General features: G+C 70.3%; 105 protein-coding genes and 3 pseudogenes (2 of these 108 running past the window's edge). 38 read left to right on the top strand and 70 right to left on the bottom strand.

Features of this window, described 5'->3' with window-relative positions; all coding sequences use genetic code 11:
* Positions 1–1,711, top strand: partial view of a BTAD domain-containing putative transcriptional regulator gene (locus tag K377_RS05360; RefSeq protein ID WP_111661963.1) — the 3' portion only. Its footprint begins 1,610 nt before the window's first position; only the last 1,711 of its 3,321 coding nucleotides appear in the window; its start codon lies off the left edge, out of view; its stop codon occupies positions 1,709–1,711.
* A gap of 7 nt (positions 1,712–1,718) precedes the next feature.
* Here the strand turns inward: K377_RS05360 and K377_RS05355 are convergent, their stop codons facing one another.
* The 3 genes from K377_RS05355 to panB form a co-directional block, all read right to left on the bottom strand.
* Positions 1,719–2,552 carry an ABC transporter permease gene (locus K377_RS05355; RefSeq protein ID WP_111661962.1) on the bottom strand — a complete coding sequence of 278 codons (834 nt, stop codon included), beginning with the start codon at positions 2,550–2,552 and terminating at the stop codon, positions 1,719–1,721.
* Positions 2,549–3,580 carry an ATP-binding cassette domain-containing protein gene (locus K377_RS05350; RefSeq protein WP_111661961.1) on the bottom strand — a complete coding sequence of 344 codons (1,032 nt, stop codon included), beginning with the start codon at positions 3,578–3,580 and terminating at the stop codon, positions 2,549–2,551. The genes K377_RS05355 and K377_RS05350 overlap by 4 nt, the downstream gene beginning before the upstream one ends.
* Before the next feature lie 462 nt (positions 3,581–4,042).
* Entirely contained in the window at positions 4,043–4,924 is an 882-nt protein-coding gene (panB, locus tag K377_RS05345) for a 3-methyl-2-oxobutanoate hydroxymethyltransferase (protein ID WP_111661960.1), read from the bottom strand.
* Positions 4,925–5,129: 205 nt separating this feature from the next.
* On the opposite strand from panB, the gene K377_RS05340 reads away from it, so the two are divergent.
* From K377_RS05340 to K377_RS05325, 4 genes are all read left to right on the top strand, one after another.
* Positions 5,130–6,725 carry a DHA2 family efflux MFS transporter permease subunit gene (locus tag K377_RS05340; RefSeq protein WP_111661959.1) on the top strand — a complete coding sequence of 532 codons (1,596 nt, stop codon included), beginning with the start codon at positions 5,130–5,132 and terminating at the stop codon, positions 6,723–6,725.
* A 53-nt stretch (positions 6,726–6,778) separates the two neighbouring features.
* The gene (locus K377_RS05335) at positions 6,779–7,444 is read left to right on the top strand and encodes a TetR/AcrR family transcriptional regulator (RefSeq protein WP_111662194.1); all 666 of its coding nucleotides are present in this window, start codon (positions 6,779–6,781) and stop codon (positions 7,442–7,444) included.
* Between the two features lie 234 nt (positions 7,445–7,678).
* Complete coding sequence (locus K377_RS05330) at positions 7,679–8,698, top strand: endonuclease/exonuclease/phosphatase family protein (RefSeq protein ID WP_111661958.1); 1,020 nt, start codon at positions 7,679–7,681, stop codon at positions 8,696–8,698.
* 174 nt (positions 8,699–8,872) lie between these two features.
* Positions 8,873–10,096 carry an MFS transporter gene (locus K377_RS05325; protein ID WP_111661957.1) on the top strand — a complete coding sequence of 408 codons (1,224 nt, stop codon included), beginning with the start codon at positions 8,873–8,875 and terminating at the stop codon, positions 10,094–10,096.
* 28 nt (positions 10,097–10,124) lie between these two features.
* Here the strand turns inward: K377_RS05325 and K377_RS05320 are convergent, their stop codons facing one another.
* From K377_RS05320 to K377_RS05295, 6 genes are all read right to left on the bottom strand, one after another.
* Positions 10,125–11,735: a multicopper oxidase family protein gene (locus K377_RS05320; RefSeq protein WP_111661956.1), complete on the bottom strand. Its 1,611-nt coding sequence runs from the start codon at positions 11,733–11,735 to the stop codon at positions 10,125–10,127.
* Between the two features lie 107 nt (positions 11,736–11,842).
* On the bottom strand, positions 11,843–12,268 hold the full coding sequence (locus K377_RS05315; RefSeq protein ID WP_258394974.1) for a DUF6153 family protein: 426 nt from the start codon (positions 12,266–12,268) through the stop codon (positions 11,843–11,845).
* A gap of 44 nt (positions 12,269–12,312) precedes the next feature.
* The gene (locus tag K377_RS05310) at positions 12,313–13,359 is read right to left on the bottom strand and encodes a LacI family DNA-binding transcriptional regulator (RefSeq protein ID WP_111661955.1); all 1,047 of its coding nucleotides are present in this window, start codon (positions 13,357–13,359) and stop codon (positions 12,313–12,315) included.
* 70 nt (positions 13,360–13,429) lie between these two features.
* Positions 13,430–15,079: an extracellular solute-binding protein gene (locus tag K377_RS05305; protein WP_111661954.1), complete on the bottom strand. Its 1,650-nt coding sequence runs from the start codon at positions 15,077–15,079 to the stop codon at positions 13,430–13,432.
* Between the two features lie 45 nt (positions 15,080–15,124).
* Positions 15,125–16,015 (bottom strand): carbohydrate ABC transporter permease, encoded by an 891-nt coding sequence (locus K377_RS05300; RefSeq protein WP_111661953.1) that lies wholly within the window; start codon positions 16,013–16,015, stop codon positions 15,125–15,127.
* Positions 16,012–16,866: a sugar ABC transporter permease gene (locus tag K377_RS05295; RefSeq protein WP_111661952.1), complete on the bottom strand. Its 855-nt coding sequence runs from the start codon at positions 16,864–16,866 to the stop codon at positions 16,012–16,014. Before K377_RS05295 ends, K377_RS05300 begins: the two co-directional genes overlap by 4 nt.
* A gap of 297 nt (positions 16,867–17,163) precedes the next feature.
* Here K377_RS05295 and K377_RS05290 point away from each other — a divergent pair, with 297 nt between their 5' ends.
* Positions 17,164–18,186 (top strand): hydroxyacid dehydrogenase, encoded by a 1,023-nt coding sequence (locus K377_RS05290; RefSeq protein ID WP_375605905.1) that lies wholly within the window; start codon positions 17,164–17,166, stop codon positions 18,184–18,186.
* Positions 18,187–18,425: 239 nt separating this feature from the next.
* Here the strand turns inward: K377_RS05290 and K377_RS05285 are convergent, their stop codons facing one another.
* The 3 genes from K377_RS05285 to K377_RS05275 form a co-directional block, all read right to left on the bottom strand.
* On the bottom strand, positions 18,426–20,360 hold the full coding sequence (locus K377_RS05285; RefSeq protein WP_111661951.1) for a protease pro-enzyme activation domain-containing protein: 1,935 nt from the start codon (positions 20,358–20,360) through the stop codon (positions 18,426–18,428).
* Positions 20,361–20,540: 180 nt separating this feature from the next.
* The gene (locus K377_RS05280; protein WP_258394973.1) at positions 20,541–21,143 is read right to left on the bottom strand and encodes a DUF305 domain-containing protein; all 603 of its coding nucleotides are present in this window, start codon (positions 21,141–21,143) and stop codon (positions 20,541–20,543) included.
* A gap of 20 nt (positions 21,144–21,163) precedes the next feature.
* A complete protein-coding gene (locus K377_RS05275; RefSeq protein WP_111661949.1) occupies positions 21,164–21,835 on the bottom strand; it encodes a DUF3105 domain-containing protein in 672 nt (223 codons plus the stop codon).
* Positions 21,836–22,155: 320 nt separating this feature from the next.
* Here K377_RS05275 and glnA (K377_RS05270) point away from each other — a divergent pair, with 320 nt between their 5' ends.
* Complete coding sequence (gene glnA, locus K377_RS05270) at positions 22,156–23,517, top strand: type I glutamate--ammonia ligase (RefSeq protein ID WP_111661948.1); 1,362 nt, start codon at positions 22,156–22,158, stop codon at positions 23,515–23,517.
* A gap of 275 nt (positions 23,518–23,792) precedes the next feature.
* On the opposite strand, the gene K377_RS41285 is transcribed toward glnA (K377_RS05270), so the two are convergent.
* The 15 genes from K377_RS41285 to K377_RS05200 all read right to left on the bottom strand — a co-directional run bounded on the left by K377_RS41285 (position 23,793) and on the right by K377_RS05200 (position 37,555).
* Positions 23,793–25,238 carry a HEPN domain-containing protein gene (locus tag K377_RS41285; protein ID WP_146614686.1) on the bottom strand — a complete coding sequence of 482 codons (1,446 nt, stop codon included), beginning with the start codon at positions 25,236–25,238 and terminating at the stop codon, positions 23,793–23,795.
* 136 nt (positions 25,239–25,374) lie between these two features.
* Entirely contained in the window at positions 25,375–26,637 is a 1,263-nt protein-coding gene (gene xerC, locus K377_RS05265) for a tyrosine recombinase XerC (protein ID WP_111661947.1), read from the bottom strand.
* Between the two features lie 79 nt (positions 26,638–26,716).
* Complete coding sequence (locus tag K377_RS05260) at positions 26,717–26,962, bottom strand: AlpA family transcriptional regulator (RefSeq protein WP_111661946.1); 246 nt, start codon at positions 26,960–26,962, stop codon at positions 26,717–26,719.
* A 465-nt stretch (positions 26,963–27,427) separates the two neighbouring features.
* Complete coding sequence (locus K377_RS05255; protein ID WP_111661945.1) at positions 27,428–28,903, bottom strand: ATP-binding protein; 1,476 nt, start codon at positions 28,901–28,903, stop codon at positions 27,428–27,430.
* A gap of 2 nt (positions 28,904–28,905) precedes the next feature.
* The gene (locus tag K377_RS05250) at positions 28,906–29,766 is read right to left on the bottom strand and encodes a bifunctional DNA primase/polymerase (RefSeq protein ID WP_111661944.1); all 861 of its coding nucleotides are present in this window, start codon (positions 29,764–29,766) and stop codon (positions 28,906–28,908) included.
* An 89-nt stretch (positions 29,767–29,855) separates the two neighbouring features.
* Positions 29,856–31,124, bottom strand: coding sequence for a DNA cytosine methyltransferase (locus K377_RS05245; RefSeq protein ID WP_111661943.1), 1,269 nt, complete (start codon positions 31,122–31,124; stop codon positions 29,856–29,858).
* A gap of 85 nt (positions 31,125–31,209) precedes the next feature.
* On the bottom strand, positions 31,210–31,647 hold the full coding sequence (locus K377_RS05240; RefSeq protein ID WP_111661942.1) for a hypothetical protein: 438 nt from the start codon (positions 31,645–31,647) through the stop codon (positions 31,210–31,212).
* A gap of 11 nt (positions 31,648–31,658) precedes the next feature.
* The gene (locus K377_RS05235; RefSeq protein WP_111661941.1) at positions 31,659–31,841 is read right to left on the bottom strand and encodes a hypothetical protein; all 183 of its coding nucleotides are present in this window, start codon (positions 31,839–31,841) and stop codon (positions 31,659–31,661) included.
* A 3-nt stretch (positions 31,842–31,844) separates the two neighbouring features.
* Positions 31,845–32,033 carry a hypothetical protein gene (locus tag K377_RS42675; RefSeq protein WP_309252209.1) on the bottom strand — a complete coding sequence of 63 codons (189 nt, stop codon included), beginning with the start codon at positions 32,031–32,033 and terminating at the stop codon, positions 31,845–31,847.
* A gap of 246 nt (positions 32,034–32,279) precedes the next feature.
* Positions 32,280–34,526 carry a cell division protein FtsK gene (locus K377_RS05225; protein ID WP_111661939.1) on the bottom strand — a complete coding sequence of 749 codons (2,247 nt, stop codon included), beginning with the start codon at positions 34,524–34,526 and terminating at the stop codon, positions 32,280–32,282.
* A 129-nt stretch (positions 34,527–34,655) separates the two neighbouring features.
* Positions 34,656–35,039, bottom strand: a complete 384-nt coding sequence (locus tag K377_RS05220) for an RRQRL motif-containing zinc-binding protein (RefSeq protein ID WP_111661938.1) — start codon at positions 35,037–35,039, stop codon at positions 34,656–34,658.
* The gene (locus K377_RS05215) at positions 35,039–35,686 is read right to left on the bottom strand and encodes a GGDEF domain-containing protein (protein ID WP_111661937.1); all 648 of its coding nucleotides are present in this window, start codon (positions 35,684–35,686) and stop codon (positions 35,039–35,041) included. The genes K377_RS05220 and K377_RS05215 overlap by 1 nt, the downstream gene beginning before the upstream one ends.
* On the bottom strand, positions 35,683–36,690 hold the full coding sequence (locus K377_RS05210; RefSeq protein WP_111661936.1) for a DUF2637 domain-containing protein: 1,008 nt from the start codon (positions 36,688–36,690) through the stop codon (positions 35,683–35,685). The genes K377_RS05215 and K377_RS05210 overlap by 4 nt, the downstream gene beginning before the upstream one ends.
* Positions 36,687–37,289, bottom strand: a complete 603-nt coding sequence (locus K377_RS05205; RefSeq protein ID WP_111661935.1) for a hypothetical protein — start codon at positions 37,287–37,289, stop codon at positions 36,687–36,689. The genes K377_RS05210 and K377_RS05205 overlap by 4 nt, the downstream gene beginning before the upstream one ends.
* Complete coding sequence (locus K377_RS05200; protein WP_111661934.1) at positions 37,286–37,555, bottom strand: DUF6284 family protein; 270 nt, start codon at positions 37,553–37,555, stop codon at positions 37,286–37,288. The genes K377_RS05205 and K377_RS05200 overlap by 4 nt, the downstream gene beginning before the upstream one ends.
* Positions 37,556–38,097: 542 nt before the next feature.
* Between K377_RS05200 and K377_RS05195 the strand changes: the two genes are divergently transcribed.
* Positions 38,098–38,865 carry a helix-turn-helix domain-containing protein gene (locus K377_RS05195; protein WP_111661933.1) on the top strand — a complete coding sequence of 256 codons (768 nt, stop codon included), beginning with the start codon at positions 38,098–38,100 and terminating at the stop codon, positions 38,863–38,865.
* A complete protein-coding gene (locus tag K377_RS05190; protein ID WP_111661932.1) occupies positions 38,865–39,338 on the top strand; it encodes an NUDIX domain-containing protein in 474 nt (157 codons plus the stop codon). Before K377_RS05195 ends, K377_RS05190 begins: the two co-directional genes overlap by 1 nt.
* Here K377_RS05190 and K377_RS05185 read toward each other — a convergent pair.
* From K377_RS05185 to K377_RS05165, 6 genes are all read right to left on the bottom strand, one after another.
* Complete coding sequence (locus K377_RS05185) at positions 39,326–39,895, bottom strand: HD domain-containing protein (protein WP_181512481.1); 570 nt, start codon at positions 39,893–39,895, stop codon at positions 39,326–39,328. The genes K377_RS05190 and K377_RS05185 overlap by 13 nt on opposite strands.
* A gap of 11 nt (positions 39,896–39,906) precedes the next feature.
* A complete protein-coding gene (locus tag K377_RS05180; protein WP_111662191.1) occupies positions 39,907–40,353 on the bottom strand; it encodes a GntR family transcriptional regulator in 447 nt (148 codons plus the stop codon).
* A gap of 32 nt (positions 40,354–40,385) precedes the next feature.
* Positions 40,386–42,284, bottom strand: coding sequence for a tetratricopeptide repeat protein (locus K377_RS05175; protein WP_111661930.1), 1,899 nt, complete (start codon positions 42,282–42,284; stop codon positions 40,386–40,388).
* Entirely contained in the window at positions 42,281–42,874 is a 594-nt protein-coding gene (locus K377_RS41280) for a hypothetical protein (protein ID WP_146614685.1), read from the bottom strand. Before K377_RS41280 ends, K377_RS05175 begins: the two co-directional genes overlap by 4 nt.
* A gap of 508 nt (positions 42,875–43,382) precedes the next feature.
* The gene (locus K377_RS05170) at positions 43,383–44,309 is read right to left on the bottom strand and encodes a hypothetical protein (protein WP_237551516.1); all 927 of its coding nucleotides are present in this window, start codon (positions 44,307–44,309) and stop codon (positions 43,383–43,385) included.
* A 71-nt stretch (positions 44,310–44,380) separates the two neighbouring features.
* Positions 44,381–44,737, bottom strand: coding sequence for a nucleotide pyrophosphohydrolase (locus tag K377_RS05165; protein ID WP_111661928.1), 357 nt, complete (start codon positions 44,735–44,737; stop codon positions 44,381–44,383).
* 93 nt (positions 44,738–44,830) lie between these two features.
* Between K377_RS05165 and K377_RS05160 the strand changes: the two genes are divergently transcribed.
* Together K377_RS05160 and K377_RS05155 are read left to right on the top strand one after the other, a co-directional pair.
* Positions 44,831–46,735, top strand: a complete 1,905-nt coding sequence (locus K377_RS05160) for a DNA/RNA helicase domain-containing protein (protein ID WP_111661927.1) — start codon at positions 44,831–44,833, stop codon at positions 46,733–46,735.
* A gap of 544 nt (positions 46,736–47,279) precedes the next feature.
* Positions 47,280–47,462 (top strand): hypothetical protein, encoded by a 183-nt coding sequence (locus K377_RS05155; RefSeq protein WP_111661926.1) that lies wholly within the window; start codon positions 47,280–47,282, stop codon positions 47,460–47,462.
* A 1,348-nt stretch (positions 47,463–48,810) separates the two neighbouring features.
* On the opposite strand, the gene K377_RS41275 is transcribed toward K377_RS05155, so the two are convergent.
* Positions 48,811–49,071 (bottom strand): hypothetical protein, encoded by a 261-nt coding sequence (locus K377_RS41275; protein ID WP_146614684.1) that lies wholly within the window; start codon positions 49,069–49,071, stop codon positions 48,811–48,813.
* 536 nt (positions 49,072–49,607) lie between these two features.
* Between K377_RS41275 and K377_RS05145 the strand changes: the two are divergent.
* The 5 genes and pseudogenes from K377_RS05145 to K377_RS05125 all read left to right on the top strand — a co-directional run.
* Positions 49,608–49,694 (top strand): annotated as a pseudogene (locus K377_RS05145) (glutamine synthetase); the annotation flags it as partial.
* Between the two features lie 66 nt (positions 49,695–49,760).
* Entirely contained in the window at positions 49,761–50,003 is a 243-nt protein-coding gene (locus tag K377_RS05140; protein ID WP_111661923.1) for a hypothetical protein, read from the top strand.
* A gap of 110 nt (positions 50,004–50,113) precedes the next feature.
* Positions 50,114–50,542, top strand: a complete 429-nt coding sequence (locus K377_RS05135) for a VOC family protein (protein ID WP_111662190.1) — start codon at positions 50,114–50,116, stop codon at positions 50,540–50,542.
* 6 nt (positions 50,543–50,548) lie between these two features.
* The gene (locus tag K377_RS05130; protein WP_202455011.1) at positions 50,549–50,809 is read left to right on the top strand and encodes a helix-turn-helix transcriptional regulator; all 261 of its coding nucleotides are present in this window, start codon (positions 50,549–50,551) and stop codon (positions 50,807–50,809) included.
* Positions 50,806–51,255 carry an iron chaperone gene (locus K377_RS05125; RefSeq protein WP_111661922.1) on the top strand — a complete coding sequence of 150 codons (450 nt, stop codon included), beginning with the start codon at positions 50,806–50,808 and terminating at the stop codon, positions 51,253–51,255. The genes K377_RS05130 and K377_RS05125 overlap by 4 nt, the downstream gene beginning before the upstream one ends.
* Before the next feature lie 3 nt (positions 51,256–51,258).
* Here the strand turns inward: K377_RS05125 and K377_RS05120 are convergent, their stop codons facing one another.
* The 5 genes from K377_RS05120 to K377_RS05100 form a co-directional block, all read right to left on the bottom strand.
* A complete protein-coding gene (locus K377_RS05120) occupies positions 51,259–51,687 on the bottom strand; it encodes a VOC family protein (protein WP_111661921.1) in 429 nt (142 codons plus the stop codon).
* Between the two features lie 3 nt (positions 51,688–51,690).
* Positions 51,691–52,794 carry a PD40 domain-containing protein gene (locus K377_RS05115; RefSeq protein WP_111661920.1) on the bottom strand — a complete coding sequence of 368 codons (1,104 nt, stop codon included), beginning with the start codon at positions 52,792–52,794 and terminating at the stop codon, positions 51,691–51,693.
* Entirely contained in the window at positions 52,791–54,044 is a 1,254-nt protein-coding gene (locus K377_RS05110) for an MFS transporter (RefSeq protein WP_181512480.1), read from the bottom strand. The genes K377_RS05115 and K377_RS05110 overlap by 4 nt, the downstream gene beginning before the upstream one ends.
* Before the next feature lies 1 nt (position 54,045).
* On the bottom strand, positions 54,046–54,951 hold the full coding sequence (locus K377_RS05105; RefSeq protein WP_111661919.1) for an alkaline phosphatase family protein: 906 nt from the start codon (positions 54,949–54,951) through the stop codon (positions 54,046–54,048).
* 170 nt (positions 54,952–55,121) lie between these two features.
* Entirely contained in the window at positions 55,122–55,553 is a 432-nt protein-coding gene (locus tag K377_RS05100; RefSeq protein WP_111661918.1) for a VOC family protein, read from the bottom strand.
* Positions 55,554–55,709: 156 nt separating this feature from the next.
* On the opposite strand from K377_RS05100, the gene K377_RS05095 reads away from it, so the two are divergent.
* Entirely contained in the window at positions 55,710–58,700 is a 2,991-nt protein-coding gene (locus tag K377_RS05095; protein ID WP_111661917.1) for a bifunctional [glutamine synthetase] adenylyltransferase/[glutamine synthetase]-adenylyl-L-tyrosine phosphorylase, read from the top strand.
* Between the two features lie 522 nt (positions 58,701–59,222).
* Here the strand turns inward: K377_RS05095 and K377_RS05090 are convergent.
* Positions 59,223–59,831: a TetR/AcrR family transcriptional regulator gene (locus K377_RS05090; RefSeq protein ID WP_111661916.1), complete on the bottom strand. Its 609-nt coding sequence runs from the start codon at positions 59,829–59,831 to the stop codon at positions 59,223–59,225.
* Positions 59,832–59,992: 161 nt separating this feature from the next.
* On the opposite strand from K377_RS05090, the gene K377_RS05085 reads away from it, so the two are divergent.
* Together K377_RS05085 and K377_RS05080 are read left to right on the top strand one after the other, a co-directional pair.
* Positions 59,993–61,447, top strand: coding sequence for an APC family permease (locus K377_RS05085; protein ID WP_111661915.1), 1,455 nt, complete (start codon positions 59,993–59,995; stop codon positions 61,445–61,447).
* A gap of 119 nt (positions 61,448–61,566) precedes the next feature.
* Complete coding sequence (locus tag K377_RS05080; protein ID WP_111661914.1) at positions 61,567–63,144, top strand: amidohydrolase; 1,578 nt, start codon at positions 61,567–61,569, stop codon at positions 63,142–63,144.
* A 67-nt stretch (positions 63,145–63,211) separates the two neighbouring features.
* Here K377_RS05080 and K377_RS05075 read toward each other — a convergent pair whose 3' ends face one another.
* Positions 63,212–64,078 (bottom strand): phosphatase PAP2 family protein, encoded by an 867-nt coding sequence (locus tag K377_RS05075; RefSeq protein WP_111661913.1) that lies wholly within the window; start codon positions 64,076–64,078, stop codon positions 63,212–63,214.
* Between the two features lie 492 nt (positions 64,079–64,570).
* Here K377_RS05075 and K377_RS05070 point away from each other — a divergent pair, with 492 nt between their 5' ends.
* Positions 64,571–66,208, top strand: a complete 1,638-nt coding sequence (locus K377_RS05070) for a fused response regulator/phosphatase (RefSeq protein WP_111661912.1) — start codon at positions 64,571–64,573, stop codon at positions 66,206–66,208.
* On the opposite strand, the gene K377_RS05065 is transcribed toward K377_RS05070, so the two are convergent.
* A complete protein-coding gene (locus K377_RS05065) occupies positions 66,180–66,692 on the bottom strand; it encodes a GNAT family N-acetyltransferase (protein ID WP_111662188.1) in 513 nt (170 codons plus the stop codon). The genes K377_RS05070 and K377_RS05065 overlap by 29 nt on opposite strands.
* 57 nt (positions 66,693–66,749) lie before the next feature.
* Here K377_RS05065 and K377_RS05060 point away from each other — a divergent pair, with 57 nt between their 5' ends.
* A complete protein-coding gene (locus K377_RS05060) occupies positions 66,750–67,100 on the top strand; it encodes a 5-carboxymethyl-2-hydroxymuconate Delta-isomerase (RefSeq protein ID WP_111661911.1) in 351 nt (116 codons plus the stop codon).
* An 89-nt stretch (positions 67,101–67,189) separates the two neighbouring features.
* On the opposite strand, the gene K377_RS05055 is transcribed toward K377_RS05060, so the two are convergent.
* From K377_RS05055 to K377_RS05035, 5 genes are all read right to left on the bottom strand, one after another.
* Positions 67,190–67,882: a TetR/AcrR family transcriptional regulator gene (locus tag K377_RS05055; RefSeq protein ID WP_111661910.1), complete on the bottom strand. Its 693-nt coding sequence runs from the start codon at positions 67,880–67,882 to the stop codon at positions 67,190–67,192.
* A 46-nt stretch (positions 67,883–67,928) separates the two neighbouring features.
* Positions 67,929–68,999, bottom strand: coding sequence for a PDR/VanB family oxidoreductase (locus K377_RS05050; protein WP_111661909.1), 1,071 nt, complete (start codon positions 68,997–68,999; stop codon positions 67,929–67,931).
* Positions 68,996–69,889, bottom strand: a complete 894-nt coding sequence (locus K377_RS05045) for a metal-dependent hydrolase (protein ID WP_111661908.1) — start codon at positions 69,887–69,889, stop codon at positions 68,996–68,998. The genes K377_RS05050 and K377_RS05045 overlap by 4 nt, the downstream gene beginning before the upstream one ends.
* A 92-nt stretch (positions 69,890–69,981) precedes the next feature.
* Positions 69,982–71,868, bottom strand: a complete 1,887-nt coding sequence (locus tag K377_RS05040) for a hypothetical protein (RefSeq protein ID WP_111661907.1) — start codon at positions 71,866–71,868, stop codon at positions 69,982–69,984.
* 55 nt (positions 71,869–71,923) lie between these two features.
* Entirely contained in the window at positions 71,924–75,031 is a 3,108-nt protein-coding gene (locus K377_RS05035) for an alpha-N-acetylglucosaminidase (RefSeq protein ID WP_111661906.1), read from the bottom strand.
* A gap of 129 nt (positions 75,032–75,160) precedes the next feature.
* Between K377_RS05035 and K377_RS05030 the strand changes: the two genes are divergently transcribed.
* The gene (locus K377_RS05030; RefSeq protein WP_111661905.1) at positions 75,161–75,580 is read left to right on the top strand and encodes a hypothetical protein; all 420 of its coding nucleotides are present in this window, start codon (positions 75,161–75,163) and stop codon (positions 75,578–75,580) included.
* Between the two features lie 62 nt (positions 75,581–75,642).
* Here K377_RS05030 and K377_RS05025 read toward each other — a convergent pair whose 3' ends face one another.
* From K377_RS05025 to K377_RS04995, 6 genes are all read right to left on the bottom strand, one after another.
* Complete coding sequence (locus K377_RS05025) at positions 75,643–77,133, bottom strand: DUF1996 domain-containing protein (protein WP_161195043.1); 1,491 nt, start codon at positions 77,131–77,133, stop codon at positions 75,643–75,645.
* Positions 77,134–77,374: 241 nt separating this feature from the next.
* Positions 77,375–78,025 carry a response regulator transcription factor gene (locus K377_RS05020; protein ID WP_111661903.1) on the bottom strand — a complete coding sequence of 217 codons (651 nt, stop codon included), beginning with the start codon at positions 78,023–78,025 and terminating at the stop codon, positions 77,375–77,377.
* Positions 78,010–79,275, bottom strand: a complete 1,266-nt coding sequence (locus tag K377_RS05015; protein WP_111661902.1) for a sensor histidine kinase — start codon at positions 79,273–79,275, stop codon at positions 78,010–78,012. Before K377_RS05015 ends, K377_RS05020 begins: the two co-directional genes overlap by 16 nt.
* A gap of 152 nt (positions 79,276–79,427) precedes the next feature.
* On the bottom strand, positions 79,428–80,006 hold the full coding sequence (locus K377_RS05010) for a winged helix-turn-helix domain-containing protein (RefSeq protein WP_111661901.1): 579 nt from the start codon (positions 80,004–80,006) through the stop codon (positions 79,428–79,430).
* A gap of 315 nt (positions 80,007–80,321) precedes the next feature.
* Positions 80,322–81,353: a glutamine synthetase gene (gene glnII, locus K377_RS05000; RefSeq protein ID WP_111661899.1), complete on the bottom strand. Its 1,032-nt coding sequence runs from the start codon at positions 81,351–81,353 to the stop codon at positions 80,322–80,324.
* Positions 81,354–81,443: 90 nt separating this feature from the next.
* Positions 81,444–81,947 (bottom strand): MarR family winged helix-turn-helix transcriptional regulator, encoded by a 504-nt coding sequence (locus tag K377_RS04995; protein ID WP_111661898.1) that lies wholly within the window; start codon positions 81,945–81,947, stop codon positions 81,444–81,446.
* Positions 81,948–82,013: 66 nt separating this feature from the next.
* Here K377_RS04995 and K377_RS04990 point away from each other — a divergent pair, with 66 nt between their 5' ends.
* Positions 82,014–82,811, top strand: coding sequence for an alpha/beta fold hydrolase (locus K377_RS04990; protein ID WP_375605904.1), 798 nt, complete (start codon positions 82,014–82,016; stop codon positions 82,809–82,811).
* Here K377_RS04990 and K377_RS04985 read toward each other — a convergent pair.
* Positions 82,808–83,170: an arsenate reductase family protein gene (locus tag K377_RS04985; protein WP_111661896.1), complete on the bottom strand. Its 363-nt coding sequence runs from the start codon at positions 83,168–83,170 to the stop codon at positions 82,808–82,810. The genes K377_RS04990 and K377_RS04985 overlap by 4 nt on opposite strands.
* Before the next feature lie 126 nt (positions 83,171–83,296).
* Between K377_RS04985 and K377_RS04980 the strand changes: the two genes are divergently transcribed.
* Positions 83,297–83,575 (top strand): hypothetical protein, encoded by a 279-nt coding sequence (locus tag K377_RS04980; protein WP_237551514.1) that lies wholly within the window; start codon positions 83,297–83,299, stop codon positions 83,573–83,575.
* A gap of 232 nt (positions 83,576–83,807) precedes the next feature.
* Here the strand turns inward: K377_RS04980 and K377_RS04975 are convergent, their stop codons facing one another.
* On the bottom strand, positions 83,808–85,010 hold the full coding sequence (locus tag K377_RS04975) for a winged helix DNA-binding domain-containing protein (RefSeq protein ID WP_111662187.1): 1,203 nt from the start codon (positions 85,008–85,010) through the stop codon (positions 83,808–83,810).
* 116 nt (positions 85,011–85,126) lie between these two features.
* On the opposite strand from K377_RS04975, the gene K377_RS04970 reads away from it, so the two are divergent.
* The 8 genes and pseudogenes from K377_RS04970 (at position 85,127) to K377_RS04945 (ending at position 91,058) form a co-directional block, all read left to right on the top strand.
* The gene (locus K377_RS04970) at positions 85,127–85,603 is read left to right on the top strand and encodes a hypothetical protein (RefSeq protein ID WP_111661894.1); all 477 of its coding nucleotides are present in this window, start codon (positions 85,127–85,129) and stop codon (positions 85,601–85,603) included.
* Positions 85,604–85,622: 19 nt separating this feature from the next.
* Positions 85,623–86,969 carry a DUF2252 domain-containing protein gene (locus K377_RS04965; protein ID WP_111661893.1) on the top strand — a complete coding sequence of 449 codons (1,347 nt, stop codon included), beginning with the start codon at positions 85,623–85,625 and terminating at the stop codon, positions 86,967–86,969.
* Between the two features lie 19 nt (positions 86,970–86,988).
* Positions 86,989–87,601 (top strand): annotated as a pseudogene (locus tag K377_RS42815) (chemotaxis protein CheB).
* 19 nt (positions 87,602–87,620) lie between these two features.
* Positions 87,621–88,364: pseudogene (locus tag K377_RS42140) on the top strand (CheR family methyltransferase); the annotation flags it as partial.
* A 12-nt stretch (positions 88,365–88,376) separates the two neighbouring features.
* The gene (locus K377_RS42135; protein ID WP_375605909.1) at positions 88,377–89,003 is read left to right on the top strand and encodes a PAS domain-containing protein; all 627 of its coding nucleotides are present in this window, start codon (positions 88,377–88,379) and stop codon (positions 89,001–89,003) included.
* A 45-nt stretch (positions 89,004–89,048) separates the two neighbouring features.
* On the top strand, positions 89,049–89,465 hold the full coding sequence (locus K377_RS42130) for a PAS domain-containing protein (RefSeq protein ID WP_237551513.1): 417 nt from the start codon (positions 89,049–89,051) through the stop codon (positions 89,463–89,465).
* Positions 89,466–89,469: 4 nt separating this feature from the next.
* Positions 89,470–90,318, top strand: coding sequence for an ANTAR domain-containing protein (locus tag K377_RS04950; RefSeq protein WP_111661892.1), 849 nt, complete (start codon positions 89,470–89,472; stop codon positions 90,316–90,318).
* A gap of 14 nt (positions 90,319–90,332) precedes the next feature.
* Complete coding sequence (locus K377_RS04945) at positions 90,333–91,058, top strand: GAF and ANTAR domain-containing protein (protein ID WP_111661891.1); 726 nt, start codon at positions 90,333–90,335, stop codon at positions 91,056–91,058.
* Positions 91,059–91,065: 7 nt separating this feature from the next.
* Here K377_RS04945 and K377_RS04940 read toward each other — a convergent pair whose 3' ends face one another.
* Positions 91,066–91,620, bottom strand: a complete 555-nt coding sequence (locus K377_RS04940; RefSeq protein ID WP_111661890.1) for a DUF1269 domain-containing protein — start codon at positions 91,618–91,620, stop codon at positions 91,066–91,068.
* Between the two features lie 269 nt (positions 91,621–91,889).
* Between K377_RS04940 and K377_RS04935 the strand changes: the two genes are divergently transcribed.
* Positions 91,890–92,621: a hypothetical protein gene (locus tag K377_RS04935; RefSeq protein ID WP_146614683.1), complete on the top strand. Its 732-nt coding sequence runs from the start codon at positions 91,890–91,892 to the stop codon at positions 92,619–92,621.
* Positions 92,622–92,740: 119 nt separating this feature from the next.
* Here the strand turns inward: K377_RS04935 and glnA (K377_RS04930) are convergent, their stop codons facing one another.
* The gene (gene glnA, locus K377_RS04930; protein WP_018532933.1) at positions 92,741–94,150 is read right to left on the bottom strand and encodes a type I glutamate--ammonia ligase; all 1,410 of its coding nucleotides are present in this window, start codon (positions 94,148–94,150) and stop codon (positions 92,741–92,743) included.
* A gap of 189 nt (positions 94,151–94,339) precedes the next feature.
* Between glnA (K377_RS04930) and K377_RS04925 the strand changes: the two genes are divergently transcribed.
* The gene (locus K377_RS04925; protein WP_111661888.1) at positions 94,340–94,807 is read left to right on the top strand and encodes an RDD family protein; all 468 of its coding nucleotides are present in this window, start codon (positions 94,340–94,342) and stop codon (positions 94,805–94,807) included.
* Positions 94,808–94,920: 113 nt separating this feature from the next.
* On the opposite strand, the gene K377_RS04920 is transcribed toward K377_RS04925, so the two are convergent.
* The 5 genes from K377_RS04920 to K377_RS04900 form a co-directional block, all read right to left on the bottom strand.
* Entirely contained in the window at positions 94,921–95,622 is a 702-nt protein-coding gene (locus K377_RS04920) for a DUF4191 domain-containing protein (protein ID WP_111661887.1), read from the bottom strand.
* A gap of 58 nt (positions 95,623–95,680) precedes the next feature.
* Positions 95,681–95,878 carry a hypothetical protein gene (locus K377_RS04915; protein WP_111661886.1) on the bottom strand — a complete coding sequence of 66 codons (198 nt, stop codon included), beginning with the start codon at positions 95,876–95,878 and terminating at the stop codon, positions 95,681–95,683.
* A 269-nt stretch (positions 95,879–96,147) separates the two neighbouring features.
* Complete coding sequence (gene lipA, locus K377_RS04910) at positions 96,148–97,113, bottom strand: lipoyl synthase (protein WP_111661885.1); 966 nt, start codon at positions 97,111–97,113, stop codon at positions 96,148–96,150.
* Positions 97,114–97,228: 115 nt separating this feature from the next.
* The gene (lipB, locus tag K377_RS04905; protein ID WP_111661884.1) at positions 97,229–98,041 is read right to left on the bottom strand and encodes a lipoyl(octanoyl) transferase LipB; all 813 of its coding nucleotides are present in this window, start codon (positions 98,039–98,041) and stop codon (positions 97,229–97,231) included.
* An 81-nt stretch (positions 98,042–98,122) separates the two neighbouring features.
* Positions 98,123–98,473, bottom strand: a complete 351-nt coding sequence (locus K377_RS04900) for a 5-carboxymethyl-2-hydroxymuconate Delta-isomerase (protein WP_111661883.1) — start codon at positions 98,471–98,473, stop codon at positions 98,123–98,125.
* A gap of 237 nt (positions 98,474–98,710) precedes the next feature.
* On the opposite strand from K377_RS04900, the gene K377_RS04895 reads away from it, so the two are divergent.
* Positions 98,711–100,150: a regulator gene (locus K377_RS04895; protein ID WP_111661882.1), complete on the top strand. Its 1,440-nt coding sequence runs from the start codon at positions 98,711–98,713 to the stop codon at positions 100,148–100,150.
* A 109-nt stretch (positions 100,151–100,259) separates the two neighbouring features.
* Here the strand turns inward: K377_RS04895 and K377_RS04890 are convergent, their stop codons facing one another.
* Positions 100,260–101,636 (bottom strand): NAD(P)/FAD-dependent oxidoreductase, encoded by a 1,377-nt coding sequence (locus K377_RS04890; RefSeq protein WP_111661881.1) that lies wholly within the window; start codon positions 101,634–101,636, stop codon positions 100,260–100,262.
* Positions 101,637–101,857: 221 nt separating this feature from the next.
* Positions 101,858–102,517, bottom strand: a complete 660-nt coding sequence (locus tag K377_RS04885; protein ID WP_181512479.1) for a TetR family transcriptional regulator — start codon at positions 102,515–102,517, stop codon at positions 101,858–101,860.
* 116 nt (positions 102,518–102,633) lie between these two features.
* Between K377_RS04885 and K377_RS04880 the strand changes: the two genes are divergently transcribed.
* Complete coding sequence (locus tag K377_RS04880; RefSeq protein WP_111661879.1) at positions 102,634–103,422, top strand: SDR family NAD(P)-dependent oxidoreductase; 789 nt, start codon at positions 102,634–102,636, stop codon at positions 103,420–103,422.
* Between the two features lie 234 nt (positions 103,423–103,656).
* Here K377_RS04880 and K377_RS04875 read toward each other — a convergent pair whose 3' ends face one another.
* Positions 103,657–104,847, bottom strand: a complete 1,191-nt coding sequence (locus tag K377_RS04875) for a MarP family serine protease (RefSeq protein WP_111662186.1) — start codon at positions 104,845–104,847, stop codon at positions 103,657–103,659.
* A 115-nt stretch (positions 104,848–104,962) separates the two neighbouring features.
* Between K377_RS04875 and K377_RS04870 the strand changes: the two genes are divergently transcribed.
* Complete coding sequence (locus tag K377_RS04870) at positions 104,963–105,703, top strand: peptidoglycan recognition protein (RefSeq protein ID WP_202455068.1); 741 nt, start codon at positions 104,963–104,965, stop codon at positions 105,701–105,703.
* Positions 105,704–105,717: 14 nt separating this feature from the next.
* On the opposite strand, the gene K377_RS04865 is transcribed toward K377_RS04870, so the two are convergent.
* Together K377_RS04865 and K377_RS04860 are read right to left on the bottom strand one after the other, a co-directional pair.
* A complete protein-coding gene (locus K377_RS04865) occupies positions 105,718–107,088 on the bottom strand; it encodes a hypothetical protein (RefSeq protein ID WP_111661878.1) in 1,371 nt (456 codons plus the stop codon).
* A 106-nt stretch (positions 107,089–107,194) separates the two neighbouring features.
* A complete protein-coding gene (locus K377_RS04860; protein ID WP_111661877.1) occupies positions 107,195–107,689 on the bottom strand; it encodes a GNAT family N-acetyltransferase in 495 nt (164 codons plus the stop codon).
* Between the two features lie 32 nt (positions 107,690–107,721).
* Between K377_RS04860 and K377_RS04855 the strand changes: the two genes are divergently transcribed.
* On the top strand, positions 107,722–108,609 hold the full coding sequence (locus K377_RS04855) for a TIGR01777 family oxidoreductase (protein WP_111661876.1): 888 nt from the start codon (positions 107,722–107,724) through the stop codon (positions 108,607–108,609).
* 386 nt (positions 108,610–108,995) lie between these two features.
* Here the strand turns inward: K377_RS04855 and K377_RS04850 are convergent, their stop codons facing one another.
* The 3 genes from K377_RS04850 to aceE form a co-directional block, all read right to left on the bottom strand.
* A complete protein-coding gene (locus tag K377_RS04850; RefSeq protein WP_111661875.1) occupies positions 108,996–109,511 on the bottom strand; it encodes a DUF4240 domain-containing protein in 516 nt (171 codons plus the stop codon).
* Positions 109,512–109,608: 97 nt separating this feature from the next.
* On the bottom strand, positions 109,609–110,586 hold the full coding sequence (locus K377_RS04845; protein WP_111661874.1) for a YafY family protein: 978 nt from the start codon (positions 110,584–110,586) through the stop codon (positions 109,609–109,611).
* A 73-nt stretch (positions 110,587–110,659) separates the two neighbouring features.
* Positions 110,660–112,921 carry the 3' portion of a pyruvate dehydrogenase (acetyl-transferring), homodimeric type gene (gene aceE / locus K377_RS04840; protein WP_111661873.1) on the bottom strand. Its footprint extends 444 nt past the window's final position, so only the last 2,262 of its 2,706 coding nucleotides appear in the window; the start codon falls outside the window, past its right edge; it ends in the stop codon at positions 110,660–110,662.

The raw sequence follows: 112,921 nt of genomic DNA, 5'->3' as shown, positions 1-112,921 counted from the left end.
CTCCGTGTTCAGCGGCGGCTGCGACCTCACCGCCGCCGAGACCGTGTGCGGACCCGAGGCCCCCGACGTGCTGTCCACGCTGTCCTCCCTTGTCGACAAGTCCCTCGTCGTCGCCGCCCCCGACGACAGCGGCGAGATGCGCTACCGCCTCCTGGAGACCGTCGCCGAGTACGCGGGCGACCGGCTCGACGAGGCCGCCGACCGCACCGCCGCCGAGCGCGCCCATCTCACGTACTACCGCGAACTTGCCCGCACCACCGACCCGTTGCTGCGCGGCGCGGGCCAGCGCGCGGCCATCGCCCGGATCGAGCGCGACTACGAGAACCTGCGCACCGCCCTGCGCCGCGCCGCCGGCGCCCGCGACGAGCAGGAGATGCTCAGCCTGACGCTCTCCCTGCTCTGGTTCTGGATGATGCGCGACCTGCGCACCGACGCGAGGATCTGGACCATGGAGGCGGCGGCGCTCGGCCCCGACCCGTTCGGCCCGGACGCGCGCCCCGCCCCGCCGGTCCACCAGCGCTGCACCGACGTGCCGCCGCCGCTCACCGGCGACCTCCTCGACGAGGCGCGCCGCGAGGTGCACCTGACCCGGCTCGGCTACATGGACATGGAGCTGGAGGTGTGGCAGGGCGAGGAGGGCAGGGCCCGGCTGCGCACCATCGTCGACACCCTCGCCCCCGACCTGCCGCAGGCCTGCCGCCCTCCGGGGCACCTCTGGTACTTCGCCGTCCTGATGTCGGGCCAGGGCGAGCGGATGGCGGAGCTGAGCGACCGGACGGTCCGCGCCTGCCGCGACCTCGGCTACGAGTGGGAGCTCGCGCACATGCTGCAGATGCGCGCCAACCTGCTGGCCAACCGCGTCGAGACCGCCGAGAGAGGGCTCGCCGACGCCGAGGAGTCGCTGGACCTGTTCACCCGGCTCGGCGACGAGTGGGGGAAGGCCGAGGCGCTGTCGGTGCGCGGCGAGGCGCACGAGCGGCTGGGCCGGTTCGACGCGGCCGCGGCCGACTTCGTCCGGGCCCAGCGGGTCGCCGAGGACCTGGGCGCCCACGCCCAGATCGCGATCCTGTCGGTGCGGCTCGGCAACGTGCTGATCGAGCAGGGGGAGGGGGAGCGCGGCGAGCAGATGCTGCGCGACACGCTCGACCCGGCCCGCAAGTACCACAACGAGGCCTGGCCGGCGGCCCGGATGTTCCTGCTCACCCGGCTCGCCACGACGGGCCGTACCGCGGAGGCGCGGCAGCTCCTGGACCAGTTGCGCGAGGAGTTCAAGGTCGCCGAGGTGCTGTTCTTCCGGGCCGTGCTCACCGGCCTCGAAGCCATGCTCGACGTGCTGGAGGGCTCCGCGGACCTCGCGCTGGTGAAGGCCCGGGAAGCGCTGGACGTCGCCGACGACCCGCTGGCGACGATGCTCGAACCCCATATGGCGGCGCTCCATCTGCTCACCGCGGCCAACGCCCTGACGCTGCGCGCCGCGGACGGCGACGCGGCGACGGCGGCCCGGCTGATCGGGGCGTCCGACGCCTCGCTGCCGTCCGGTCATGTGCGCGCCGTCATGGAGCGGGACTGGCGGGAGCGGGCCGAGCGCACCGCACGCGCGTCGCTCGGCGACGAGCGGTACGCACGGGAGAACGCCGAAGGCGGCGGCCTCTCCGTGGAGGAGGCCACCGCCTTGCTGAGACGCGAACCGACCGACCGACTGGCTGACTGACGGGCTCTCAGTTCTTGGTGGTGAACTTGCGGATCGCCACCGGCGCCATGACCGCGGTCAGCAGCGCCGTCCAGCCGAGGGTCACCCACAGGTCGTGGGCCACCGGGCCGCCGGTCATCAGGGCGCGGCAGGTGTCCGCGAGCGCCGAGATCGGGTTCCAGTTCGTGAAGGACTGGAGCCAGCCGGGCATCGACTGGGTGGGCGCGAAGATCGACGAGCCGAACTGCAGCGGCATCATCACCAGGAAGCCCATGGCCTGCACGGCCTGCGCGCTCTTCATGGTCACGCCGAGCACCAGGAAGATCCACATCAGGGACGAGCCGAACAGCGCGGTCAGACCGATCGCGCCGAAGAGTCCGGCCCAGTTGGTGATGTCGAAGCCGACGAGCAGCGCGACGATCATCAGGACCGTGGTCGCGCACAGCAGGCGCAGCATCTCGACGACGACCTTGGCCATCAGCACGGAGCCGCGGCCGATGGGCAGGGACCGGAAGCGGTCCATGATGCCCTTCTGGAAGTCCTCGTTGAAGCCCGTGCCGACGCCCTGCGCGATGTTCATCGACATCATGGCGACCATGCCGGGGATCACGTACTGGACGTAGGCGTCCTGGCCGCCGCCCATCGCGGAGCCGATGGAGCCGCCGAAGACGTACACGAACAGCAGGGTGAAGACGACCGGCATCAGGATGGCGTCGAACATCGACTCCGGGTCCTGCTTGATCCACAGCAGATTGCGGCGGATCAGCGCGCCGGTGTGGCGCAGATGGCCGCGCAGGCCGATCTTGGGGTCGGCGTCGACCGTGATGGTCGGCGCCGTGGGGTTCAGGGTGGCGGTACTCATACGGCGACCTCCGCGAGTTCGGGCCGGGCGTCCTGCGGGGCGGAGGCCTTCTGGCCGGTGATGGAGAGGAACACCTCGTCCAGGCTGGGCAGTTCGGTGGCGATCGAGCCGATGGTGATGCCGCGCGCGGTGACCGCGCCGACGACGGCCGTCAGCTGCTCGTCGCTGAGGATCGGGACCAGGACGGTGCCGGACTCGGCGTCCACGGTCGTGGTCGCGATACCGGTGATGCCCAGGTCGTCCAGGGCGTTCGCCAGCGGGCGCAGCTCCAGCGGGTCCGCCGGGCGGATGCGCAGGGTGCGGCCGCCGACCTTCGCCTTCAGCTGCTCGATGCCGCCCTCGGCGATGACCTTGCCGCGGTCGATGACGGTCAGCTCGGAGGCCAGCTGCTCGGCCTCCTCCATGTACTGGGTGGTCAGCAGGACGGTGACGCCCTCGCGGACCATGCTCTTGACCTCGTCCCACACCTCGTTACGCGTACGGGGGTCGAGGCCGGTCGTCGGCTCGTCCAGGTACAGGACGTGCGGGCGGCCGATCATCGACGCCGCGAGGTCGAGGCGGCGGCGCATACCGCCGGAGTAGGTCTTCGCGGGGCGGGTGGCGGCGTCGGTCAGGGAGAAGCGCTCCAGCAGGCTGTCGGCCCGGGCCCGCGACTCCTTCTTGGACAGGTCGAGCAGGCGCCCGATCATGTACAGGTTCTCGCGGCCGGAGAGCTTCTCGTCGACCGAGGCGTACTGGCCGGTGAGGCCGATCACACGGCGCAGCTGCCGGGGCTGGCGCACCGCGTCGTACCCGGCGACCACGGCCGTCCCGGAGTCCGGGGTGATGAGGGTGGACAGGCAGCGTACGAGGGTGGTCTTGCCGGCGCCGTTCGGCCCGAGGACACCCATCACGGTGCCCTCGTGCACATCCAGGTCCACGCCGTCCAGGGCCTTGGTCTCGCCGTAGTGCTTGACCAGTCCCCGTACGGACACGGCCACCGGGCGGGCCTGGAGGCCGCCTTCTGGGGTCTTGTCGTTTCGCGTCATGCCCTCAAGGTGTCACCCCCCACCGACAATCCACCGACATCCCACCGACAGCCACCGATATGTCGCCGACACTTCGCGAACCAACGCCGTGGCCTGCGCCCCGGCCTGCGGCCGGGCCATCGATACCCACCCGCAGCCACCCGTGCGGATCCGTTGTCGGGTGCCGGTTTTCTCGTGGGGGTACTCGCCGTCGGCGGCTGCGGGTGGTCACCCGGAGGAGTTGCTGCCCAGTCACAGGAAGCCGCCGACGGCGGGAACCCCCACAAAAAACCCGCAGCCGGCAACGGACTCGCACGGGTGGCTGCGGGTGGGTACCGACCGGTGCGCAGGCCGAAGGCCGCGCCGAACGCCCGCGCGGCAAGCGTCCCCGCGCCGAACACCCGCCACAAAAACGGCCGCGACCCGCCGACGGGGGAAGATCGGCGGGCCGCGTTGGTGCCGCTATGGCTCAAAGGGGCGGGGTCAGTGGACGGAGTGCTCCTCCTGAGGGAACGTTCCGCCGACGACATCCTCCGCAAACGCCTTCGCCGCGTCCGACATCACGGAGCGCAGATTGGCGTACGTCTTCACGAACCGCGGCATCTTGCCCCCGGTGAGCCCGAGCGCGTCCGTCCAGACCAGAACCTGCGCGTCCGTCTCCGGCCCGGCGCCGATGCCGACCGTGGGAATGTGCAGGATGCGCGTGACCTCGGCCGCCAGCTCCGCCGGGACGAGTTCGAGGACGACCGCGAACGCGCCCGCGTCCTGCACCGCCTTCGCGTCCCGCAGTAGCTGCTGCGCCGCCTCCTCGCCGCGGCCCTGCACGCGGTACCCCTGCGTGTTGACCGACTGCGGGGTGAGTCCGATGTGCGCCATGACCGGGATCCCGGCCTCGGTGAGGAGCTTGATCTGGGCGTGCGAGCGCTCGCCGCCCTCCAGCTTGACGGCCCCGACCCCGGCCTCCTTCACCAGCCGCATCGCCGACCGCAGCGCCTGCGTCGGGCTCTCCTGGTAGGAGCCGAACGGCAGGTCGCCCACGATCATCGCGCGCGACGTGCCGCGTACGACGGCCGCCGAGAGCATGATCATCTGGTCCAGGGTCACCGGGACCGTGGTGTCGTAGCCGAGGTGACAGTTGCCCGCCGAGTCGCCGACCAGCATCACCGGGATGCCCGACTCGTCGAAGACCGAGGCCGTCATCGCGTCGTACGCGGTCAGCATCGGCCACTTCTCGCCGCGCTCCTTGGCGAGCGAGATGTCGCGCACCGTGATGCGCCGGCTGCTGGTGCCTCCGTACAGCGCCTTGGGGTTGCTGCTGTCGGAGGACTGCTTCTGGGCAGCCTGGAGTGGCGTGTGTTGCGTCATCGCAACCGCTCCTTCAATTCCGTCGTCTCGAGGCGCCCTGACGGCGTCCCCGGATCACCTCCATGGTGGCACCCGGTGCCGCTCCGGCGCCAGAGGCCGCAAGTCCCCTCCTCCGCGTAAAGCCCGGGTAAGGGATTCGCCCGGATGTTCTCAATACTTTCAATACGAGACGGTCCCGTATCGAAATGAGTCTAGGGTCGTACACATGACCACTCCTGCCGCTCCCGCGGCTCCCCGGATACCGGAGGCCGTGCATCGCCGTCGCTGGGCGATCCTCGGCGTGCTCATGCTGAGCCTGCTGATCGTCGTCCTCGACAACTCCATCCTGAACGTCGCGATCAAGACGATCTCGACCCCCGCGCCCACCGGCCTCGGCGCCACGCAGAGCGAGCTCGAGTGGGCGATCAACGCGTACACCCTCGTCTTCGCGGGGCTGCTGTTCACCGCCGGACTCCTCGGCGACCGCCTCGGCCGCAAGAAGGTCCTCATCGGCGGACTCGTGGTGTTCGGCATCGGCTCCGCGCTCGCCGCCGAGTCCGGCACACCGGCCCAGCTCATCGCGTTCCGCGCGGCGATGGGCCTCGGCGCCGCCTTCGTGATGCCGGCCACGCTCGCCGTGCTGATGAACGTCTTCGAGCGCGAGGAGCAGCCGAAGGCCATCGGCATCTGGGCCGGCGGCGTCGGCCTCGCCATCGCCATCGGGCCGATCACCGGCGGACTGCTGCTCGACCACTTCTGGTGGGGCTCGGTCTTCCTGGTGAACGTGCCGATCGTGATCCTCGCCGTGATCCTGATGATCGCGCTCGTGCCCGACTCCAAGGACCCCAAGCCGGGCCGGATCGACCTGGTCGGCGTCGTGCTGTCCATCGTCGGCCTGGTGCTGCTGGTCTACGGGATCATCAAGGGCGGCGACGAGGGCGACTTCACCGGCCCCAAGGTCATCGCCACGATCGTCGCGGGCCTCGTCGTCCTCGCCGCGTTCGTCCTCTACGAGAAGCGCAGTGACCACCCGTCGATCGACATCGACTACTTCAAGAACAAGGTCTTCTCGGCCGCCATCGCCGCGATCGCGCTGGTCTTCTTCGCGCTGATGGGCGTCACGTTCTTCTCGGTCTTCTACACGCAGAGCGTGCGCGGGTACTCGCCGCTGCAGACCGGCGCCCTGATGCTGCCGCTCGCCGTGGCCCAGCTGATCTTCGCGCCGCGGGCCCGGCTCGTCGTCGACAGGATCGGGGTGAAGGCCACCACCACGGGCGGCCTCGTGCTGCTCGGCGGAATGCTCGCGGCGTTCACGATCCTCGACGCCGACACCCCGATCTGGCTCCTGGAAGTCATCTTCTTCCTCATGGGCACCGGCATGGCGCACGTGATGACGCCGACCAGCGTCGTCATCATGCAGGCGCTGCCGCGCGAGAAGGCGGGCTCCGCGTCCGCGCTGAGCAACACCTTCCGGCAGGTCGGCGGCGCGCTCGGCATCGCGGTCCTCGGCTCCGTGCTCTCGACCACGTACCGCAACGGCATAGAGGACAAGCTGGGGCTGCTCCCGGCCGGGGTGCGCGACACCGCGGGCGCCTCCATCGAGGCCACCCTCGGCGTCGCCGAGAAGATCGGGCCGCGCGCGCAGAGCCTGGTCGGCGCGGCCAACGACTCGTTCCTGCACGCCATGCACGTCACCGCCCTCTGGGGCGCGGCCATCGCGCTGCTGAGCGCCGTGGTCACCGTCATCTTCCTGCCCGGCCGGACGCCCGCCGCGCCCACCGCCCGCAGCGACGAGCAGGAGAAGGTCGGCACGGGCGGCTGAGACAATCGCTCGGAGCGGGACGGACGATGCGCGAGGTGGAAGCCGTGGGAAGCATGGAGGGCGTCGATACGGGGCGGGGCGCGGGACGGGCGGGCCGGCGACCGCTGCCCGCCTCCCGGGTCCCGGACACCGCGGCGCCCGCCCGCGGCCGCCCGCGCAGCGAGGCCGTCGAACTGGCCATCGTCGAGGGCGTCGTCCGCCTCCTGGAGGAGGGCGTGCCGCTCGCCGAGCTCTCCATCGAGCGCATCGCCCGCACCGCCGGTGTCGGCAAGGCCACCATCTACCGGCGCTGGTCCGGCAAGGAGGAACTCTTCGTCGACGTGGTCGCCTCCATCGAGGAGCCCGACCCCGAGCTGCCCGGCACCTCGCTCCGCGACGACCTGATCCGGCTCCTGGAGCACATGCGCCGGCGCGGCCTCAACCTGCGCACCTCGGCCCTGCTGCACAACGTCATCGCGCAGATGAAAACCCTGCCGAAGCTCTGGGACGCGTACCACTCGGTCGTTGTGGAACCCCGGCGCAACCTCCTGTACGACGTGCTGCGGCGCGGCGTCGCCCACGGTGAACTCCCCGCCGGGATCGACATCGAGCTGTCCGGCGACCTGTTCACCGGGCCGATGCTGCTGCGCACCATGATGCGGTCCGACGCGCCGCTGGCCGACGACCTCTCCGAACGCATCGTCGATACCGTGCTCGCGGGACTGAAGGCGGAGAACTGAGCGCGTGCGGCGCGTGGTTCGAACGGAGCCGGTGAATGTGCGGGTTTCGTCACAGAGAACGTCACAAACCTCCACGAGTGGAACTTCGCGCGCCGCCTTGCTCGTCCTCGTGGCAGTACGGACGTCACCGAACCACCCCCTGGAGGGTGTGACGGGACGGAAAGCCGCCGCGCATCGCCTAGGGTCGGACGGGCGAGAACGGCGGGCACGGCAGGCAGTGAGGGCGACGAAGGCATGGCGCAGGCGTACGACGGCGGAGACGCCGAGGGTTCGGGGCGACAGGGGCCGGGTGCCCGGCTGCGGCGCTTCGGTGAGCGGCTGCGCCGCGACCGCGGCTACTGGCGGCGCGGCATCGTGCTGGCTGTCCTCGCGGTGCTGGTCGCCCTGGTCATGCTCTTCCACGCGCAGATCCCCAACACCATCGGCAACCTCGGCTCGCTGACCGAGACCTTCCTGCCGTGGCTGGGCCTGTTCGTCCCGGTGCTGCTGGTCCTCGCCCTCGTACGGAAGTCGGCGACCGCGGTGATCGCGGTGCTGGTCCCGATGATCGTGTGGTTCAGCGTCTTCGGCGGGCTGCTCACCGACAAGCAGAAGAGCGGCGGCGACCTCACGGTCGCCACGCACAACGTGAACGCGGACAACCCCGACCCGACCGGCACGGCCAAGGACGTCGCCGCTTCGGGCGCCGAGGTCCTCGCGCTGGAGGAGCTGGCGAGCGACGACGTGGCGACGTACGAGAAGGCGCTCGCGTCGACGTACCCGTACCACGCGGTCGAGGGCACCGTCGGGCTGTGGAGCAAGTACCCGCTCTCCGCCACCTCGCCGGTCGACATCAAGCTGGGCTGGACGCGCGCGCTGCGCACCACGGTCGCGACGCCCGAGGGCAAGGTCGCCGTGTACGTCGCCCACATGCCGTCGGTCCGGGTCAAGCTCGACTCCGGGTTCACCGCCAGCGAGCGCGACAAGAGCGCCGACGCCCTCGGCGAGGCCATCGCCCACGAGCCGCTCGGCAAGGTCATCCTGCTCGGCGACCTCAACGGCACGATGAACGACCGCGCCCTGAGCCCCGTCACCGCCCAGATGCGCTCCACGCAGGGCGCAGCGGGCAGCGGCTTCGGGTTCAGCTGGCCCGCCGCGTTCCCGATGGCGCGGATCGACCAGATCATGGTCAAGGGCGTCGAGCCGGTGTCGTCGTGGACCCTGCCGCAGACGGGCAGCGATCACCTTCCGATCGCCGCGCGCGTGCAGATGTGACGTAGGTCGCGCCCCCGTCCGTCTCCCCGCACCGTCGCGTACACACGGCTTTAACCTGCCGGAATACTGGATGCGCCAGGCTTTGTTCCGCGAGTAAACTTATGAGTCGCTCTCCTTGGGCTCACCGCGCTCACACCGCCACTCCGCTCACTCCAGCACTCCGGGAAGATCTTCATGCCCCTCGCCCTGCTCGCGCTCGCCGTGGGCGCCTTCGGCATCGGCACGACCGAGTTCGTGATGATGGGCCTGCTGCCCAACGTCGCCGACGACCTGCACCTCTCCATCCCCACCGCCGGACACCTCGTCTCCGCGTACGCGCTCGGCGTCGTCATCGGCGCCCCGCTGCTCGCCGCGGTCACCGCGCGGATGCCGCGCCGCCGGGTCCTGATCGGCCTGATGGTGCTGTTCGTCGCGGGCAACGCCGTGTCGGCCGCCGCCCCCGACTACCACTGGCTGATGGCCGCCCGCTTCGTCAGCGGCCTGCCGCACGGTGCGTTCTTCGGCGTCGGCGCGGTCGTCGCCACCTCGCTGGTGGCTCCCGAACGCAAGGCCCGCTCGGTCTCCCTGATGTTCCTCGGCCTGACCGTCGCCAACGTCATCGGCGTGCCCGTCGCCACCGCCATGGGGCAGCAGCTCGGCTGGCGCGCCACGTTCCTCGCGGTCAGCGCGATCGGCCTGGCCGCCATCGCGACGCTGGCCGCGCTCGTCCCCGCCGACCACGGGCACGGCGCGAGCGCCGGCATCCGCGGCGAACTGCGGGCCCTGAAGTCGCTGCCGGTCTGGCTGGCACTCGGCACCACGGTCGCCGGATTCGGCGCGCTCTTCGCCGCGTACAGCTACATCACGCCGATGCTCACCGACGCCGCCGGCTTCGCGGACTCCAGCGTGACGCTGCTCCTCGCCCTGTTCGGCGTCGGCGCCACCATCGGCAACCTGCTCGGCGGCCGCCTCGCGGACCACTCGCTGCGCGCCACGCTCTTCGGCGGGCTCACCTCCCTCGGCGTGGTCCTCGCGTTCTTCCCGCTCCTGATGCGCACCGAGTGGAGCGCCCCGCTGGGCGTGCTGCTCCTCGGCCTGACGGCGTTCGTGACCGGCTCCCCGCTCCAGCTGATGGTCATGGAGAAGGCCGCGTCGGCGCCCTCCCTGGCCTCCTCGGCCAACCAGGGCGCCTTCAACCTGGCCAACGCGGGCGGCGCCTGGATCGGCGGCCTGGCCCTGGCCGCGGGCTTCGGCGTGACCTCCCCGGCGCTCGCGGGCGCGGCCCTCGCCGTCCTCGGCCTCGCCGTGGCCGGGATCGCCTTCGCGGTCGACCGGCGCCGGGAGCCCGCCCACGTGGCCGGACGCCTGGTGGCGGGCAGTGCCGCCCCGGCGGCCGAGGCGGAGTCCGTACGCGGTTGACGCGGACCCCGCCCCGGCCGCGCGCGGGTCAGCTCCGGTAGCCCAGGACCGTCATCATCCCGGCCTCCGAGTGGTAGACGTTGTGGCAGTGCAGCATCCACAACCCCGGGTTGTCGGCGTCGAGGTCCACCGTCAGCGTCCCGTTCGGCAGCACGATCGCGGTGTCCTTGCGCGGGCCGCCCGCCACGTTCGCCAGGGAGAACGTGTGGCCGTGCAGATGGATCGGGTGCCACATCGAGGTGGAGTTGGCGAAGACCAGGCGGACCCTTTCGCCCGCGCGCACCGGGTGCCGCTGGTCCGCCGCGTACGGCTTCTTGTCGAACGCCCAGTCGTACGCGGCCATCCCGCCCGTCAACTGGAACCTCAGCGTGCGGTCCGGCTCGCGCCCGGACAGCGCCACGTCGTCCGCCGCCCTCAGCTTGTCGGCCGTGAGCAGGCGTCCCTCCAGCTCCTTCGGGCGGACGGACGCGGCGGGTGCCGCGCCGCCGCCCGTGCGCAGCACCGCGAGCGCCGTGGCCTTCTTGCCCTCCGCGAGCGCCGTCAGCGGGAAGACGCCGTCGCCCGCCGTGACCAGCACGTCGTAGCGCTCGCCCATGCCGAGCAGCAGCGCGTCCGTCGTCGCGTGCCGGACCGGGTAGCCGTCCGTGTGCGTGACCGTCATCTCGTGGCCGCCGAGCGCGACCCGGAAGGCCGTGTCGCCGCCCGCGTTGACGAACCGGATCCTGATGCGGTCGCCGGGACGGGCCCGGAAGGACGAAGGAGCCTTCGCCGTACGGCCGTTGACGAGGTAGTACGGGTAGGCCACGTCGCCCGCGTCACCGCCGAGCAGCTCGCTGGTCGCGCCCATCATCATCCGGGACGGGCTTGAGGGGCCGGGGGAGGCGGCCGACCCGGACGTCATCGACATGCCGCTCATCCCCGGCATGTCGTGCCCGGAGTGGCCGCCCGGGCTCATGCCCTTGCGCAGCTCCTCCAGGACGGCGTCCGGCGTCGAGCCGTCCACGCCGTCGACCCAGTCGTCGAGGACGACCACCCACTCCTTGTCGTACGAGAGCGGCTCCTCGGGGTCGTCGACGATCAGCGGCGCGTACAGGCCGCGGTCCTGCTGGGTGCCCGAGTGCGGGTGGAACCAGTACGTGCCCGGGTGCGACACCTTGAAGCGGTACGTGAACGCGGCGTCCGGCGCGACCGGTCGCTGGGTGACGCCGGGGACGCCGTCCATGTCGTTGCGCAGGGCCAGGCCGTGCCAGTGCAGGGACGTGGGCTGCGGGAGATGGTTGGCGAGGGTGAGGGCGAGGGTGTCGCCCGCGGTCACCCGCACCTCCTTGCCGGGCAGTTCACCCCCGTACGACCACGACCTGACGGTCCGGCCGCCCAGGTCGAGCCGGGTCGCGGCGGCCGTGAGCGAGACCTCGCGGACCTGGCCGCCGGAGCCGCGCCGCCGCTCGGCCGCGGCGACCTCGGGGCCGGCCGGGTCGACGTAGCCCTCGGGCGGGGCGCCGTGGTTGCCGTGCCCGGAGTCCTGGCCGGATCCGGAGCAGCCGGCCAGAACTCCCGTACCGGCCACGGCGATCGACGCGCCGAGGAGAGTACGGCGGGTGACCCGGGAGGGCTGGGGGGATCGCGGAATGTTGCGCATGACTGAGTCGCACCTCGATGTCGGTGTCGTGCTGCGTGCTGTGCCGGACGCGTCCGCTGCCACGGGCCCACCGCATCCGGGCAGGCCGAGGCAGCGCGTGCGCGGACCTATATGCGCAGCACCGAAAGGAGCGACAACGTCGTACGGGGCGGGGGAGGATGCGGGCGGTGCGCGTGGCTCAGACCGCGCAGGGCCGACCCGAGCGCCACCATGGCGGCGGGCAGGAGCGGCGCCGCCGCGAGCAACAGCAGCAGCGTGAACGAACCGAGCACCGCGAGACACACGCCGAGGGGGTCCATCCCGCCGTCGCCCGGCACCCCGTGCCCGCCCGCGGTGACCGGGGCGGCGTGCACGGCAGCAGGGGCCGCCGTGCTGTGCGCCGGCACCGACCCGTGCTCCATCGCGTGCCCCGTCGGATGCCCCAGCGTGTGCATCCCGACGATTCCGAACAGCAGGGCCACGAACAGCAGCAGCCGGCCGCCGGGGCGGACACCCGGGCGGCCACGCGGCGACGGGCTCGGCTGCGGCGGCACAGCCCGCACCTTACCCCCACCCGGTATAGGGCCAGAGTCGGGCCCTACGGCCGTACCCGCCCCACGCTCTCCCGCACCACGATGTGCGTCCCCAGCAGATGGCGCTGCTGGCTGGTGCGGCCCGCGCCGTCGAGGGCGAGGCGGACCGCCGTGCGGCCCAGCTCCTCACCGGGGATGTGCACCGTGGTCAGGGCCGGAGTGATGTCGGCGGCGACCGGGTCGTCGTTGTAGCCGACCACCGAGATGTCCTCCGGCACCCGCAGCCCGTACTCCGCGAGCGCCCGGATCGCGGCGGCGGCCACCCGGTCGTCCCCGGCGAAGACCGCCGTGAAGTCCGGCTTGCCGTCGCACTTCCTGAGCAGGTCGCGGATCGCCTCGTCGCCGTGGAACCGGCCGAAGCCGACGCCGTGCAGCAGCGCCTCCGAGCGCGGCACGCCGTGGTCCTCCAGAGCCCGCAGATAACCGCGGACCCGGTCCTCACCGGTGGTGTTGCCCGGCTGGTAGCCGATCAGCGCGATCCTGCGGTGCCCCGCGCCGAGGAGGTGGCTGGTGATGGCGTGCGCGCCCGCCTCGTTGTCGTACTCGACGACCAGCGCGGGCACGTCGGGCGCGGGCGCCGGACGGCCGCACAGCACCAGACGCGAACCGGCGGCGGCCAGCGACTGCGCGTACCGGGCCATCCGCTCCCGGTACTCGTCGTCCTCCACGACCCCGCCGACCAGCACCACCGCCTCCGCCGCCTGCTCGCGCATCATCTGCACCAGGGCCAGCTCACGGGCCGGATCCGCGCCCGTGGACGCGACGAGGGTCAGCCGGTCGTGCCGGGCCGCCTCCATCTCCACGCCCTGCGCCACGGCCGCGTAGAACGAACTCACCACGTCCAGCATCAGCACCGCGATGGTCTTGCGGCCCGCGCCCGCGAGCGCGCGGGCGTGCGCGTTCGCCACGTAGTCCAGGTCCTTCGCCGCGCGCAGCACTTTCGCGCGGGAGGCGGCCGAGGTCGGGTAGGAGCCCGCGAGCACCCGCGACACCGTCGCCACCGAGACGCCCGCCCGTGCCGCCACGTCCCGGATGGTGACCTTCTCGCCCACTCGTCTGTCCCCTTCGGTTTCCGTGGTGCGGGGCGGGCCCGCCCCGCACCATCATCGCGCGCGGTCCGGATCAGTGGGCCGCCGCGTACTCCTCGCCGAACTCCTCGATGACCTTCTTTCCGCCCTGCGCCTGCCACTTGGCGTAGACGGCGTCCCAGTCGGAGAGCTTCTTGCGGCCGCTGACGATCGCGGTGACCCCGTCGTCGAAGAGCTGCTGGAGCGCGGTGCCCTGCTTGTTGTACGTGTCCGACTGGAGGCCGTAGCGGATGTTCGGCTGCATCAGCGGGACGACCTTCCGCTGCCAGGCGTGCAGCCGCTTCACGACGTCCGGGGAGCCCGGCGCGTACAGGACCTGCGGGGCGTCGCTGAGGTACATGAACGGCACGTTGGTCTTCGACTCGACCAGGCCCAGCTCGGTGGCGATCGGGTTGTTGTCCTTGTCCCTCTTGAAGTGCGTGCCCTCCAGACCGAAGTGGGTCAGCTCGTACTCCTCGGTGCCGAACGGCGCGGCCAGGTAGTCGAGGACGCGCAGGATCAGCTCGACGCGGTCCTTGGACGCCTTCTTGATGACGGTCGTGCCGAACAGGCCCTGGGACTGCTGGTAGCGGGTGGTCGCGCCGTCGGCCGTGTACGGCACGAACGCGTCCAGGTCGAAGGCGCCCTTGATGCCCTGGGCGGCGCCCGGGTAGGCGAGGAAGCCGTCGGTCATGGAGAGCACCGAGCCGTTCCAGAACTGCGTCTTCAGGTCGACCTGCGAGACCGAGGTGGCCTCCGGGTAGTACGAGCCCTGCGCGCGCAGCTTCGTCAGGTACTCAAGGGTGGTCCGGAACTCCTCGGAGGCGCCCCAGTGCACCACCTCGCCGCCCTGGATCCCGAACTCGTTGGGCGTGCCGTACCAGTTGGCGTGCGTCTTGTAGCCGAAGTACGAGGTCGCCGACCCGCCGAGCGCCCACTTCTTGCCGCTGGTGGCCTCCTTGGCCATCGCCGCGAAGTCGTCGGAGGTCATGCCCGGCCTGTAGCCGGCCTTCGTCAGCGCCCCGCGGTTGAAGTACAGGGTGTCCTGCGGCTTGGGGCGCTCGACCGGGACGCCGTAGATGCGGCCCGACACCCGGCCCATGCCCTCCCACGCGTAGGTGGGGATGCCCGCGAGGTTCGGGTACTTCGCGATCGCGTCGCCCGACAGGTACTCGGTGAGGTCGGCGCAGCGGGTCTTCATGAACTGGGCCTGGCGGGGCAGGACGTAGCCGCCGCCGAGGTTGATGACGTCGGGGATGTCGTCCCCGGCGAACACGGTCGCCATCTTGGAGCGGTAGTCGGCGTCGGCGACCACGACGAACTCGATCTCGACGCCCAGCGCCTCGTTGACCGCCGCCCAGTACTTGTTGCTCGCCGCGGGCTTGGGCGGGGTCCCGTACGTGATGGTCATGACTCTGATCTTCTGCTTGCCGGTGCCCGGCTTCTCCGCGATCGCCTTCACCAGGTCCGACGGATAGCGGGTGTAGCCGGCCTGCACACCCTCGGCGGTCGCGGCGAGATCGGGCGTCGCGCCCTTCGCCGGGGTGTACGTGGGCCAGGCCGCCGCCTTCTTGCCCGCGTTGGAGACGTCGCCGCCGCCCGCGCTCTCGGTGGAGCAGGCGGTGAGGACGGCGGGGGCGGCCAGCGCGGCGCCGCCGACGGCGATGGAGCGCAGCAGGGTGCGGCGCGACAGGTTCGCGGACATGGTGAAGAACCCTTCTGGTCAGGGGAGTTCGGGGGAGTGGGGGGCTCAGCTCTTGATGGCGCCGGTGAGCACGCCCTTGGTGAAGTACTTCTGGAGGAAGGGGTAGACGATCAGGATCGGCACGGTGGCGATCACGAGGACGGCCATCTGGGTCGTCTGCGGAGCCGAGACCATGCCCGCCTCGCTCAGGCCCGTGTCGGCGATCTGCGCGCCCCCGATCACGTACATGCGCAGCACCTGCGACAGCGGCCAGTGGTCGGACTCCAGGTAGATGGAGGCGTTGAACCACGAGTTCCAGTAGCTAACCGCGTAGAAGAGCCCGACCACCGCGAGCGCGGCCTTCGACAGCGGCAGCGCGATCCGCCAGAACGTGGCCCAGTCGCCGGCCCCGTCGAGCCGGGCCGCCTCGTACAGCTCCTCGGGGATGCCCTGGAAGAAGCCGCGCAGGACGATCAGGTTGAAGACGTTGATGAGGACGGGCGCGACCACCGCCGCGTACATGTTCTCCAGCCCGAGCCCCTTGACCAGCAGGAACGCCGGGATCATGCCGGGCGGGAAGAGGAACGTGAACAGGACGAGCAGCAGCACCGGCTTGCCGCCGAAGACGCCGGGGCGGCTGAGCGCGTAGGCCAGGAACGCGGTGCACGCCAGCGACAGGAACGTGCCGACGACGGTGATGCCGACGCTCACGCCCAGCGCGTGCGTCACGATGCCGCCGGAGAGGATGTTCCGGTACGCGCGCAGGCTCGGGTCGGTGGGCCAGAGCACCCAGCCGCCGTTGGCCACGACCTCCTCGTTCGAGGCGAGCGACGTCGAGACGATCACCAGGAACGGTACGAGGACGAGCGCGAGCAGGGCGAGCACCGCGATCCCCTTGGCGGCCCTGGTGACGGGCTTCGGCTTCTCCATCCACGCCGGACGGACCGCTGTACTCACTTGTAGACCCCCTGCTCGCCGAGCTTGTGCGCGATCCGGTTGGCGACGAAGACGAGGAGGGCGCCGACCAGGCCCTTGAAGAGGCCGGCCGCGGCGGCGTAGCCGGTGTCGCCGCCGACGATGCCCTGCCAGTAGACGAAGGTGTCGAGGACCTCGCCGGCCTCCGGGCCCACCGACTGCCGTTGCAGCAGCATCTGTTCGAAGCCGACGGAGAGGATGTCGCCCAGCCGCATGATGAGGAGCAGGACGACGATGGGCCGGATCGACGGCAGCGTGACGTGCCAGAAGCGGCGCCAGGGCCCGGCCCCGTCGATGGCGGCGGCCTCGTACTGCTGGTCGTCGACCTGCATCAGGGCGGCCAGGAAGATGATGGTGCCCCAGCCGGCGTCCTTCCAGATCACCTCGGCGACCACCAGCGGCCGGTAGGCGTCCGGGTTGCCGATGATGTCGACGGTGTGCAGGCCCGAATCGCTCAGGAAGCTGTTCAACAGGCCCGTGTCGGAGAGGACCTGCTGGAACAGGGCGATCACGATCACCCACGACAGGAAGTGCGGCAGATAGACGACGGACTGCACGAAGCGGCGCACGATGTCCGACGTCAGGCTGTGCAGCAGCAGCGCGATCGCCAGCGGCACCGGGAAGTAGAAGGCCAGTTGCAGCACGGCGATGAAGAGGGTGTTCCACGTCGCGTGCCAGAAGTCCGGGTCGGCGAACATCCGGCTGAAGTTGCCGACGCCGACCCAGGGGCTGCTCCACAGCCCGGCGAACGGGTCGTACTCCTTGAACGCCACGGCGTTGCCGACGAAGGCGCCGTAGTGGAAGACCAGGAAGTACACCAGGCCCGGGACCATGAGCAGCAGCAGCGTACGGCTGCTGCGAAACCGTTTCCATGCCGAATCGCGCTGCTGTATTTGGGTAGTTGACCCGCTTTGTGGCCCGTCCGGGAGGTCCACCACCCCGGTCTCGGGCCTTTCCTTCGCCACCGTGGGCACGGGAGCCCCTCCGTCGTTGGAACAAGGTGAGCGGGAATCTAAAACGGTTACATGGAGCGGTCAACCCCTCTGACCCCTTTGAATATTGGGTGGGTGAAGGACTGGCGCTCGGGCTTCTGAGGCGCTTTAGTAACCGGTTACATGCTGGGCGAGGATATGAGGTGGGACCGAGTGACGACGGCATACCGACCGACCGCGGCGCTGGCCATGGGTGCCGAGGTGGTGGAGCGGGTCTTCCCGCCGGGGCTGCGCGCGCGGCTCGGCCGGAGCGTGCGGCTCGCTCCGGTCCCGCTGACCGGACCGCTCGACGGCCCCGGTGCGGCCGAGGTGCTCGCCGGTACGGAGATCCTGGTCACCGGCTGGTCCTGCCCGCCGCTCACCCCTCAAGTCCTGGACCGGACGCCGAGGCTGAGGGCCGTCGTGCACGCGGCGGGCTCGGTGCGGCCGCTGGTCACGGACGCGGTGTGGGAGCGCGGCCTGCTGGTCTCGTCGGCGGCCGACGCCAACGCCGGGCCCGTCGTCGCCTTCACCCTCGCCGCGGTCGCCTTCGCGGCGAAGAACGCCCTGGCCACGGCGGCCCGCTATGCCGGAGCCTGGCCGCGCTTCCACGAGCGCAGCGGGGCCGACGGCTGCACGGTGGGCGTCATCGGGGCGTCCCGGATCGGGCGCCGGGTGATCGAGGCGCTGCGCGCCGACCCGGCCGGTTACCGGGTCCTGCTGTGCGACCCGTACGTCGACGAGGCCGGGGCCGCCCGGCTGGGCGCGGAGCTGACGGATCTCGCCGGGCTGTGCCGGCGCAGCGCCGTCGTCAGTGTGCACGCGCCGGAACTTCCCGAGACGCGCGGGCTGTTGAGCGCCGGGATGCTGCGGCTGATCCCCGACGGCGGCACGCTGATCAACACCGCGCGCGGCTCACTGGTCGACACGGGGGCGCTGGCCGCTGAGTGTGCGGGGGGCCGTCTGTCGGCCTTCCTCGACGTCACCGAGCCGGAACCGCTGCCGGCCGGGCATCCGCTGCTCGCCCTGCCGAACGTGCTGGTCACTCCGCACATCGCCGGGGCGCAGGGCACCGAGGTGGAGCGGCTCGGGCGGTTCGCCGTGGAGGAGGTGGAGCGCTTCGTCGCCGGGCGGGAGCTGGCGGGGCGGACGGTGCGGGGGGATTTGTTGCGGGTGGCTTGACGGCGGGGTGCTTCAGGTGCGGGCCGCTGTTCTTTGCGCAGTTCCCCGCGCCCCTGGGTTGTCGGTCGGGTGACGGCCGGTGGGGGCTGGTCGCGCAGTTCCCCGCGCCCCTTGGGGGGTTGGTTGGTCGGGTGCGGGCCGGTGGCCGCTTCTCGCGCAGTTCCCCGCGCCCCCTAAGGGGCGCGGGGAACTGCGCGATCAGCCCCCACCGGCCGTCAGGTGCTACACGACCCGGTGCATCAGTGGCGACGGAACGACGAGACATATCCCGGCGCCGGCGAACCGACCCCGGTGACGTCGTCGTAGCCGCGAACGGCCTTCAGCGAGGCGTCCTTGCCCAGGCTGCGCACCGAGGTGAGCAGCCCGTCGGCGGCGTCGTAGCCGTTGGCGAAGTCCACGCGGGCCACCGCGAGGTCCTTGCCGGTCGGCTTGTCCGTCACATCGTGGTAGATCTTCGAACCGTAGTGGTCGTAGATCGCCGGGTTGGCGAAGCCGATGGCCCGCCCGCCCCGCGTCTGCTGCGCCAGCGCCTGCACACCCGCGATCACCGGAGCCGCCAGCGACGTACCGCCGATGCGGTACTCGTCGTAGCCGAGCGTCCCGTCGGGCAGCGTCTGCGTCTGGCCCACCAGGAAACCGGTGTTGGGGTCCGCGACGGCCGAGATGTCGGGGACGACGCGGTTGCTGCCGCCGTTGGCCGACGACAGCGACTTCGGCACGACACCCTTCTGGTAGAAGGGCTGCGCCACGGTCTTGCTGGTGCCGCCGCCCGCGCCGGAGGTGTAGGCGCCGGGGAAGCCGGTCCAGCTCTTGCCGTCGTCCGACAGGTTGGCCTTGAGCGTGCCCCAGCCGGTCTCGAACTGGTACTTGTCGCCCTTGCCGACCGCCAGCGAGGTACCGCCGACCGCGGTCACCCACGCCGAGTTGGCGGGGGTGTCGACCTGCTTCGTACCGGTGTTGGCGACCTCGTCGCCGTTGTCGCCGGAGGAGAAGTAGAAGCCGATGCCCTCGATCGCGCCGAGCTGGAACACCTGGTCGTAGGCGGTGGCCAGTTCGGGCGTCTGGTTGGCCTCGATGTCGCCCCACGAGTTGGAGACGATGTCGGCCAGGTGCTTGTCGACGACCTTCTGGAGCGAGTCGAGCAGGTCGTCGTCGTAGCAGGACGAGGCGCCCACGTACGTGATGTCGGCCTGCGGGGCGACGGCGTGCACGGCCTCGACGTCGAGGGTCTCCTCGCCGTACCAGCCGGAGGCGCCGCACTCCTCGGTCTTCGTGTAGTTCTTCGGCAGGACCTGCTTCAACTGGCCCTTGCCGTACGGCGCGTCACCGTTCTTGGCCGCGTACTTCTTGGCGTCCTTCTCGATGTACGGCGAGGCGTACGCGTCGGTGATCGCGACCCGTACCCCCTTGCCGGTGGCCTTGCCCGCGCCGTAGGCGGCCCGCAGCTGCTTGCCGGTGTAGCCCTTGACCGCGTACGGGACCTTCTGGCCGTAGGCCTTGGGCAGCGTCGAGGCGGTCTTGGAGCCGTAGTACGAGGAGAACGGCCCCGCGTTGCGGAACACCGCGTCCGGCGGCGGGAGTTCGTCCTTCTTGGTGGCCTTGTGCGGGGCGCTGTCCAGGCCCGTCACGGTGAGCACGGCGCCGTCCAGCGAGGCCGGCACGGAGGCGGTGCCGGAGGGGGCGCGGTAGGTGTGCTTGCCCTTGGCGTAGTTGTGCAGCTGGGTGCCGAAGGCGCGCTCGGTGGCGGCCACGTCACCCGAGACGGAGATGTAGTGCTGAGTGGTGCCGGTGACCGTCAGACCGGAGTCCTTCAGCCACTGCGTGACCTCGGAGATCTGCTCCTTGGTCGCGCCGAAGCGGGCCTGCGCCTGGGCGGCGGTCAGGTACTTGCCGTACGAGGCCGACGACGGGTCGGACACGGCCTTCGCGTACGCGGCGAGCCCCTTGGCGTCCCGGCCGGCCAGGTACACGCGGGCCGTGACCTTGTTGCCGTTGGCGGTGGCGCCCTGGTCCGCGGCGTTCGTGGCCCACGTCGGCTTGGTGCCGGTGAGGTGGTCGCGCGCCGTCGCGGCGTCGGCCGGGGTGGCGATCGCCAGAGCGCCGGCGACCAGTGGCAGTGTCGCTGCGACGGCGAGGCCGGTACGGCTGCGACGTATGCCGCTGTTGGATCTCATAGTGGAAACCCCCTGGGTGAGGTGCACGTGTAATGCACACGCAGAGGGGTCCCACTCTCGTCACGAACCGTTCACGCGGGGGGAATGGATAGATCAAGAAGCCGTCAAGTCGGATCAACTGAGGCCGACATGAACCGATTTGAGAAGCGGTGCAGCCGACTACGGACTACGGACTACGGACTACGGCTTGGCGCCCCGCTCCTTGAGCATCTGCGTCATCAGATCGATCTCGGACTGCTGGGCGGCCACCATCCCGCGCGCCAGCCGCCGTTCGGCCCCGACCTCGCACCGCTCGACGCAGCCCTCGGCCATGTGCACCCCGCCCCTGTGGTGGGCGATCATCAGCCGCAGATACATCACTTCGGCCGACTTGCCGTGTGCCTTGCGGAGTTGACCCAGCTGGGTGTCGGTCGCCATGCCCGGCATGAGCGCACCGTCCTCACCCGCCGGCATGTCACCCATGCCCATCCAGGTCATCGGCGGCTTCTCCGACACCTTCGGCAGCTCCCACAGATCGAGCCAGCCGAGCATCATGCCCCGCTGGTTGGCCTGCGTCTGCGCGATGTCGTAGGCGAGCCGGCGCACGTCCTCGTCGTCGGTCGCGTCACGCACGATGAACGACATCTCGACCGCCTGCTGATGGTGCACCGACATGTCGCGGGCGAACCCGGCATCCGCCGACTCGGCCGCGGGCACCACCAGATCCTTCGGCCCGCCGTCGCCGTCGGCCACCGCGTAGGTGACGGCGCCCGCCGTGACGGCCAGCGCCGCCACGGCCGACACCAGCCATCCGGTACGGCGCCTCACTGTCCGAGACCGCCGGTACAGGGCGCGCCCATCTCGGGCGTCTGCTTGCCCTGGACGAACGCGGCAAAGAACTTCGCGGCCGCCGGGTCGCTCGCCGACTTCACCGTGCGCTGGTGGCCCCAGGCGCTCAGCATGATCGGGTCCTTCTGGTCGGCGATCGGGCTCATCAGCGTGTACGGCGTCTGCTTGACCTTCGCGGCCAGCGCCTCGACGTCCTTCGCCGGTGCCTTGTCGTTGTACGTCACCCAGACGGCGCCGTGCTCCAGGGAGTGCACCGCGTGCTCGTTCGCGAGGGGCTTTTCGTATACGTCGCCGTTGCAGTTCATCCACACCTGGTTGTGGTCCCCGCCGACCGGCGGGTTCATCGGATAGGTGGGCTTGCCCCCGACGTGATTACGGGTGAGCTTGCCGCTCCAGGTGCCCACGCCGTCCTTGGCGTAGGTGAAGTGTCCCGCGGGCTTGGCGTCGGCGGACGTGTCCTTGTCGTCGCCACCCCGGGTCACCGCCCACGCACCTACTCCTATCAACGCGGCCACGACGACCGTGCTGACCGAGATCACGGCGATCCGGCCGCGCCGGGCGCGGGCGCGCTCGGCACGGCGCATCTCCTCTATGCGCTCCCTGCGGTCCGTGGCGGAGGGAGCGGAGGTGTTCTTGGCGGAACCCATGGCAAGTCCTTATGAGAAAAGGATGAGACGGGGCTGGCCCGCTGATCGTAGTGGGGATCGAGGTGCCGCGGGAGCACGCGGTACGGGCCCGCTGTCGAGCTCGGGGCGAACGGCAGGCACTATGGCCGAGGGGGGTCCAGGAGGCACTATGAGTGCGACACCGGCCGGTCAATGACGATCATGGTCGGCAACGCGCTCGAAACGGGCGTGTGGTGGGATGTGACCAGGCCCTTTTACGGTTTCTTTTCGAGGTCCCCCCGATGGCGCCCGCGGGCGTGGGAGCAGGCGGCCTGACCAGCAAGGATGGGTGGAAGCGGAAGATGGACAAGCAGCAGGAATTCGTGCTCCGTACGTTGGAGGAGCGCGACATCCGGTTCGTACGCCTGTGGTTCACGGACGTTCTCGGCTTCCTGAAGTCGGTGGCCGTGGCCCCGGCCGAGCTGGAGCAGGCCTTCGACGAGGGCATCGGCTTCGACGGCTCGGCGATCGAGGGCTTCGCGCGTGTCTACGAGTCCGACATGATCGCCAAGCCGGATCCGGGCACCTTCCAGGTCCTGCCGTGGCGCGCCGAGGCCCCCGGCACCGCCCGCATGTTCTGCGACATCCTGATGCCCGACGGCTCGCCGTCCTTCGCCGACCCGCGCTACGTCCTGAAGCGCGCCCTCGCCAAGACCTCCGACCTCGGCTTCACCTTCTACACCCACCCCGAGATCGAGTTCTTCCTCCTGAAGGACAAGCCGCTCGACGGCTCGCAGCCCACCCCGGCCGACAACTCGGGCTACTTCGACCACACCCCGCAGAACGTCGGCATGGACTTCCGCCGCCAGGCGATCACCATGCTCGAATCGATGGGCATCTCGGTCGAGTTCAGCCACCACGAGGGCGCCCCCGGCCAGCAGGAGATCGACCTCCGCTACGCCGACGCGCTCTCCACGGCGGACAACATCATGACGTTCCGCCTGGTCATGAAGCAGGTGGCGCTGGAGCAGGGGGTCAACGCGACCTTCATGCCGAAGCCGTTCTCGGAGTACCCGGGCTCGGGCATGCACACCCACCTCTCCCTCTTCGAGGGCGACCGCAACGCGTTCTACGAGTCCGGCGCCGAGTACCAGCTCTCCAAGGTCGGCCGCTCCTTCATCGCGGGCCTGCTGAAGCACGCGGCGGAGATCTCGGCCGTCACCAACCAGTGGGTCAACTCCTACAAGCGCATCTGGGGCGGCGGCGGCCGCACCGCGGGCGCCGGCGGCGAGGCCCCCTCGTACATCTGCTGGGGCCACAACAACCGCTCGGCCCTCATCCGGGTCCCGATGTACAAGCCCGGCAAGACCGGCTCGGCCCGCGTCGAGGTCCGCTCGATCGACTCCGGCGCCAACCCGTACCTCACCTACGCCGTCCTCCTGGCCGCGGGCCTCAAGGGCATCGAGGAGGGCTACGAACTCCCGCCGGGCGCCGACGACGACGTCTGGGCCCTCTCGGACGCCGAACGCCGAGCGATGGGCATCGAGCCCCTCCCGCAGAACCTCGGCGAGGCCATCGCCCTGATGGAACGCTCGGAACTGGTGGCGGAGACGCTGGGCGAGCACGTGTACGACTTCTTCCTGCGCAACAAGAAGCAGGAGTGGGAGGAGTACCGCTCGGAGGTCACGGCGTTCGAGCTGCGGAAGAACCTGCCGGTGCTGTAAGGGCAGGTCAGGGCAAGTACACAAGCTAAGTGGTGCGGCGGGGGCTACGGCCAAGTGGCGTCGCCCCCGCCGCGCTTTCATCTGCCCGGGCCGTCTACGGGCCGTGAGACAGCTAGACGATCGCCGCCTGAGACGGAAGTGGACGAGGTGGCGTGCAGCGTGTGTGAGGCGCTTGAACTATCCGGGGCGTGCGCATGTGGGATGTCGTCGACGCGAGCGGGAGCAGCCAGTTGTGTGGGACGGACGTAGGAGGTGTCTGCGATCGCTGCCGCAGATCAGTCTTCTTCGCTTCCCTTCTTGAACTCGTCGCTGGCACGGCGAATCACCGAGTTTTCGACAACTGCTCTACGTTGATTCTCTGGACTGATACCAATCTCTGCCATTAGCACTAGGCAGAGCAGGGCATAGGTAACCTCTAGCAACCAGAAAGCCTCAAGATTCTCTACTCCGTCTGAGGATCTCTCATTTGCGTGGGCCAGGTCATTCCTGGCTCTTTTGAGGCGCGTGGCCCAGCGATCTCGGTCGCCAAGGAGGGAATCCACGGCTGTCTCGTCGGGTATCGAGGCGAGTTCCGTCATCCGTTCGTTGTAGGTAGGATTGTTGTGCAGTCCATTTTTGACGAAGGAAATTATTTCCTCGCCCTCATCTGAAATGGACGCAAGGATCTTGCTTTTGAGTCTCTTGTATTCTGTCTTGGTGATGGGGGTGCTAGCCGACCGCAGAGACCTGTGGATGCTCTCTGCCGCTGAAGCGACTCCGAGAAGGCGGGTGCCGCCGTAGCCTCTTTCGATATATCTGAGCCCGAATAGGATGTTGCACCCCGTACGAGCCTTCCCCTTAGTGTGCAGCCACTTAGGGATCAGATTCTCGAAATCGATATCGCCCAAGGTGAAAAGCATATCGCGCTCCGTAGAGCGCTTCCGCCGGGATGCCGTTCGGTAGATCTGACGCCCGATCACCTCGACTTCTTTGGGCGTGCCTCGCGTTGACGTGTAGGTCAACCATCGACCGACAGCACCGCACGGTTCGTACGTACTCAGGGTCAAAAGATCCTGTAGGTCTTTCTCGGTCTCGTCAAAGTGCTTGCAGTGAACCGGGTGAGGCGGAGTCAGAGTAATGTCTGCTGCCTCCCGCGCGGAGAGAGATCCCTCATTCGACACGACGTCATCTTCGTAGCTGAAGTCACGCGATAGGTGGCGCAGCGAAATTTCCAGCTCGCCATGTCTTGCTGTCACGGGATCGACTGGCGCTATTTCAACCCGCCTGGCGCTTCGGGGATTACCCTCTCGCTTTTCCTTGGTTACTACAAAAGCGGACCTATTTGACCACTGGCGGAGTCGCTCGAATCCCAGTCGGAATTTCGTGAAGATCGGATCGTCGAGAGAGGTGAGATGTACCCCTCGCAAGACGCGAATAGCGTCCCAATTCTGCCCGGTTATTTCATCGTCTAGGAATCCAGGTCCCCAAGTTCCAGAATGGCTCACGTCAAGCAGGGTGAATTTTTCCGATCCCGAGATGCCGTGAATCAGTGTGATGCTACGGGGTTTAATGCTAACGCTGTACCCTCCTCCGTTCGGAAGAGGCTGGCGAACTCTGATGTCGAAGCCCCCGATGAGTTGCAGCGTGGCTTCGCCTTCTTCGGTGCATCGAAGAGTGCCAGGTATTTTCATCTCGGGATTATCGGACTCCCACCAGTGTCCTCGCCAAGTGCGCTCATTCATGAGCGCCAGCGTAGTGGCCTGTGCGCCGGACGGGCGGGCAATTAAAAGATCGCGCGCTAGTGAGCTTGCCACTTGCGCGCAAGGCGCACTTAGGCTGCACCCTGCGTGCATCGTGGTGGTTGCTACGGAGGGCCCCTTACCGCCCTTCCGAACCTCTGCCGGCTTGCGTTCTAGGTCCCTCGTACATGCTGTCTACAGCCTTGCGGGACCGGCCATCGCTGCTCGGCATCAGATGCGTATAGACCCGCAGCGTGAAGCCCGGATCCGTGTGCCCGAGGTATGTGCTTAGTGCTTTGATGTTCTCGCCCGCGTCCAAGAGCACAGACGCGTAGAAGTGCCTGAGGGCATGCATGCCGTGCTCGCGGGCGGCCTGGTGACGCTCCCCACGATCGGGCTCGGGGATGACTCCGATTGCCACGAGGGCGGGCTTCCAGAATCGGGTGTTGAAGTCCGTGCGTCGCACCGCGCTGTCGCCGTCGGGCCGTACGAACAGGAGCCTCTTCGTGACAGGGCGGCCGTCAGGACGCTGCCAGGGCAGCGTGACTTCAACAGGAGGGTGGGCGTCCATGTGCGCCTTGAGAGCGTGCGCTACGGAGTCAGCGAGCGGCACGTCTCGCTCCTTCTCGCGCTTAGGAGGAGCGAACACGAGCTTCCCTCCGGACACCTTCACCTGATAGGCGACGCGCAGCCAGCCAGTATCGAAGCCGATCTCATCGACAGGAAGCCCGAAGATCTCGCCCTGTCGTAGGCCGCACCCGGCGCCCAGGTCGACGGTGGCACGGTACTGAGCTGGGAGCGCGGCGCGCACACCGAATGTGCGCTCGGCACTCCACGGGACCACGCGGCGATTGCTCCGGCTCGGGGCACGGACGGTGCTGGACTTGCACGGGTTGCGATGCAGGTGGTCGTCCTCGACGGCTGCGCTGAAGACGCCTGAGACGCTCGCGAAGATGACGCGCCGGTAGCTGGACGCAGGGATCGCACGCTCCAACTCCGCAAGCCAGTCGCGGATGTGCTCCGGCTTGAAGGTGCCGAGTGGGCGAGACCCCAAGTAAGGGATGGCGTGGCGTCTGATCTGGACGCTGACGGGTTCCCTCGTGGTGGCGTCGGTTGTTTGTGTCTCGAGCCATTGCTCTGCGTACTGACGGAACGTGATTCTCCCGGCTTTGGGGTCGATGTACCTACCCCCGTCCATGTCGGCCTTGATCTTCGTGAGCCACTGTTCCGCCCTGCGCTTCTGTCCGTCGGGGAAGCTCTGGGACTTCTCGGCTCCGTCAGGGCCGACGTAGCGGGCGCGGTAGCGCAATCCGCTGCCGTGGCGGTCCGTTTTGGTGCGGGTGGTCTTGCCGTTGACGTCGGTCTCGGTCTTGAACCAGCGGTCCTGGATGTGGCCGGCCATGCGGTGGCTGAGCCTCCTCATTAAGCAGGGAGGGCCACGAGGTGGCCCTCCCCAGGGAGTTGCACGGAGATGGTGGAGTTCAAGCTGCGTCAGCGTCGGCGCGTTGGCGGTCAGCTACGAAGGCGAGGACGACAGCGGGGTCGTAGCGAAGGTGTTTGCCGATCCGGAAACCGGATGGGCCGGTGCGCTTCTTGCGCCACTGGTAGACGGTTTGGAGGGGGACGCCGAAGATTTCGGCGATGTCGTCGGGGGTGAGATATCTGTCGGGTAAGCCGCCGCAGAGGGCGGCACGCGAGTCGGGTTCAGCGGAACGGGGTCGGCTCATCGGGTCCTCGTTGACTCACATCGCTGTCGGCCTTGGACGCTCGTGCCTGTCCGAGGTTCGGATTTCTGCGTCACCGCGTCACGTGCGTCATGCGAGCTTCCGACCTGCGGTTATCGGTGACGGAGAGGAAGTGGGGTGCGTCACTGCCGCGTCACCTGTGTCACGGGGGCGACGGCGGCGTGACGCAGGTGACGCACGATGACGCAGACGATCGGGTTCTGCGTCACGCCTGTTCCGGCAGGTCAGGGGCCGGTTTCCGTCGTCTGTGACGCAGGTGACGCAGCGTTCCCCTACCTAGGAAAAGAGAGGGGGTGGTGTCTGTTGTTGTGCGCGGCTCAGGACGTGATGAAGGGGCCGCTGCGCGGCACGTCCTTGGGGCGGTGCTGCGCACCGAACAGCAAGAAGAGCACGCATCGCCTCACGGCCCCGGGTGCTCTTCTTGCTGTTGCGCGGTGACCTGGTTGCTCAGAACGCGGCTTCCTGCTGCGGGCCGGGTGCTAGCGCGGGCTCGGTGAGTTCGATGTAGCGGGCTTCGCGGGTGCGTCCCCAGTCGACGTTCAGGCCGCGGGCGGCGAGGGTGGGCTGGAGGCGCTTGAGCCGGTCGGAGAGGACCTTGCCGGTGGTCGGCCACCCCTTGGGCAGAGGACGGCAGTCCTCGCCGCTGTAGAGACGGGTCAGGAGGTGCAGCCACTCGGCGGACGTCATTCGTTGCTGCTCGCCGGGCTGCATGTCGGCCGCGTACTGCAGCACGGTCTGTGCGAGCAGGTCCCCTTCGATGACGTCGTCGTTGAGGTCGTCGAGTCCGGCCCGGTAGGCGGGCAGTGCCCCGAGACTCATGGCGATGTCGAGTTGCGCGCAGAGGTGGGCGAAGTCCGCCATGCGTAGATCGGTCGGTGTCTCGGCGGAGGCGGCTCGGACCTTGACGGTGAGGTCGAGCAGGGAGCCGAGCATGACGGGGAGGGCTTCCGCGTACTCCGCCCACAACTCCGCCTCCGTGCGCCGGACCTTCGGGCGTTCCAGGCGGAGCGGGAGGAGGCGTTCGGCGAGGTCGGGGCGGATGACGCCGACGTCGATGCCGGTGAGGAGTAGGGGGCGGCGGTAGCGGGCGCGGAAGACGTCTCCGTCGGTGAACAGGGCGCGCTTCACGGACTCGGCTCCGGTGACGATGCAGCACATGGCGTCGGACAGGTCCGGGGTCATGTGGGAGAGGTTGTCCAGCGCGGTGACCCACCCGGCCGCGACGGCGGCGATCAGGTTGTCCTCGTCCTTGGGGGCGCGGCGCAGGTCGCTGCTCATGCCTTCGATGATCCGGATGAGCATCCGGCCGGCGGTGGACTTCCCTGCTCCTTGGGGGCCGGTGAGGAAGGGGGCGGGAACGGGGACGGAGGGTTCGAGGCAGCCGATGAGCCAGGCCATGGCCAGGCACTCGGTCTCGGCGTTGACGAAGTTGCAGAGCCGGAACAGCAGGTCGATGCCCTTGCCGTCGGTGTCCTTGGCGGGCAGGGGGAGTTCCCCGGTGAGCTGGGTGCGCCGCCAGCACACCTCACTGGGGTCGGGGATGGCGATGTCCCAGCCGGTGGGGTGGATGCGGACGGACTGACCGTCGTTGCGGCCCAGGTCCAGCCAGGTGGCTCCGTCGAAGCCGGGGGCGACGCGGATGTGGATGGGCTGGACCTGTTCGGTGAGGGCGAGTGCTTCGATCAAGTCGAGTGCCTCCTTCATTGCGGTGCCGTTGAATACGCCGATGCCGTCCTTGAATAGGCCGACCATGAGTTCTTGGCGGTGGCTGCCGGTGGTGCCCTGGGAGCGGATCGGGCGGGCCACAGGGTGGCCTTTCTGCTGGGCGTAGACGGTGCCGTCGGCGGTGCGGAAGTAGCGGAAGCGCTCTTGCGCGTAGTCGGCGATGACCTTCCTGGCCGGGTTCTTCTCGTCGTCTTCCATGCTCAAAGTCCCAACCGGGTAAGGGCGTTGGACCACGCGTCCGAGCAGTGCCGGGCGCTCTCGCCCTTGGCCTGCGCCACAGTGAACAAGCGGGCGATGTGGTCCTCGGTGAGGCAGCCGCACCGGCCGTGGACGGAGAGCACCGCCAGGAACGTGGCGTACACGGCCGCGTGGATGCCGGTGGACGCCTCGTTGATGCGCTGCACGGCCATGGCGATGCCACGTTCCAGGAAGGCAGGCGAACGGTGCCTGCACGCGCCCGTAGCGCTTTGCACGTGCCCGGTGAAGGCGTGCGGCACCGGCTGGACAGGCGCGGGCTCCTTGACGGCCAGAGCACGCACCTCGAAGGGCAGGGCCGTGAGGGCGCCACAGCCGGGACCGCGCCAGCGGGCGTAGGCCATGGTCGACTTGATGTCGACGCCGTCGCGGACGCCGTTCGAAGACGGCATGGTGCCCTGGTAGATCCAGTGCTGTCCGCGCGTGGTGCGTACGGTCCGGGTGGCCGGCAGGGTGGCGCGGGCCCAGACGACGGCGTCGTCGTGATCGAGGTCGACCACGGTCAGACCCGCACCGCCCGGGTAGTAGGCGACGCCTGCCGCTTCCTGCCACACAGCAGCCCAGCACGGGGAGTTGAGGGTCCAAGGGTCGGTGGTGGCGGCGGCCCAGCCGTGGCAAGGCGCGAGGCAGGTGCAGGGGCCGTGGGTCTTCATGTGGGGGCGCCCACCGCACGAGGTATACAGGCAGGCGGGGCAGTTAGCGAAGGGCAGCTTGCCCTTGCGCAGCGGCAGGACGGGCAGGCCGTCGGCCGCGAGACGCAGAGCGGTACTGAGATGATCTCGCCGGATCAGGGCGGGGTGGGTCATGCTGGGGTTTCTCCTGCTCTCTTGGAGGGATGGGAGAACCCGGGGCGGGCGCGGCTTGTGGAAGAGACGGCGCCCGCCCCGGGCGCGTGCTACGCGATGTTGAGGGCGAGCTGCCCGACAGGCTCGCCGTCGGCGGCGACGCCGACGGCGAGCAGGGTGCGGTAGGCGAGTTCGGCCTGGTGGATGACGACGCCGTTGCCCAGGATCTTGAGCTGGTCGGAACGCGACAGAGCCAGCTCAGGGTCGGTGACCCAGCCGGGTTCGGCGCCCATCATCCATTCCACGAACGCCGGCGACAGGCGCCGGTTGCCCTTGGCGCCCGGCTCGGTCGGCTCGGGGGCCGGGCGGCCCAGGACGCGTTCCCAGCGCTCGATCGCGGGTCCGTAGTCGGTGCCGTTGGTGGCTACCCACCGGCCGTCCAGGCGCACGGCCTGGCCGGGCAGGTAGTAGTTCCCCGCGCTGTCGCGCTGGTTGGGCCCGCCGTGCGGCCCGTCCGACGCCTTGGGGGTGGGCAGCAGGTTCACCACCACCTCGTTCAGCGGCCGGGAGTTGGTGCCGATCAGGTTGGAGGCGCCGGACTTCCAGTCGCGGGCTGCGGGGGTGGGCAGCAGAGTGACGGCGGTGCGCAGGTTCATGCCACCCTGTCGCTTGGTCGAGAGGCCGGGGCCGCCGGTGCCGTCGGCGGCGGCCGGGGTGGGCAGCAGCCTCAAGCCTCGATCGGGGGCAGCAAGAAGACCACTTCGTCCTCCAGCGTGGGCCCGTGCCCGCCCGCCTTGCGCTTGTCCGGGTGCTGCGGGCCGCCGTTCCTGCCGAGTTGTGAGGTGGGGGTCTTCAGCAGCGGGATACGCGACGGCGAACCAGCGGTCGCGGCGGTGGCAGGCGCCGACTTCGGGATCTCCAGCGCGTAGGCACATCCATCGCGCGTCGTACCCGATCGCGGCCAGGTCGGCGGCGACGACGTCGAGTCCCCGGCTTCGCAGGGCGGCGACGTTCTCCAGGAAGACGAGTCGGGGTCGAAGTACGCGAATGGCGTGGGCGATGGTTTTCCAGAGTCCGGAGCGGTCACCGGCGATCCCTCCCCGAGGTCCGGCGTTGGAGATGTCCTGGCACGGGAAGCCGGCGGTCAGGCTCGCGGGGCGGGGCCGGGTGCTCAGGTTGTCCCAGTCGATGGCGGTGATGTCGCCGAGGTTGTGGGCGTGGGGCAGGCGGGCGGCCAGCAGCCGGGATGCGGCGGGGTCCTTCTCTGCGACCATGACCGTGGGCAGGCCGGTGACGGCGTGCACGGCCTGGTCGAGCGCGGCGGATCCGGTGCAGAAGCTGACGTTGCCGTCCTCGAACGACGTGGCGGGATGGGTCATGCTGGGGTTTCTCCTGCTCTTACGAGGGATGGGAGAGACCGGGGCGGGCGCGGCTTGTGGAGAGACGACGCCCGCCCCGGCGTAGTTAGCCGTGGAAGTGGTTGCGCTTGAACACGGCTTTGCGGATGTTGACCGTGGTCCCGCCCGCCCCGGCGAAGAGCTGGACGGCGATGAACCCGCCGAAGATGACCGCAGCAAGGATGATGAGCTGGTGGATGAGCGCGGCGAGTGCGGCGATGAACGTGGTCAGCATCAGCAGTCCGCCGCAGACGGCGGTGAAGCCGACGCCGCCGAGCGCGAGGTTCACTGCGGCCCGCGAGACGGGCGGCTTGGCGGCGGCTGGCTCGGGTTTGGCCGCGTCGATGGCGTAGCCGGTGACGACCCGGCCGTCGGGCAGCACGATGGATGCCACAGCGGGGACGCGGCCGCTCTGGACGGGGACCATCGGTGCTGCGGTGGGGATCGGCGTGAGGTAGCGGACAGTGTCGGCCGGCGGATAGGCGGTGGGCTCGTTCACGACCATTCCTCTCAGGGTCAGTTGGGCAGTGCGTGGACGAGCGCGGTCATGAGGTCGTTGATGGTTCCGGCCGCCCCGGTGCTGGCGACGTAGAAGCCGAAGAAGGCGGCCACGAGCGCGGTGCCGTAGCTCTTGTTGGCTCGCAGGATCAGGGCCAGGAAGAGGCCGAAGAGCAGGACGAGCGAGATGGTGATGGCCATGGGTCAGCCCTTCTTCGCGAACGGACGGGCGGCGGGCTTGGGTGCGTCGGTCTGGCCTTCGCGGTAGATGCGCAGCCAGAGGTTGTACAGGCGGCGGCCGATGCGGAGGCGCTTGCCGTGGCCGTGGCAGCGGCGGCAGTCCTTGCCGCGCTTGAGGGCGCCGGATCGGGTTCGCTTGATGGCGTGGCCCATGCCGTGGCAGCGGCGGCAGTCGCCGTACGGGCTGCCCGCACACAGACTTCCGTAACCGAGCGTGACTATGAGTAGGCAGGCGCTAGCAAGGAGCAGGGGGGTCATGGGGTGCCCTCCAGGGCGGTTTCCGGGGATTCCCGCAGGTGAGGTGCTAGATACGAGTTCCCTGATCAGATAGGGAATGGGGTGCTAGCGGGGCTGCTAGGTCTAGCACCGGTGGGGTGCTAGACCTAGCAGAGGTCCGCGTCAGCCCTTGCCCGGCTTTCCGTCACGTTCGGTAACAGCCTTGAGGATGTCGGCGCGGGCGATGCCGCGCCGGGTGGTGCCCTTGCCCTTGTCGCTGGTGCCCCAGACGTCCTGGGCGCTGACGCCGTGCGGGCGCAGGTTCTTGGCGACCGTCTCGGCCTTCCAGCCCGTGTAGATGTCGGGGCGCAGGTCGGCGAGGCGGGTGGCGACCTTCTCGTTCCACACCTTCTCCTCGTCGACCGCCACGACCTTCAGCACGTCGGCGAGCAGGTCGAAGGAGGCGTCTTCGGTCTCGGGGAGCTGGCCGATGGCGTGGCCGGTGACGTTGCCGTACTCCTCGCGCATCTGCCGGGCCCGCGCCACGACCTGCTCCGCGCCGACCGCGTCCACGAACGCGGAGGCGACGATGCGGGGGTCGTCGCCCTCGCCGGCCATCCAGCAGATGCCGCGGTCGGTGCGGGAGAACATCGTGGCCCGGTATCCGGCCTTGTACATCGAGGTGCCCAGCACCATGTCGTTGGCCGGCTGCGCCATGACCTTCAGGCAGAACCGCAGCACCGCGTTCGCGGAGATGCCGGTGGGCAGCGACTTCGCGTCGGGACGCTGCGTGCCGAACAGCATCGTCATCCCCAGCGCCGGACCGCGCTTGCCCAGGTCAGTTGCGATTTCCTCCAGTTCGGCGCCGAACTTCTCGTGCTCGAAGGGGACCTGGCACTCATCGAACCCGGCCACGATCGGATGCAGGCCAAGGGACTTGTCGTTGGCCAGCTCCGGGGTCACCTTCGACTCCGGGCACCGCGAACGCGGCAGCGACTTGATGACCTTCGCTCGCCGCCGCAGCTCCTGGCGCAGCTCACGCAGGGCGTGCAGGACGTACTCGATGTCCTCGTCCTCATCCCCGGCCCGGTAGCGGTGGCAGACGGGTTCGAGGGCGCCGAAGTCGCCGGTGCCCTTGAAGTCGAACGCGTGGACCTCCGCGCGCGGGTCGAGAGCGGCGATGAGCAGGAACAGCCGCATCAGGAACGTCTTGCCCATGCGCGGGATGGAGCCGACGATGACGGACGCGAACATCAGGGTGACGGACACGTCGCCCATGCGCTGGTCGTTGCCGAAGACGACCGGCTTGAACAGGTCGACCACACCGGACTTCAGCAGCGGCCAGGCGGGCTTGGTCGTCTCGTTCATCGGCTTGTCCCCGACCCACAGCACGAGCCGTCCCTCGTGCTCGGTCGGGTCGGCCGACGGCCACACGCAGCCGACCTTGCGGCGCAGGCCGGAGGCGAGCGACTTGCGCGCCTCCATGATGTCCTCCGGCGTGACACCCCACGGAAGGTCGAGGTCGGCGCGGTAGCCGGGCCCGTCGCGGGTGATTTCGGAGGTGAACCGCATCCCGTTCATGTCGGCGCCCTTCTTGATGGCGGCCGTCAGCTTCGGGTTGCCGATGTTGTCCAGCGCGCGGAGCACGATCGAGGTGGTCAGCTTCTCCAACTCGGTCTTCAGCACCGCCCGCCCGATCACGGGCTCATCGGCCTTGCCGCCCTTGAATCCGGCGGCCAGCACGGCGGCCGACGCGAACAGTGTCAGCCAGCCCGGTGCCAGCACGTAGCAGGCCATCGCGAGCGGCACCCCGATGAGTCCGGCGACGGCCATGACCAGCATGCGAAGGCGGACGCGGCGGTCGCGCTGGCGGGACAGCTTCAGGTACTCGCCGGTGTTCTCGTGCTCCACCTCGTACGCCCGCAGCGGGGCAGCCTCGACGTCCCACACCCACCGGTTGGTCTGCTTGACCAGCCGCGCCGCACCCTTCGGCGCGTCCATGGACAGCCGCAGCACGTACCAGGGGGTCCGGATGCCGTGAAAGGCCGTGGCGTAGAAGGCGTTGCCGGTGGCGCGCTGCGTGGTCGAGACGAAGCCGGGCTTGGACTTCAGCCAGGACGGCAGGATCGGCTTGCGCTTGTAGGTCGTGATCCCGGGGCCCGGCAGGGTCGACGGGTCGGCCGGACGCGGCCGTGCCGAGTCGGCCGACTCGTCGTCGTCCGCGTCGGCTGACGGGTCGAGGGTACGGAGGGCCGACTCACCGGCGGTCGAGTCGGCCGATCGGTCGGGCGACTCGATACCGGTCCGGTCGGGCGACCCGGCGCGGGCGGTGCGTGCCTTGTCGAGGTCGACCACTTCACCGGTGCGGTCGGCGTGCAACTCGGCTTCGAGTCGTTCGAAGAACTCGCCGTTCTCTTCGGGGTGATTCACTGAAGACTCCCCTTCAGGGATGGAGGGATGGCGGGCCCGGCCGACGCTGTGAGAGGTAGGCGGTCGGGCCCGTGCACTGAGCATCAGCCCGGATACCGGGCAGCAGGGCACGCAAAGTGCGTGCCTTGTTCAGGCGGCGCGCTGCTCCTCGGGGTAGGCGCAGGGCACACACATGCCGAGCGAGCCCGGGATGACGTATCCGGCATCGCGCCGGCAGACCGGGCACGTGCGCCGGGCGCACATCGCCTTGGCGAGCGCGGCCCACTTGCCCGGCGTCATCGGCCGCACCGGCTTGGCGCGGTCGACGCGGTAGAGGTAGGCGACCAACGGCCCGCGCCGGTAGCGCGGTCGCAGCACCTGCGCGGCCACCTCCTGACCGCCCGGCCGCAAGCCGAGCGCTCGGAGCTGGCGGCGGGTGGCGAGACCGGTCGGGGCGTAGCGCCAGGGGTAGGTCGGTATGCCGAACTGGCCGCCCGAGGGGCAGTAGCACTTGGCGAGGGTCAGCGCCGACATCACGCAGCCACCCCGATCGCGGGCGGCGCGGTGCGGGCACCGTGGCGCCCCGACCGTCGTCCGGCGACCGTGGCGAACAGCCTGCCGAGCCCGGCCCGCTTGAGCCCGGATCGGGCCTGCTTGGCCGCGTACATCGACTCATCGGCCCGCCGCAGCAGGCCGGACAGGTCCTCGGCGGGGAAGTCGGCGGCGCGGACCCAGCCGAGCGAGACGGTGGTGTGCACGTCGGGGTTCTGGCCGTCGACGGGGCGGGCGAGGATGCCGTGGAGCAGGGCGAGCAGGTCGGCGGCGCCGTGCTCGTCGATCAGGACGGCGGCGAACTCATCGCCCCCGAGCCGACCCGCCACACCCTTGCGGCCCACGTGGTGGGCGAGCCGGTCGGCGGTGGCCTTCAGCAGCATGTCTCCGGCGGCGTGGCCGTGGGTGTCGTTGATCTGCTTGAAGCGGTCCACATCCGCGAGCACCACGACCGCGCGCGGGTCCCTCAACAGGGTTGTGGCGCGGTGGGTGAAGGCGTCGCGAGTGCGCAGCCCGGTCAGCGGGTCACGCCGGGCGATGTGCAGGCGCCGGCCGAGCCAGCGCACATGCGAGGCCCACCCGGTTGCCAGCGGGACGGATGCGGCGAGAACCTCTAACAGGGTGTTCATGCCGCCACCTCCCCGACCGTCTCGCCATCGTCGTCGGCGGGGGTGTCGACGGCGTGCAGCGAGGTTCCGGCGCGCTCCGCGGTGAGGGTGTCGCGCACCTGGCGGGCCTGCTTGGCCCCGCAGTGCAGGCCCTTGCGCAGCGCTTCGGCGTTGATGTCCGCGTCCGACCACGAGCCGGTCAACTCCCGCGCCTCTTCCGTCAGCTCTTCGAGCGTGCGGCGCGCGGGCGCCTTGGCCGGGCGGCGGCGCGGCGCGGACGGCTTGCGGGGTGCGGGCGACGGCGCCGGGGCCTCCGGCGTCGGGGTCTCGGGCTGTTCCGGCTGCTCCGTCACCGGCTCGGTGCCGGGGGCGAGGGCACCGAGCTTGAGCAGGACACGGGCACGTCGTGGTGTCTTCGAACGCCACATCCGGCCGTGTTCCTCGCGCAGGTCGGCGCGGGCCAACTGCCGCTGTCGTTCCCGGGTGAGCGCGTCGGCGTAGGAGGTGATTTCCCACAGCGTCATGCGCCGCCACAGCGTGAACGTCGGCCACGGCGCGAGCAGCCACCGCGTCCAGCGAATCTTGTCCATCTTGCGGCCGGTGACCGCGCCGATGCGGACGGCGTAGATGTGCGCGCCGATCTCGGAAAACACCACCCACAGCAGCGGCATCGTGCCGTGTGCGAGCTTGGCCCACATCCCGTCCCCTGCGGCGATGTTCAGCCCGCAGGTGACCAGGGTGAGCAGCCAGGGCACGAACCGCACCCACGCCAATCCCATGTCCATGCGGATCAGCAGCAGGTTGGCGACGGTGAACACCGGGATGGCCACGTCGATACCGACGGGCAGCATCCACGGATCGGCGAACCCCCACCGCAACGCGGCAGAAGAGACCGCGTCAAAGGAGGCGAGCAAACCGAGCGAACCGATGCCGGCCGCAGCCGCGGCACCCACACCGGCCAACCCCAACTCCGGGCGCGTCAGCGGGGGAACCGCCGGACGCTCGGTCGTGGTCGTGGCAGTCATGCCGCCACCTCCCGAACAGTCAAGGCGTGGGCGAGGCCGGTCAGGGCGGCGATGTCGTTCCCGGTCAGCTTCGTGTCCTCGTCCATGGCGTGAGCCACAGTGCGAATCTCGCGCCACAGGTGAGCGACCTTGCGCCGCGCCATGCCGCGCACCATCGCCCACGACTTGCCGCCCTCGGGCACACCATCGGCGCTAATGCGCATGCCGTGGGCGGTGAGGATGTCGATGGCCTGCTCACGGTCGTGGTCGGCGTCGCAGGCTAGAGCCCGTTCCGGCGTCCACAGGCCGTAGGTCATCAGGTAGTCGACGTGGGCGACCTGTCCGCCGGCGCACATCGCGGCGAAGTGCCAGGGCGGGGTGTTGTTCCCCTGCCACTTGGTGTTGCCGGTGACCGCCCACCGGCCCTCGGCGGGCTCCCAGGCGGTAACCTCAGAGGAGTGCACCGTCATGCCGTAGGCCATGGCCAGCACGGCGTGACCAGCCTCGTGAAAGGCCATCCCCAACCGGGCCTGCTGATAGGTCAGCGGCATGTCGCGGACCGCGCGCGGCCGGCCCCTGTGGTCGGCCAGGATCTCCGGGGCGGGAGCGGTGGCCATCATGCGGCACCTCCGGACACGCTCTGACCGGCCGTGCCGTTCAGCAGAGCGACGCGGGCGGCCAGCGCCCGGCGGCGGGCCCGGCGGATGCGGCGGGCGTCCATCTCGCTCGGCGCGCGATCGAGGGTCCTGATGTGCGCGTCGAGCAGGTCGACGTCCGCCAGAAGCACGGGCATCTCGGCGTCGATCGCGTCCAGCTCCGCGACCGTGGGCTCCATGAAGTCGGCGAACGCGGTAACAGCTTCCTGAACAGTGACGATGTGGTCCATGGGTCGTGTTCTCCCTAGCAGGTGGCAACGGCCCGAACAGCGGCCCCGGTGTTACAGCACCGGGGCCGCACGCCGTTGAAGTCGGTAGATCCGGCTCCCCTCGGCGCTGCTCGTGCGAGACGAGCAGCGGAGGCAACCGGCCGCAGCGAGCTGCGGTCAGGTGAGGCAATGCGGTGTCTCCTTCGGGAACACGAGCTCCCGTTTCAGGCGTATGGAGACGTGACCTTTCGGTCTTAGCCCTCCGGTTGACCAGGGATCCGGGACCCTCGGCCCGCTCTGTCCCGGGCCCCTTGTCGTGCGCTCGTTCAAGTCGCTGAAGCCATCGAACGAGAGAGACATGTATTACATGTCCCTCATCGTGCAGAGGGAAGTTCGCGGCGTCAAGCCCTTCGGCTTTTTGGGTTCCGCGAGCCCCTTGCGCTCGATGTACCTACAGACTGGCCCCGGCACTCACGACGATCGACTTCGTACGCGTACGACTCGGGTCGTCCTTGGTTACGGTGAAGTCGTACCAAGTCGTCCCGAACAAGCGGAGGTTGTACGTGCCCAACGAGCGACTACGCGGCGCAATCGTCGACTTGGGCCTGACCCTCGATGAAGTCGCGGAACGACTAGGTGTCGCCGCCAAGACAGTGGAACGCTGGATCAACGAGCCTGAGCGCAAGCCGTACCGTCGGTTCCAGTACGCAACTGCCTCACTGTTGCGATGCGAGGTGTCGTACCTGTGGCCGGACGAACGGACGTCAGCCGAGGTCACAGCCTCAGGCAACGCGGAGCTGATCCGGCTCTATCCCCACCGGTCCGTCGTGATGCAGACCCTCTGGACCAGCCTGTACTCCACAGCGACCCGTCAATTCGACCTGTTGGTCTACTCCGGGTTCTGGCTCACGGAGGACGCGACGTTCCACCGCATCGTCAAGGAGAAGTCTGCCGACGGGGTGCCCATCCGGTTCATGCTGGGCGAGCCCGCGTCGCCGGCCGTTGCCATGCGCGGCGAGGATGAAGGGATCGGCCCTGCGATGGCAAGCAAGATTCGAAACGCCCTCGTCAACTACGGCCCACTCTTCGGCCTACCCGGGGTGGAGTTCCGTCTCCACAGCACGACCCTCTACAACTCGATATACCGGGCCGATGACGAGATGCTGGCGAACGGGCACCTCTACGGCGTCGGCGCCTACATGGCCCCCGTGCTGCACCTGCGACGCGTGCCCGGCGGTGAACTCTTCGACGCCTACGCTGAGAGCGTTGAGAAGGTATGGGAATCGGCCCGCCCGATCTCTTCACCTGCCGATTGGGAAGGCACTGCCTGATGAGCCGCATCGACTACTTCCGCGACCCGAACGCCCCTCAGGCCAACTCGGTGGTGCCCTCGGTCACCGCGGTCGTCCGAAACGACGTGGGGCGATTGCTGCTCATTCACAAGACGGATAACGATCTGTGGGCGCTGCCCGGCGGTGGCCACGACATTGGCGAGCGCATCGGTGACACCGCCGTCCGGGAGGTCGCGGAAGAAACCGGCATTGCCGTTGAGGTAGACAGCATCGTGGGGCTCTACACCGACCCTGATCACGTGTTGGCGTATGACGACGGAGAGGTCCGGCAGCAGTTCTCCATCTGCTTCCGAGCTCACCCTGTCGGGGGTTCGCTGCGTACGAGCAGCGAGTCAAAAGAGGTCCGATGGGTTGACCCAACGGACCTTGACGGGCTGGACATCCACCCGTCGATGATGCTGCGCATCCGCCACGGTCTCGACGACTCACGGCGAGAGCCCTACATCGGCTGACTGTCGGCGGAGACCTGCGCCAACCGGCTCTCAACACGCTTCGCCGCCGCGTGGATCTCGGGTGCCGCGCGCTGGATGAACCGCCCGACGATCGTGTCCGGACCGTACCGCTGCACGATCTCGTCCAACCGCTCGGTCGAGGTGGTCTGCGTTCCGTCGGGCGTCGTCGTCATGTCGCAGAAGAGCAGGGCATCGACCAGGTCCGGACGCTCTAGCTCGAACTCCCCTTCAAGCTCCTGCCTCAGCCCGCGCTCCTCGGCTTCCAGCAGGGCGCAGGAGTGGTGGGCCACGAGACGAACGACTCGCTCGTCAGCCTTCTCCTGATCTCGGAGGAACCGCGCACCGTCCAGGGGGTGAAAGCCTGTCGTGGCGATGGCTGGCGAGTACCCGATGTCATGCAGCACCGCGGCGGCTTCCAGCAACTCGGCATCGTCGCCCATGATCGGGCCCAAGGAGCGAGCGCGGTTGGCGACCCCCAGCGAGTGCGCCCACCGGCGCGGGAGCGGATCGGACAGAAGCGATTCGGAGAGCGAGTACGCCCACTCAGTCAGTCCCATGACGGCCAAGACTACGGCCGGTCGGTGGAGGGCGGGAGAGCGCGCACGGTTCGCCCCTTGCCGTGAACGGTGGTGAGCAGGCCGTTTCCTTCCATCTGAGCAAGGATCCGCCGTATCGCGGTACGCGAAGCGCCAAACCGCTCGCAGAGTTTCGCCTCGGACGGGTACGTGTCTCCGATTGACAGTGAGTCCTCTGCGATCACGTCCGTCATCCGCTCCGCCAGCGACCGAGGATCCCCGCCCCCCGCGAGGCGCCAACCGATCCCAGGAGCAGACTCAAGTACACCGTCAGCTTCGAGAACCTTGAGAGCACGACGGACAGTATTGCGGGCGACGCCGTACGAGCGCATGAGGGCAGCCTCCGACGGCAGCGCATCGCCGACGTTTCCCGACTCGATCTGCTGGCGCAGCAACTCAGCGACCTGCAAGTAGGTACCTCGCGGGCTGGCCTGTGACACATCAACTCCCTGATCGTGTTGCGTCCCCACAGTTACGAAGAACCCCTCATCCTTTCAACAAGCCTCTCACGCGCCGCTCGCACCCATTGCGTTTGAGCGTGATCGTGACCGAATACCCTAACGCAAGATTCTTCTGCAGTGTCTAGGAGCGAGATACCTTGCTCAAGGTTTCCTGACTGCGCATGAGCTAGAGCCAAGTCGATTTCCGACCGAATCGTCTCAGGGTTGCCAGGACCCAAAACCCTCAGACGTCCAGCCAGCGCGTCCCCCAAAAGAGAGATTGCTTGATCGAAATCCTCATGAGCTTGCCAGGCGAGTCCAAGATTCCCTTCGGCAGTGAGGGTGTCAGGGTGGTCTTCACCCAAGACCTCGCGACACAAATTAAGCGTTTCGATGAACAGGGAGATTGACCGATTCACATTCCCCGACATCAGGTAAGCATGACCAAGGTTGTTGCGAGAACTGAGCGTCTGCGGGTTCCTTGACCCCAGCACACTAATTCGCTTATCGAGCACCTCCTCATGCAAACGGATAGCTCGTTCAACATCCCCGGCTGCAATGTAAACATTCGCCAGATTGTTGCGAGAGCTCAACGTCTCGGGATGATCGGGACCCAACACTCGATCACGCGCATCGAGCGTCATCTCATAGAGAGGGACGGCACGCTCAATATCGCCAACCTCCGCATAGGCGTAAGCCAGATTGTTGCGAGAGCTCAACGTCTCGGGATGATCGGGACCCAACACTCGATCACGCGCATCGAGCGTCATCTCATAGAGAGGAATGGCACGCTCAATATCACCAGCCTCCAGGAAAGCGGAAGCAAGGTTATTTTGGAGCGTTAGAGTCAAAGGATGATCCCGCCCGTTGAGCCCGAGAGAGGAATCAAGCGCCTCACTCAACAAGGAGATAGCTCGACCGATTTCACCCAATTCCCTTAGGGTGTTAGCTAGGTTATTTTGGGATGTCAGAACGTCGTGATGCCCGACCCCCAACGACCTTTGTCGCTGAGCCAGAATGTCGAGGTACAGCTCCCCTGCCTCTCTTGTTCTCCCCGTAGATACATAAGCACTCGCGAGGTTATTGAGGATAACAAGGCTTTTCGAGCTTCGCGCACCATAGAGCGCAGAGCATTGCTCAAAAGCATCGGCATACAACTGCTGCGCCTCTACGTAGTGACCTTTGTTAGACAAAAGAGAGGCTAGACCCGTCTTTGTTTCGAGAACGTCTGGACTTTGGGCCCCAAGATGTCTCTCTTGATCATCCAAAAGAGTGCGGTAAAGATCTTCAGACTGGAGCAATTGGGCAAGCTCACCCCGAAGAGAGAGAACGCTTGGATGCCATTCGCCCAAAATGTGGGTCAAACGTGCAATGCGCTCCTCGATTTCGTCCTGAGAGGCACGTCGTTCATCGGAAGGGACATCCGAAGTGAAGGCGTTAGAGATCGCAGACGCGGCAATTCCCGCATTGTTGGCGGAGATTGCTGAATCTCCAATGAATTCCGTCTCTTCGATAGAACGCGTGGCATAGTGACGCCTGCTTAGGCCCTCACACCTATCGGCGACTTCCTGTGCGATTTCTTGAATATCCTGGCCCAAAGGACAGTGATGGATCGCCAGCGGGTAGCGTGCCGCAGCTGCTGCGAGTCGATCTGGAATTCCGGCGTCTGTCAGGAGGAGGCCGTACACTCCCTTGATTGGACTCATGAGTTTATCAAGGCGTCGAACCTGGTCCGCGAGATCTAGCACCCAGGAGCTCTGCACTGGGCGACCATACATTTTGGATTCGACAGCAATGATGAATCCCTGTCGCGTCACCAGCGCATCTGGCTGCAAGTCACCAAGGCGCGGCCATAGAGTGACTGTCCACCCTTGTTGGGCGAGTACCGCTGACAGAACTTGAAAGAACTCTTCCTCTTCGGCCCGATTCATGGCCCGCTCCTAACATATTTCCAGGAGAGTTCTTTCTTCCACTCTCGCCAGTTAATAATAATCGGGATGGGCGTTGTGATGGCTGTGAGGAAGAGAGACAGCGAGATGCCGAGGACGTTCGCTTCTCGATCAGCTCCGGAGTGCGGGGTGAAGACCTGCCAAAGAATCAGCCCGATGGCGGCCAACGTGAATATTCCCGAAAAGAAAAACGCGACACGCGCCCCGGTCGAGCGCAATGGGGAGATCATGTCGCAAGTCAGCAAGATACCTCTAGAGCTTGTGTCCTCGATGACACAGCTCGCAAGAGTGGCCTTTCCCGATCTACCGTCCGCCTTGAGGGATCTTTCCAGTCCTGACCATAGGACACTCGTCGATCTGACCAGTAGCTCTACCACTGTCACACTGCGTGAACTCACACTGGACGTGGCTTTGACGTGAAACTCCAATGACGAAGTACTCATGCAATACAAATGCACTTCACAGTCGTTCAGCGGAATTACAAAGTCCATCCCGCCCGCTGCCGCACGAGGGAATACGGTCTGGATTTTGGTCAGCAACACCGTGGAATCCATCTCGGCATGCTCAATCATTCCAGTCACCGTAATTTGCGGAGACGCCACTCTGCGATGCACCCCCGGCACCCGTTGAGCTAGGGCACCAGGTAAGCCCCGGTGCCAGGCGACCTAGCCTAGCTGGCGCCGGCGCTGCGGGTGGTAGCTCGCCCGGTGAACTATTGCCCCAGGACGAGCGCCGTCCTCCAGGATGTCACGAGCGGGGCAACACCAGGTCAACCGTTCGGCCCCCGACTTCAATTTAGTCACGCAGCGCCGTGGGCCGTTGCACGTGACTGCGCAGGAGACGCTGACGGTCCGGCTGGCCGGTCCTGGGCTGGTCCCAGAACCTGGGTGGCTACGCAGGGTATGCGATAGAGATCAGCCCCCAGCGTTGCTCGACAGGGTGAACTTGCAGGTCAGGCTATGTTTCGGGAACCTCATTGGCATGCCCTCCGGAGCCGTGTGCAGACGTATCAGCGTTGGTCCACGCGCCGGGCGTACTCCAGATAATTGGCATCACAAAAACCTTGAAGGGCCTGCGTGTTCAAAGTGCCGGGGCGCTTCGGAACGTATGCATGCGGTGCCAGGCGAAGTACTGCTCACGCTCTGGCGTCCACCAGGCGGTTGTGCGGTCGACCAAGTGCTCTTGGATGTGTTGCGCAACTGCTGGTGCTGAAGCGGCGAGTGGGCTGACCTGAAGCTGTCCGCCGGCTGCCACGGTGATGAAGCCCCGCTCATAAAGTCCGTCGCAGCCCAGCAGACATGCGAGCATCGCGACGTTCTGCAGATCACGCTTCTCGTCTTCGGTGCATTCGGCCCGCTTCTTGATGTGCGCGGCGATGAGGAAGGTGGCTGGCAAGGTGCGTCCGCAGAGGGCGCACTCGCCTGCGGGGCCGGGGAGTAGAGCGCGCTTGAGATGTGCTTGTTCTCCGCGGTAGGCGCGCTCGGCGCTGCGCTCCAAGGGGCCGGTGTAGTCGCTGATGGCCTGCCGGGCTGCGGCTTCTTCGTCCTGAGGCTGGACAGTCTGGGCAGGTTCTAGGGTCAGTAGGCTCTGGAGGAGGTCAGCCTCAGTGTCTTTGAAAGCTTGGAAGCGCATGATGTTGCGAGTCGGCTTCCATTCGAGCAGGTCTCGGACCTCCTCGATGGGGATATTGAAGCCGCGGGTGCCGGAGAGGGCATACATGTACTCCCAGGTCGCCCCGGCATCGTCGGCGTCCCACAGGCGAGTTGCAAGCTCTGGACTGCGCCAGGCCAGGGCGACCGTGCCGCCGAGGTAGAGGTGCTTGTCGCCGCTGAAGAAGACCCAGGATCCAGGTTCCATCTTGCGGATCTCGGGGAGGTTGGCCCCGTTCTTGCCTGGCATGACGCCCCACATCGGCGCGGTGCCCTCGGGGAAGAGCTGCTTGAGCACGACCAGGGTGTCCGTATCCAGCAAGTCGGCATGCTGCTCGAATGCGACAGGGCTGGCCATGGTGTCCTGGTAGTGCCGCTCGACGGTCTTGTCTGAGCGTCTCGCCGGCTGAGCAAAGATCCGCATGCTTACTAGGCCCCCAGGGTCGTGTACTTGTCGGCGCGTCCATAGGCGAGGTCGACTGGGTAGCGCTGCCCGTTCAGCCGGATCTTCTCGGCCAAGGCCTCTTCCAGGTCCACGCCTGTGACGTCTGCCAGTCGCAGCAGGTAGGCAAGAACGTCGGCCATTTCCTGGCGCACCGCCTGAGCCTGGTCAGGTGTGGCCATGATGGCTCGCGACTGCTCCGGAGTGAGCCACTGGAAGATTTCGGTCAGTTCACCGGCCTCGCCGGCGAGCGCCATGACGAGGTTCTTCGGCGTGTGGAACTGCTCCCAGTCGCGTTCGCGAGCGAACTGCGCAAGCTCTTCCTGGAGTTCTTGGATCATCATGCCACTATCCCTACCAGGCGCCTCTGACAACCGGACCAGTCTGAGACGAAGTTTCCTACAAGCCCTGTCAGTTGCGGCTGCTATAGATCATGCATGCATGTTTTCGAGGGAACCGTGGAGGAAGCCTCAGTCCGGCTTGCCGACCCGGGCTTCGTCGCGCAGTGTGCCAAGCGGTATGCCGATGCGCACGGCCGATTGCCGAGAGAGGCGGAGTTGAAGAGCTGGTCGGAGAGTTGGCCGGCGCTGGTACGTGTGCTAGTTGCTGCCGGAATGCACGATCTGCACCTTCTGTTGGAGTACGAGCTGCCCGGCTCCAGCCAGAGGATCGATGCTCTCCTCCTTGGTCAACATGAGGGCCGCCTTGTGGCTGTCGTTGTCGAACTCAAGCAGTGGACGTTCGCCGCCCCACACCCAGTGGGAGCGGGGATGCTAATGGTGGGAAGCCGAGAGGTTCTCCACCCAGGACGCCAGGTTGGCGGATACGTCGCCTACCTGAACGACTGGGTTCCCGCCGAATTGGACCTCGAGGTGCGCGGCTTGGCGTACCTGCATAACGCATCCACAGAACTGGTCGGACATCTGAGCGCGCTTGCCGCTGGCGGCCCCAGCGCCGCTTTCCCGCTACTGGGGGCCGACACCCTTCCCGAGGGCATTGAGGCCTCGCTGCTGGCCGAACGGCTGCAGTGCGCAGATGTGGAGCCTGCCGACCGTCATGCGGTCACCAACTTCCTGCTGGCCCAGCACCGTCCTTCTGCATCCCTGCTGGCCAGGGTCGCTGGCACCATCGAAGGCCACGATGGCTTCAGGCTCGTCGGTGATCAGGACAAAGTCCGCCAGACCATCCATCGCGCGATCGAAGCCATCGTGAGGGGCAGGTCCGGCCACATCGTGGTCGTCACGGGCGGACCCGGCACCGGCAAGACCGCGATCGCTGCCCGGGTCATGGGGGACCTCTGCCTGAGAGACGACGCCAACCCCAGGCTCCTGTCCTCGTCCGGAACGCTCACCCAGCAGCTCACCCGTGCTATCGGAGGCCCAGCCAAAGGCCTCATCAGTACCCTAACCACCACGCTGCCCCGCGGGCTGAACAAAGGCAGCAGCATCGTCCTACTGGACGAGGCTCACCGGGCACGAACTGACCCGCTTCGGCGCAGTAGCGAGTTCCCCGACCTCTTCACACGGCTCATCCGCGACTGCGCGGCACTCGTCCTCTTCCTCGACGAACGCCAGATCGTCCGCCCCAGTGAAGGAACCACCCTCAATGAACTTCGCAGTCTGGCCCGCGCACGGGGCTACACCTTCGCCCACATCGATCTGACCACGCAATTCCGATGCGGGGGCTCGCGAGCCTATCTCGACTGGATAGACGCCCTACTCACTGAAGACGGCCAAGCACTCACATGGCAGGGCACCGACTACGATCTCGCCATCGCCGACAATCCCGCTGAACTTGAAGACTGGGTCACCACCCATCAGCACGCGGGTCGTAGTGCACGCATCACTGCGGGCTTTTGCTGGCCCTGGGATTCGCCTCCCACCCCGCCCCTTTGGCCGGAAGTCTCCATCCCCTGGACCAACGAGACCGGTGACCATCTGTGGCAACGCCCCTGGAACTCCGGCGCAGGCGGCATCCTTGCAGGTGCCGACACCCCGGGACGGGCATTCTGGGCCACCGACCAAGGCGGCCACCAACAGATCGGGTGCGTATACACCGCCCAGGGCATGGAATATGACTACAGCGCCGTGATCCTGGGTGAAGACATCACGTGGACCTCCACCGGATGGCAGGCCAGACCCGAAAAGAGCCGAGACTCCGCCCTTCGCGGATTGTCGCCCCGACAATATCTGCGCTACGCGCTGAACACCTACCGCGTCCTCGCCACGCGTGGAACCCGAGGCACACGTCTCTACTCAACCGACCCCGACACTCAAAGCCATCTTCGGGCCTTGGTCGGACATCACCTCGCTGGAAGCAACACTGAGGCATACCTGAGGTAGATCGCGACCACCAGCCCTCCTGGGTATCTGCGGGCTGCCTGCACGCTACGCAGTCGAAAAGCTAGCTGACGCGCCGACTAGCGCGCGGGCTGTGTCAGCCCGTGGGCTAGTGGCCGTACCCAGCAAGCGCGTTGTTGCCGACCCGCTCTCCGGGCCGACAACGCCGACAACAACGCGTGGTGGCCGGAACGCACCCCAAATGCGTTCCGGCCGGGAACCCGATATTTGTGATGTCCGAAGTGCCGGGAACCACAGTCACTGTGGCCTACCGGCCCCCGCCCTTGCAACGGCAAGTCCGGACGAGGCTGGAACAACTAGCGGCTCATATCGGCGCTACGGTTCGCGAGAGGCCCTGACCTGGTTCTTTAGGGCCTGGCCGCTTGAACTGGACAGCGCTGAAACAAAATACGGAACGCCAGCATCCGGTGGATTCTGGGCCCGGCGGTGCGACACCATCAACTGCGTGCCGCGCTGCAGAACCCCAACTTCCGAGCGCACCCGGCACGCATGTTCGAAGTGCCTGAAACCATCGAGAGGTTCCGAGATGACCGATGCTGCTACCTGTATCGCCCCCTGCACCCTCGTCGTCGTGATCTACGTGTTCGTCGTCGTGCTTCACGCGGACACGGGGCTCCGTACGAAGTGGCTCACGCTTCGCGACGACCTGGCCGCCCTGACCAGTCTGGCGGCTCTGTTCATCCCTCAAGCCGGCTACGGCCGTTGCTGATCGAGTGCTTGTAATGGGCCGTCGCGAACAGATAGATCCAGCGCACGTCCCGGAGATGGAGGAGGTGGCGCAATTGCTGCAGCAGGCGCGCCGCCTCGCTCGTCTCTCCTTCCGCCGCTTGGAGGAGATCACGGGGGTTGCCAGCTCGAGCCTGAACAGGGCTGCGAAGGGGCATCGCACATCCCGGGGAGTCGTTGAAGCCTTCGTGCGCGGCTGCGGTGCCGACCCGGAGGAAGCCCTTGCCGCGTGGGAGCGAGCGCAGCCCGTCTGCCATGCGGTCGCCGCAAAGCCGCAGCCCCAGAGCAGCAGTAACTTCGGCGATTTGGTCTGGGCTATGCGGGAATTGCGCGCCCGCCGCTCCAAGCCTCCGACCCTGAGAGAGATCGAAAATGCCGGGTCTGGCCTAATGCCACGGTCCACCATCAGCTCGCTCCTTGGCGGTGCCCCACCGCGCCGGGTCCGAAAGGACCTGCTGCTCGCCTACATGCGAGCAATGGGTGAGACTGAGGATGAGGTAGACCAGTGGGAAGCGGCGTGGGAGCGCGCAAACGCCAACTACGTGGCCAGCCCGCCTGTACCAGTCCGTATGTTGGCTTCTCCGACGCTCCTGTCGCAGCTGGCTGATCTGGAGATGTCTCGCTGGAACTGCATAGCGGCGTTAATCGACCAGGCCTCTGTTGGCAGTGATAGCCGATCGGGCCCGATCCGAGTGTCTCTAGCCCTGGAGACTCCGTCTGCCTCAGGGGGGCGCCCCGGTTTGTGCGTCTTCGATAACGGCCCTGGTCTGGATGCAGATAGCCTCCTACAGAGACTGAGAGACGGCTGGACCACCAGCACTCGCGGTCGTAACCGTGCCTTCGGTATGAGTTTCAGTATCGCCACCGCGCGGCTTGGAACGCTCATCACCATACGGACAGCTCAGGCCGGAACGCGCCGATGGACGGTGCTTAGGCTCGACTTGCGAGCGCTGGCCCGTTCTTCTGAGGCCGACTGGATGACCTTGGCGAGTGAGAGAAAGGCAAAGGTCAGTGACCATGGCACTCACATCGTCATCGGTGGCCTGCGCGAGAACTGGAGTGCCGATACTTGGCGCCAGCTCCGTATGAGACTAGGCGATCTCTACAGTCATCCGCTTCGTGAAGGACATTTAGAGATCACCGCTGACGGTCGAAACGTAAGGCCACGGATGCCTTGCATCTGGGGAGAACATCGCTCGGTCACGTATCGAGGTACGGAAATCAGTGCAGTGCAACGAATTGATAGCACGCAGCGAACCGTGCACGAGTGCTTGGATTGCGGGCGCAGCGGCGCATCCAGCGACATATGCGCGGGGTGCGGAGGCGGGGATCTACGCCCACTGACCCCACGCATCTGGGGCTGGGTGGGTGTGCAGCGGTACCTTGATCGGATCGACTATGGGCTCGACTTCTACAGTAACGGTCGAAAGATCCTCACTCGGGACAAGAAGATCTTTGAATGGCGTGACGACGACACCGGACAAGCCGAGTTGGAGTACCCGCTTGAGCTCGGTAACCGTGGTGGCCGGATCGTCGGCGAAGTCCACTGTGACCACCTGCGCGTGACGCCCACCATGGATGCGTTCGCTCATGATCCGGCCGCATGGCGCGCGGTCGTAGAGGCAGTCCGCGGCACTGGTCCCCTCCGTCCTCAGTACCGCCAAATGCTTGGATACTCGTCGCCCAACACCAGCCCGCTCGGGACCATTTTCAACGGCTTCCGCAGAGTCGACCCCGGGCTGAGATACCTCGTTCCCGGCGATGGGCGAATGGCAATTCATGACGAAGCGCGCAGGTGGGCTGAGCTGTTCCGCAAGGGCCACCCGAGGTACCAGGCCGACGACGTCTGGTACGAGGCTGTGCTCCAGCACGAAGGTTTGGAAGCCGACGGTCGGTTCCCTCCAGATGTACCCCGTGGGCCAAGCTGATGCGGGAACTCCCTGGTGACACGGTTCGGGCGGTGCCCACTGTCAATCTGCCAGAGTCGCGGAGGGCGCTGTTTCTGGGCCGTCCCTGGGCCGTCAAACAGCGGCCCACAGTGACCTACAACGACCGCCAATGCCCTGCGCACAGCAGGTCAGAGATGCTTCGGTGCGTCACGTCGCAGGCCGCCGGCAGCGTTCATCAATTCCTGCGCAACAAGAAGCAGGAGTGGGAGGAGTACCGCAGCGAGGTCACCGCGTTCGAGCTGCGGAAGAACCTGCCGGTGCTGTAGGCCGCCGGACGCCACTCGCGTCGTCGTCCGCCATTGCCCGGGCCCGTCCGGGGCATCCGTTGATGTATGACGGAGCGGGACGTGCGGAGCGGGTGGCGGTGGCTGCCGCGGTCGCGGCGTGCGCGGTGGGCCGTGGTGGTGGTCGTCTGGGCGCTCACGTACGGTGCGGGCGTTCTCGCCTGGCATCTGTGGCTGGACCGCTCGTGGGCCGACTCCCTCGTCTTCATGGCGATACTCGCGGTGTCGTGCACGATGGGCCCGTGGCTGGCAGCGCGCATGGGCCGGCCGCCATGTCCCGACGACTCCTGAAGAGGTCGACGGTCCGTTCGTGAGCGGACCGTCGGCCTCCGTTCGTAGGGGCTCGGATTCGGTCAGGATTCGAGAAGCGACTGGCCTGCGCCGCGGCTAATTTGGGGGGCATGGACCTCACCATTCATACGACCTCCCTTCCGCACGACGACCCCGACGCCTCCCTCGTCTTCTACCGGGACGTGCTCGGGTTCGAGGTGCGCAGTGATGTGGGGCAGGGGGCGATGCGGTGGATCACCGTCGGGCCGCCGAATCAGCCCGAGACCTGTATTTTGCTGGCGCCGCCCGCCGCCGACCCCGGGGTCACCGATGACGAGCGGCGGACCATCACTGAGATGATGGCCAAGGGGACGTACGGGTGGATCATGCTGGCCACCCGGGATCTCGACGGGGTGTTCGACAAGGTGCAGGCCGCCGACGCCGAGGTCGTGCAGGAGCCGACCCGGCAGCCGTACGGGGTGCGTGACTGCGCGTTCCGGGACCCCGCCGGGAACATGGTCCGTATTCAGGAGATCGACGGCTCCGGCAGTAAGGGCTGAGGCCGCGTGTGTCCGCCCGCCTGGCGGCAGGCCCTCATCGCCGCGCAGCATCTGCGTGACCTGGCACGGCTGCGCCGGGTCCGCGACCGGATCGACCGGGAGTGCGCCCGCCCCCTGGACGTCGAGGCGCTGGGCCGCGCCGTGGGGCTGCCCGGACGGCAGCTCTGCCGGGAGTTCACAGCGGCCTACGGCAGATCCCCGTACGCGTACGTCATCGCCCGCCGCGACCAGCGGCACCACCTCAGCCTGGAGAGGCAGACATCATGAGCGCCGACACGACCACCGGACAGCAGGGCGCCTTCTCGGCCGAGGAGCGGGCCGCCATGAAGGAGCGGGCCAAGGAGACCAAGGCCCGCCCCCGCGGTGCCAAGGCCGACACCGAGACCGACTGCCTCGCGAAGATCGCCGAGATGGAGGGCACCGACCGCGAGCTCGCCGAGGGCATCCACGCCCTGGTCAAGGCGAACGCGCCGGAGCTGATCGCCAAGACCTGGTACGGCATGCCCGCCTACGCCCAGCCGGGCAAGGGCGGCAAGCTGATCTGCTTCTTCCAGCCCGCCGCCAAGTTCAAGGCGCGCTACGCCACCCTCGGCTTCGACGGCGCGGCGGCCCTGGACGACGGGACGATGTGGCCGACCGCCTTCGCGCTCACCGAGCTGACGCCCGACACCGAGGCGCGGATCGCCGCGCTCGTCAAGCAGGCGGCCGGCTGACCGTCACGATGCGGGGGTGATGGCGTCCCGCAGCGGGACCTCGGCGCGCCTGCGGTACTCCTGCACCGACCAGCCGTTGCCGTCCGGGTCGGCGAAGTACATGAACGTACCGCCGTCGTCCGCCCCGAACGACACCGGCTCCGAGACCTCCACGCCCCGCCCGGTCAGCTCCTCCCGCGCCGCCTTGATGTCGCTCACGACCAGTTGCAGGCCGTGGTACGTGCCGGGGACCGGGGTGCCCGTCGGGATCGGTACGCCCGCGGCCAGCACGATCGAGCACCCCGAGCCGGGCGGGGTGAGCTGCACGATCCGGGAGCCCGGCATCACCTCCCGGTCCACGTCGCAGTGGAAGCCGACATGGTCGACGTAGAAGGACTTCGCCCGGTCGATGTCCGAGACGGGCAGCGGGATCACTTCGAGGGTCATCTCCATCGGTCAAAGGTAGGCGGGCGAGACCCCCGCCGTCAGGAGTCTGCGCGGCGTGCCCGAACCGTCCGCCGGGACGGTGTAGAGGTCGGCTCCGTAGTCGCCGGGCAGCGCGTAGGTCAGGTGCCGGTCGTCGCTCCACACCGCCTGGTCGTCGACGCTGCGGGACTCGGCCAGCGCGGTCTCGCGCATCGTCGCCAGGTCCAGGACGTACAGGTGCCAGGGCGCGTCGGCGGGCAGCCCGTCGACGCGCTTCTTGTACGCGATCCGGGTGCCGTCGGGGGAGAGGGACGGGCACTCGACGTTGCCGTGCAGGGTGGTGACCGTCCGGGTGCGCAGGTCGCCGCGGACCAGGTACGTCTTCCCGTGCGTGGCGAGCGTCGCGTAGAAGTGGCGGTCGTCGGCGGCGAAGGTGACGCCCCAGAAGTTCACGTCGGCGGCCCGGTAGGGGTGCCCGTCCTTGACGATGCGGTACGTCTCGAGTGTCGGCGTCAGCTTGCCGGTCGAGGTGTCGAGGATCGCGGCCCGCGTGGAGAAGTTCGTGCCCGCGTAGCTGTCGCCGCCGACGAACGCCGTCCAGGCCGCGTACCGCCCGCTCGGCGAGACCCGGGCCCGGGACGGGATGCCGGGGACGGGGTAGTGGGCCTTCTCGTGCAGGCCCGCGTCCAGGAGGGTGGCGCGGTAGGTGTCGGAGAGGGCGCCGTGGACGGCCTGGAGGCAGATCCCGGTGCCCGAAGCGGCGTAGAAGCGCAGGCACTTGAGGCCGGTGGCGGTCGCCCGGCGCGGGCCCGCGGGCGCGTTCGCCGGGGTGGTCGCCAGTTCGTCGCGGTGCGGGCCCCAGGCCATGTTCCGGAACACCAGCCGGTGGCCTCCGGGCTTGAGCCCCACCTGCCCCGTGGTCACCGCCGGGCCGCCGGGGCGGGCCTGGTCGCGGCGGTCGGCGCGGGCCGACGCGTGCAGCACGGCAGCCGTGGCCACCGCCGCCAGGGCGAGGACCGCCGCGACGAGGACGGTGAGCTTGGTGCGGGTCGTCGTGGTCACCCCGGTCGTCGCGGGGTCGGGCGTCGCACTGCCGGTCGTCGCGGGGTCGGGCGTGGTGCGGTCGGTCGTCATGCGGTCGCTTTCGTCGGGGCCGGGCGCAGGAGGCAGACGGCCGTCACGCCGCCGATCAGCAGGACCGCGGCGGCGGAGACGGCGGTGCGGTCGCCCCACGCCGTCCAGGCCGCGCCGAACCCGAGGGAGCAGCCGAAACGGGCGGCGGCCTGCCCGGTCTGCACCACCGCGAGGCCGGACGAGCGGCGCCCCTCCGGGATGCCGGCGGAGGCCGCGGCCATCAGGACGCCGTCCGTCGCCGCGTAGAACGTGCCGTGCAGCAGGAGCACGGCGCAGGGCAGCGCGGGGCTGTGGGCGTGGGTGAGCAGCAGCGCGTACACGGCCAGCAGGGCGACGTGTCCGCCGACGAACACCGGCCAGGCACCGACGCGGTCCGAGAGGCGGCCCAGTGGGGCGGCGAGGAGCAGGAACGCGGCGGCTGTGCCCAGCGGGAGCAGGGCGAACCAGCGCTCCGGCACGCCCAGTTGGCGCTGGAGGATGAGGTAGACGAAGGCGTCGCTGACCGTCGCGAGGCCGAGCAGGGTCGCGCAGACGGTGGGCCGGGCGAGCAGCTTCCAGTGGAGCCCCTCCGGCGATCGAGGAGCGGGGTCCGGGGCGGAGCCCCGTGTCCTGGGCACGAAGAGGAGCAGGACCACGACTCCGAGGGCCGCCACGCAGAAGCTCACCGTGAACACGGCGTCGTAGCCGTCCACCGTCCAGCGCAGGATCACGAAGGCCACCAGCGGCCCGAGCAGCGCGCCCGCGGTGTCCATCGCCCGGTGCACCCCGAACGCCCGGCCCCGCGTCTCCGGCGTGCTCGACAGGGAGATCAGCGCGTCGCGGGGCGCGGTGCGCAGGCCCTTGCCGGTGCGGTCGGCGGCGAGGACGGCGCCGATCAGGGGCAGCGTCCCGGCGAGCAGCAGCAGGGGCTTGCAGAGTGCCGAGAGCCCGTACCCGATGACGGCCACCGTCTTGTGCCGCCCGCCGCCGCTGTCCGCGAACCGGCCGCCGACCAGCCGGACCAGCGCCGAGAACCCGTTGTAGACGCCGTCGAGGAGACCGAAGCCGAGCGGGCTCAGGCCGAGCCCCGCGACGAGGTACAGCGGCAGCACCGCCGTGACCATCTCCGACGATGCGTCCGTGATGAGACTGACCGTGCCGAGCGCGAACACGGTGGAACCCACGGCGCGCCGCCGCCCGGCCGGGGGCCGGACGGCGGGCTCCGCGGACACCGGCGCCGTACCGCTCGCGCGAGAGTCCGCTACGTACATGTCAGGACGTCCAGATGCCGGTGATGTCCTTGGCCGACGCCGCGTTGCCCGCGTGCGAGGTCAGGCCGTGCATGTCCTCCAGGGTGCGCAGCAGGTCGTAGTGGTTGTACGTCGTCGAGGACGTGGCACCCGGGGTGACCTTCTGCCCGTAGAAGACGGTCGGGATCTTGTTGCCGCTCAGCCGGTTGTCCTCGTCGAAGGTGACGACGAGGAGGCTGTTGTGGGTCTTGGCCCAGGTCGCGTAGGCGCCGAGCTTGTTCTTCAGCCAGGTGTCACCGGTGGACACCGAGCAGTCGTGCATGTCGCTGCACAGGTTCGGCACGACGTAACTGACCTGGGGGAGCGTCGAGTAGTCCGTCGGGAACTGGGCGAAGGTCTTCGCCGACGACGTCGGGACGTTGCTGAACCCGAACCACGGGTTGTGCTTGCGGGCGTAGTCGCCGGAGGAGCAGGTGGTCGAACCCTGGCTCGGCAGCGTCTCGTTGTAGCTGCCCCAGGTCTTGCCGGCGGCGATCAGCTCGGAGGCCAGGTTCGGCGCGGAGGAGAAGCCGGGCGTGTAGCAGCTGTCGTCCGTGATGCCCTGGGTGGAGCCCGAGAACATCGCGAAGTAGTTGGGCTGGCTGGGGTGCGTCTCGGCGTACGAGGCCGTCAGGTTGGCGCCGCCCGACTTCAGGCTGTTGATGTACGGGGCGCTGGAGGAGCCGATGACCTGGCTGTACGCGTGGTTCTCGAAGACCACGACGATCGTGTGGTCGGGGGTGGGCACGGTCGCCGCCGCGTGGGCGGGCGAGCCGCCGCCGAGCGCGAGCCAGCTGCCCGCGGCGGCGGCCGTCAGCGCGAGCGCCGAGAGGAACGCCTTGCCGCGGGTGCGGACGGGAAGGGGACGTGCGGTACTGCTGCCGGGCACGTGGGACCTCCGATGTGGGGGAGGGAGCGGATGCTGGCGGTGCGAGCAGAGCATGCACACGCCAAGCCGCCGCGGTGTCACGTGTTCCGGTTCGGCCGGGTGAACCGTCGGTGAATCCTCGGCACCCCGGATCCGCTTTCGATCCGCCCTCAGCCCTCAGCCGTCAGCCCTCAGCGCTCGGCGAGCGGCGCCGGCGCCTCCTGCACCGTCCACCCGTTCCCGTCCGGGTCGCTGAAGAACAGGAAGGAGTTCCACTCCTCGCCGGGCCCGTCCTCCCAGCCGCCCGGCCCCGCGTGCCGCACCGGCGACACGTCCACGCCGCGCGCCACCAGCTCGGCGTGCGCGGCCGCGATGTCGGTGACGCACAACTGGAGCCCGCTCAGCGAACCGGGCTCCATGCCGCGCTGCCCCGGGGCGCCGGGCAGTCCCTGCGTCAGCGAGACGGAGCAGCGCGAGCCGGGCGGGGTCAGCTGCACGACGCGGATGCCGGGGGCCACCTCACGGTCGAGGTCGACCTCGAACCCCACCCTCTCCGCGTAGAACTCCTTGGCGCGGTCCACGTCCGAGACGGGAAGCACCACCACTTCCAGGGTCCATTCCATGGCCTGTCCTTCCGGCTGTGCGTACCTGGAGCACGTACGGGCATATGAGGGATCGTCCCTCGGGAGGTAGGACCGCGCACCCGTCCACGACTCATCGGTCCCGCACGTTGAGCAGTAGGCTCAGCACCAGCGAGTGATCGAACAGGAGGCCGGGCGATGTCGGTGCCGCAAGGACGAAGGAGCAGCACGTTCACGCGGCTGCTGCGGCACGGATTCACCGATCCGTCCGGTGCCGAGCGGCTGCTCGACGCCGAGGCGCTGTCCTCGGTGCGCTCCGACCCGCTGCTCCTGGACGCGCTCGGCGCCACCGCCGACCCCGATCTCGCCCTGCTCGGCCTGGTCCGGCTCGTCGAGGCGCAGCCCGATCCCACCGCCCGCCGCGAGCTCCTCGACACGCTGATCACCGCGAAGCCGCTGCGCGACCGGCTGCTCGGGGTGCTCGGCGCCTCCGAGGCGCTGGCCGACCACCTCGCCCGGCACAGCGGCGACTGGCGGGCCCTGGTCACGTACGAGCCGAGCGACCTGCATCCCGGGGTGGAGGAGTTCGAGCGGGGCCTCGCCGACGCCACCGACCCGGTGTCGCTGCGCGTCTCCTACCGGCGGTGCCTGCTGTCGCTGGCCGCCCGCGACGTGTGCGGCACCACCGACATCGTGGAGACCGCCGCCGAACTGGCCGACCTGGCGACGGCGACACTGCGCGCCGCGCTCGCCATGGCGCGGGCCGCCGCGCCCGCCGACGCCGCGCTGTGCCGGCTCGCGGTGATCGCGATGGGCAAGTGCGGCGGACACGAGCTGAACTACGTGTCCGACGTCGACGTCATCTTTGTGGGTGAGGCGGTCGAGGGTGCGGACGAGGGCAAGGCGGTCCAGGCCGCCACCCGGCTCGCCTCCCACATGATGCGGATCTGCTCCGACACCACCGTCGAGGGCACGATCTGGCCCGTCGACGCGAACCTGCGCCCCGAGGGCCGCAACGGCCCGCTGGTCCGCACCCTCTCCTCGCACCTCGCCTACTACCAGCGCTGGGCCAAGACCTGGGAGTTCCAGGCGCTGCTCAAGGCCCGCCCGGTCGCCGGCGACCTCGAACTGGGCCAGGAGTACGTCGACGCCGTCTCCCCGATGGTCTGGCAGGTCGCCGAGCGCGAGAACTTCGTGCCCGACGTGCAGAAGATGCGCAAGCGCGTCGTCGCCAACATCCCGCTGGGCGAGGTCGAGCGCGAGCTGAAGCTCGGCCCCGGCGGCCTGCGTGACGTCGAATTCGCCGTCCAGCTGCTCCAGTTGGTGCACGGCCGGTCCGACGCCTCGCTGCGCAGCGGTACGACGCTGGTCGCGCTGGCCGCGCTCGCCGACGGCGGCTACGTGGGCCGGGTCGACGCCGTCCAGCTCGACGACGCCTACCGCTTCCTCCGTACGCTCGAACACCGCATCCAGCTCTACAAGTTGCGCCGCACCCATCTGATCCCCGAGGACGAGGCCGATCTGCGCCGCATCGGCCGCTCGATGGGCATGCGCACCGAACCCATCACCGACCTCAACCGGGCCTGGAAGCGCCACACTTCGGTGGTCCGGCGCCTCCACGAGAAGCTCTTCTACCGCCCGCTGCTCGACGCGGTCGCCCAACTCGCCCCGGGCGAGACCAGGTTGAGCACGGAGGCGGCCCGCGAACGCCTGGTCGCCCTCGGCTACGCCGACCCCGGCGCGGCCCTGCGCCACCTGGAGGCCCTCTCCTCGGGCGTCACCCGCAAGGCGGCCATCCAGCGCACGCTGCTGCCGGTGCTGCTCGGCTGGTTCGCGGACTCCGCGGACCCGGACGCCGGACTGCTCAACTTCCGCAAGGTCTCCGACGCGCTGGGCAAGACCCCCTGGTACCTGCGGCTGCTGCGCGACGAGGGCGCCGCCGCCGAGAACCTGGCCCGCGTCCTGTCGGCCGGCCGGCTCGCCCCCGATCTGCTGATGCGCGCCCCCGAGGCCGTCGCGCTGCTCGGCGACGCGCAGGGTCTCCAGCCGCGCCCGCACGCCCAGTTGGAGCAGGAGGTGCTCGCCGCGGTGGGCCGGGCCGACGGTGGCGAGCAGGCCGTCGTCGCCGCCCGCGGGGTGCGCCGCCGCGAGCTGTTCCGCACCTGCGCCGCCGACATCATCGCCTCCTACGGCACCGAGGACACCCCGGCCGTCGCCGACCAGGGCGCCCTCGTCGACCAAGTCGGCGGCGCCGTCTCGGACTTGACGGCCGCCACGCTCGCCGCGACGCTCCGCGCGGTCGTCCGGGACGGCTGGGGCGACACCCTGCCGACCCGGTTCGCCGTCATCGCCATGGGCCGCTTCGGCGGACACGAACTGGGTTACGGCTCCGACGCCGACGTCCTGTTCGTGCACGAGCCGCGCGAGGGCGTCAGCGACCAGGAGGCGGCCCAGGCCGCGAACAAGGTCGTCTCCGAGATGCGCCGCCTGCTCGCCCTGCCGAGCGCCGACCCGCCGCTGCTCATCGACGCCGATCTGCGGCCCGAGGGCAAGTCCGGGCCGCTCGTGCGCACGCTCAAGTCCTACGAGGCGTACTACCGCCGGTGGTCACTGGTCTGGGAGTCGCAGGCGCTGCTGCGGGCCCAGTACGTCGCCGGTGACGAGGAGTTGGGCCGCGCCTTCATCGAGCTGATCGACCCGTTGCGCTACCCGGCCGAGGGGCTCGGCGACGACGCCGTGCGCGAGATCCGGCGGCTCAAGGCCCGGATGGAGTCCGAACGCCTGCCGCGCGGCGCCGACCCCACCCTCCACACCAAGCTGGGCCGCGGTGGTCTGTCCGACGTGGAGTGGACGGTGCAGCTCCTCCAGCTCCAGCACGGCTGGGCCGAGCCCGGGCTGCGCACGACGCGTACCCGGGAGGCGCTGGGCGCGGCCTGCGCCGCTGAGCTGATCCCCGCCGAGGACGCCGCCATCCTCGACGAGGCCTGGGTCCTCGCGACCCGGGTTCGCAACGCCGTGATGCTGGTGCGCGGGCGGGCCGGGGACACGTTCCCGTCCGACGGGCGTGAACTCGGGGCCGTGGGGCGTTATCTGGGCTACGACCCGGGTCACGTCGGCGACATGCTGGACGACTACCGCCGCACAACGCGCCGCGCCCGAGCCGTCGTCGAGGAACGCTTCTACCAATAGGGGCCCTGCGACCCCGTCCCGGCGGATCGCGCAGTTCTTCGAGTGCGGCCCGGTGGCCGCTTCTCGCGCAGTTCCCCGCGCCCCTAAAACCAGTTCCTCACGCGCGCCACCGTCGTGGCTGGTCGCGCAGTTCCCCGCGCCCCTGAGATGCGCACTTCGTGCGCCATCTCATCAGAGAGGCGCGCCCCCGCCCCATCGGAGAGGCGCGCCACCGCTGCCCCCCATCGGGAGGCGCGCGAAGCGCAGCCTCAGGGGAAGGCTGCGCGCAGCGCATGTCTTCAGGGGCGCGGGGAACTGCGCGACCAGCCACGACGAGAGCCGCGCGTGAAGAACTACGCGAGAAGCGGCCACCGGGTCGCGCGTGACGGACTGCCCAGGGGCGCGGGGAACTGCGCGACCAGCCACGACGAGAGCCGCGCCCGAAGGATTGCCTAGGGGCGCGGGGAACTGCGCGAGAAGCGGCCACCGGGCCGCGGGCGAAGGACAACTGAGGGGCCCGGGCCGTCGTAGGCGGCCCGCGCCCTAAGCCCCGAGCAACCCCCGCACGCCCCCCACAAACGCACCGAGCGCCAGCTCGAAGGCGGCATCCGAGCGGCCCCCCGCCATCGCCGAAAGCGCCCGCTCCAGCAACGGCATCGCGGCCCCCTCCGGCACCTCCCACATCTCCTCCGGCGCCGCCATGTCCAGCGCCGACCCGAGCACGACATTGTCCAGCCCGATGACCACCGTCATGACATCGCCGACGTCGAACCCGGCATCCAGCAACAGCCCCACCGCCAGCTCGTACTGAGCCAGCACCCGAGGCGCCCGCACCGGATTCGTGGTCAGCAGCGGAATCGCCTTCGGATGCGCGGCGAACGCGGCGCGATAGGCCCGCGCCCACTCCGTCAGCGCCTCGTCCCACGGCAGCCCCGAGCGGAGCGGCGCCGCGTCGATGCCTCCCGCCACCCGGTCCCGCAGCAGCTCCACGATCCCGTCCCGGCCGTCCACGTGGTGGTACACGGAACCCGTCTGCACCCCGAGCCGCCGCGCGATCTGCGGCACGCTGAAGTCGCCCTGCTCGTCGACGAGGGCCAGCGCCGTCGCGCCGATGCGCTCCCGGTCCAGCAGTGGCTTGCTCGGCCGACCCATCCGATGTGCTCCTCCGTCAGAACCCCGTCCCGCCCGTGAAGACGGGTCTTCCCGTATCCCCAACGGGAGGTTACATTGCGGAAACCGAAAGGCTTTAGGTTTACGCCGCTGCCCCCCTTTCCCGTCCTCTGCTGCCTGCCACCAGAAGGGCCTCCTTCCGCATGCCCGCAACCTCCCCGAAGACCGTCACGGCCGCCCCGCCCGCCCCGGCCGAGCCCGGTCTGCGCACGGGTTCCCTCGGCACCGCCGACATCGCGTTCTTCGTCGTCTCCGCCGCCGCCCCGCTCACCGTCATGGCGGGCGTCGCCCCGCTCGCCATCGCCCTCGGCGGCATCGGCGCCCCGGCCGGCTACCTCCTGGCCGGCCTCACCCTCGCCGTCTTCGCCATCGGCTTCACCGCGATGAGCCGCCACGTCACCGGCGGCGGCGCCTTCTACGCGTACATCACCCAGGGCCTCGGCCGCCCGGCCGGCATCGGCGCCGCGCTGCTCGCCATGATCGGCTACAACGGCATGGAGATCGGCGTCTACGGGCTCCTCGGCTCCGCCACCCAGGACACCGTCCACGCCCTGTTCGGCGCCGACATCCCCTGGCTGCCCGTCTCCCTGATCGGCCTGGCCGTCATCTGGTACGGCGGCTTCCGGTCGATCGACTTCGGCGCGAAGCTGCTCGGCGTCCTGCTCGTCGCCGAGACCGGCATCCTCGTACTCCTCGCCGGCGGAGTCCTCCTCAAGGGCGGCGCCCACGGCCTCTCCCTGGCCTCCTTCGCCCCCGGCAACGTCCTCGTGCCCGGCACCGCGGCCGTCCTGGCCTTCGCCTTCGCCGCGTTCACCGGCTTCGAGTCGACCGTCATCTACCGCCGCGAGGCCCGCGACCCGGACCGCACCGTGCCGCGCGCCACGTACATCGCGGTCGCCTTCCTCGGGCTCTTCTACGCGTTCACGGTCTGGATCGCCATCCAGTCCTTCGGCGACGCGCAGGTGGTGAAGGAGGCGGGCGGCAACCCGGCGGACCTCTTCTTCACCGCGATCACCACCTTCGTCGGCGGCTGGGCGGCCGACGTGATGCACGTCCTCATCGTCACCAGCGTCATCGCCTCCCTGCTCGCCTTCCACAACGCGATCAACCGTTACGGGCTCGCCCTCGCCGACGAAGGGGTCCTGCCGCGCTCCTTCGGCCGGATCCACCCCAAGCACGGCTCCCCGTACGCGGCGGGCCTCGCGCAGACCGCCCTGGGCGCCGTCGTCGTCCTCGTCTTCTGGGCCGCGGGCCTCGACCCGTACGCGCAGCTCCTGCTGTGGGTGAACACCCCGGGCATGCTGGGCCTGATGGCGCTGCAACTCCTCGCGGCCATCGCCGTCCCGTTCTTCTTCCGCCGGATCAGCCACCAGGAGGGCGTCCTGCGCACGATCGTCGCCCCCGCCGCGGCGACGCTGCTCCTCGGCGCCGCGATAATCCTGGTGATCACCCACATCGACCTCTTCACCGGCGCGTCCCCGCTGGCGAACGCGGTGATGGTGGCGGTGGCCCCCGCGGTCTTCGTCCTGGGCTTCCCGCTGGCCCACCGCCTGAAGCGCACCCGCCCGGAGATCTACGAACGGTTCGGCCAGTCCTAGCCCAGGGTCCGACCGCGCCCCGCAAGGGGCGCGGGGAACTGCGCGACCAGCCACGACGCACCCGCACCCGCCGACGAACGCCCACCCCCGCAGACGAGCCGCCAAAAAGGAGCCCGCACATGGCACCCCCGGCCGACCTCCTCCTCACCAGCACAAACATCCGCACCCTGAACCCGGATCAGCCGGAGGCCACCGCGCTGGCCGTCACCGGCGGCCGCATCACGGCGATCGGCGACACCGCCACCCTGATCCGGGACTGCACAGGCCCCCGCACCGAACGCCTCGACCTCGCCGGAGCGACCGTCACGCCGGGGCTCGTCGACTCCCACAGCCACCCGGTGTGGGGCCTGCGCATGGCGACCGGCGCCGACCTCAGCGGCGTACAGGACCTGGACGCGCTGCGGACCGCCCTGCGCCACGCGGACCGGATCGACGGCTGGGTCATCGGCTGGGGGCTCGACCACAACGCGTTCGGCGGCCGCCCGCTCCACCGCGACCTCATCGAGGACGTCCTCGACGGCGCCCCCGCCTTCCTGCGCCTGTACGACGGCCACTCGGCACTCGTCAGCGCCGCCGCCCTGACCGCGGCGGGCGTCACCGGCCCGCGCTCCTTCGCCCAGCGCTCCGAGATCGTCTGCGGCCCCGACGGCCGCCCCACCGGGCACCTGATCGAGCACGCGGCGATGGACCTGGTCGACGCGGTCGTGCCCGCGCTCTCGTACGAGGACCGCCGCAAGGGACTCGTCGACCTGCTCACCGCGATGGCCGCCACCGGCCTCACCGGCGCCCACGTCATGGACGGCTCCGACCTCGATCTGCTCGCCGCGGTCGAGGCGGACACCGACCTGCCGCTGCGTCTGACCATCGCGCCCTGGTGCATGCCGGGCGTGGACACGGCGGGCCTCGACGAACTGATCGCGCTCCAGGCCAGGCACGGCCGCGACTGGCGGGTCGGCGGCGTCAAGTTCTTCATGGACGGCACCGTCGAGGGCGGCACCGCCTGGCTGGAGCACCCCGACTGCCACGGGCAGGGGACCGAGGCGTTCTGGCCGGACCCGGCCGCGTACAGCGCCGCCGTACGGCACCTGCACGCCGCCGGGGTGCGCACCGCTACCCACGCCATCGGCGACGCGGCCGTCCGGCACGTCCTGGACACGGTCGAGGCGCTCGGCGCGAGCGGCCGCGGCGCCCACCGGATCGAGCACATCGAGTCGGTGCCCGACGACACCCTCCCGCGGTTCGCCGCGCTCGGGGTCACCGCGTCCATGCAGCCGCCGCACACCGCGTACACGAAGGGTGACCACAGCGACGAGTGGTCCAAGCGGCTCGGCGACGAGCGGGCGGCCCGCGCCTGGCGCACCCGCGACCTGCGCGACGCGGGCGCCACCCTCGCCCTCGGCTCGGACTGGCCGATCGCCCCCTACGACGTACGGCGGGTGCTCGCCATGGCCCGGGTGCCCGAGGGCGCGGCCGGACCGGGGCAGGGCCTCACCGGGCTCGAAGCGCTCGAAGGAGTGACCTCGCACGCGGCGGTCGCGGCCGGGGAGGCGGACAGGACGGGCCGGATCGCGGTCGGCCTGCGCGCGGACCTCACCGTGCTCGGCCTGGACCCGGTGACGGCACCGGCCGACGAACTGGCCGAGGCGCCGGTACTGCTGACCACGGTGGGCGGCAGGATCACGCACCGTACCCACTGAGAGCGCAGGGGACCCCCGAGCCCCATGATCAGAACGCGCTTTCTACTTGATCTGTGGAGAAATCGCCCTACGCCTTGATCGGGATGCCCGGTCGCCGCGTCGCCACCAGGCGCGGCAGGGCGTAGGGCAGCGTCCCGTACCAGAGCCGCGCCACCAGGAACCCGAAGGCCAGGCAGAGCATCCCGCCGACCGCGTCCAGCCAGAAGTGGTTGGCGGTCGCCACGATCACCGTCAGGGTCGCCACGGGGTAGAGCAGACCGAGGATCCTGGCCCACGGCGCCGAGGCGAGCGCGAAGATCGTCAGGCCGCACCAGAGCGACCAGCCGATGTGCATCGAGGGCATCGCCGCGTACTGGTTCGACATGTTCTTCAGGTTCCCGGAGGCCATCGAACCCCAGGTCTGGTGCACCGCGACCGTGTCGATGAAGTGGCCGCCGCTCATCAGGCGCGGCGGGGCCAGCGGGAAGAAGTAGTAGCCGACCAGGGCGACCGCCGTCGTCGCGAACAGCACGAGCCGGGTCGCCGCGTAGCGCCCGGGATGGCGGCGGAACAGCCACACCAGCACCCCGAGCGTCATCACGAAGTGCAGGGTCGCGTAGTAGTAGTTCATACCGATGATGAGCCAAGTCACCGCGTTCACCGTGTGGTTGACGCTCTGCTCCACGGCGATGCCGAGATGGTGCTCCAGGGACCAGATCCAGTCCGCGTTCCGCAGCGCCTTCGCTCTCTGCTCCGGGACCGCGTTGCGGATCAGGGAGTACGTCCAGTAGCTCACCGCGATCAGCAGGATCTCGAACCAGAGCCGGGGACGCCGCGGCATACGCAGGCGGCGCAGGAAACCGCCGGCGCTCTGCGTCGCGCGGGATTCCTCCGCGTCGGACGAGGCGGCGGGTCCTGGTCGGCCGTCCAGTGTTGTCACGGTCGTTTCACCCATAGTCACCGAGTCTGCCAGATTTCCGGCCCCTGTCAGATCATCCCTCGGTCGGGTCACGCCCGCACCTGCTACGCCCTGCGGACGAGACCGGGCCCCAGGGGACGGGGCGGGCCGCCCCGGGCGCCATCAGGCCGCTCGCGCAGGCCAGGGCCGTGCGGCCCCGGCCGAGCAGGGCCGCGGCCGCCGCCCGACCACCCTCCGGTGTGTACGGAGAGTGCTCGACGAGATCCCGCTCCACATCACCCGTGGCTGCCGCGATCACGGGAGTGGGCTGTACCGGTCACCCGGCGTGCGGCCCACCGGACTCCCCTCGCGCAACTGCGGCAACTGCGGCAACTGCGGTACGGGTACGGGCGGTTGAGGGCGGGAAGCGGTCATCACCACTCGGAACGGTGAAGGCCCGCGAACGGCCGACATGCCCCTTGCGGGCGGCGGTAGCGTGGTGGTGCGGGCCGACGGAGCCCGCACCGGTCCGCCGCGAGGGGCTGTCGCATGCTGAACGCCACCGCCCTGGATCCCCGTCCCGGGGAGAGCAAGAGCAGTACGGTCCTGGTGGTCGACGACACCGCCGCGAACCGCTTCGCGCTGAGCGCCGTGCTCAGCCGCGCAGGACATCTCGTCGTGCCCGTGGCCTCCGCCGGGGAGGCGCTGCTCGAACTCGAGGTGCGGCTGCGGGCCGGCTGCCTGCCCGACCTGGCACTCGTCGACGTGGGGCTGCCCGACCTCAGCGGCTTCGAGCTGTGCCGCAGGGTCAAGGCCCTGCCCTCGCTGGCCGGCATCCCCGTCGTCCACTTCTCCGCCCGCCCCTCGGGTCCCGTCGACCGCTGCCAGGGGCTCGACGCGGGCGGTGAGGCGTATCTGACGGTGCCCGCGGAGCCGGAGGAGATCCGCGCCGTGGTCCGCGCCGCGCTCCGCGGCGCCCGTGAACTCACCGACGCGCAGGCCCAGTTCACCCGTCTCGCGCTGCTCTCCGAAGCCGTCGTCGAGGTGCAGGGCGCCCGCTGTCTCGCCGAGCTGGCCGACGCCGCCGCCGACGCGGCGGCCCGGCTCACCGGGCAGCCCGCCGCCGTGTTCGTCCTCGACGACGACAGTGCCGCGCACACCGGCCTGTCCCGGCACGCCGAGCGCACCGGGCTGCCCGGCGCGGGCGACGAGGAGCGGGCCGCCGCCCAGGTCCGGCGGGTGCCGTGCGCCCGGGGCGGGATCCGCTCCGCCGTCCTGCCCGGAGCGCAGTGGCCCGGGGTGTACGTCGGACCGGGTGACGTCCGTCTGGTCCTCGCCCGCAGCCGCGACGGCCTGTCCGTGTGCCTGGTCACGCCCGTCCACCCCGACGCGAGCGGGCGGATCGGCCCGCTCGTCGCCCAGCTGGCGCGGGCCACCGTGCTCGCCGCGGAACCCCTCCTCCGGTACGAGCAGGAGCGCCACGTGGCCCTGACCCTGCAACGCAGCTTCCTGCCCGCCCAGTTGCCCCGGATGCCGGGCCTCCAGGTCGCCTTCCGCTACGAACCCGCCTCGCAACAGGCCGAGATCGGCGGCGACTTCTACGCCGCGCTGCCCACCCCCACCGGGGTCATCGCCGCCATCGGCGACGTGGTCGGGCACTCCCTCGACGCCGCCACCGTGATGGTCGAGATCCGGCACGCGCTGCGCGCCTACAGCATCGAGGACGCGCGGCCCGGCCGCCTCGTGGACCGTATCGACCGGATGCTCCAGCACTACCACCCGGACACCACGGCGACCCTCTGCCTGATCCTCGTCGACCCCGGCAGCGGCCGCGTCCAGGTGGCGAACGCGGGGCACATCCCGCCGCTGATCCTGCCCGCGCACGGTGCGCCCCACTACGCCGAGGCCGCCGGCCCGCTGCTCGGCCTCGGTCTGCCGCGCCCCGAGCCCGCAGAGCTGACCCTCGCGCCCGGCGACCGGCTGCTCATGGTCACCGACGGGCTGATCGAGACCCGCGGCACCGACCTGGCCGTCTCCATGGATCAGCTGCGCGGCGCCGCGGCCGTCGCCCCGGCCGGTCCCGACGCCCTCTGCGACACCCTGATGTCCTGCTTCGGCCAGGACCGCGCGGACGACATCGCCCTGCTCGCCCTGCGCCTCAGCCCAGGGGTTTCTCCAGCAGAGTGACCCCGTAACTGCTGCCACCCGCGCCGGACTTGAAGGGCTGCTCACCGACGACCGTATAGCCGCGGCCCTCGTAGTAGGCGCGCAGCCGCGGGTTGGTCGCCACGCAGTCGAGGCGGCACAGCGAGCGGCCCGTCTCCGCGATGCGCCGCTCGGCGCGGGCGAGCAGTTCGGTGCCCGTACCGGCCGGGGCGCCGCGCCGCACCATCAGCCGGTGCACGTACCCGGCCACGGGCGGCTGCGCGCCCCACGCCGCCTCGTCCTCCCACCACAGCTCGAAGGCGCCCGCGACGGTGCCGTCGGCGAGGGCCGCGATCCACACCTCGCCCTCCTCCATCCGCAGCCGGAAGTGGTCCGCGTCCTTCTGGCCGGGCTTCCACTGGTCGATGCCCCGGTCGACCATCCAGCGGGCCGCTTCGTCGTAGAGCGACACGAGAACGCCCAGGTCGCCGGTGTCCGCTCTGCGGAACGCGAGTTGTGCCGTCATGCCGATCACCGTAAAGGTGAGGGGCGCAAGGACCGACCCCGACTCCACGGAGCCCTCATGCCGAACATCACCGTCGACCACTCCGCCGCCCTCGACGACCGCATCGACCGCGCCGGACTCGCCGGGGCCGTCCACCAGGCCTGCGTCGACGTCGTGGGCGCCCGCACGGCGGCCTGCAAGACCCGCTTCCGCCGCGCCGACGAGACCGTGGTGGGCGACGGCACCGAGCCGGCGGACCTGGTCCACATCGAGATCGCCCTCCTGGCAGGCCGCACGGAGGAGGCGAAGACGGCTCTGACGGAGACGGTCCTCGCTCTGCTGCCCGCACACATCAAGGAGCCGGAGGGCGCGCACCTGTCGGTGGAGGTCCGAGACCTGGAGCCCGCCTACAAGTCGGCGCGAGGCTGAGCGCGGGCCCCGGCAGGGGCGCGGGGCCGCATCGATGTGCGGCTCCGCCGCGTGGGCGCGACCAGCCACGACGGCGCCGCACCCGAAACTCAGACAGCGGCCAGCCCGGACAACCGCCCGATCAACTCGGCGAACGGCCCGTCCACCGGCTCCCCGGAGAGAAGGCGCCGCAACAGCGCCGCCATCTCGGAGTCGTACGCGGCGCTGACAGCGGCCAGCGCCGCGAAATCGTGCACCAGCTGAAGCTCCAGCTCCCCGCGCGGAATGCGCCGCCCGTCGAGCCAGATCAGCGCCGTCGACTCGGCGAGCGAGATCCACGACCGGACGACGAGTTCGAGCCGGGGCGACGGGGACACGACCCCCAGGTGCGCCAGGATCTGGACGTACGCGGCCTGCCGCACGGAGTCGATCAGCGCGTTCGTCGCGGAGGAGCCGACGGCCGGCCCCCCGCGCATCAGCGCCGAGAAACCGGGCCCGTGCTCGTCGACGAAGTCGAAGAACCGGCCCATGACGCGCAGCAGCCGGGCCCCGAGCGGCCCTTCCCGGGGCTCCTCGAAACGTTCCGCCAGATCCTCGGCGGCCCGCTTCAACGCGGCCTCGTACAGGCTGAGTTTGCCCGGGAAGTAGTGATAGACGAGCGGTCGCGAGATCCCCGCGGCGGCCGCTATCTCGTCGATGGAGACCTCGTCGGGGGAGCGGTGGCTGAAGAGTTCGAGGGCGACCCCGATCAACTGCCGTCGCCGCTCCTCGACTCCCATTCTGCGCCGCACCCCGGTAGCCATACCGAACACTCTACCGAGCCGATTGCGCCGGTCACCGCCGTGGTCGCTACAGGTCGAGCACGAGACGTTCACCGCGCGCCCGCGAGACGCAGATCAGCATCGAGTCGTCCCGCTCGGCGTCGGTGAGCAGCTCGTCACGGTGGTCGATCTCACCCTCCAGGACCCGCTGTTGGCACGTTCCGCAGAAGCCCTGCTCGCAGGAGTACGCGACGTTGGGCAGCTCCGCGCGGACCGCCGCGAGCACCGTGGACCCGGCGGCGACGTCGACGACCTTGCCGCTGCGCCGCAGCTCCACCTCGAACGCGCTGTTCCCGTCGGCCGTGCTGCGGGGCGCGAACCGCTCCAGATGCAGGGTCCGGCCCTCCGGCAGCGCCGCCTCCACGGCCGCCATCAGCCCCTCGGGCCCGCAGCAGAAGACGGCGGTGCCGGGCGCGGTGGCGGTGAGCGCGGCGGCGAGGTCGGGCAGGCCCGCCTCGTCCTGGGGGACCACGGTGACGCGGTCGCCGCCCAGCTTCACCACGTCCTCCAGGAACGGCATCGAGGACCGGCTCCGGCCCCCGTACAGCAGCCGCCACTCGGCGCCGCGCGCCTCCACCTCGCGGAGCATGGGCAGGATCGGGGTGATGCCGATGCCGCCCGCGACGAACAGGTAGGCCGGGGCGTCCGTGTCGAGCGCGAAGCGGTTGCGCGGCCCGCGCACCTCCACCTCGGCGCCCTCCCGCACCTGCTCGTGCACCTCGCGCGATCCGCCGCGCCCGCCCTCGCTCTCCGGGATCAGCCGGGTGGCGACGGTGTACGACGAGGAGTCCTCCGGGTCGCCGCACAGCGAGTACTGCCGGAGGAGGCCGGACGGCAGGACCAGGTCGAGGTGGGCGCCCGGCCGCCAGGCGGGCAGGTCGTACCCCTCCAGGCGGAGCTGCACCACGCCGTCGGCGATCTCCTCGTGCCCGGCGACGAGCAGCCGCAGCGCGCGGGCGCGCGGCCGTCCCGAGACCGGCTCCTCCAGGGCGGGCATCGGCCACAGCGGGGAGCCCTGCACACGGCGGCGCAGCGCGCGCCGGACGACGAGCGCGGCGCCCGCGACGACGGCCGCCCTGGTCAGGGTGCGGGCGTTCATCGGGCGGCTCCGGTCCGGCCCGCGGTCCGGGCCTCGGCGGCGGTCGCCGCGGGGGAGGCGGCGAGATAGGCGACGGCCTGCGCGGTGTCGCCCTCCTGCTCCGGGTGGTAACTCCGGCTCAGGTAGCGGGGGATGGACCGCATCATCGCGCCGGTCGACGGCAGCACGCCCTGCTTGCCGCCCCGGTAGAAGTCCTTGAAGCCGGCCTTGCCGTCGACCAGCGTCGGGTCGTTCTCCATGAAGAACCGCGCGCCGCGCTGCCACAGGAAGACCAGCGCCGTGAAGGCGGTGGCCCAGGTGCGCACCCGGCGCCGGTAGCTGCCGTCCACGTGCTCGAACAGCTCGAAGGCCACGGAGCGGTGCTCGACCTCCTCGGCGCCGTGCCAGCGCAGCAGGTCGAGCATGGTCGGGTCGGCGCCGCGCCGGTCCAGCTCGTCCGCGTTCAGCACCCAGTCGCCGAGGAACGCCGTGTAGTGCTCGATCGCCGCGATCAGCGCGACCCGCTCCATCAGCCACCACTCGCGCGCCCTGCCCGGCGGCAGCGTCCGGTCGCCGAGCAGCTTCTCGAAGAACCAGTCCACCTGGGCCGTGTACGGCGTCGGGTCGAGACCCTGCTCGCGCAGGTGCGGCAGCACCTCGTCATGGGCCTGGGAGTGCATGGCCTCCTGGCCGATGAACCCGATGACGTCCTCACGCAGCCGGTCGTCCCGTATGTAGGGCAGGACCTGCTTGTACACGTGCACGAACCAGCGCTCACCGGCCGGAAGGAGCAGGTGCAGCACGTTGATGGTGTGCGTGGCGAACGGGTCGTCCGGGAGCCAGTGCAGCGGGGTCTTGTCCCAGGCGAAGGACACCTGGCGTGCCTTCAGCGTGACGCGCGTATTAGACATGGCGTCAATGTACTGACGGGTAGACGTGGGGGTACAGCCCCCTGCGGGGACTTTCTTTACGTGATCGTCAGCAAGGGGTCCGCCAGAAGGCCCTACTTCAGCGTCGTCACCTTCGCGCCGCCCGCCGTGCTCCCGGTCAGCGACACCTTCGCGCCTCGCGCCACCTTCACCGCCAGCAGGTTCCCCGGGACCGTGGACCCCGCCGCCGTCACCGCGTCGACCTTCTTGCTGCCCGCCGCGATGAGGTACCAGACCCCGGCCCGCGACTTCCAGCGGACCCCGGCCAGGACCAGCGGGTAGCGGGAGCCGCACGCGGGCGAGGTCTGCGACTTCGCGGCGACCACCGCGGCCGTCGCGCCCGGGGTGCGGAACAGGCCGAGGGTGCGCGGGCTGCCGCCCTGCCAGGTCTCGGCGCGGGTGCACACCCACTCCGCGGTGCCGTTGGCCTCGGGCAGCTCCTGCTCGGCGTACGGCCAGGAGTTGACCGAGCGCACCCCGTGCGAGCGGTCGGCGGCCAGCGAGCAGGCGGTGGCCGCCCAGTCGGCGGGCGCCGAGTCGCGCGGCGCGTCCGGGCTGCCCGAGGTGAGCCGCGCGGGGACCAGCTCGCCCAGGTCGGTGGTGAGCCGGGTGCCGGTGGCGTCGGTCAGCGCCAGCGCGTTCCACGACGTACAGCCGCTGGAGACGGCCGGGCTGGCGAACGGCGCGGTGGCGCCGTCCGCCGTACGGGACAGCTTCAGGGCCGCCGCGTCCGGCTTCAGCAGATCGCGGACGGCGGCCCCGGTCACCCAAGGGGCCGTCAGATAGCGGACGTTGCCGTCCGCGCGGTCCAGGACGACCGCGCTCGACCCGGCCGCGTCCGCCCCGTCGACCCGCGCGAAGTCGAGGGCGGCGCCGCTCGTCCCGCTCATCGGCTCGGCGTAGCGGACGACGCGCAGACCGTCGTAGAGGACGACGACGCGCGCCTGGTCGATCTCCCCCGCGTACAGCAACTGCGCCGGTCCGGGCGGCGCGCCCGCCGCCGTGCCGGGCGTCGCCGACACCTGCACGGACGGGCCGGGCCGCGCCCACACCGCGAGAGCACGGCGCAGCAGGTCCGTGTCGTCGGCGAGCGGGCCGCGCGCGGGCCACACCGAGAAGTCCAGGCGCGCGGAACTCTCCCAGGCCGTCGGGACCACCCGCGTCAGCTTCGCCGGATCCAGCGCGGCCTGGCCCGCCGGATTGCGGGCGTACGGCGGCGCCGCCGCGCCGTCGGGGCCCCAGCTGTCGCTGCCGGGCAGCCCGAGCAGCGCCCCGCACACCACGAGCGCGGCGAGCCCGACGACGGCGGCCTTCGCGTGCTGGCGGCGGCGCATCAGGTCGGTGGGGCGGGCGTGCAGGGAGCACGCGTCGAACTCGGGGGAGGCGAGCAGCGCGGGCTGCGTCTCGACCTCCGCCGCCGCGGTCAGCGCGGTCGCGGCGACGTCGGGGGTGCAGCCCGCGGCCAGCAGCGTCGTGCGGACCGTGGTGTCGTCGAGCCGCTCCAGACCGCGCAGCACGTACGCGGCGCGCGCCGGGCCGTCGAGCGCGGAGAGCTTCTGGTCCAGGGCGAGTTCATCGGCGCCGCCGGACTTCGGGAACAGCCGCAGCCCCCACACCTGCGGCAGCAGCGGCGGCAGTTGGGCGCGCTTGGGCCAGGCCGCGCGGCGCAGCGGAAGCCCCGCGTCCAGGGCGCTGCGCAGCACCCGCAGCCGGACGTAGGCGTAGCCCGGGTCGCCGGCGGCCGTCGGCGCGGGCGCCGTCCGGCCGCGGGGCAGCGCGCGCTGCGCGACGGAGTGGGCGGTGAGCACCCGGCGGTTGCGGCCGAGGCCCGGCGGCAGCACCAGATAGGCGAGACGGACCAGGCGCGGATAGTGCTCGACCAGGGCCGCCTCCGCCTGCTCGACGTCGATCACGTCGGCCGGGGCGGGTGCGGCGGGGGACGAGGGCTCGGATTGCTGCACCTTTGACTGCACGCTGAGCTGAACGAGCGAATCGTGGGATGGTCACAGCCGGCCGCTACGTCAGCTGCCAGCCGCTGAACTCCACCGTGCCGCGCGCCCCGTTCCCGCCGTTCGTCGCGCTCATGAACAGCCCCACGTCCTGCGTCGCCGCCGCCCCCGGCACGGCCGCCGTGGCCACGGTCCGCCAGGTCGCGCCGCCGTCGGCCGAGCACGCGCCGGTGACGGAGCCCCCGGACCGGGTCAGCCGCAGCAGCACCGGCGCCTTGATGCCCGTAAGGCGTTTGTACGTGTCCAAGGTGCCGTCACCGTTCGTGTCGTAGGAGAGGACGACCCCGTTCGACGGCGTGACCGACAGATTGACGAAGCCCGCCGAGCCGGGCGTGGCCAGGGAGTTGCGCACGATGATGCCGGCCCGCGCCCAGGCGCCGGTCACGTCCTGGCGGTCGACGCGCAGCACCACCGACGTACCGTCCGTGAAGGCGCCCGGCCGGTACACCGTGCCGAACTCCGTCGTGCCCTTCCACAGATCGGCGCCACCGCCGTCGATCGCGAACGCGTCCCCCAACTGCCCGAAGAACGCTCCGTTGTTGGTGTACGTCTTCCAGCCCGCGTCGAGCGGTCCCGCCTCGAACAGGGTGCCGGTGTGGACGGCGGTGATCCGGTCCGCGCCCGCGGGCCCGTAGGTGACGTCGATCTCGTACGGCAGCGGGCGCAGCGGCTTGTCGAGCGGGGCGGCCGGGGCGCTCGCCCGCCAGGCCACGGTGCCCTCGCCGCCCGCGGCGACGCTCCTGAGGTGGGTGGCGCCCTCCGGCTCGGCGTCGAGGCCCTTCAGGGTGAAGTCGACGCGGCCCGTGGCGCGCAGCCCGTTGACGTTGTGGAAGGTGGCGGCCACGCGCGCGTGCCCGTTCGGCGGGAACGCGGGCGGCTCCGCCGTGACCGTCACCGAGCCCTGGTAGGGGGCGGCCGCCAGCACGTCGCGGACCCGGGCGGCCGTGCGGTACGCGTCGCCGTACGGGCGCAGCGGATAGTCCTTCGTCTCCCGCGTCCACGGCTCCTCGAACGCGAACCAGTCCACCGCCGCGGGTTCGCGTCCCGCCGCCAGCGCGTCCTGGAGTTCGTCGAGCCACTTCTGCCAGCGCGGCAGATAGAAGTCGGCCATCAGGCCGTGCCATTCGCGGTTGCCGTACTCGTGCAGATTGCCGGGGTCGGAGGTGGCCCGGTCGCCCCACACGGTGATGAGCACCTTGGCGCAGCGCTCGAACTCGGCGCGCTCGGCGGCGCTCGTCGCGAGATCGCGGGCGTCCTGGATCCACGGGCCGAGCAGGAACGCCGGATGGGTGCCCGTCACGTCGTCGGAGAGCCGCATCAGCTTCAGCCACAGCGTGGCGAGCGCTTTGAACGTCGGCAGGTCCTTCGCCGCGTACGCCGCCTTCAGCTGGGGCAGGAGCTGGCGGCTGCGGTGCGCGAGGGCCTGGCGGGCGACGTCCACGAGGTCGTACTTGTAGGCGGAGCTGCGCCGCAGCCCGGCCGCCACGCCCAGGAGCCCGGTGAGCGCGGCGTCGAAGCGTGCCGGGTCGTAGGTCAGGGCGCGCGGCGCGTAGTAGGCGGCGCGGTCGGCGGACAGGTCGGGGCGGGCGGCGAACAGCGAGTCGTGCGGGTCGGAGCGCTCCACCGCCTTCTGCTGGTACGCCGTCTCGTGCAGCGCCTGCCAGGCGGCGCGGGCGTCCTTGTCCCGGGCGCCGTACCGGAGGTCGGCGTACCCGGCGAACCAGCGCGCCCGGTCCAGGCCGCCGTCCGTCCACGCCAGTTCGGACCACAGCTCGAAGGCGGCCGGGTCGCGGTCCGTGCCCTCGGGCATGTACGCCGTGCCCGCGAGCGCGCTGCCGGGCTTGTCGCGCCAGGCGAAGAACTTCTCCTGCCAGATGTGCGCGCGGGCCCCGATCGTGGTGCGGCCGCCGAAGTTCGGGATGGTGCCGAACGCGTACGGGGTGCCCGCCCAGTCCTTCTCGCGGTCGGTGACCGACGTGAACCGGTCCGAGACGCCGTCGACGATCAGCATCTTCTCCTTGTCGACGGCGTCGATCAGCTCGGGCAGCGGGTTCGCCTCCCAGCCGAGGATCACCCAGGTCGCGCCGGGCCGGTTCTTGCGCAGTGCCGTCTCCACCCCGCGCGCCGCGTCCGGCACCGGCACGTCGCCCGCGGTGCCGCCCTCGTGCAGCAGGTCCATCTTGAAGGCGTCGATCTCGCCGAACAGGTCCTGCTGATGCCCGTAGAAGGACGCGGCGACCTCTTTGAACGCCTCGGTGCGCGGGTCGAGCCAGTCCGGCCGCTGGAAGCCGTGCCAGACGCCCTGCGGGACGACGTGCGCGTCCCCGCCGTTGCGCTCCACGAACTCCTTCGGCACATGCCCGTAGTAGCCGGGCATGACCGGCGTCATGCCGAGCGCACGCAGCCGGTCGACGATCCTCCGGCCCAGCGCGGCGCGCTCGGCGATCAGTTCGGCCGAGAGCGGGCCGCCGTACCCGTACAGGTTCTGGAGCAGCCACCACGGCTGGTGGGAGGGGGCGGGCAGCCAGGCCCGCGACTCCTCGTCGCTGTAGCCGAAGTCCTTCAGGACCCGGTGGTAGACGGCCTCCATACCGGCGATGACCAGCACCTCGTTGCAGCCGTGCAGCGCGAGGACGTCCAGCTCGTGCTCCCAGTACGACCAGCCGGCGAACGGCGCCGTGTAGCCGTCGTTGGTGTCGTTCAGCGCGAACCGGTGGGGCAGCGCCGACGATCTCTCCAGCGTCCGCGACGGCGCCGGAAGCCGCTCGGGCAGGTCGAGCTGGCTGCCGTTCCAGGCGATCTGCGCCCCGCACGTGTACTTCAGGTACCAGTGGACCCCGGCGAGCAGCACCGCCGGGGTCGTCCCGTACACCGCGACACGGCCCCGCGTCCCGGACACCCGGAAACGGTCCACGCCGTCCCGCGCCGCGACCAGGGTGAGGGTGAACTGGTCCGCGTGGTGCGGCAGCAGCCGTTTGAGCGCGGCGCGCGCCGCCGACGTATCAAGGGCCTGAGCGGCATGTGCGGCCGGTGCGCCGAGCCCCACTCCCAGGGCCGAGCCGAGACCGATGGCACCTGCCGTGCCGATGACCGTGCGTCGCGTTGGCGCGGACATACCTGCTACCCCCTGTGCGTCACGGATGGTGCGGCGCACGCTAACCGGGCGCAGGTCCGTGCTCAACGGTACGCACGGAGCTGGCGGGAACCAGGCGGACCGCCGGTCACAACCGGACAGGAGAGCGCGATGAGGAAGCTGCTGGTGGCAGGGGCGGTGCTGGCCGCGGCCGCGGCCGGATGCACCACGGGCGCGGCCCACGACGACGCACCGAAGATCCCCCGAACGGCCACCGGAACCCTGGAACAGATCGCCCGCCGGGCGGGCTGCGACCCCGAGGTCCAGACCGACGCCGCCGAACTGCGCCAGGCGACCTGCGGCACCGGCACCGGACGCTACGTTCTGGCCACTTTCGCCACCGACCGAGGTCAGACCGAGTGGCTGGACGTCGCCGACGACTACGGCGGCGACTACCTCGTGGGCCGCAAGTGGATCGTGGTCGGCCCGGACGCGGTCGTGACGAAGCTGCGCGGCCGGCTCGGCGGGACCGTGGAGCGGGTCTCCTCGCACCACTCGGGGAGTAGCGGTGGTGGGGGTCACGAGGAGTAGCCCGGCTCCGGGCACGGGTCACCACTGAACCGGCCGCGCAGCAGCCGGGAGGGGGCGTCCGGTCAGTTACACCGGGCGCCCCGGTTGATGCAGCCCGTCGCCCGCTGCATCAACTGGTCGGAGAAGACATTGATGAAGTCGTCGTGGTCGGTGATCGGCTTGTGCAGCTGCTCCGGGAAGCCGTCCACCGCATACGGGTTCTTCACCTGGCCGTTCGCGATCGTCGGCGCCGGCACGTCGTACACCAGCCGCATCGTCAGCTGCGGGATCGCCTTGAAGTTCGCCGGGCAGTTGCCCTGAGCGTCGGCGAACGCCACATGCGTGCGGTGGTTGGCGCTGTCGGTGTTCTGGCCGTCCCAGCAGCTCTGGAACTTGAAGCTGCGCACCACCTGGCTGCCGCGCGGGCAGATCGGGTACTTGTCCGTCAGCTGCCGGTTCTCGAAGCCGGTGCAGCTCCAGTGCGCGTTCGCGTTCGCGGTGCCGTTGGTGAACGCCTTCGCGTCACCGGTGATGATGCGCAGGAACTTCGGCATCGCGACGACCTTGCCGCGCGGGCTGCCGACGAACTTGATGCTCGCCGTCCGCACCTGGAGGATCTTGCCGATGTTGCCCTCCTTGCCGCCGCCGTCCTGATTGGCGTCGGCCTCCTGCGTGCCGTCCTGCACGCGCAGCACCGGCCAGTAGTACGTCGACTTGTCGCCCTGGTTGCGGCAGCTGGTGGCGGCGCCCGCGAAGGTGTCGTTGCTCGCGAAGGCGTTGTTGCTCTGGTTGCCGACGTAGTCGTGCATGTGGTGCGCGCCGTTGGTGACACCGGGGGCGACGATCACGTTGTCGCTGTTGCGGAGCTTGTTGGCGTTGGTGCCGCACGCGGTGGTGAAGGTGCCGGTCGACGCGCCGCGGCCGTTCCTGGACTGCTGGACGTTCGGCCTGACCTTGGTGATGTCCTGGAAGTCGGCCGCCACCGGGCCGCCGGCGGCGCCGCCCTGCTGCGGGGGCGCCGGTACCGAGGAAGCGGGTGCGGAGGCGCCGGCGGTCGGGGCGGTGGACGGTGCCGGGGAGTCGCCGCCGTTGTCGTCCGTGGCGCGCTGGGTGCACTGCGCCATCCCGTCGAGGCCCTGCGGCGCGCTGCCGCCCGAGCGCCGGATGTTCTGCCCGATCCGGTCGAGGGCGGCGCCGCGTTTGGCCTTCAGCGGGCCCAGGACGCTGTTCTGGACCCAGCCGGGGTCCTGGGCGGCGGCGTCCCGGTTCTGCGCGAGGCGCTGGAAGGCCTGCGTGATCTGGGTGTCCATGGCGGCCAGTTCGCCGTCCACCCGGCCGCGGGCGCCGTCCGGTACGTCGGGCAGCGCGGTGCCGACGTCCGGGCAGTCGATGGTGGTCGTCTTCGCTACGACGCCGCTGCCGCTGCGCTGCCCGGTGTCCGCGGAGTTCTCTTCGTGAGCCTGCGCGTACACGTTCACCGCGACCAGCCCACCTCCGCCCAGGAGCAGTGCGGCCGACGCGATGGTCATGCGCGTCGCCAGCGATGAGCGCCTTTTCCGTGAGGTGCGTCCCATGTGACTACGTACGCAACGGTGGGCCCGCGCGTTCAACGGGGCGCGTGATTTTGCCGCCGCCGTCTTGGGCAATCTGCCGCCTGGGGCGGCAGGGTGGGCAAGGCGGCACCCCGGCGCGGGGTGAGCGCTCTAAGGGGCGGCCAGTTCAGCGCCGTTCGCGGGTGCGCCCCGGTGGGGCTTCTCGCGCAGTTCCCCGCGCCCCTGACGGGGCTGAAAGCAGGCCGAGAGCCAGGCGCGCCCCTTACGGGGCGCGATCCAGGTAGGCCAGCACCGCCAGGACTCGGCGGTTGTCGTCGTCCGAGACGGTCAGGTTCAGCTTGGTGAAGATGTTCGAGGTGTGTTTGGCGATGGCGCGCTCGGTGACGACGAGTTGGGCCGCGATCGCCGCGTTGGACCGCCCCTGCGCCATCAGCTCAAGCACCTCCAGCTCGCGCGGCGTGAGCCCGCCCAGCGGCTCCTGGACCGAACGCCGAGCGAGCAACTGCTGAATCACCTGCGGGTCCATCGCGGTACCGCCCGCGGCAACCCGCCGCACCGCGTCGACGAACTGCTCCGCGTCGAACACCCGGTCCTTCAGCAGATACCCGACCCCACCGTTGCCGTCCGCCAGCAGCTCGCGTGCGTACAACTGCTCCACGTGCTGCGACAGCACGAGCACCGGCAACCCGGGCCGGGCCCGCCGCGCGGCGAGCGCGCACTGCAAGCCCTCGTCGGTGTGCGAGGGCGGCAGCCGCACATCGACGACGGCGACATCCGGCGCCAACTCGGCCAGCGCCTTGGTGAGTTCGGGCCCGCTCTCGACGGCTGCCGCGATCTCGAAGTCGTACGCCTCGAGCATCCGCACCAGCCCGTCCCGCAGCAGGAACAGGTCTTCGGCTAGGACAACACGCAAGGGATCTCCATGGTCACCATGGTCGGACCGCCCGCGGGGGAGCTGACGGCGAGGACACCGTCGAATGTAGCGAGCCGGCGCTCCACCCCGCCCAGCCCGCCGCCCTCCCGGATCACGGCGCCCCCCTTGCCGTTGTCGGTGACGGCGACGCGCAGATGGCCGTCGGCATGGCTGATGTCGACCCAAATCCGGTCCGCGCCCGCGTGCTTCACCGCGTTCGTCAGCGCCTCGCTGATCGCGAAGTACGCGGCCGACTCCACCGGCGCCTCGGCCCGCCCGGCCTGCTCGACCTCCACCTCCGTCGCCACGGGCAGCCGCAGCGCCAACGCCCGTACGGCATCGCCCAGTCCGCGCTCGGCGAGCACCGGCGGATGGATGCCGCGGACCAGGTCGCGCAGCTCGGCGAGTGCGTCGGCCGACGACTGCCGGGCCTGAGCGAGCAGCTCCTTCGCCTTGGCCGGATCCTTCTCGATCAGCGCCTCGACGGTGCCCAGATCCATGCCCATGGCGACGAGCCTGGCCTGCGCCCCGTCGTGCAGATCGCGCTCGATACGGCGCAGCTCGGCCGCGGAGGTGTCCACGGCGTCGCGTCGCGTCTCGGTCAACACCCGTACGCGCGCTGCGAGTTCACCGTCCGCCGGGGCCAGTACGGACCGCGTCAGGAGGAAGTGCACCCGCAGCAGGGCGGGGGCGGTGCGGAGCCCGGTGGCGAGGAGCGCCGTCGCCAGCAGCGCCGCAAGCAGGGAGGACCCCTCGCCGCTGATCGGCACGAACCCGTACCACCAGCCGACGCGCGAGCCATCGTTGAAGACCCGCCACAGTCCGGCCGCGAGCGCGTACCCCTCGACCGGATAGAGGACCAGCGCCGCGGGCAGCAGCGCCGTCACGAACCCGGCCGTCATGTCGACGAGCAGCCAGCGCAGATCCCGCCAGGTCGCCGGATCGCCGAGCAGCAGCCGGCACCGCTCCACCTGCCCGACGACCCCGCCGCGCAGATCGTCGGGGAACGGCCGGTACGCCGCCGGTATCCGCACCCCGCACCACTCGGCGGCGACCGCCCGCCGCCAGTTCGCCCAGTGCCGGACGAGGGTGAGGACCCAGGGTGTGGTGACGGCGCCGATCCCCACCGGCACGAGGACGACCGAGACCAAGGACAGCACGAACAACGTGATCGATCCGGCGAGCCCGACCGCGGCGAGCACCAGCCCCCGCACCCCCGCCCCGACGGCACTCCGTACCCGCGCACCCATCCCGCACCCCGTCCCGTTCCGCTGCCCGTGCTGCCGCTCGTCCCGCTGTTCTCACAGTGTGGCCGTCGCGGCGGCCCGGGGCAGTGATACGGGCACCCGTCCCGGGGGTGTAGCCGGCACCACCCCCGGGACGGGTGACGGGCGCGCGGGGCTCAGCGGCCCGCGGGCGGCGCGTACTTGTAGCCGACCCGGCGCACCGTCTGGATCACCTTGCGGTGCTCGGCGCCCAGCTTGCGGCGCAGCCGGGCGACGTGCACGTCCACGGTGCGGCCGTCGCCGACATGGCCGTAGCCCCACACCGTGGTGACCAGCTGGTCGCGGGAGTGCACCCGGTGCGGGTGCGCGACGAGGTGCGCGAGGAGTTCGAACTCCAGGTAGGTCAGGTCGAGTCGGCGTCCGTCGACGCTGGCGGTGCGCTCCGCGCCGTCGATGCCGATGAGGGCGTCGCCGTCCGACGGGACGACAGGCGCCGTGGCGGCGGGCCTGGGCGGCAGCAGCGGCTGCTGGTCGGCCGGTACGAGGACCAGGTAGCCGATCATCGGCGGGTTGCCCGGCAGGGCCGGCAGGGTGTGCGGCGGCGCGGGCAGCAGTGTGGCGCCCGGCGGCAGAAACCCGGACACGTCGACCACATCGACCAGGCGGTCGGGGCGGTCCACCTCGTCACTGCCGACCGCGCGCAGCCGGGTGCGGGTGGGGGAGGGGGCAACGGAGAGGGAGCGGGCGTGAGCCATGAGTGGTCAACCTTCGCGCGAGAGGCCGTCTGGGAGAGGACGTACGTCATACGCGCGGACCGAAGGCCGTCCTGCTCGCGGAGGGAGCGGCGGCTTTAGAGGGTCTGCGCGTTCACACGCGGCAACACACCCGGTCGAAGTCGTGGTGCTGGCGGGAAGGCCAGAACGGCTCAAGGTCGTGACGACGACCCTGCGCGGTGATGTTCTGGAAGCTGGCCATACCCGTATTGAAGCAGATGGAGTACGCGAAAGAGAGGGCGCCCGCACAAGATGCGGACGCCCTCGGAGACCTCATGGCCGAAATTCAGCCGTCGCTCAGACCTGGCCGGCCTTCTCCAGTGCGGAGCAGCAGGTGTCGACGAGGAGCCGCGTGACGACGTACGGGTCGACGTTGGCGTTCGGACGACGGTCCTCGATGTAGCCCTTGCCGTCCTTCTCCACCTGCCACGGGATGCGGACCGAGGCGCCGCGGTTGGAGACGCCGTACGAGTACTCGTTCCACGGGGCGGTCTCGTGCAGGCCGGTGAGGCGGTCGTCGATGCCGGCGCCGTAGTGCTTGACGTGGTCGAGCGGCTTGGAGCCCTCGCCCAGCGACTCGCACGCGGTGATGATCGCGTCGTAGCCCTCGCGCATCGCCTTCGTCGAGAAGTTCGTGTGCGCGCCCGCGCCGTTCCAGTCGCCCTTGACCGGCTTCGGGTCGAGGGTGGCCGAGACCTTGAAGTCCTCGGCGGTGCGGTAGAGCAGCCAGCGCGCCACCCACAGCTGGTCGGAGACCGCGAGCGGGGCGAGCGGGCCGACCTGGAACTCCCACTGGCCGGGCATGACCTCGGCGTTGATGCCGGAGATGCCCAGGCCCGCCTTGAGGCAGTTGTCGAGGTGTGCCTCGACGACGTCACGGCCGTGGATCTCGTCGGTGCCGACGCCGCAGTAGTAGCCGCCCTGCGCGGCGGGGAAGCCGCCGACCGGGAAGCCGAGCGGGCGGTCGCCCTCGAAGAACGTGTACTCCTGCTCGATGCCGAAGATCGGCTCCTGCGCGCCGAACTTCTCCTCGACCTCGGCGAGCGCGGCCCGGGTGTTCGACTCGTGCGGGGTCATGTCGATGTTGAGGACCTCGCACATGACGAGGACGTCCTCGCCGCCGCGGATCGGGTCCGGGTACACGGCGACGGGCTTGAGGACGCGGTCCGAGGCGTGGCCCTCGGCCTGGTTCGTGGACGACCCGTCGAAGCCCCAGATCGGCAGCGCGTCCAGACCGTCCGGCGAGCCGGCGATTATCTTCGTCTTCGAACGAAGCTTGGCCGTCGGCTCGGTGCCGTCGATCCAGATGTACTCAGCCTTGAACGTCACGGGGCCACATCCTCCAGAAGCCGGTCTCTTTCTGGCCGGAAGCATGTCAACAGGCGATTTCCCGTCCGTTGCCCGGTTGTGAACCCCGTGTTACCGGGGCCGCGCGGGGCGGGAGGGGGTCCGTGATCTCGTATGCGATGGAGCCGCCGCCCGTCGCACACCCTCCAGGAATCCGCGCACCGCCGCACGCTCCTGCTCGCTGTACCCGTGCAGAAGGTCCACGGCCGCATCGATGAGCGGGCCGAAGTGCTCCTGCCCCAGCGCGACCGCGCCCTCGGTCACCTCGACGAGCACCCGCCGCCGGTCCTCCGGATCGCGCACCCGCCGCACGTGCCCGGCCCGCTCCAGCCGGTCCACGGCCGCCGTCGTCCCCGCCGAGTTCAGCCCCAGCTCCTTGCCGAGCCGTCCCGCGGTCACCGGCTCACCGGCCCGCGCCGCGTCCATGAGGGCCGCCAGCGCCCGTACGTCCGTGGGGTGCATGCCGTTGCGCTGTGCGAACTCCGCGCTGTGCAGCATGAGGTGAACCGTGGTCGAGCGCAGGGTGTGGACGATCTCCATGGCCTCCGCGGTGACGGGGGAGTTCCGGTGGTCCATCGGCGGCCTCCATTATTCTCTCGCTGAGCGAGATTATCGCTCGCCGAGATGTCCGGGGGTGTCAGAGTGTCTCAGCAGTTCTTCGACGCGTACGACAAGGTCATGGCCAGATGGCCGGAAGGGACCGAGCGGCTCGACGTGGCCACGCCGTACGGCACCACGTGCGTCCATGCGCTCGGGCCGCGCGACGCCCCGCCTCTGCTGCTGCTCCCCGGCGGCGGGGCGACGGGCGCGACCTGGTTCGCGAACACCGGGCCGCTTTCCGCCGCGCACCGCGTGTACGCGCCCGACCTGATCGGCGAGCCGGGCCGCAGCGTCGCCGCCCCGGACCGCCCGATCCGGACCGTCGCCGATCTGGCGGGCTGGCTCGACGCGCTCCTCGACGGGCTCGGTGTGCCGGAGGCGGACCTGTGCGGCCACTCGTACGGCGCGTGGATCGCGCTCCAGTACGCGCTGCGGGGCACGGGACGGGTGCGCCGCCTCACCCTCCTCGACCCCACCCGCTGCTACGCGGGCTTCGCTCCCGGGTATCTGCTGCGCGCCCTGCCGATGCTGCTGCGGCCCACGCCCGGCCGGGTCCGCCGGTTCCTGGACTGGGAGACACGCGGGGCCGACCTGGACGCCGACTGGCTCGCCCTCCAGGAGGCGGCGGCCGGCTTCCGCGGGGCACGACCGGTGACGGGCCGGCTGCCGGTGGGCGACGCGGCGGTGCCGGTACGGGTGGTGCTCGCGGGGGACAGCAGGGCGCACGACGTGACCAGGGTGGCGGCCCGGGCCGGGGCGGCGGTCACCGTGATCCCGGGCGTCTCGCACCACGGTATGCCGCAGCAACTCGGCTCGGAACTGGCGGAGTTGCTTGCCTAACTCCGTCCCAGCGCCTCCCGTACCGCCTCCTCGCTGCGGGCCACCACCGCGGTGCCGTCGTCGGCGGTGATGATCGGGCGCTGGATCAGCTTCGGGTGTTCGGCGAGTGCCTCGATCCAGCGGTCCCGGGCGGTCGCGTCGCGCGCCCACTCCTTGAGGCCCAGCTCCTTCGCGGCGGCCTCCTGGGTGCGGGTGATGTCCCACGGTTCGAGCCCGAGCCGGCCGAGCACGGCACGGATCTCGTCCGGCGTGGGGACCTCCTCCAGGTACCGGCGGACGGTGTAGTCGGCGCCCTCCGCGTCGAGCAGGGAGAGTGCGCTGCGGCACTTCGAGCAGGCCGGGTTGATCCAGATTTCCATGGGGCCAACGGTACGCGAGGGACCCCGTCAACTAGGGCTTGGCCAGCGGCTTTTGTCAGTGGTGAGCAGTAGAATAGAAGCAGTGTTCGAGAGCTTCGGGGGCTCTTGAGAATGCGCGACAGGAGGATGCCCGTGCCCGCTGCCGCACCCATGCTGATCGATCTTCCGTACACACCACTGGCCAAGAAGGCGCTGCCCGCGGGGCAGCCCCGTGACTGGTACATCACGCACAACCGTCGCCTCAAGGCCATGCGCCTGGCGATCGCTCTGCTCGACTCCGGCGTCTACCTTCCGCAGCAGGCCCACAACCGAAGGATCCGTGCCGCGGCCGACCTCGTCGGCATCCATCCGCCGTCCGACACCACGTGCCACATGGTGCGCGCCCTGATGCGCTACGCCCGCTGACCCGCCCACCCTCCGGCCCCGCCGACCTCGGTCCGGCGGGGCCGTTTGCGCAGTTCCTTACGTGCGGCCCGGTGGGGGCTGGTCGCGCAGTTCCCCGCGCCCCTGAGATGCGCACTTCGTGCGCCATCTCATCAACAGAGGCGCAGCCTCTGAAGGGGAGGCGGCGCGAAGCGCCTGCCTCAGGGGCGCGGGGAACTGCGCGACCAGCCACGACGAGAGCCGCACCCGACCACTACCCCGCAAGCTCCCGCTCCAGAGGCGTCCGGAAGCGGGGCGTCACCCGCACTCCGGCGAGCCACGCCGTGAGGCGATCGGCCTCGGCCGCGACGGACCGTGCAGCCCGCCGGCCCCCCGAACCGTCCAGCAACCGCCACACCACCTCACCCCCCTCCCGCTGCCCCCAACCCCCCACGACCCGCCCGTTCCACCACACGGTAGGCCCGATGTTCCCGCTGCGGTCGAAGAGCGCGGAGCGCAGCTCCGGCGGGCAGTACCAGTCGCGTTCCTGCCACCCCATGGCCGTCGGATCGAGCCCGGGAAGCAGCGCGGCCCAGGGACCGGGCTCACCCTCCGGCGCCCCGAGACCGTCCGCGAGGACATACCCGGTGCCGCCCCCGTCCAGCGACACCACCACGGCCCCCACCGCGGCGAGCGCCCTGCGCACCTCCGTCACCTTCCACCCCGTCCACCACTTCAGATCCGCCTCCGTGGCGGGCCCGCACACCGCCAGCCAGCGCCGCAACAGCTCCGACTGGGCCTCGGCGACCGGACGTTCGGGATGCGGCGGCGCGACCGCCCAGCGGAACTGGGTCGAGGTCCAGGAGCCGAGCGGCCGCCCCCGCACCACCCGCCCCTCGACCCCCAGCACCCGCATCAGCCGCGACGGCACGGTGTGCGGCGCCTCGTAGCTCCGGCCCCTGCCGTAGACGAAACTCTCCTTCAACCGCGGCTCGTCGACGGTCAGTTCGGCCACCGTGGCCTGCCCGCGCCGCTCCAGCGCGGCCAGCGCCGACGCCTCCACCTCCGCCAGCCACTCGGGCGTCAGCCGCCCGTCGCTGCCGCTCACCATGTCCTTGAGCAGCCCGGCCCGCGCCTTGGCCGCGACCGCGAGCCCCGTCGAGGCGTGCACGGTGGCGGCCAGCTCCGACGGGAACACGAACACCGTGTGCCGCATCCCGTGCATCCGCACCAGCGACCGCTCCTCGTACAGCGCCGCCTCGACCCCGGCGACCGTCCCCGCCGGGTCGGCGAGCCGCGCGCCGACCGCCAGATACACCGTCGCCGGGTCCGTGCCGTGCAGCGCCACCATGGACCGGGCCACCTCCAGCGGCGTGCCCGCCCGGGCCGCGGGGGAGAGCAGATGCGCGCGGGCCAGCCGGATCCTCCGCTCCTCGTCGCCGATGTGCCGGGCCGGAGCAACCGTCGTAGGACTCATGGCGTCCATCTTTCCGCGGCGGCCACCCGTTTGCCGTACTGGGCATGCGGCCTCACCACCGGCCCCCGTTGACTGGGTCGACCAGGAGGAGTAACCGTCGAGCGGAGGTGTTCGGGATGGCTCACAGGCGAAGCGGCGTACGGGCGACGGGCGCGGCGGTGGCCGCGGTGGCGCTGGCCCTGACCGTGGCCGGCTGCTCCGACAGCGACACCAGCCCCTCCGAGGCGGCGTCGAAGGTCGGCTCCGCCGCCTCCAAGGCCGCCGACACGGTCGCCTCCGCGACGGCCGAGGCGGGCAAGAAGATCGACGAGTTCAAGGGCGGCGTCAACGCCAAGGACGATGTCGAGCTCGGCGACGTGGCGACCGACGACGGCCGCGCCACCGTCCCGGTCACCGTCGACAACGGCCAGTCGTCCAGCAAGTCGTACGCGGTCCAGGTCGAGTTCCGCGACAAGGGCGGCAATCTGCTCGACACCGTCGTGGTCACGGTGAACGACGTCGGCGCCGGCGCGTCGAAGAAGGCCACGGCCCGCTCCAACCGCTCCCTCGACGGCGACGTCACCGCCGACGTGGCCCGCGCGCTGCGCCACTGACCGGCGGGGCGCGCACGCCATGAGCAGCCCCGACCAACGCGCCGCCCACGGCAGGCAGGCCCGCAAGCACGCCCCCCGCTCCTCGCACGGGCCCTGGATACCGTCCGCCGACCGCCTCGACCCCGTCCTGGTCCTGGAACGCCAGGGCGCCGACCGCCTCGCCGACCTGCTGCCCATCCGGTACGGGCGGATGGCCGCCGGCCCGTTCGCGTTCCTGCGGGGCGCCGCCGCCGTGATGGCCGGCGACCTCGCGACCGGCACGCACACCGGCCTCACCGTCCAGCTCTGCGGCGACGCGCACCTGCTGAACTTCGGCCTCTTCGCCTCACCCGAGCGCGCGCTGCTCTTCGACCTGAACGACTTCGACGAGACCTGCCCCGGCCCCTTCGAGTGGGACGTCAAACGGCTCGCCGCCTCGGTCGCCGTCGCCGCCCGCGACAACGGCCACAGCGACAAGCAGGCCCACCAGGCCGCGCGGGCGGGCGTGACCGCGTACCGCACCACCATGCGACGCCTCGCCGGACTCGGCGAACTCGCCGTCTGGTACGAGCGGATCGACGCCCACGACCTGCTGCCCCTGGTCCGCTCGGCCCGCCACCGGGCCCGCGCCGAGCGCACCCTCGCCCAGGCCACCCGCCGCACCAGCCTGCACGCCCTCGGCAAGCTCACGGAGCTCTCTCCCGACGGCCGCCGCCGCATCGTCAACGACCCGCCGCTGCTCGAACCGGCGGGAGTCTCCGACGCCGCCGCGATCCGGAAGATGTTCGGCGACTACCGCTCCACGCTCGCCGAGGAGCGCCGCCGCCTCCTCGACCGCTACCGCTTCGTGGACGCCGCCCGCAAAGTGGTCGGCGTCGGCAGCGTCGGCACCCGCTGCTTCATCGTCCTGCTCGCGGGACGCGACGCCGACGACCCGCTCTTCCTCCAGATCAAGGAGGCGACGCGCTCGGTCGTCGAGGAGTACGTGCCACAGACCGGCGCCACCCTCCACCCCGGCCACCGCGTGGTCTCCGGCCAGCGCCTCATGCAGGCCGCGGGCGACATCTTCCTCGGCTGGATGACCGGCCCGCAGGGCCGCGCCTTCTACTGGCGGCAACTGCGCGACATGAAGGCCTCGGCCGACGTCGCCGGCATGCCCCCGGACGAACTCCTCGCCTACGCCCGCCTCTGCGGCACAGCCCTCGCCCGGGCCCACGCCCGCTCCGGCGACCGCATCGCCATCGCCGCCTACCTGGGCGGCGCCGACACCTTCGACCGCGCCGTCGCCACCTTCGCCCTGCGCTACGCGGACCAGACCGCCCGCGACCACACCGCGCTGCGCCGGGCCGTCGCCGACGGCGTGGTGACCGCCAACCCGGGCCTGTAAAGCCTGCGTACGGCACGACATGAGCACTGACCTGAGTGATGTGCCGCAGCCCGAGCACCATCCTTCCGACAGCTTCGCGGTCGTGGCCGTCGCCACGTCGGCCGGCGGCATCCACGCCCTGACCGTGCTGCTCGGCGGCCTGGACGAGCGATTCCCCCTGCCCGTCCTCGTCGTCCAGCACCTGGATCCACGGCACCGCACGGTCCTCGCCGGAATCCTGGGCCGCCGCACGGGGCTCGGCGTCAAACTCGCCGAGCAGGGCGACACGGCCCGCCCCGGCACCGTCTACGTCGCGCCACCCGACCGGCATCTCCTGGTCGGCGCCGACGGCACCCTCTCCCTCTCCCAGAGCGAGCTCGTCCACTTCCTGCGCCCCTCCGCGGACCTCCTCTTCGAGTCCGTCGCCGGGACCTGCGGCGCGCGCCGTCGCCATCGTCCTGTCCGGCACGGGAAACGACGGAGCGATGGGTGTGGAGGCGGTGAAGTCACGAGGCGGTACCGTGATCGCCCAGGATCCGGAGACGGCCGAATTCGGGGGAATGCCGGAGGCCGCGGTGGGGACCGGAGCGGTCGACTTCGTGCTACCTCTGGAAGAAATCCCCGCGGTGATCCGGGGACTTGTCGACAGGTAGAGGCTTGAGGTAGGCAGCGATGAGCGGGGCGCCGCGCGACGCGGAGACGGACGAGGAGCTGGAGGAACTGCTCGGCTTCCTGCGGGACGCCCGTGGGTTCGATTTCACCGGATACAAGCGCTCCTCCCTGGGGCGCCGCATCCGCAAGCGGATGGCCGACGTCGGCATCGACACGTACGCGGACTACCGCGACCAGCTGGAGACGAACGCCGACGAGTTCGGCGCGCTGTTCAACACCATCCTCATCAACGTCACGTCGATCTTCCGTGACACCGACGCCTGGACCTATCTCCAGCGCGAGGTGGTCCCCGAGATCCTCTCCTCGCTCGCGCCCGAGGACGAGATCCGGGTGTGGAGCGCGGGCTGCTCCAGCGGCGAGGAGGCGTACTCGCTGGCGATCATGTTCGCGGAGGCCCTCGGCATTGAGGAAACCCTCCAGCGGGTGAAGATCTACGGCACCGACATCGACGACGAGGCGCTGCGCGACGCCCGCTCCGGCCTCTACCCGGCCAGGACCCTGGAGCCGCTCGCCGCCGAACTGCGCGAGAAGTAACTCGAGCGGAACGGCCCGCAGTACGGCTTCCGCTCCGACCTGCGCCGCCGGGTCATCTTCGGCCGTCACGACATCACCCGCGACGCCCCGATCTCCCGGTTCGACCTGCTGGTGTGCCGCAACACGCTGATGTACTTCAATGTGGAGGCGCAGACCCAGATCGTCGACCGGTTCCACTTCGCGCTGCGCGAGAACGCCTTCCTGTTCCTCTGCAAGGCCGAGATGCTGCTCAACGACGCCGACCGCTTCGACGTCATCAGCATGCGCCAGCGCATCTTCCGCCGCCGCCCCGGCGGCTCCACCACGCCCTACCAGCCCGCGCCGCTGAAACTGCGCCCCGGCGGCCTCGGCGAGATGCAGAGCGTGGCGCGCAACCGGCAGCTGCGCGATCTGATCCTCGACGCCTCGCCCGGCGCCGCCCTCGCCGTGGACGCCGAGGGCCTGGTCGTGCTCATCAACAATCTCGCCCGCGGCCAGTTCGGCCTGACCGCCAACGACATCGGCCGTCCCTTCCGGGACCTGGAGATCTCCTACCGCCCGGTCGAGCTGCGCTCCCTGATTGACCAGGCCACGCACGAGCGCCGCACCCTGCGGGTCAACGGGGCGGAGCGCAGGGTCGGCGAGGACGTCCAGTTCTTCGACATCCTGGTCCAGCCGCTGGTCGGCAGCAGCGGACTGCCCGCGGCCACCAGCATCACGTTCACCGACGTCACCGTCGCCACCCAGCTCAAGGCCGAGGTCAAACGCGTACGCGAGGACCTGGAAACGGCGTACGAGGAACTCCAGTCGACGAACGAGGAGCTGGAGACGGCGAACGAGGAACTCCAGTCCTCCATCGAGGAGTTGTAGTCGACGAACGAGGAACTCCAGTCCGGGAACGAGGAACTGGAGACGATGAACGAGGAGATGCGCATCCGCAGCGAGGAGATGGACGAGGCCCGCTCCTTCCTGGAGGGCGTCCTCACCTCCATCGCGGCCGCCGTCGTCGTCCTCGACCAGGACTTCCAGGTCAAGAGCTGGAACCTGGGAGCCGCCGACCTGTGGGGTCTGCGCCTGGACGAGGTGCTCGACGAGCCCTTCTTCGGCCTGGACTTCGGTCTGCCCACACAGTCGCTGCGGGCCATGGCGGAGGAGTGCATCAGGACCGGAAAGCGTGGTGCCTCCATGGAGATCGACGCGGTCAACCGCTTCGGCCGCCACATGAGTTGCAGGGTTCAGTGCAGTCCCTTCGGCGGCCAGCACGGAGGCGTTGTCCTTCTGATGGAAGAGGGCCGTAGCCCGGGTGCGGAGGGGTCCGCAGGCGTACGCTGAGCGCATGGACCTCGGGGGCGACCCGCCCGATCAGGCCGCGCTGGCCTGGCAGCGCGCGGCTCGCGCGCGTGAGCGCGCGGACCGCGCCTCGCTGCTCGCGGAGCGCTACGAGTCACTGTCGGGAAGGCTCGCCGACGCTGCGTTCCGGCGGCTCGCCGAGATGCACCACGGCACCGCCTCCCGCCACCGGGACGCCGCGGAACTCCTGGAGGCCCATGCCCGTCGGGCCGGTCAGTGGAGCCGCGGTGAGGGTCCGCCGCCCTTTTTCATGACCGGCGTCGCCGAGGCATGCGGAACGGAGAGCGTCGCCGTGACCCTCGTGGACCATGAGCGCAACCAGCTCGTGACCGCGTCCTCCGACCAACCCGCGCGCGAGGCACAGGACTTGGAGTACATCCTCGGGGAGGGTCCGGTGCAGGACGCGGTAGTCGCCCGTGCGCCGGTCGCGGCATCCGGTGGTGCGCTCAGCGGCCGCTGGCCCGGATACGGCCCGGCCGTGGCGGCGCTCGGCATCGCCCGGGTGGTGGCCGTGCCGCTGGAGGCACCGGGAGAGTGCATAGGGGCTCTCGCGGTCTTCGACCCGCACCCGGCGACCGCGTCCACGGCGCTTTTCAGCCGGATCGCCGACGCGCTGACGCGCAGCGTGCTGCTCGGCGGGGACGCCGGCCCCGGTCTGCTCGGCGGCATCGACCGCCGGGCGGTGGTGCACCAGGCCGCCGGAGTGGTGGCCGTCCAGCTCGACTGCTCCATCGGCGATGCGCTGGAACTGGTCAAAGCGCGGGCGTTCGCCGACGGGCGCTCCATCGGCGATGTGGCGGCGGATATCGTCGACCGACAACTCGACCTCGGCTGAGAAGGGTTCGTACCGTGGTGCTGCATGAGCAGGAACTCGCCTCGATCTTCGCCCGGTTGACGGGCGAGGCGGCCCGCGATCCGCTCGACACGCAGGTCCTGCTGACCGCCCTGGTGGAGGGCGGCAGCAGGCTCTTCGGCGCCCGGGCCGCGAGTGTGCACTACCTCTCCACGGCGGGCGGGACCGTGCAGACACAGGGCACGATGAGCGCCCTGCGCGGTCTGGAGGAGGACGCCACCGGATGGCAGGAGGGTCCCGGTCACGACGCCCGCACCACCGGCTGCGCCCTCATCGACGTGGACGTGACCACCCCGCCCACGCGCGTCCGCTGGCCGCGTTGGTCGGCCCGCGTCACGGCGCTGGGCCACGGCCGGATCACCGCGCTGCCGCTGCCCGCCAAGGAAGGGCCGACCGGCGCCCTCATCCTGTTCGACGCGCAGGACCGCCGCCTCGACGAGCGGGCGCTGACCCTCGCCCGCCTCTTCGCCGAGGCCGCCGCGCACACCCTCGCGCTCCAGCGTGAGGTGAGCGAAAGCCGCGTTCTGGCAGGACAGTTGGAGCACGCGCTGTCCAGCAGGGTCGTCGTCGAACAGGCCAAGGGCATCGTCTCGGCCCGGTACGGCATTCCAGTGGACGAGGCGTTCGAGCGGTTACGGCGGTATGCGCGTTCCCATCAGCTGAAGGTGGCGCATGTGGCCCGGCAGATCACGGAGCGCCCGGGCGAACTGCCCTTCCGGTGACGGCTCGTCAGGCTCCGGCGCCCTGAGCGCTCTCCTGCTGAGCCGTCTCCTGGGCCTTCTGCTGGGCCTTCTGCTGAGCGGCCTGCGCCATCTCGCGCAGCGACTCCTCTTCCTCGTTGCTCAGCGACGTCTGCACCAACTGACCCCCGAACACGGCGAGTTCCGGAATGACCTTGTCCTGGGCCGCCTGCTTCACCAGGGCGAACACGGCGGCGGCGCCCGGCCGCAGATTCTGGCTCAGCTCCTTCATGAAGCCGTCGTTGATCCCGGTGTCCGTGACGGCCCCGCCGGCGGCTCCCGCGGCGGCGCCCACGGCCGCGCCCAGGAACGGCACCAGGAACAGCATCCCGATGACCCCGCCCCACAGCGCACCGCCCGCGGCCCCGGTCGCGGTGTGGTTCACGGCCTGATGCAGCTTGATCTTCCCGTCGCTCTCCCGCCGCTCGACCACGACGATGTCCTCCAGCTCGACGAGGTGCTCCCGGGTCAGCGAAAGGACCTTGTCGCGGACCTGGTTGGCGGTGGCGAGGTCGTTGTACGCGACGACGAACAGATTGCTCATGGGGCACTCCTCCGAGGCTGCTTCAGCGTGTGCGACGTGCCCGAGTTTAAGTCTTTTGCCTGATTTACGCCTTCTGGGATCTCGGGAGCGGGGCCGGGACTCTGCGGTGGCATGAGGTCCCCGCGGTGGCGTACGTCCTGAGAAGTTCGTCTGCGGTTCACATGACGCGGTTAAAGTCCGTGCACGCTGAAGCAACTTGGGGTGCGGGACGAGTCCCGCGGGGAATAGAGGGCCCGATGTCGCACGACGGTGGAAATGGTGGACAGGACGTGGCGCCGAGATCCGGGGCGCCCACGTTCGCGCGGCTCACGGCCGAGGCGCGGCGCCAGGCCGCACTGCCCAGGCCCGGGGCGCGCGGCCGTCGGGAGGCGGACATCCGGAGGGTGCCGTGGTGGCGGGTGCTGACGCTGCGCAGGATGTCGGGCCTGTCCAGCCTCGCCGGGGCGGCGCTCTCCGCGGTGGTCGTCCTGGCGATCTACGCGCTGGCGGGCTCCTCCGGGCTGGCTCCTCGGGCGCTGCTCCTGCTCGTGGTGGCGATCGGCCTGGCCCTGCACGGTGCCTACCGCCTCCGCGGAGCCGGTGGGGCGACGGCCCGGGCCCTGGCCCGAGCGGCCTGCGCACCCGACCCCGAGCCCCAGCGGTACGCCCTGGTGTACGACCCGCCCTGGGGCGGCACCGCCCTGCTGGTGCTGTTCCCGGCCGCGGGCGGCGACGAGGTCCGGCCCGAATCGATCCTGGAACTCAGACCGCTGCCCCAGGCTTCGCGCAGCTTCCTGGGGACGGCCAAACTCCCGGCGGACCTGCCCGTGAAGCCCGTCGGCACCCTCGAACTCCACGGCAGCACGGCCGAGTCACCGATGGGCGTCCCCTGGATCGAGGACCGGGCGTACTGGCCGAGGCACCTCTACGGCCCCGATGACCTGCGGCACGGAGAAGGCCGGGCCCTGATGACACGGCTGACGGCCGACCTGCCGGAGGAGGCCGGAGAAGAGATCGGCTGAACCGCCACGGCCGCCACCCCGCATGACGACTGAGCCCCGCCATTCTCCGGAGAGGATGGCGGGGCTCGTGTGCAGGGGCTGTTCCCCGGGCGTCCGACCAGGTGGCCGGATTCTGGGATTTAGATGTCGAAGTAAAGCTCGAACTCGTGCGGGTGCGGCCGCAGCTGGATCGGGGCGATCTCGTTCGTGCGCTTGTAGTCGATCCAGGTCTCGATCAGGTCGGACGTGAAGACGCCGCCGGCCTGGAGGTACTCGTTGTCCGCCTCGAGGGCGTCGAGGACCGCGGGGAGGGAGGTCGGGACCTGCTGGACGTTCGCGTGCTCCTCGGGAGCCAGCTCGTAGAGGTCCTTGTCGATCGGCTCGGCCGGCTCGATCTTGTTCTTGACGCCGTCGAGGCCCGCCATCAGCAGCGCCGAGAAGGCGAGGTACGGGTTCGAGGACGGGTCCGGCGCGCGGAACTCGACGCGCTTGGCCTTCGGGTTCGAGCCCGTGATCGGGATACGCATGGCCGCGGAGCGGTTGCGCTGCGAGTAGACCATGTTGACCGGGGCCTCGAAGCCGGGGACCAGGCGGTGGTACGAGTTCACCGTCGGGTTCGTGAAGGCGAGGAGGGAGGGGGCGTGCTTGAGGATGCCGCCGATGTAGTAGCGCGCCATGTCGGAGAGGCCCGCGTAGCCCTGCTCGTCGTAGAACAGCGGGTCGCCGCCGGCCCACAGCGACTGGTGGACGTGCATGCCCGAGCCGTTGTCACCGAAGATCGGCTTCGGCATGAAGGTCGCGGTCTTGTTGTTGCGCCACGCGACGTTCTTCACGATGTACTTGAAGAGCATCAGGTCGTCGGCCGCGGCGAGCAGCGTGTTGAACTTGTAGTTGATCTCCGCCTGGCCGGCCGTGCCGACCTCGTGGTGCTGACGCTCGACCTGCAGGCCGTTCTTGTCCAGCTCCAGGGAGATCTCGGCGCGCAGGTCGGCGAAGTGGTCAACCGGCGGGGCCGGGAAGTAGCCGCCCTTGTAGCGGACCTTGTAACCGCGGTTGTTCTCGACGGCGCCGGTGTTCCAGGCGCCCGCCTCGGAGTCGATCTCGTAGAGCGAGCGGTTGGCGGAGGTCTCGAAGCGGACCGAGTCGAACACGTAGAACTCGGCCTCGGGGCCGAAGTACGCGGTGTCGGCGATGCCGGTCGACGCGAGGTAGGCCTCGGCCTTCTTCGCCACGTTGCGCGGGTCACGGGAGTACTGCTCGCCCGTGATCGGGTCGTGGATGAAGAAGTTGATGTTGACCGTCTTGTCGCGGCGGAAGGGGTCGACGCGCGCGGTGGACAGGTCGGCGCGGAGCGCCATGTCGGACTCGTGGATGGCCTGGAAACCGCGGATCGACGAGCCGTCGAAGGCAAGCTCCTCGGCCGGGTCGAACGCCGCTGCCGGCACCGTGAAGTGCTGCATCACACCCGGCAGGTCGCAGAACCGGACGTCGACGAACTTGACGTCCTCGTCCGCGATGAACTTCTTGGCGTCATCGGCGTTCTGGAACATCCAACTCCTCCTACTCCCACCCGGGGAGGGGCGGGGTTGCAGCTCGGTGGTGCGGCCAGTGCGGTGGCACACGCTGGGACCCGACCTTAAGCAGACCGGATTTCTCAAGCATGACCCATTTGTTTCGCCGAAGTTAACCGGACCAGGGGCCCGGGCCGGGGGAAGGACGCGGCGCAGTACCGTGGAGGCGTGGACAACAGGGAAGCAATGGGTTCGTGGCTGTCGGGGCCGCGTGAGGCGTTGGAGAACGCGGGAGCGGACTTCGGTTACCGCGGTGAACAGCTCGGGCTCCCGGAGTCCGGGCCCGGGTCGATCGCCCGGCCCGGGCGGCGCATCGGGGCGCTCGTCGTCGACTGGGCGCTGTGCATGCTGATCGCATACGGCCTGGTCACGCACGGCTACAACCAGGCTACGGGGAACTGGGCGCTGCTCATCTTCTTCGCGCTCGGGGTGCTCACCGTCGGGACCATCGGCTGCACGCCGGGGAAGCGGCTGTTCGGGTTGCGGGTCGTCTCCGAGGCGGGCGGGCGGCTCGGGTTCGGGCGGGTCGTCGTACGGACCGTCCTGCTGTGTGTGGCCATCCCCGCGCTGATCTGGGACCGGGACGGCCGCGGGCTGCACGACCGGCTCGCGAAGTCGGTGGAAGTCCGTATCTGAGAGCGACGTCGGCTGCTACGACGAGAGCCGCGCCCGACAGACGGGCAGAAAGAAGCGGGCCGGAACCCGAAGGTTCCGGCCCGCTGAGTCTCGTAGGGACGGCGGCGGCAGCGTCAGCGTGCCTTGCCGCCACCCTTCGGCATCCGCATCCCCTTGGGCATCGGCCCCTTCGGCAGCGGCATGTTCGACATCAGGTCGCCCATGGCGCGCAGCCGGTCGTTGGTCGACGTCACCTGCGGGCCGTTGAGCACGCGGGGCAGCTTCAGCATGGTGGTGCGGACCTTCTTCAGCGGGGTCTGGCCCTCGCCGTTGCCCACCATGATGTCGTGCACCGGGACGTCCGCGACGATGCGGGCCATCTTGCGCTTCTCGGCCGCGAGCAGCGTCTTCACCCGGTTCGGGTTGCCCTCCGCGACGAGCACGATGCCGGCCTTGCCGACCGCGCGGTGCACGACGTCCTGGCTCCGGTTCATCGCGACCGCCGGGGTCGTCGTCCAGCCGCGGCCGATGTTGTCGAGCACCGCGGCCGCCGCTCCGGGCTGGCCTTCCATCTGGCCGAAGGCCGCTCGCTCGGCCCGGCGTCCGAAGACGATCGCCATCGCGAGGAAGGCGAGCAGGAGCCCGAGAATTCCGAGATAGATGGGGTGACCGATCAAGAAGCCGATCGCGAGAAGGACACCGAAGGTGACGATTCCCACAGCCGCGAGCACAAGACCGATCTTCGGATCGGCCTTGCTGGTCATCTTGTAGGTCAGAGCGATCTGCTTGAGTCGCCCCGGGTTCGCAGCGTCCGCTGCCGTGTCCTTCCTCGCCATGCGTTGAAGTCTACGTGGCCGGGGACGCCGCATGAACAGCAGTACGGTCCGGCAGGCGTCAGCCCCGGGCGGAGACGGCCTCGAGCACCCGCTGGGCCTCGACGCGGTCCTTGGCGCGGCGGCGGTCCTCCAGGACGGAGGTCCAGGCGTTGCGGCGGGCGTGGCGCTGGCCGCCGCTCATGAGCAGCGACTCCACGGCGCGCAGTGCGTCGGTGAACGTCGGGATGGCGGTGGCGCGAACGGGCGCGGCCTGCATGGTGGAGGTCCCCCCTCAGAGACGGGTCAGGGCGTCGGGCAGGTGTGCACGAGCGGTGATTTCAGGGTCACTGATTGGTGTTACCAGGGCGTGACCGGACGGTCAAACGCCCATGAAACCTTGACGCCGGTGCCGAAAACGATGACGCGGCCCTGACGTTCGCCCTCATCTGCGAGGACGGCCGGGGCCGCGCCGTACCGGCCAATACTGGCCGGTAGTGTTTTGTGCGTGAATTCACACGGGTGGAGGCCCGCGTTCTCACCGGACGGTCAGACCGCCTGAGAGGCGACGTACGCGCCACGCTTCTCGATGGCCATCTGGTACAGGCGCCCGGCGCGGTACGAGGAGCGGACCAGCGGGCCCGACATGACACCGGAGAAGCCGATCTGCTCGGCCTCGTCCTTCAGCTCCACGAACTCGGCCGGCTTGACCCAGCGCTCCACGGGGTGGTGCCGCACGGACGGCCGCAGGTACTGCGTGATGGTGACCAGCTCGCAGCCGGCGTCGTGCAGCTGGCGCAGCGCCTCGGAGATCTCCTCGCGGGTCTCGCCCATGCCGAGGATCAGGTTCGACTTGGTGACCAGGCCGAACTCGCGGGCCTCGGTGATGACCTTCAGTGAACGCTCGTAGCGGAAGCCGGGGCGGATGCGCTTGAAGATGCGCGGCACCGTCTCCACGTTGTGCGCGAAGACCTCGGGGCGGGACGAGAAGACCTCGGCCAGCTGCTCGGGCACCGCGTTGAAGTCGGGGGCGAGGAGCTCGACCTTGGTGCGGCCCTCGGCGCGCTCGGCGGTCTGCGCGTGGATCTGGCGGACCGTCTCCGCGTACAGCCAGGCGCCGCCGTCCTCCAGGTCGTCGCGGGCGACGCCGGTGATCGTGGCGTAGTTCAGGTCCATCGTGACGACGGACTCGCCGACGCGGCGCGGCTCGTCGCGGTCGAGGGCCTCGGGCTTGCCGGTGTCGATCTGGCAGAAGTCGCAGCGGCGCGTGCACTGGTCACCGCCGATGAGGAACGTGGCCTCGCGGTCCTCCCAGCACTCGTAGATGTTGGGACAGCCCGCCTCCTGGCAGACCGTGTGCAGGCCCTCGGACTTCACGAGGTTCTGCATCTTGGTGTACTCGGGGCCCATTTTCGCCCGGGTCTTGATCCACTCGGGCTTGCGCTCGATGGGGGTCTGGGCGTTGCGGACCTCCAGGCGCAGCATCTTGCGTCCGTCGGGTGCGACTGCGGACACGACCGGCTCCCTAAAGCTTCGATTCCTCGGCGTACATCAGGGTACGCCCGTGATGTACATGGCCCTCACGGGTGGCCAACCTCTGGCCAACGGGGCCCATTCCCCACCGGGACGGTCAGGCGGTGGCCTTCTCGGCTGTCTCGACGAAGCGCGGTTTGAGGTCCGCTCCGCCCAGCACGTGCTGGAGGTGCTTCTCCGCGACCGGGAGCACCTCGTCCATGGTGACCTCGCGGCCCAGCTCGTAGCTGAGCGAGGTGACGCCCGCGTCCCGGATGCCGCACGGGATGATCTTGTCGAAGTTCGACGTGTCCGGATTCACGTTCAGCGCGAAGCCGTGCATCGTGACGCCCTTGGCGACGCGGATGCCCATCGCGCAGATCTTGCGGTCCTCGTGCCGCTGCCCGGCGTTGGAAGGCGCGTACTCGGGGCCTACCAGGCGGTGGTCGAACTCCTCGTCCTCGCTGCTCAGCCGGGGGTCGAAGTCCAGGGACAGCCCGCCGAGGTTCGTCCGCCGCTCGATCGGGTCGCCGAGGACCCAGACGCCGGCCCGCCCCTCCACGCGCGCGGCCTCGATGCCGAACTCGGCGCAGACCGCGATCACCGCGTCCTCCAGGCGGCGCAGATGCGCGACCACGTCCACGGGGCGCGGCAGCTTCTGGATCGGGTAGCCGACGAGCTGGCCCGGGCCGTGCCAGGTGATCTTGCCGCCGCGGTCCACGTCGATGACCGGGGTGCCGTCCAGCGGGCGCTCCTCGGGGGCGGTGCGCCGGCCCGCGGTGTAGACCGGCGGGTGCTCCAGGAGCAGACAGGTGTCGGGGACCTCGTCGGCGAAACGGGCGGCGTGCACCCGGCGCTGCTCGTCCCAGGCGACCTGGTAATCGACCATGTCCGCACCGAACCCCAGCCGGACGAACCGGAACTCACTCACGGCAAGCGCCTCCTCAAGAACCAGAACCTTCACCGTGCACATGTCGCGCCCTCGCCAAGCGTACGGCGCCCCGCCCGCGCCTCAGTGGGTCGGGTAGAGGCGGTACGAGGCGTCCAGGTCGCGCACCTCGACCGAGTACGTCACTCCGGGGACCGCCGACAGATGCTTGTCGAGCAGGGCCAGTACGTCGTGGGAGAGCGCGTCCTTGACCGCCTGTGGACGGCCGGGCAGCAGGCCGACCGACACATGCACGAAGGGGGCCGCCTCCCCGTCCACGTACGAGGCCGAGGGCCGTGCGAACGTCTTGCCGACCCCTACCGACCGGACGCGGTCGACGACGAGCGGGTGCAACTCCGCGACCAGCGCGGACACGTCGAGGCCGCCGTCCGCGCCGACGAGACGGTCGGAGTAGTCGATGTCGATATGAGGCACGGGGAACCTTGAACCTTCCGGTGTAGCGCACACGCATCGTATGACTGTTTCCGGCCGGACCCGTCATGGCCCCCGGCCGCCCCCGATGTTCCGGACGCTGTCCACCTTCCCCACCGTTCGTCACACGATCGGATGAAGGGTGGGAGAAGCCCCGGTCGAGGCCGAATATCGCCGTTACAGTCACGCCGTTCCATGAGGGCTGCACCCCGGCCCGGAAGGCAGGAGACCGCACAGCTGATGACGGAACGACCTCCGCAGCGCACCCCGAACCGCCAGCTCGCCGCGCTCATCGCGGAGGCGGGTTTCTCCAATGCGGGGCTCGCCCGCCGCGTGGACCAGCTAGGGCTGGAACACGGTCTCGATCTTCGCTACGACAAGACCTCGGTGACCAGATGGCTGCGCGGGCAGCAGCCGCGGGGGACCACGCCCGCACTGATCGCCGAGGTGTTCACCCGGCGGCTCGGCCGCCGCCTCTCCGCCCAGGACCTCGGGCTCGACGCGTGCGCGCCCGTGTACGCCGGCCTGGAGTTCGCCGGCTCGCCCGAGGAGGCCGTCGACATCGTCAGCGGCCTGTGGCGCAAGGACTCCGGCAGCCATGTCGAACTCCGCAAGATCGCCTTCACCCCGGCCGGGCTCGTGGTGCCCAGCCGGGACTGGCTGATCGGCCGCGCTGACGACCGGGTCGGCCGCGGCGAACTGCCGCCCCGGGTCCCGCTCCAGGGGCGGCCCGGCGCGGTGCCCCGCCAGCGCACCCAGACCGAGCGCGGGCCCGGCCAGAAGGTGACCGGCGGCGACATCGCGGCGCTGCGCTCGGTCGGCGAGCTGTTCCGCTCCCTCGACCACGCCTACGGCGGCGGGCACGCACGGCAGGCCCTCGTGCGGTACCTGGAGCACGAGGCCGAGCCGATGCTGCGCGGGACCTACGGCGAACAGACCGGGCGGCGCCTGTTCGACGCCGTCGCCGACCTGACCCGGCTCGCGGGCTGGACCTCGTACGACATCGCGGCCCACGGCCTCGCCCAGCGCTACTTCGTCCAGGCGCTGCGGCTCGCCCAGGCCGCCGCCGACCGGATGTACGGCTCGTACGTCCTGATCACCATGAGCCGCCAGGCCGTCTATCTCGGGCACGGGCGGGAGGCCGTGCAGCTCGCGCGGGTCGCCCAGCAGGGGGTGGGCACGGCGGCGCCCCCGGCCGTCCAGGCCATGCTGCACTCCGTGGAGGCGCGCGGGCACGGCGTCCTCGGCGAGGTGCGGGCCTGCACCTCCTCGCTCGTCCGGGCCGAGCGGGCGCTCGACGCGGTGCGGCCCGGGGACGAGGTGCCGCACTGGGCGCGCTTCTTCGACGAGGCGCAGATGGCGGACGAGTTCGGGCACTGCTACCGGGACCTCCAGCAGTACCGGGCCGCCGCCCAGCACGCCGAGCGGTCGCTCCAGCTGCGCTCGCCGGGATACGCGCGCAGCAGGCTCTTCTGCCGCGTGGTGCTCGCCTCGGCCCGGCTCGGGCTCGGCGAGCTGGACGCGGCGTGCGCGCTGGGCGCGGAGGCGGCCGCCGCGGCCGCCGACATGCGCTCGGTGCGGGCCCATGAGTACGTGCGCGAGTTCGAGCGGCGCCTGGAGCCGTACCGGGACGCGGGGCCCGTCCGCGGCTACCGGGACAAGGTCGCCGCGCTGGGCTGATCACAGGCGCGGACACGGGAGTTGGGGGCGCCCGCCTCCGGAATGTGCCACGGAGACGGGCGCGATCTTGGGTGTTCCGAGGGGATCGAACCAGACGGGGACGGCCCGCTCAAGCGGCTTTGTCCACCGGGGCTGAATCCTCGGGTTCCTCGGTTTCCTCGGGTTGCTCGGTTTCCTCGGACGCCGGGACCTGCGCCGCGCCCAGGTCCGCCAGGACGGCACGCGCGGCCCGCTGTCCCGAGTGCAGCGCGCCCTGCACGGTGCTGGTGTCCCGGTGGTCCCCGCACACGTACAGGCCGTCCAGCAGGCGCACCGGGCGGCGCGGGTCGTGCGGGGCCGGCATCGCGGGCACCGCACGCGCGTCGTGGTGCACGGCGAGGGTCTCCCAGCACCGGGTCGACGTGCCGTAGAGCAGGGCGAGCTGGGTGCGCAGCTCGCCCTCGGCCGGTGGCGGGCCGAGCACAGTCGATGAGATCAGCGCGCGTCCCGCGGGGGCGCGGCTCGGGTCGACCTGGCTGATCACCGCGGTGTGCGCGACCGGTCCGAGCCGGTCCGCGTCGAGCAGCAGCGCCGGTTCGGCGAGCGGCGGCTCGGGCGCCGCGTGGTGCACCACGGTGACCTCGTGGAAGCGGGGCACGCGCAGCCCCGGCAGAAGGTCCGCGGCGGCGGCCGCGTCGGTCGCCAGCACCACGCCGCGGCAGGCGAATTCGCCGTGCTCCGCGGTGGTGATCCGGTTCGCGGCGACGGAGGTGACCCGCACCCCGGTGCGCACGGTGCCCGGCGGGAGGCCGGCCGCGAGCAGTTCGGGCAGGGCGTCCGCGCCGCCCTCGGGCACCGCGAGGCGGCCGGTCGCGTACGCGTGCAGGGCCAGCTCGGCGCACCGGCTCGACGTCGTCAGATCCGGGTCGCACAGCAGGGCCGAGAGCAGCGGCCCCAGGAAGCCGTGCAGCGTTCTGGGGGACAGGCCGCGCTCCGCCAGGGCGCGGCCCGCGGGCCGCTCGGGCCGGGCGAGGAGACGGGCCGGCTCGGTCGCGCCGATCCGGGCCAGCGCGGCGCCGAGCCGCGCGTGGTCGAGCGGGCCGCCCAGCGGGGGCCTGACGCCCCGGACCGGACGGGGGACGCTCGCCAGGGCGCGCGCCGCGTTCAGCGCGCCTCTCGCGCGCCGGGAGCCGGTCGGTTCTCCGGCGCGGTGGTTGCGTCCCTCGCTGTGCACCAGCACGCCGGGGGAGAAGGGGCGCAGGACGAGGCCGTCCAGACCGGGTGTGTGGCGCAGCGCGGGATACGAGGTGGAGAGCAGCCGCCCGATCCGGTCCAGCCGGAATCCGTCGACCTTCTCCGTGGCCATGCGGCCGCCCACCCCCGACGCGGCCTCCAGGACCAGGGGCCTCACTCCCGCCCTGGTCAGGTGCTGGGCCACCGAGAGTCCGGCGATCCCGGCTCCCACGACGACGACGGTCTCCTCGCTTGCGTGTGCGGGCTCAAGCACGTGCGCCTCCCCGAGGTTGCGCGGCTGTTTGCTGGAGGCCTATGCCCCCGACTCGGCCCCGGAACGCCTGAGTTCGGGTCGAGGGTAGGTGGGGTTCCCGTAAAGAAGGGTCCGCGCACAGGGGTCGGCACGGGCGCACGGCTCCCCCGGGGAGTGCGCCCCGTCGGGGGCGCGGGGAACCGCGCGAGCGACCACGACGGACGCGCGAAGGCGTCTGCGGGTTACTCGGTCGGTGCGTCCGTGGCTCCCTTGTGGCCGCTCGCGCGGTTCCCCGCGCCCCTGAGGGCGCGCGCCACCAGGTCCGCGGGGGAGCCGGGGCCGGTGATGTCGGCCTCCGAGGCCGCCCAGACCTCCAGCGACACCCGGATCGCGTCCGTAGCGGCGGCCGCGATCAGCCGGAGCTGAAGGTCGTCGGTGCCGGGGTCCACGAGCCGGGCCACGACCGGCAGCAACTGTTCCTCGGACTCCTGGTTCACCCGGTACCAGACGGCGCGCAGGGCCGGATCGTCCTGCGCGGCCCGCAGCAGCCCCCGGGTCCACCGCAGTTCCTCCCGCGCCGCCGCGCCGGGCTGGGACAGCGAGGCCACCGCCGCGGCCTCCAGGGCCCGGGGGAGCGGGGTGCCGGGCTCCGTCGCGGCCAGCAGCTCGCGCCACTGGGCGCCGCCCGTGGAGAGCAGCGGCCCCACGGCGTCCTGCTTGTTGCGGAAGTACCGGTAGAAGGTGCGCAGCGCGACCCCGGCGCGGGCCGCGATCTCCTCCGCCGTCGTGCCGTCGGGGCCCTGCTCGGTGAAGAGTTCGGCGGCGGCGTGCGCGATGTCGAGCTGGGTCGCGGCCTTGCGGCGCTCGGTCAGCGAGAGGGGCGGGTTCACGGGTCGGCTCACCCGAGGAAGCGTAACCGGCGCGAGTCATTACGGCGCAGAACGCCACTGTGGCAAAACGTGCCACCTAGGCGTACGGTGAACGGCGCACGTCAGAACAAACCCCTCAGGGAGTCGTCATGAACCGTTACGAAGGCCGCCGCGCACTCATCACCGGCGGTGGCTCGGGCATCGGCCAGGCCACCGTGCTGCGCATGCTGGCGGAGGGCGGCAGTGTCGTCGCCGCCGACGTCAGCGAGGCCGGCCTCGCCGACACCGTCGCCAAGGCGGGCGCCGATGCCGGGCGGCTCACCACGGTCGTCGTGAACATCGCCGACGAGGTGTCCGTACGCGAGGGCGTCGCCGCCGCGCTCGCCGCGCTCGGTGGTCTGGACGTGCTGGTCAACGCGGCCGGCATTCTGCGCTCCTCGCACACCCACGAGACCTCGCTGGCCGACTTCAACAAGGTGGTCGCGGTCAATCTGACCGGGACCTTCCTGATGATCCGTGAGGCCGTTCCGGCGCTGCTGGAAAGCGGCTCCGCCGCCGTCGTGAACTTCAGCTCGACCTCCGCGCTGTTCGCTCACCCGTACATGGCGGCCTACGCGGCCAGCAAGGGCGGCATCCAGTCCATGACGCATGCCCTGGCCGCCGAGTACAGCAAGCAGGGCATCCGGTTCACCGCCGTGCAGCCCGGGTCCATCTCCTCCGGGATGACCGACGGCTCCGGCGAGAGCAAGCAGAGCCAGGGGCCCGGGCTGCCCGCCGACACCGACTGGTCCCTCTTCGCGAAGCTGTCGCCCGCGCTGGGGGACGGGGGGTTTGCCGGGCCCGATGCGGTGGCCGGTGTTGTCGCGATGCTGGCGTCCGACGACGGCAGGTTCATCACGGGCACGGAGGTCCGTATCGACGGGGGCACGCACTACTGAGCCTGGGCTGGTGCCTTGGGGTTGTCGTCCGCCTGCGGCCCGGTGGGGCTTCTCGCGCAGTTCCCCGCGCCCCTGAAGCGAGCTTCGCTCGCCCAGGGGAGGCTGCGCGGAGCGCATGCCTCAGGGGCGCGGGGAACTGCGCGAGAAGCCCCACCGGCCGTCAGACGACGACGAGACGTATGTCTTTAGGGGCGCGGGGAACTGCGCGACCAGCCACGACGGAGCCCGCAGCCGCTACGACGACACCAGCGAACCGGTGTCCACCGGCGACGTGGCGGAAGCCGCTCGCGCGGCGTCGCCCGAGACCTCGTCGGCGGTCAGGACATACCCCGTCCCGGCATCGGTGGTGGACCGGGCGAAGACAACCCCGTACACCTCACCGGAGGTGGTGAGCAGCGGCCCGCCCGAGTTACCGGGCCGCACAGTCGAGCGGATCGAGTAGATCTGCCGGGTGACGCTGCCCTGCCCGTAGATGTCCTGCCCACTGGCGTCGATGGTGTCGGCGACCGTGGCCGCCTGTAGATCGAGCCCGCCGTTCTGCGGATACCCGGCGACCACCGCGGCGTCCCCCCGCGAGGCCCCGTCGTCGAACTTCAGGACGGGCGCGTCGAGCCCGGGCACGTACAGCACCGCCACGTCCTTGTCCGGGTCGAAGAACACCACGCGCGCCGAGTACGCCCGCCCGACCCCGCCCACCCGGACCGTCGGATCGTCGATGCCGGCGACCACGTGCGCGTTGGTCATCACGTGCTGGGACGCGTACACGAAGCCGCTGCCCTCGCGGCCCTGGGTGCCCGCGGAGCCCTCCACCTTGACGGTGGACCGGGTCGCGGAGCGGGTCGCGGTGGCCGTGACGCTGTCCCCGGAAGGCTTGGCGACCTCGGCGGACGGCTCGTGCGAGAACGGGTCGAAGACCTGCGGGAACCCGGCGGAGGTGAGCGCCCCGCTGGCCCGCGAGAACCAGGCCGGCGTCGTCGACGGCATCGTGTCCTGCACGGCGCCGAGCACCGAGGAGCCGCGGATCGCCTGGTTCAGGGCCGTCGAGGACGAGGACGCGAGGACGCTGCCCGCCACCCATGCCACGACCAGCACGGCGACGGTGCCCGCCGCGGCCCCGCCGATCCCGTCCGCCACCCGCAGCGGACCCGGCGCCCGGTCCATCCCGAAGCGCACGCGCGCGGCGAGCAGCCCCGCCAGCGCGTGCCCCGCCAGCGCGGGCAGCAGCACCGTGAGCACCGCGACGAGCGTGGCCTCCGACGTGCCGGGCGTGACGGTGTCCATCAGGAACGGCAGCAGCCACACCCCGACGGCCGCGCCGCCGACGAATCCGGCCAGCGACACACAGCCCGCGAGCAGCCCGCGCCGGTAACCGGAAGCCGCGTAGGCCACGGCCACCACGATCAGCGCCACGTCGAGCAGGTGCAGGTGCAGGTCCATATCGGTAACAAACGACTGCGCACCCGCCGGTGGTTCCGCCAACTGGCAGACATGTGGCCGACCGCACAGCTCAGGGGACCGGACAGTGGAAGACGTGCGTGTGCTGCGAAAGGTGCTGTGCTGTCTGCCCGGGGCCCTGGCCCTCGGGCTGCTCGTGCTGTGCGCCGTCGGCGCCGACCGGCCCGGGACCGCGCAGACCCGGGCCCGCGCGGCCTCCGGCGGCGGCCACACGTCCGCGGCGCCCCGGATCGTGCCGCGCGGTGAGTGGCTCGCGCGGGCCGACACCTACCAGCGCGACCCCGTCCGGTACGGCGACCGCGTCGAGGCGGTCTTCATCCACCACACCGACTCGCCGAACGGCTACGACTGCGCCGACACCCCGCGCATCATCCGCTACCTCTACGCGGGCCAGGCGGGCGGCAAGGCGTGGGACGACATCGGCTACAACTTCCTCGTCGACCGCTGCGGCACTGTCTACGAGGGCCGGGCGGGCGGCGCCGACCGGCCCGTCGTCGGCGCCCACACCCAGGGCTTCAACCAGAACACGGCCGGCATCGCCGCCATCGGCACCTTCACCGAGGGCACCCCGGTGCCGCGCGCCATGACCGACGCGATCGCCGCCGTGGCCGCGTGGAAGCTGGGCCTGTCCGGGGTCGACCCGCGCTCCACGGCGCACCTGGTCTCCAGCAACAGCCACAGCCGCTTCCCCGCGGGGAGCACCGCCGACTTCCTGGCAGTCTCCGGGCACCGGGACGGCTACGAGACGTTCTGCCCGGGCCTGGCCCTGATGGCGGAGCTGCCCGCGATCCGCGAACGCGCCGCCCGGCTCCAGGGACGCAGCTGACAAGAGGCCGCTGGTCAGGCGGGCTTCAGCGTGCCGCCGTCCTTCAGCCGGTAGGACTTGCCGTCCAGCTGCGGGCTGGACGCCGGGTCGTACGTCACCGCGTACCCGTTCCCGTCGATCATCCGGGCGATCTTCTTCGCCACGCTGCCCGATCCGCTCCCGTCGCCGAACGACAGGCCCGCCAGCGTCGACGTCCCGGCCACCGACCAGCGCGCGCCGCCGGAGAGCGTCAGCGACGCCCCCTTGACCTTGCCGTCCAGCTTGGTCGACCCGGACAGCTCCAGGTCCGCGGTGGAACCGGCCGAGACCAGGACAGAGCCCGTCAGCTTCTCGTCGTCCGCCCGGAACGTCGCGTCGGCCAGCTCCTTGACCCGCAGCAGCGCCCCGCTCTTGGTCTTCACCTCGGCGCCGCCCGTCAGCTTCACGTCCGCCGTGCCGCCCCGGACGCTGAACAGGTCGCCGTCCGTGGCCAGCAGCGCCCCGTCGTCCATCGTGTACGAGGTTCTGCCGTCGCCGCGCAGCACGACCCCGCCGGCCGCCGAGGTCGCCCGGACGTTCTTCAGGGACAGCGAACCGCCGGCCTCCAGCGTGAACGCCTCCGAGTTCGCCAGGTCGAACAGCGTGCCGGAGAGCGAGACGTCCCCGGACGTGTGCACCCCCGGCGAACCGCAGCCGGCCGAGGTCATCGTGCCGCCCGACACGGTCACCGTGCCTCCGCCGGGCCCGGCCGCGATCGGCGCGGACTGCGCGCCCATGGTGACGATCTGTACGTACGTCAGGTCGAGCGCGCCCCCGTACGAGGTGAGCAGGCCGGGCGAGGACGCGCCCTGGGTGTTGACGCCGCCCCCGCTCATCGTGGCCCGCGTGTCCTCGCCCGTCACCGCGACGCCCGACGAGCCCTTGCCCGTCGTGTAGTACAGGCCGCCGGACAGATCGAGCAGACCGCCGTCGCGGGCCAGCACCGCCGCGTTGACGCCGTGGCCGCCGGCCGCGGCGAGCGACGAGGCGGCGCCGTTCTTGGTCACCTTCACGTCGTACGTCGACAACTGCCCCGGACCCGATACCAGGATCGCCGACCGGTCGGACCGGTGGGCCGTGTACGTCTTCCTGCGCGGCGCCTTCGCCTTGCCCTCGTCCAGCGTGTACACGCCCGTCGCCGTCGACTGCCCGGCCGCGTCCGCCGCCTCGCTCTCCGGCACGAGCGGCTTCGTCGCGCAGCGCGCGCCGCTCGCCGTCGCGGCGGGCGAGGCCACCGGCGGCGCGGCCGTGTCGCCGTCGTCGGAGCAGGCGGTCAGCGCCGTCACGGCGAGCGGCAGCAGCAGGACGGAGGCGGTCGCCGTGCCGCGGCGGTGCCCCGGGCGCCGCGGGGGTCGCAGGTGTGTCATGGGCTCTACGTTCACATCCCGCGTTCCCCGGGGCACCACCGGCACCCCGAAACAGCCTCCGACCGGCGGCCGGACCGGTGTTCTCGGCGTCCCGGTCCCCGGCGTCCTAAAGGGGGCGCCCCATGAAGATGTCGTCCACGTACGCGCCGTCCAGCAGGAACTCCTCGGGCAGGACCCCCTCGACGACGAAGCCCTCCGACGCGTACAGCGCCCGGGCCGGGGTGTTGTGGCCGAGGACCCGCAGCGTGATCCGGCGCGCCCCCTGCCGCCTGGCCTGGCCGATCGCCGCCCGCACCAGCATCCTGCCCACGCCGCGGCCGCGCGCCGCGTCGGCGACGGCGAGGCCCTGGATCTGCCGGACGTGCGCGTTCGCCGGGAGCCCCGTGGGGTAGCCGAGGCGTACGTAGCCCACCAGGGTGCCGTCCAGCTCCGCCACGATGTGGTCCCGCGGGCCGAACCGGTCGGAGAAGAACGGCGCGTAGGGCTGCCGCGCCGCAGGCGTCACCGCGTGCAGGGGAGACCATGTCGCGCGGTCGAGCCGGCCGAGCGCGTCGTCGTCGTCCTGGGCGGCGAAACGTATCCGAGGCTGTGGCTGCGACATGCGGGCCACTGTATGACCGGCAGGATGGAACCATGACACGTATCGCGGTGGCAGGCGCCTCAGGACTCATCGGCTCGGCGCTCGTCCGCTCCCTGGCCGGTGACGGGCACGAGGTGCTGCGGCTGGTGCGGCGGGCGCCCCGGGCGGCGGACGAGGTCCGCTGGGACCCCAAGGGCGGTGAGATCGACGCGTCCCGGCTCGCCGGGTGCGAGGCGATCGTCAATCTCGCGGGGGCCGGTGTCGGCGATCACCGGTGGACCGCGGCGTACAAGCAGGAGATCCGGGACAGCCGGGTCCTGGGCACCACCGTGCTCGCCGAGGCGGTGGCCGCGCTGCCCGAGCCGCCCCGCGTCTTCCTCAACGGCAGTGCCGTCGGCTACTACGGCGACACCGGGGCGCGGGCCGTCGACGAGAGCGCGGCGGCCGGGGACGGGTTCCTGCCCGGGGTGTGCGTGGAGTGGGAGGCCGCCACCGCGCCCGCCCATCAGGCCGGGATCCGTACCGTGCTCGCCCGCACCGGACTCGTCGTCTCCCGGGACGGCGGGGCCTGGGGGAAGCTCTTTCCGCTGTTCAAGTTCGGGCTCGGGGGGCGGCTCGGGGACGGGCGGCAGTACTGGCCGTACATCGCGCTGCACGATCATGTCGCGGCGCTGCGGCATCTTTTGGACACGGAGTCGTTGGCCGGGCCGGTGAATCTGACGGCGCCGCATCCGGCCACCAATCGTGAGGTGACCGCTGCCATGGGGCGGGTGCTGCGGCGGCCTGCGCTTTTCCCTGTCCCCGCGCCGGTGCTCCGCACGGTGCTGGGTGAAATGGCGGGCGACGTTCTCGGCTCCACCCGCGCCGTCCCGACTCGCCTCCTGGAATCCGGCTTCGATTTCGCGTTCCCGGGCTTGGAGGACGCCATCCGAGCAGCGTGAGCCGCCCGGCGGGCGGGTGCGCGTCTCGTCGTGGCTGGTCGCGCAGTTCCCCGCGCCCCTGAGATGCGCACTTCGTGCGCCATCTCATCAGAGAGGCGCGCCATGGCGGCCGTATCAGAGAGGCGCGCCACGGCGGCCCTATCGGGAGGCGCGCCACCGCGACCCTATCGGGAGGCGCGCGAAGCGCAGCCTCAAGGGGAGGCGGCGCGAAGCGCCTGCCTCAGGGGCGCGGGGAACTGCGCGACCAGCCACGACGGTGGCGCACCCGAAGGACGACCCAGGGGCGCGGGGAACTGCGCGGGAAGCGGCCACCGGGCCGCACCCGAAAGACAACCCAGGGGCGCGGGGAACTGCGCGATCACCCCCCACCGGGCCGCACCCGGGGGCTATCCGAAGCGGTCCGTCAGGCGGGGGTACAGGGTTGCCAGGGTCGACGGGTTCTCGAAGTCGATCGGGGTGCCCTCCGGTTCGGGCGGGGCCGGGGGGATGCCGAGGTCGGCGGCGACGGTGCCGGTCAGTTCCTCGTAGGCCTCGTCGGCGGCGTACCCGAGCTCTTCCCCGTCCCCGTCCACCTCGTCGTCGAAGTCGTGCAACAGCTCGGCGAGCGAGTCCGGATCGTGCAGCGCCCCCTCGAAGACCTCCCGGCCCTGCCCGATCAGCCAGCACCGGAAGAAGTCGAACGAGTCGTCACTGGCGCCGCCGAGCAGCACCCAGGCCGCGCCCCACAGATCCCACCGGTACGCCCGGTTGTAGCGCGACTCGAAGTGACGGGCGAAATCGAGCACCGCGTCGGGATCGGACTGCAGCAGTCTGTCGACGAGCAGCTCGGCATGGTCCTCGGGGTCGCCCTCGGCGGCCTCGCGGGTGCTGTCCACGATCTCCCAGAACTCGGTCTCGTCCATCACGGGTCAAGCATCTGCCCTGGGCCCTGGGGGCGCACGCGGAGCGGACGAGGAACGCCACTTCGTTACGCATGCACATGCCCAGGGCACCCGCCGCTCACCCGTACCACCCGCTCATCCGCCGTACCGCAGCCGCGAACCGCTCCCGCAACGCCCCCGGAGCCACCACCTCCACCTCCGGCCCGAGCCCCATGAGCTGCGTGAACGCCACGTCCTCCGACTCCACCGGCAGGGTCACGCTCACCCGCCCGTCGGCCTCCTGTACGGCCGTGGCGAGGGCCTCCCGCGCGGACACCCGCCCGGTGACGTACGGCAGCTGCCGTACGCCCGCGGCCGTCAGCCGCACCACGACCTCGGTCCCCAGGATCGCCCGGGCGAACTCGTCGGCCCGCTCCGCCCAGAACACGGGCAGCTCGAACCCGGCGTCCCGCGCGAAGCGCCGGGCGTCGGCCGGCACCGCCACCGACAGGAACCGGTCGATGCGGTACACCCGGAAGCCGAACGAGCCGTCGCGCACCCGCGCCGCCAGGTACCAGACCCCGGCCTTCAGCACGAGCCCGTACGGTTCGAGCTCCCGCTCCACCACGGTGTCCCGCCTGCCGTACGAGACCCTCAGCACCAGGTCGTCCCAGACCGCCTCGGCGACGGAGGGCAGCAGCTCGGGCGGCTCCGGCTCGTGGAACCAGCCGGGAGCGTCCAGATGGAACCGCTGAGCCGCCGTCCGCGACGCGTCCCGCAAAGACGGCAGCAGCGCCGCCGACACCTTCAGCCGGGCCGCCGACGCCGCGTCGTCCAGGCCCATCTCGCGCAGCGCGCCCGGCACCCCGGACAGGAACAGCGCCTCCGCCTCGGTGCGCGCGAGCCCCGTCAGCCGGGTGCGGTAGCCGCCGATCAGCCGGTAGCCGCCCGCCCGGCCGCGGTCCGCGTACACCGGCACGCCCGCCTCGCTCAGCGCCTGCGCGTCCCGCGTGACCGTGCGCTCGGAGACCTCCAGCTCGCGCGCCAGCTCCGCCGCGGTCATCGTCGGCCGCGACTGGAGCAGGAGCACCATCTTGATCAGGCGGGCAGCACGCATGCCGCCATCATGCCGCCCGGGTACGACAACGCCCCCGCCACAGGGGCGGGGGCGTCACCAACAACAACAGGTCCTACAGGCCGTAGCGCTCGCGCGCCTCCTTCACGGCCGTCGCCTTGACCTCGCCGCGGCGGGCGAGCTGGGCGAGGGCCGCGACGACGATCGACTCGGCGTCGACGCCGAAGTGACGGCGCGCGTCCTCACGGGTGTCGGAGAGGCCGAAGCCGTCCGCGCCGAGCGAGGTGTAGTCCTGCTCGACCCACTGCGCGATCTGGTCGGGAACCTGGCGCATGTAGTCGGACACGGCAAGCACCGGGCCCTGCGCACCGGCGAGCGCCTGACGCACGTACGGGATCCGCTCCTCGCCCTTGAGCAGCGCCTCGTCCGCCTCAAGGGCGTCACGACGCAGCTCGGTCCACGAGGTGGCCGACCACACGTCCGCGGCGACGCCCCACTCCTCGGCGAGCAGCTGCTGCGCCTTGAGGGTCCAGTGGATGGCCGTACCGGAACCGATGAGGTTGATGCGCGGCGCGTTCGCGGCCGCCACGTCCACCCCCGCGGTCTCCGCCGTGTTGAACCGGTAGAGGCCCTTGATGATGGCCTCGTCCAGACCGGCCACCGACGGCTTCGCCGGCTGCGGCATCGGCTCGTTGTAGACCGTCAGGTAGTAGAAGACGTCCTGGTCCTCGCCCGGCTTGGCCTCGCCGTACATACGGCGCAGGCCCTCCTTCATGATCGTGGCGATCTCGTAGGCGAAGGCCGGGTCGTAGCTCAGGGCCGCCGGGTTGGTCGCCGCGATCATCGGCGAGTGGCCGTCCGCGTGCTGGAGGCCCTCACCGGTCAGCGTCGTCCGGCCGGCGGTGGCGCCGACGACGAAGCCGCGGCCCATCTGGTCGGCGAGCTGCCAGAACTGGTCGCCGGTGCGCTGCCAGCCGAACATCGAGTAGAAGATGTACAGCGGGATCATCTGCTCGCCGTGCGTCGAGTACGACGTGGCGGCGGCGATGAAGTCGGCCAGCGAGCCCGCCTCGTTGATCCCCTCGTTGAGGATCTGGCCCGACTCGGACTCCTTGTAGTACATGAGCTGGTCACGGTCGACCGGGTCGTACGTCTGGCCCTTGGGCGAGTACAGGCCCAGCGACGGGAACAGCGACTCCATGCCGAAGGTGCGCGCCTCGTCGGGAATGATCGGCACCCAGCGCTTGCCGGACGTCTTGTCCCGTACGAGGTCCTTCAGGAGCCGGACGAGCGCCATCGTCGAGGCGACGGACTGCGAGCCGGAGCCCTTGTCGAACGAGGCGAACGCCTTGTCGGCGGGGGCGGGCAGCGGCGCCAGCGGCTGCGTACGGCGGGCCGGGGCCGGACCGCCCAGGGCGGCACGGCGCTCGGCGAGGTAGCGCAGCTCGGGCGAGCCCTCGGAGGGACGCGCGTACGGAACGACACCGTCCTCGAAGCGGCTGTCCGGGATCGGCAGGTCAAGGAGGTCACGCATGCCCTTGAACTCGTCGATCGTCAGCTTCTTCATCTGGTGGTTGGCGTTCTTGGACTCGAAGCCCTTGCCGAGCGTGAAGCCCTTGACGGTCTGGGTCAGGATGACCGTCGGGGCGCCCTTGTGCTCGACGGCCGCCTTGTACGCCGCGTACACCTTGCGGGGCTCGTGGCCGCCGCGCGAGACGTGGAAGCACTCGGAGATCTTGTCGTCGGACAGGACCTTCGCGAGCTCGATCAGCGCCGGGCTCGTGCCGAAGAAGTTCTCGCGGATGTAGGCGACGTCGCGCGTCTGGTACGTCTGGAACTGGGCGTCCGGGACCTCACGGAGCCGCTCCTGGAGCGCGCCGGTGGTGTCGAGCTGGAACAGCTCGTCCCACGCGTTGCCCCACATCGACTTGATGACGTTCCAGCCGGAGCCGCGGAACTGCGCCTCCAGCTCCTGCACCACGCGGAAGTTCGGACGGACCGGGCCGTCCAGGCGCTGCAGGTTGCAGTTGATGACGAACGTCAGGTTGTCGAGACCCTCGCGGGCGGCGAGCGTGAGCGCCGAGGTCGACTCGGGCTCGTCCATCTCGCCGTCGCCGAGGAAGGCCCAGACGTGCGAGTTCGACGTGTCCTTGATGTTCCGCGCGGTCAGGTAGCGGTTGAACCGCGCCTGGTAGATCGCGGAGAGCGGGCCGAGGCCCATGGACACGGTCGGGAACTCCCACAGCCACGGCAGGCGGCGCGGGTGCGGGTACGACGGCAGGCCGTTGCCCCCCGCCTCGCGGCGGAAGTTGTCGAGCTGCGCCTCGGAGAGGCGGCCGTCGAGGAAGGCGCGGGCGTAGATGCCGGGCGACGCGTG

Source organism: Streptomyces sp. PsTaAH-137 (assembly GCF_003259365.1).
GTDB lineage: Bacteria > Actinomycetota > Actinomycetes > Streptomycetales > Streptomycetaceae > Streptomyces.
Note: the sequence above shows the minus strand (reverse complement) of the source record. Positions and strands in the feature narration are given on the sequence as shown.

What these genes read in the sequence shown, in the direction of transcription:
- K377_RS05250 (WP_111661944.1), bottom strand. Translation starts at nt 29,766, where the DNA reads ATGACCCACCCCGCCCTGATCCGGCGAGATCATCTCAGTACCGCTCTG.
- K377_RS04965 (WP_111661893.1), top strand. Translation starts at nt 85,623, where the DNA reads ATGAGCAGCCCCGACCAACGCGCCGCCCACGGCAGGCAGGCCCGCAAG.
- K377_RS04920 (WP_111661887.1), bottom strand. Translation starts at nt 95,622, where the DNA reads ATGGCGAGGAAGGACACGGCAGCGGACGCTGCGAACCCGGGGCGACTC.
- K377_RS05090 (WP_111661916.1), bottom strand. Translation starts at nt 59,831, where the DNA reads ATGGGTCGGCCGAGCAAGCCACTGCTGGACCGGGAGCGCATCGGCGCG.
- K377_RS04940 (WP_111661890.1), bottom strand. Translation starts at nt 91,620, where the DNA reads ATGAGCAATCTGTTCGTCGTCGCGTACAACGACCTCGCCACCGCCAAC.
- K377_RS05320 (WP_111661956.1), bottom strand. Translation starts at nt 11,735, where the DNA reads ATGCGCAACATTCCGCGATCCCCCCAGCCCTCCCGGGTCACCCGCCGT.
- K377_RS05125 (WP_111661922.1), top strand. Translation starts at nt 50,806, where the DNA reads ATGAGCGCCGACACGACCACCGGACAGCAGGGCGCCTTCTCGGCCGAG.
- K377_RS04995 (WP_111661898.1), bottom strand. Translation starts at nt 81,947, where the DNA reads ATGGACCACCGGAACTCCCCCGTCACCGCGGAGGCCATGGAGATCGTC.
- K377_RS05045 (WP_111661908.1), bottom strand. Translation starts at nt 69,889, where the DNA reads ATGTCTAATACGCGCGTCACGCTGAAGGCACGCCAGGTGTCCTTCGCC.
- K377_RS04915 (WP_111661886.1), bottom strand. Translation starts at nt 95,878, where the DNA reads ATGCAGGCCGCGCCCGTTCGCGCCACCGCCATCCCGACGTTCACCGAC.
- K377_RS05275 (WP_111661949.1), bottom strand. Translation starts at nt 21,835, where the DNA reads ATGGGTTCCGCCAAGAACACCTCCGCTCCCTCCGCCACGGACCGCAGG.
- K377_RS04970 (WP_111661894.1), top strand. Translation starts at nt 85,127, where the DNA reads ATGGCTCACAGGCGAAGCGGCGTACGGGCGACGGGCGCGGCGGTGGCC.
- K377_RS04980 (WP_237551514.1), top strand. Translation starts at nt 83,297, where the DNA reads ATGCCCGTGCCCGCTGCCGCACCCATGCTGATCGATCTTCCGTACACA.
- K377_RS05200 (WP_111661934.1), bottom strand. Translation starts at nt 37,555, where the DNA reads ATGGACCACATCGTCACTGTTCAGGAAGCTGTTACCGCGTTCGCCGAC.
- K377_RS04860 (WP_111661877.1), bottom strand. Translation starts at nt 107,689, where the DNA reads ATGTCGCAGCCACAGCCTCGGATACGTTTCGCCGCCCAGGACGACGAC.
- K377_RS05235 (WP_111661941.1), bottom strand. Translation starts at nt 31,841, where the DNA reads ATGGCCATCACCATCTCGCTCGTCCTGCTCTTCGGCCTCTTCCTGGCC.
- K377_RS05285 (WP_111661951.1), bottom strand. Translation starts at nt 20,360, where the DNA reads ATGAGATCCAACAGCGGCATACGTCGCAGCCGTACCGGCCTCGCCGTC.
- K377_RS05290 (WP_375605905.1), top strand. Translation starts at nt 17,164, where the DNA reads ATGAGGTGGGACCGAGTGACGACGGCATACCGACCGACCGCGGCGCTG.
- K377_RS05255 (WP_111661945.1), bottom strand. Translation starts at nt 28,903, where the DNA reads ATGGAAGACGACGAGAAGAACCCGGCCAGGAAGGTCATCGCCGACTAC.
- K377_RS05060 (WP_111661911.1), top strand. Translation starts at nt 66,750, where the DNA reads ATGCCGAACATCACCGTCGACCACTCCGCCGCCCTCGACGACCGCATC.
- K377_RS42675 (WP_309252209.1), bottom strand. Translation starts at nt 32,033, where the DNA reads ATGGGCCACGCCATCAAGCGAACCCGATCCGGCGCCCTCAAGCGCGGC.
- K377_RS05070 (WP_111661912.1), top strand. Translation starts at nt 64,571, where the DNA reads ATGCTGAACGCCACCGCCCTGGATCCCCGTCCCGGGGAGAGCAAGAGC.
- K377_RS05335 (WP_111662194.1), top strand. Translation starts at nt 6,779, where the DNA reads ATGGAGGGCGTCGATACGGGGCGGGGCGCGGGACGGGCGGGCCGGCGA.
- K377_RS05010 (WP_111661901.1), bottom strand. Translation starts at nt 80,006, where the DNA reads ATGGCTCACGCCCGCTCCCTCTCCGTTGCCCCCTCCCCCACCCGCACC.
- K377_RS05295 (WP_111661952.1), bottom strand. Translation starts at nt 16,866, where the DNA reads ATGGTCCCGGGCCTGGTGTACTTCCTGGTCTTCCACTACGGCGCCTTC.
- K377_RS05120 (WP_111661921.1), bottom strand. Translation starts at nt 51,687, where the DNA reads ATGGAGATGACCCTCGAAGTGATCCCGCTGCCCGTCTCGGACATCGAC.
- K377_RS05340 (WP_111661959.1), top strand. Translation starts at nt 5,130, where the DNA reads ATGACCACTCCTGCCGCTCCCGCGGCTCCCCGGATACCGGAGGCCGTG.
- K377_RS05215 (WP_111661937.1), bottom strand. Translation starts at nt 35,686, where the DNA reads ATGAACACCCTGTTAGAGGTTCTCGCCGCATCCGTCCCGCTGGCAACC.
- panB (WP_111661960.1), bottom strand. Translation starts at nt 4,924, where the DNA reads ATGACGCAACACACGCCACTCCAGGCTGCCCAGAAGCAGTCCTCCGAC.
- K377_RS05260 (WP_111661946.1), bottom strand. Translation starts at nt 26,962, where the DNA reads ATGAGCCGACCCCGTTCCGCTGAACCCGACTCGCGTGCCGCCCTCTGC.
- K377_RS05205 (WP_111661935.1), bottom strand. Translation starts at nt 37,289, where the DNA reads ATGATGGCCACCGCTCCCGCCCCGGAGATCCTGGCCGACCACAGGGGC.
- K377_RS05350 (WP_111661961.1), bottom strand. Translation starts at nt 3,580, where the DNA reads ATGACGCGAAACGACAAGACCCCAGAAGGCGGCCTCCAGGCCCGCCCG.
- glnA (WP_111661948.1), top strand. Translation starts at nt 22,156, where the DNA reads ATGGACAAGCAGCAGGAATTCGTGCTCCGTACGTTGGAGGAGCGCGAC.
- K377_RS05185 (WP_181512481.1), bottom strand. Translation starts at nt 39,895, where the DNA reads ATGGGACTGACTGAGTGGGCGTACTCGCTCTCCGAATCGCTTCTGTCC.
- K377_RS41285 (WP_146614686.1), bottom strand. Translation starts at nt 25,238, where the DNA reads ATGAATGAGCGCACTTGGCGAGGACACTGGTGGGAGTCCGATAATCCC.
- K377_RS42130 (WP_237551513.1), top strand. Translation starts at nt 89,049, where the DNA reads ATGAACGAGGAGATGCGCATCCGCAGCGAGGAGATGGACGAGGCCCGC.
- K377_RS05240 (WP_111661942.1), bottom strand. Translation starts at nt 31,647, where the DNA reads ATGGTCGTGAACGAGCCCACCGCCTATCCGCCGGCCGACACTGTCCGC.
- K377_RS05095 (WP_111661917.1), top strand. Translation starts at nt 55,710, where the DNA reads ATGTCGGTGCCGCAAGGACGAAGGAGCAGCACGTTCACGCGGCTGCTG.
- K377_RS05245 (WP_111661943.1), bottom strand. Translation starts at nt 31,124, where the DNA reads ATGACCCATCCCGCCACGTCGTTCGAGGACGGCAACGTCAGCTTCTGC.
- K377_RS05355 (WP_111661962.1), bottom strand. Translation starts at nt 2,552, where the DNA reads ATGAGTACCGCCACCCTGAACCCCACGGCGCCGACCATCACGGTCGAC.
- K377_RS05015 (WP_111661902.1), bottom strand. Translation starts at nt 79,275, where the DNA reads ATGGGTGCGCGGGTACGGAGTGCCGTCGGGGCGGGGGTGCGGGGGCTG.
- K377_RS05025 (WP_161195043.1), bottom strand. Translation starts at nt 77,133, where the DNA reads ATGGGACGCACCTCACGGAAAAGGCGCTCATCGCTGGCGACGCGCATG.
- K377_RS05155 (WP_111661926.1), top strand. Translation starts at nt 47,280, where the DNA reads ATGACCGATGCTGCTACCTGTATCGCCCCCTGCACCCTCGTCGTCGTG.
- xerC (WP_111661947.1), bottom strand. Translation starts at nt 26,637, where the DNA reads ATGGCCGGCCACATCCAGGACCGCTGGTTCAAGACCGAGACCGACGTC.
- K377_RS41280 (WP_146614685.1), bottom strand. Translation starts at nt 42,874, where the DNA reads ATGATTGAGCATGCCGAGATGGATTCCACGGTGTTGCTGACCAAAATC.
- K377_RS41275 (WP_146614684.1), bottom strand. Translation starts at nt 49,071, where the DNA reads ATGAGCGAACGCATCCATGGTGGGCGTCACGCGCAGGTGGTCACAGTG.
- K377_RS05165 (WP_111661928.1), bottom strand. Translation starts at nt 44,737, where the DNA reads ATGATGATCCAAGAACTCCAGGAAGAGCTTGCGCAGTTCGCTCGCGAA.
- K377_RS05220 (WP_111661938.1), bottom strand. Translation starts at nt 35,039, where the DNA reads ATGTCGGCGCTGACCCTCGCCAAGTGCTACTGCCCCTCGGGCGGCCAG.
- K377_RS05080 (WP_111661914.1), top strand. Translation starts at nt 61,567, where the DNA reads ATGGCACCCCCGGCCGACCTCCTCCTCACCAGCACAAACATCCGCACC.
- K377_RS04985 (WP_111661896.1), bottom strand. Translation starts at nt 83,170, where the DNA reads ATGGAAATCTGGATCAACCCGGCCTGCTCGAAGTGCCGCAGCGCACTC.
- K377_RS05330 (WP_111661958.1), top strand. Translation starts at nt 7,679, where the DNA reads ATGGCGCAGGCGTACGACGGCGGAGACGCCGAGGGTTCGGGGCGACAG.
- K377_RS05110 (WP_181512480.1), bottom strand. Translation starts at nt 54,044, where the DNA reads ATGTACGTAGCGGACTCTCGCGCGAGCGGTACGGCGCCGGTGTCCGCG.
- K377_RS04895 (WP_111661882.1), top strand. Translation starts at nt 98,711, where the DNA reads ATGACGGAACGACCTCCGCAGCGCACCCCGAACCGCCAGCTCGCCGCG.
- K377_RS05085 (WP_111661915.1), top strand. Translation starts at nt 59,993, where the DNA reads ATGCCCGCAACCTCCCCGAAGACCGTCACGGCCGCCCCGCCCGCCCCG.
- K377_RS04880 (WP_111661879.1), top strand. Translation starts at nt 102,634, where the DNA reads ATGAACCGTTACGAAGGCCGCCGCGCACTCATCACCGGCGGTGGCTCG.
- K377_RS05030 (WP_111661905.1), top strand. Translation starts at nt 75,161, where the DNA reads ATGAGGAAGCTGCTGGTGGCAGGGGCGGTGCTGGCCGCGGCCGCGGCC.
- K377_RS04850 (WP_111661875.1), bottom strand. Translation starts at nt 109,511, where the DNA reads ATGGACGAGACCGAGTTCTGGGAGATCGTGGACAGCACCCGCGAGGCC.
- K377_RS05305 (WP_111661954.1), bottom strand. Translation starts at nt 15,079, where the DNA reads ATGTCCGCGAACCTGTCGCGCCGCACCCTGCTGCGCTCCATCGCCGTC.
- K377_RS42135 (WP_375605909.1), top strand. Translation starts at nt 88,377, where the DNA reads ATGCTGCTCAACGACGCCGACCGCTTCGACGTCATCAGCATGCGCCAG.
- K377_RS05075 (WP_111661913.1), bottom strand. Translation starts at nt 64,078, where the DNA reads ATGGGTGAAACGACCGTGACAACACTGGACGGCCGACCAGGACCCGCC.
- K377_RS05325 (WP_111661957.1), top strand. Translation starts at nt 8,873, where the DNA reads ATGCCCCTCGCCCTGCTCGCGCTCGCCGTGGGCGCCTTCGGCATCGGC.
- K377_RS05050 (WP_111661909.1), bottom strand. Translation starts at nt 68,999, where the DNA reads ATGAACGCCCGCACCCTGACCAGGGCGGCCGTCGTCGCGGGCGCCGCG.
- K377_RS05190 (WP_111661932.1), top strand. Translation starts at nt 38,865, where the DNA reads ATGAGCCGCATCGACTACTTCCGCGACCCGAACGCCCCTCAGGCCAAC.
- K377_RS05035 (WP_111661906.1), bottom strand. Translation starts at nt 75,031, where the DNA reads ATGTCCGCGCCAACGCGACGCACGGTCATCGGCACGGCAGGTGCCATC.
- K377_RS05065 (WP_111662188.1), bottom strand. Translation starts at nt 66,692, where the DNA reads ATGACGGCACAACTCGCGTTCCGCAGAGCGGACACCGGCGACCTGGGC.
- K377_RS05160 (WP_111661927.1), top strand. Translation starts at nt 44,831, where the DNA reads ATGCATGTTTTCGAGGGAACCGTGGAGGAAGCCTCAGTCCGGCTTGCC.
- K377_RS04975 (WP_111662187.1), bottom strand. Translation starts at nt 85,010, where the DNA reads ATGAGTCCTACGACGGTTGCTCCGGCCCGGCACATCGGCGACGAGGAG.
- K377_RS05115 (WP_111661920.1), bottom strand. Translation starts at nt 52,794, where the DNA reads ATGACGACCGACCGCACCACGCCCGACCCCGCGACGACCGGCAGTGCG.
- K377_RS05170 (WP_237551516.1), bottom strand. Translation starts at nt 44,309, where the DNA reads ATGGCCAGCCCTGTCGCATTCGAGCAGCATGCCGACTTGCTGGATACG.
- K377_RS04855 (WP_111661876.1), top strand. Translation starts at nt 107,722, where the DNA reads ATGACACGTATCGCGGTGGCAGGCGCCTCAGGACTCATCGGCTCGGCG.
- K377_RS05175 (WP_111661930.1), bottom strand. Translation starts at nt 42,284, where the DNA reads ATGAATCGGGCCGAAGAGGAAGAGTTCTTTCAAGTTCTGTCAGCGGTA.
- K377_RS04845 (WP_111661874.1), bottom strand. Translation starts at nt 110,586, where the DNA reads ATGCGTGCTGCCCGCCTGATCAAGATGGTGCTCCTGCTCCAGTCGCGG.
- K377_RS05100 (WP_111661918.1), bottom strand. Translation starts at nt 55,553, where the DNA reads ATGGAATGGACCCTGGAAGTGGTGGTGCTTCCCGTCTCGGACGTGGAC.
- K377_RS04950 (WP_111661892.1), top strand. Translation starts at nt 89,470, where the DNA reads ATGGACCTCGGGGGCGACCCGCCCGATCAGGCCGCGCTGGCCTGGCAG.
- glnA (WP_018532933.1), bottom strand. Translation starts at nt 94,150, where the DNA reads ATGTTCCAGAACGCCGATGACGCCAAGAAGTTCATCGCGGACGAGGAC.
- K377_RS05055 (WP_111661910.1), bottom strand. Translation starts at nt 67,882, where the DNA reads ATGGCTACCGGGGTGCGGCGCAGAATGGGAGTCGAGGAGCGGCGACGG.
- K377_RS04865 (WP_111661878.1), bottom strand. Translation starts at nt 107,088, where the DNA reads ATGACACACCTGCGACCCCCGCGGCGCCCGGGGCACCGCCGCGGCACG.
- K377_RS05210 (WP_111661936.1), bottom strand. Translation starts at nt 36,690, where the DNA reads ATGACTGCCACGACCACGACCGAGCGTCCGGCGGTTCCCCCGCTGACG.
- K377_RS05140 (WP_111661923.1), top strand. Translation starts at nt 49,761, where the DNA reads ATGACGGAGCGGGACGTGCGGAGCGGGTGGCGGTGGCTGCCGCGGTCG.
- K377_RS05135 (WP_111662190.1), top strand. Translation starts at nt 50,114, where the DNA reads ATGGACCTCACCATTCATACGACCTCCCTTCCGCACGACGACCCCGAC.